This window comes from Blastomonas sp. AAP25, from assembly GCF_001295965.1.
GTDB classification, from domain to species: Bacteria; Pseudomonadota; Alphaproteobacteria; order Sphingomonadales; family Sphingomonadaceae; genus Blastomonas; species Blastomonas fulva.
Window position 1 is genome coordinate 171,141 of the sequence record NZ_LJHP01000008.1, and the last position, 112,302, is coordinate 283,442.

109 protein-coding genes and 2 tRNA genes (2 of these 111 running past the window's edge) are annotated in these 112,302 nt (G+C 65.0%); 55 read left to right on the forward strand and 56 right to left on the reverse strand.

Translation table 11 applies throughout. From position 1 onward, the window contains the following. Positions 1-536, reverse strand: partial view of an EAL domain-containing protein gene (locus IP68_RS09065; protein ID WP_231683855.1) — the 5' portion only. The gene continues 2,119 nt to the left of window position 1, outside the view; the window shows 536 of its 2,655 coding nt (coding positions 1-536); the start codon lies at positions 534-536; its stop codon lies beyond the left edge, outside the window. A 121-nt stretch (positions 537-657) separates the two neighbouring features. Here IP68_RS09065 and IP68_RS09070 point away from each other — a divergent pair, with 121 nt between their 5' ends. Next, positions 658-1,545: an oxygenase MpaB family protein gene (locus IP68_RS09070; RefSeq protein WP_231683856.1), complete on the forward strand. Its 888-nt coding sequence runs from the start codon at positions 658-660 to the stop codon at positions 1,543-1,545. 5 nt (positions 1,546-1,550) lie between these two features. On the opposite strand, the gene IP68_RS09075 is transcribed toward IP68_RS09070, so the two are convergent. The 3 genes from IP68_RS09075 to IP68_RS09085 all read right to left on the reverse strand — a co-directional run bounded on the left by IP68_RS09075 (position 1,551) and on the right by IP68_RS09085 (position 4,717). Next, the gene (locus tag IP68_RS09075; protein WP_054134645.1) at positions 1,551-2,423 is read right to left on the reverse strand and encodes an S-methyl-5'-thioadenosine phosphorylase; all 873 of its coding nucleotides are present in this window, start codon (positions 2,421-2,423) and stop codon (positions 1,551-1,553) included. A 66-nt stretch (positions 2,424-2,489) separates the two neighbouring features. Beyond that, positions 2,490-3,515, reverse strand: coding sequence for an SO2930 family diheme c-type cytochrome (locus tag IP68_RS09080; RefSeq protein ID WP_231683859.1), 1,026 nt, complete (start codon positions 3,513-3,515; stop codon positions 2,490-2,492). After that, complete coding sequence (locus IP68_RS09085) at positions 3,512-4,717, reverse strand: parallel beta-helix domain-containing protein (protein WP_054134646.1); 1,206 nt, start codon at positions 4,715-4,717, stop codon at positions 3,512-3,514. The genes IP68_RS09080 and IP68_RS09085 overlap by 4 nt, the downstream gene beginning before the upstream one ends. Before the next feature lie 57 nt (positions 4,718-4,774). Between IP68_RS09085 and IP68_RS09090 the strand changes: the two genes are divergently transcribed. Then, the gene (locus tag IP68_RS09090; RefSeq protein WP_335617685.1) at positions 4,775-5,245 is read left to right on the forward strand and encodes a DUF2147 domain-containing protein; all 471 of its coding nucleotides are present in this window, start codon (positions 4,775-4,777) and stop codon (positions 5,243-5,245) included. Positions 5,246-5,437: 192 nt separating this feature from the next. On the opposite strand, the gene IP68_RS09095 is transcribed toward IP68_RS09090, so the two are convergent. From IP68_RS09095 to IP68_RS09150, 12 genes are all read right to left on the reverse strand, one after another. Beyond that, positions 5,438-5,779 carry a hypothetical protein gene (locus IP68_RS09095; protein ID WP_054134648.1) on the reverse strand — a complete coding sequence of 114 codons (342 nt, stop codon included), beginning with the start codon at positions 5,777-5,779 and terminating at the stop codon, positions 5,438-5,440. A gap of 103 nt (positions 5,780-5,882) precedes the next feature. Further along, positions 5,883-6,521: a TetR family transcriptional regulator gene (locus IP68_RS09100; RefSeq protein ID WP_150126378.1), complete on the reverse strand. Its 639-nt coding sequence runs from the start codon at positions 6,519-6,521 to the stop codon at positions 5,883-5,885. Then, positions 6,514-7,380, reverse strand: a complete 867-nt coding sequence (locus IP68_RS09105; RefSeq protein WP_054134650.1) for a crotonase/enoyl-CoA hydratase family protein — start codon at positions 7,378-7,380, stop codon at positions 6,514-6,516. The genes IP68_RS09100 and IP68_RS09105 overlap by 8 nt, the downstream gene beginning before the upstream one ends. Before the next feature lie 62 nt (positions 7,381-7,442). After that, positions 7,443-8,225 (reverse strand): SDR family NAD(P)-dependent oxidoreductase, encoded by a 783-nt coding sequence (locus IP68_RS09110; RefSeq protein ID WP_054134651.1) that lies wholly within the window; start codon positions 8,223-8,225, stop codon positions 7,443-7,445. A gap of 176 nt (positions 8,226-8,401) precedes the next feature. After that, positions 8,402-9,574, reverse strand: a complete 1,173-nt coding sequence (locus IP68_RS09115; protein ID WP_054134652.1) for an acetyl-CoA C-acetyltransferase — start codon at positions 9,572-9,574, stop codon at positions 8,402-8,404. A gap of 213 nt (positions 9,575-9,787) precedes the next feature. Continuing rightward, positions 9,788-11,215 (reverse strand): aldehyde dehydrogenase family protein, encoded by a 1,428-nt coding sequence (locus tag IP68_RS09120; RefSeq protein WP_054134653.1) that lies wholly within the window; start codon positions 11,213-11,215, stop codon positions 9,788-9,790. Between the two features lie 108 nt (positions 11,216-11,323). After that, positions 11,324-12,616: a cytochrome P450 gene (locus IP68_RS09125; RefSeq protein WP_054134654.1), complete on the reverse strand. Its 1,293-nt coding sequence runs from the start codon at positions 12,614-12,616 to the stop codon at positions 11,324-11,326. 4 nt (positions 12,617-12,620) lie between these two features. Continuing rightward, entirely contained in the window at positions 12,621-14,159 is a 1,539-nt protein-coding gene (locus IP68_RS09130; RefSeq protein ID WP_054134655.1) for an acyl-CoA synthetase, read from the reverse strand. A gap of 228 nt (positions 14,160-14,387) precedes the next feature. Then, positions 14,388-14,981 (reverse strand): M23 family metallopeptidase, encoded by a 594-nt coding sequence (locus IP68_RS09135; RefSeq protein WP_369814842.1) that lies wholly within the window; start codon positions 14,979-14,981, stop codon positions 14,388-14,390. Between the two features lie 496 nt (positions 14,982-15,477). Further along, complete coding sequence (locus IP68_RS09140) at positions 15,478-15,942, reverse strand: peroxiredoxin (RefSeq protein WP_054134657.1); 465 nt, start codon at positions 15,940-15,942, stop codon at positions 15,478-15,480. A 33-nt stretch (positions 15,943-15,975) separates the two neighbouring features. Continuing rightward, on the reverse strand, positions 15,976-18,672 hold the full coding sequence (locus tag IP68_RS09145) for a bifunctional [glutamine synthetase] adenylyltransferase/[glutamine synthetase]-adenylyl-L-tyrosine phosphorylase (protein WP_369814848.1): 2,697 nt from the start codon (positions 18,670-18,672) through the stop codon (positions 15,976-15,978). 87 nt (positions 18,673-18,759) lie between these two features. Next, a complete protein-coding gene (locus tag IP68_RS09150) occupies positions 18,760-19,404 on the reverse strand; it encodes a sigma-70 family RNA polymerase sigma factor (RefSeq protein ID WP_054134659.1) in 645 nt (214 codons plus the stop codon). Between the two features lie 243 nt (positions 19,405-19,647). Here IP68_RS09150 and IP68_RS09155 point away from each other — a divergent pair, with 243 nt between their 5' ends. From IP68_RS09155 to aguB, 4 genes are all read left to right on the forward strand, one after another. Further along, entirely contained in the window at positions 19,648-21,327 is a 1,680-nt protein-coding gene (locus IP68_RS09155) for a M28 family metallopeptidase (protein WP_054134660.1), read from the forward strand. A 22-nt stretch (positions 21,328-21,349) separates the two neighbouring features. Continuing rightward, positions 21,350-22,336: an agmatine deiminase family protein gene (locus tag IP68_RS09160; RefSeq protein ID WP_054134661.1), complete on the forward strand. Its 987-nt coding sequence runs from the start codon at positions 21,350-21,352 to the stop codon at positions 22,334-22,336. A gap of 94 nt (positions 22,337-22,430) precedes the next feature. Continuing rightward, the gene (locus IP68_RS09165; protein WP_054134662.1) at positions 22,431-23,282 is read left to right on the forward strand and encodes a class I SAM-dependent methyltransferase; all 852 of its coding nucleotides are present in this window, start codon (positions 22,431-22,433) and stop codon (positions 23,280-23,282) included. Positions 23,283-23,292: 10 nt separating this feature from the next. Beyond that, on the forward strand, positions 23,293-24,141 hold the full coding sequence (gene aguB / locus IP68_RS09170; protein ID WP_054134663.1) for an N-carbamoylputrescine amidase: 849 nt from the start codon (positions 23,293-23,295) through the stop codon (positions 24,139-24,141). A 108-nt stretch (positions 24,142-24,249) separates the two neighbouring features. Here the strand turns inward: aguB and IP68_RS09175 are convergent, their stop codons facing one another. Next, complete coding sequence (locus tag IP68_RS09175) at positions 24,250-24,915, reverse strand: uracil-DNA glycosylase (RefSeq protein ID WP_054134803.1); 666 nt, start codon at positions 24,913-24,915, stop codon at positions 24,250-24,252. A gap of 22 nt (positions 24,916-24,937) precedes the next feature. On the opposite strand from IP68_RS09175, the gene folK reads away from it, so the two are divergent. Together folK and IP68_RS09185 are read left to right on the forward strand one after the other, a co-directional pair. After that, positions 24,938-25,432 (forward strand): 2-amino-4-hydroxy-6-hydroxymethyldihydropteridine diphosphokinase, encoded by a 495-nt coding sequence (gene folK, locus IP68_RS09180; protein ID WP_054134664.1) that lies wholly within the window; start codon positions 24,938-24,940, stop codon positions 25,430-25,432. A gap of 89 nt (positions 25,433-25,521) precedes the next feature. Then, positions 25,522-25,597 (forward strand) — tRNA-Lys (locus IP68_RS09185). Positions 25,598-25,886: 289 nt separating this feature from the next. Here the strand turns inward: IP68_RS09185 and IP68_RS09190 are convergent. Then, positions 25,887-26,141 (reverse strand): hypothetical protein, encoded by a 255-nt coding sequence (locus tag IP68_RS09190; RefSeq protein WP_054134665.1) that lies wholly within the window; start codon positions 26,139-26,141, stop codon positions 25,887-25,889. Positions 26,142-26,352: 211 nt separating this feature from the next. Between IP68_RS09190 and IP68_RS09195 the strand changes: the two genes are divergently transcribed. The 5 genes from IP68_RS09195 to IP68_RS09215 all read left to right on the forward strand — a co-directional run bounded on the left by IP68_RS09195 (position 26,353) and on the right by IP68_RS09215 (position 34,831). Then, complete coding sequence (locus IP68_RS09195) at positions 26,353-28,185, forward strand: DUF885 family protein (RefSeq protein ID WP_054134666.1); 1,833 nt, start codon at positions 26,353-26,355, stop codon at positions 28,183-28,185. A 73-nt stretch (positions 28,186-28,258) separates the two neighbouring features. Continuing rightward, positions 28,259-29,740, forward strand: a complete 1,482-nt coding sequence (locus tag IP68_RS09200; RefSeq protein ID WP_197275761.1) for an MATE family efflux transporter — start codon at positions 28,259-28,261, stop codon at positions 29,738-29,740. 72 nt (positions 29,741-29,812) lie between these two features. Further along, positions 29,813-30,808, forward strand: a complete 996-nt coding sequence (locus tag IP68_RS09205; RefSeq protein WP_054134668.1) for a glycosyltransferase — start codon at positions 29,813-29,815, stop codon at positions 30,806-30,808. A 177-nt stretch (positions 30,809-30,985) separates the two neighbouring features. Next, entirely contained in the window at positions 30,986-32,095 is a 1,110-nt protein-coding gene (locus IP68_RS09210) for a cell wall hydrolase (protein WP_231683862.1), read from the forward strand. A 462-nt stretch (positions 32,096-32,557) separates the two neighbouring features. Continuing rightward, on the forward strand, positions 32,558-34,831 hold the full coding sequence (locus IP68_RS09215) for an EAL domain-containing protein (RefSeq protein WP_054134669.1): 2,274 nt from the start codon (positions 32,558-32,560) through the stop codon (positions 34,829-34,831). Between the two features lie 24 nt (positions 34,832-34,855). On the opposite strand, the gene fsa is transcribed toward IP68_RS09215, so the two are convergent. Further along, complete coding sequence (gene fsa / locus IP68_RS09220) at positions 34,856-35,509, reverse strand: fructose-6-phosphate aldolase (protein WP_054134670.1); 654 nt, start codon at positions 35,507-35,509, stop codon at positions 34,856-34,858. Between the two features lie 172 nt (positions 35,510-35,681). On the opposite strand from fsa, the gene IP68_RS09225 reads away from it, so the two are divergent. Beyond that, the gene (locus tag IP68_RS09225; RefSeq protein WP_054134671.1) at positions 35,682-37,847 is read left to right on the forward strand and encodes a primosomal protein N'; all 2,166 of its coding nucleotides are present in this window, start codon (positions 35,682-35,684) and stop codon (positions 37,845-37,847) included. Positions 37,848-37,880: 33 nt separating this feature from the next. After that, positions 37,881-39,419 carry a S1C family serine protease gene (locus IP68_RS09230; RefSeq protein ID WP_054134805.1) on the forward strand — a complete coding sequence of 513 codons (1,539 nt, stop codon included), beginning with the start codon at positions 37,881-37,883 and terminating at the stop codon, positions 39,417-39,419. Positions 39,420-39,435: 16 nt separating this feature from the next. Here IP68_RS09230 and IP68_RS09235 read toward each other — a convergent pair whose 3' ends face one another. From IP68_RS09235 to IP68_RS09245, 3 genes are all read right to left on the reverse strand, one after another. After that, positions 39,436-40,470 carry a bifunctional transcriptional activator/DNA repair enzyme AdaA gene (locus IP68_RS09235; protein ID WP_054134672.1) on the reverse strand — a complete coding sequence of 345 codons (1,035 nt, stop codon included), beginning with the start codon at positions 40,468-40,470 and terminating at the stop codon, positions 39,436-39,438. After that, a complete protein-coding gene (locus IP68_RS09240) occupies positions 40,467-40,931 on the reverse strand; it encodes a DUF1203 domain-containing protein (RefSeq protein WP_054134673.1) in 465 nt (154 codons plus the stop codon). Before IP68_RS09240 ends, IP68_RS09235 begins: the two co-directional genes overlap by 4 nt. Positions 40,932-41,017: 86 nt before the next feature. Then, the gene (locus IP68_RS09245) at positions 41,018-42,766 is read right to left on the reverse strand and encodes a methyl-accepting chemotaxis protein (protein WP_054134674.1); all 1,749 of its coding nucleotides are present in this window, start codon (positions 42,764-42,766) and stop codon (positions 41,018-41,020) included. Positions 42,767-43,031: 265 nt separating this feature from the next. Here IP68_RS09245 and IP68_RS09250 point away from each other — a divergent pair, with 265 nt between their 5' ends. From IP68_RS09250 to IP68_RS09270, 5 genes are all read left to right on the forward strand, one after another. Further along, the gene (locus IP68_RS09250; RefSeq protein ID WP_054134675.1) at positions 43,032-43,586 is read left to right on the forward strand and encodes a F0F1 ATP synthase subunit delta; all 555 of its coding nucleotides are present in this window, start codon (positions 43,032-43,034) and stop codon (positions 43,584-43,586) included. A gap of 7 nt (positions 43,587-43,593) precedes the next feature. Beyond that, complete coding sequence (gene atpA / locus IP68_RS09255) at positions 43,594-45,123, forward strand: F0F1 ATP synthase subunit alpha (RefSeq protein ID WP_054134676.1); 1,530 nt, start codon at positions 43,594-43,596, stop codon at positions 45,121-45,123. A 119-nt stretch (positions 45,124-45,242) separates the two neighbouring features. Beyond that, entirely contained in the window at positions 45,243-46,118 is an 876-nt protein-coding gene (locus IP68_RS09260) for a F0F1 ATP synthase subunit gamma (RefSeq protein ID WP_054134677.1), read from the forward strand. A gap of 38 nt (positions 46,119-46,156) precedes the next feature. Beyond that, positions 46,157-47,599 carry a F0F1 ATP synthase subunit beta gene (atpD, locus tag IP68_RS09265; protein WP_054134678.1) on the forward strand — a complete coding sequence of 481 codons (1,443 nt, stop codon included), beginning with the start codon at positions 46,157-46,159 and terminating at the stop codon, positions 47,597-47,599. A 53-nt stretch (positions 47,600-47,652) separates the two neighbouring features. Further along, positions 47,653-47,910 (forward strand): ATP synthase F1 subunit epsilon, encoded by a 258-nt coding sequence (locus IP68_RS09270; protein ID WP_054134679.1) that lies wholly within the window; start codon positions 47,653-47,655, stop codon positions 47,908-47,910. Between the two features lie 84 nt (positions 47,911-47,994). On the opposite strand, the gene IP68_RS09275 is transcribed toward IP68_RS09270, so the two are convergent. After that, a complete protein-coding gene (locus IP68_RS09275; protein WP_054134680.1) occupies positions 47,995-48,801 on the reverse strand; it encodes an SDR family oxidoreductase in 807 nt (268 codons plus the stop codon). 148 nt (positions 48,802-48,949) lie between these two features. Here IP68_RS09275 and IP68_RS09280 point away from each other — a divergent pair, with 148 nt between their 5' ends. From IP68_RS09280 to IP68_RS09290, 3 genes are read left to right on the forward strand one after another with little or no spacing between them, the layout of a single operon-like run. Further along, the gene (locus IP68_RS09280; RefSeq protein WP_054134681.1) at positions 48,950-49,762 is read left to right on the forward strand and encodes an ABC transporter ATP-binding protein; all 813 of its coding nucleotides are present in this window, start codon (positions 48,950-48,952) and stop codon (positions 49,760-49,762) included. Then, positions 49,759-51,303: an ABC transporter permease/substrate-binding protein gene (locus IP68_RS09285; protein ID WP_054134682.1), complete on the forward strand. Its 1,545-nt coding sequence runs from the start codon at positions 49,759-49,761 to the stop codon at positions 51,301-51,303. The genes IP68_RS09280 and IP68_RS09285 overlap by 4 nt, the downstream gene beginning before the upstream one ends. Further along, positions 51,300-51,839 (forward strand): hypothetical protein, encoded by a 540-nt coding sequence (locus IP68_RS09290; protein ID WP_054134683.1) that lies wholly within the window; start codon positions 51,300-51,302, stop codon positions 51,837-51,839. The genes IP68_RS09285 and IP68_RS09290 overlap by 4 nt, the downstream gene beginning before the upstream one ends. A 7-nt stretch (positions 51,840-51,846) precedes the next feature. On the opposite strand, the gene IP68_RS09295 is transcribed toward IP68_RS09290, so the two are convergent. Then, on the reverse strand, positions 51,847-52,353 hold the full coding sequence (locus tag IP68_RS09295; RefSeq protein WP_054134684.1) for a hypothetical protein: 507 nt from the start codon (positions 52,351-52,353) through the stop codon (positions 51,847-51,849). 13 nt (positions 52,354-52,366) lie between these two features. Then, positions 52,367-52,984: a DNA-3-methyladenine glycosylase gene (locus tag IP68_RS09300; RefSeq protein WP_054134685.1), complete on the reverse strand. Its 618-nt coding sequence runs from the start codon at positions 52,982-52,984 to the stop codon at positions 52,367-52,369. Between the two features lie 106 nt (positions 52,985-53,090). Here IP68_RS09300 and IP68_RS09305 point away from each other — a divergent pair, with 106 nt between their 5' ends. Then, positions 53,091-53,408: a 2Fe-2S iron-sulfur cluster-binding protein gene (locus IP68_RS09305; RefSeq protein WP_054134686.1), complete on the forward strand. Its 318-nt coding sequence runs from the start codon at positions 53,091-53,093 to the stop codon at positions 53,406-53,408. Here IP68_RS09305 and IP68_RS09310 read toward each other — a convergent pair whose 3' ends face one another. The 3 genes from IP68_RS09310 to IP68_RS09320 are packed head-to-tail and all read right to left on the reverse strand — an operon-like array spanning position 53,409 to position 54,871. Next, entirely contained in the window at positions 53,409-54,185 is a 777-nt protein-coding gene (locus tag IP68_RS09310; protein ID WP_054134687.1) for a molybdopterin-binding protein, read from the reverse strand. A 57-nt stretch (positions 54,186-54,242) separates the two neighbouring features. Next, the gene (locus tag IP68_RS09315) at positions 54,243-54,638 is read right to left on the reverse strand and encodes a type II toxin-antitoxin system VapC family toxin (protein WP_054134688.1); all 396 of its coding nucleotides are present in this window, start codon (positions 54,636-54,638) and stop codon (positions 54,243-54,245) included. Continuing rightward, complete coding sequence (locus tag IP68_RS09320; RefSeq protein ID WP_054134689.1) at positions 54,635-54,871, reverse strand: type II toxin-antitoxin system Phd/YefM family antitoxin; 237 nt, start codon at positions 54,869-54,871, stop codon at positions 54,635-54,637. Before IP68_RS09320 ends, IP68_RS09315 begins: the two co-directional genes overlap by 4 nt. A gap of 99 nt (positions 54,872-54,970) precedes the next feature. Here IP68_RS09320 and map point away from each other — a divergent pair, with 99 nt between their 5' ends. The 3 genes from map to glnA all read left to right on the forward strand — a co-directional run bounded on the left by map (position 54,971) and on the right by glnA (position 57,995). Next, positions 54,971-55,795 carry a type I methionyl aminopeptidase gene (map, locus tag IP68_RS09325; protein ID WP_054134690.1) on the forward strand — a complete coding sequence of 275 codons (825 nt, stop codon included), beginning with the start codon at positions 54,971-54,973 and terminating at the stop codon, positions 55,793-55,795. A 326-nt stretch (positions 55,796-56,121) separates the two neighbouring features. Continuing rightward, positions 56,122-56,460 (forward strand): P-II family nitrogen regulator, encoded by a 339-nt coding sequence (locus IP68_RS09330; RefSeq protein WP_017671887.1) that lies wholly within the window; start codon positions 56,122-56,124, stop codon positions 56,458-56,460. A gap of 122 nt (positions 56,461-56,582) precedes the next feature. Next, positions 56,583-57,995, forward strand: coding sequence for a type I glutamate--ammonia ligase (glnA, locus tag IP68_RS09335; protein WP_054134691.1), 1,413 nt, complete (start codon positions 56,583-56,585; stop codon positions 57,993-57,995). A gap of 79 nt (positions 57,996-58,074) precedes the next feature. On the opposite strand, the gene IP68_RS09340 is transcribed toward glnA, so the two are convergent. Then, positions 58,075-58,497 carry a glycine zipper 2TM domain-containing protein gene (locus IP68_RS09340; protein WP_082382245.1) on the reverse strand — a complete coding sequence of 141 codons (423 nt, stop codon included), beginning with the start codon at positions 58,495-58,497 and terminating at the stop codon, positions 58,075-58,077. Between the two features lie 139 nt (positions 58,498-58,636). Between IP68_RS09340 and IP68_RS09345 the strand changes: the two genes are divergently transcribed. The 4 genes from IP68_RS09345 (at position 58,637) to IP68_RS09360 (ending at position 63,448) form a co-directional block, all read left to right on the forward strand. Then, the gene (locus IP68_RS09345; protein WP_054134692.1) at positions 58,637-60,229 is read left to right on the forward strand and encodes an ABC transporter substrate-binding protein; all 1,593 of its coding nucleotides are present in this window, start codon (positions 58,637-58,639) and stop codon (positions 60,227-60,229) included. Beyond that, entirely contained in the window at positions 60,226-61,689 is a 1,464-nt protein-coding gene (locus IP68_RS09350) for an ABC transporter substrate-binding protein (protein ID WP_082382246.1), read from the forward strand. Before IP68_RS09345 ends, IP68_RS09350 begins: the two co-directional genes overlap by 4 nt. 52 nt (positions 61,690-61,741) lie before the next feature. Continuing rightward, a complete protein-coding gene (locus IP68_RS09355) occupies positions 61,742-62,158 on the forward strand; it encodes a DUF4112 domain-containing protein (RefSeq protein WP_054134807.1) in 417 nt (138 codons plus the stop codon). A 405-nt stretch (positions 62,159-62,563) separates the two neighbouring features. After that, positions 62,564-63,448, forward strand: a complete 885-nt coding sequence (locus IP68_RS09360) for a LysR substrate-binding domain-containing protein (protein WP_082382260.1) — start codon at positions 62,564-62,566, stop codon at positions 63,446-63,448. Between the two features lie 50 nt (positions 63,449-63,498). On the opposite strand, the gene IP68_RS09365 is transcribed toward IP68_RS09360, so the two are convergent. Beyond that, complete coding sequence (locus tag IP68_RS09365; RefSeq protein ID WP_054134695.1) at positions 63,499-63,951, reverse strand: peptidylprolyl isomerase; 453 nt, start codon at positions 63,949-63,951, stop codon at positions 63,499-63,501. A 191-nt stretch (positions 63,952-64,142) separates the two neighbouring features. Between IP68_RS09365 and mgtE the strand changes: the two genes are divergently transcribed. After that, on the forward strand, positions 64,143-65,570 hold the full coding sequence (mgtE, locus tag IP68_RS09370; protein ID WP_054134696.1) for a magnesium transporter: 1,428 nt from the start codon (positions 64,143-64,145) through the stop codon (positions 65,568-65,570). A 5-nt stretch (positions 65,571-65,575) separates the two neighbouring features. Continuing rightward, entirely contained in the window at positions 65,576-65,977 is a 402-nt protein-coding gene (locus IP68_RS09375; protein WP_054134697.1) for a DUF1489 family protein, read from the forward strand. 138 nt (positions 65,978-66,115) lie between these two features. Here IP68_RS09375 and IP68_RS09380 read toward each other — a convergent pair whose 3' ends face one another. Together IP68_RS09380 and IP68_RS09385 are read right to left on the reverse strand one after the other, a co-directional pair. Continuing rightward, complete coding sequence (locus tag IP68_RS09380; protein ID WP_054134808.1) at positions 66,116-66,781, reverse strand: DsbA family oxidoreductase; 666 nt, start codon at positions 66,779-66,781, stop codon at positions 66,116-66,118. An 88-nt stretch (positions 66,782-66,869) separates the two neighbouring features. After that, the gene (locus IP68_RS09385; RefSeq protein ID WP_054134698.1) at positions 66,870-67,739 is read right to left on the reverse strand and encodes a 3-hydroxybutyryl-CoA dehydrogenase; all 870 of its coding nucleotides are present in this window, start codon (positions 67,737-67,739) and stop codon (positions 66,870-66,872) included. A gap of 86 nt (positions 67,740-67,825) precedes the next feature. Between IP68_RS09385 and IP68_RS09390 the strand changes: the two genes are divergently transcribed. Then, the gene (locus IP68_RS09390; RefSeq protein ID WP_054134699.1) at positions 67,826-68,872 is read left to right on the forward strand and encodes a DUF1176 domain-containing protein; all 1,047 of its coding nucleotides are present in this window, start codon (positions 67,826-67,828) and stop codon (positions 68,870-68,872) included. 6 nt (positions 68,873-68,878) lie between these two features. On the opposite strand, the gene IP68_RS09395 is transcribed toward IP68_RS09390, so the two are convergent. Then, a complete protein-coding gene (locus tag IP68_RS09395; RefSeq protein ID WP_054134700.1) occupies positions 68,879-69,346 on the reverse strand; it encodes a GNAT family N-acetyltransferase in 468 nt (155 codons plus the stop codon). 178 nt (positions 69,347-69,524) lie between these two features. On the opposite strand from IP68_RS09395, the gene IP68_RS09400 reads away from it, so the two are divergent. Beyond that, a complete protein-coding gene (locus IP68_RS09400; protein ID WP_054134809.1) occupies positions 69,525-70,589 on the forward strand; it encodes an isoaspartyl peptidase/L-asparaginase family protein in 1,065 nt (354 codons plus the stop codon). Positions 70,590-70,592: 3 nt separating this feature from the next. Here the strand turns inward: IP68_RS09400 and IP68_RS09405 are convergent, their stop codons facing one another. The 3 genes from IP68_RS09405 to IP68_RS09415 all read right to left on the reverse strand — a co-directional run bounded on the left by IP68_RS09405 (position 70,593) and on the right by IP68_RS09415 (position 75,214). Next, positions 70,593-72,398 carry a DUF885 family protein gene (locus IP68_RS09405; RefSeq protein WP_054134701.1) on the reverse strand — a complete coding sequence of 602 codons (1,806 nt, stop codon included), beginning with the start codon at positions 72,396-72,398 and terminating at the stop codon, positions 70,593-70,595. 224 nt (positions 72,399-72,622) lie between these two features. Beyond that, on the reverse strand, positions 72,623-73,075 hold the full coding sequence (locus tag IP68_RS09410) for a MaoC family dehydratase (RefSeq protein WP_054134702.1): 453 nt from the start codon (positions 73,073-73,075) through the stop codon (positions 72,623-72,625). A 219-nt stretch (positions 73,076-73,294) separates the two neighbouring features. After that, entirely contained in the window at positions 73,295-75,214 is a 1,920-nt protein-coding gene (locus IP68_RS09415; protein ID WP_054134703.1) for an acetyl/propionyl/methylcrotonyl-CoA carboxylase subunit alpha, read from the reverse strand. A gap of 65 nt (positions 75,215-75,279) precedes the next feature. Between IP68_RS09415 and IP68_RS09420 the strand changes: the two genes are divergently transcribed. Further along, entirely contained in the window at positions 75,280-75,612 is a 333-nt protein-coding gene (locus IP68_RS09420) for a GIY-YIG nuclease family protein (protein ID WP_054134704.1), read from the forward strand. Between the two features lie 41 nt (positions 75,613-75,653). Here IP68_RS09420 and IP68_RS09425 read toward each other — a convergent pair whose 3' ends face one another. Both IP68_RS09425 and IP68_RS09430 read right to left on the reverse strand, forming a co-directional pair. Continuing rightward, positions 75,654-77,255: a carboxyl transferase domain-containing protein gene (locus tag IP68_RS09425; protein WP_054134705.1), complete on the reverse strand. Its 1,602-nt coding sequence runs from the start codon at positions 77,253-77,255 to the stop codon at positions 75,654-75,656. Continuing rightward, a complete protein-coding gene (locus IP68_RS09430) occupies positions 77,255-78,412 on the reverse strand; it encodes an isovaleryl-CoA dehydrogenase (protein ID WP_054134706.1) in 1,158 nt (385 codons plus the stop codon). Before IP68_RS09430 ends, IP68_RS09425 begins: the two co-directional genes overlap by 1 nt. A 102-nt stretch (positions 78,413-78,514) precedes the next feature. On the opposite strand from IP68_RS09430, the gene IP68_RS09435 reads away from it, so the two are divergent. After that, positions 78,515-79,387 carry a LysR family transcriptional regulator gene (locus tag IP68_RS09435; protein ID WP_054134707.1) on the forward strand — a complete coding sequence of 291 codons (873 nt, stop codon included), beginning with the start codon at positions 78,515-78,517 and terminating at the stop codon, positions 79,385-79,387. Positions 79,388-79,517: 130 nt separating this feature from the next. Here IP68_RS09435 and IP68_RS09440 read toward each other — a convergent pair whose 3' ends face one another. The 4 genes from IP68_RS09440 to IP68_RS09455 form a co-directional block, all read right to left on the reverse strand. After that, complete coding sequence (locus IP68_RS09440) at positions 79,518-80,039, reverse strand: tetratricopeptide repeat protein (protein WP_054134708.1); 522 nt, start codon at positions 80,037-80,039, stop codon at positions 79,518-79,520. A 29-nt stretch (positions 80,040-80,068) separates the two neighbouring features. Continuing rightward, on the reverse strand, positions 80,069-81,295 hold the full coding sequence (locus IP68_RS09445) for an RsmB/NOP family class I SAM-dependent RNA methyltransferase (protein WP_054134709.1): 1,227 nt from the start codon (positions 81,293-81,295) through the stop codon (positions 80,069-80,071). Between the two features lie 6 nt (positions 81,296-81,301). Beyond that, positions 81,302-82,759, reverse strand: a complete 1,458-nt coding sequence (gene guaB / locus IP68_RS09450; RefSeq protein ID WP_054134710.1) for an IMP dehydrogenase — start codon at positions 82,757-82,759, stop codon at positions 81,302-81,304. Between the two features lie 65 nt (positions 82,760-82,824). Beyond that, positions 82,825-84,360, reverse strand: coding sequence for a M28 family peptidase (locus IP68_RS09455; protein ID WP_054134711.1), 1,536 nt, complete (start codon positions 84,358-84,360; stop codon positions 82,825-82,827). A gap of 93 nt (positions 84,361-84,453) precedes the next feature. Here IP68_RS09455 and IP68_RS20465 point away from each other — a divergent pair, with 93 nt between their 5' ends. Together IP68_RS20465 and IP68_RS20185 are read left to right on the forward strand one after the other, a co-directional pair. Continuing rightward, on the forward strand, positions 84,454-84,627 hold the full coding sequence (locus IP68_RS20465; protein WP_197275763.1) for a hypothetical protein: 174 nt from the start codon (positions 84,454-84,456) through the stop codon (positions 84,625-84,627). Positions 84,628-84,822: 195 nt separating this feature from the next. Continuing rightward, a complete protein-coding gene (locus tag IP68_RS20185; RefSeq protein ID WP_156318014.1) occupies positions 84,823-85,074 on the forward strand; it encodes a hypothetical protein in 252 nt (83 codons plus the stop codon). Positions 85,075-85,137: 63 nt separating this feature from the next. Here the strand turns inward: IP68_RS20185 and IP68_RS09465 are convergent, their stop codons facing one another. The 7 genes from IP68_RS09465 to IP68_RS09495 all read right to left on the reverse strand — a co-directional run bounded on the left by IP68_RS09465 (position 85,138) and on the right by IP68_RS09495 (position 90,539). Next, a complete protein-coding gene (locus IP68_RS09465; RefSeq protein ID WP_054134713.1) occupies positions 85,138-85,944 on the reverse strand; it encodes an RNA methyltransferase in 807 nt (268 codons plus the stop codon). 31 nt (positions 85,945-85,975) lie between these two features. After that, a complete protein-coding gene (locus tag IP68_RS09470) occupies positions 85,976-86,248 on the reverse strand; it encodes an HPr family phosphocarrier protein (RefSeq protein WP_054134714.1) in 273 nt (90 codons plus the stop codon). Beyond that, positions 86,245-86,655 (reverse strand): PTS sugar transporter subunit IIA, encoded by a 411-nt coding sequence (locus tag IP68_RS09475; RefSeq protein WP_054134715.1) that lies wholly within the window; start codon positions 86,653-86,655, stop codon positions 86,245-86,247. The genes IP68_RS09470 and IP68_RS09475 overlap by 4 nt, the downstream gene beginning before the upstream one ends. Positions 86,656-86,770: 115 nt before the next feature. Next, positions 86,771-87,730: an RNase adapter RapZ gene (gene rapZ, locus IP68_RS09480; protein ID WP_054134716.1), complete on the reverse strand. Its 960-nt coding sequence runs from the start codon at positions 87,728-87,730 to the stop codon at positions 86,771-86,773. A 49-nt stretch (positions 87,731-87,779) separates the two neighbouring features. Further along, on the reverse strand, positions 87,780-88,220 hold the full coding sequence (locus IP68_RS09485) for an HPr kinase/phosphorylase (RefSeq protein WP_231683865.1): 441 nt from the start codon (positions 88,218-88,220) through the stop codon (positions 87,780-87,782). Positions 88,221-88,252: 32 nt separating this feature from the next. Next, entirely contained in the window at positions 88,253-89,863 is a 1,611-nt protein-coding gene (locus IP68_RS09490; protein WP_054134717.1) for an ATP-binding protein, read from the reverse strand. Beyond that, positions 89,832-90,539 carry a response regulator transcription factor gene (locus IP68_RS09495; protein ID WP_054134718.1) on the reverse strand — a complete coding sequence of 236 codons (708 nt, stop codon included), beginning with the start codon at positions 90,537-90,539 and terminating at the stop codon, positions 89,832-89,834. Before IP68_RS09495 ends, IP68_RS09490 begins: the two co-directional genes overlap by 32 nt. Before the next feature lie 286 nt (positions 90,540-90,825). Here IP68_RS09495 and IP68_RS09500 point away from each other — a divergent pair, with 286 nt between their 5' ends. The 3 genes from IP68_RS09500 to IP68_RS09510 all read left to right on the forward strand — a co-directional run bounded on the left by IP68_RS09500 (position 90,826) and on the right by IP68_RS09510 (position 93,328). Further along, the gene (locus IP68_RS09500) at positions 90,826-92,433 is read left to right on the forward strand and encodes a phosphoenolpyruvate carboxykinase (protein WP_054134719.1); all 1,608 of its coding nucleotides are present in this window, start codon (positions 90,826-90,828) and stop codon (positions 92,431-92,433) included. A gap of 44 nt (positions 92,434-92,477) precedes the next feature. Next, on the forward strand, positions 92,478-92,927 hold the full coding sequence (locus IP68_RS09505) for a hypothetical protein (protein WP_054134811.1): 450 nt from the start codon (positions 92,478-92,480) through the stop codon (positions 92,925-92,927). Positions 92,928-93,010: 83 nt separating this feature from the next. Then, the gene (locus IP68_RS09510; RefSeq protein WP_054134720.1) at positions 93,011-93,328 is read left to right on the forward strand and encodes a hypothetical protein; all 318 of its coding nucleotides are present in this window, start codon (positions 93,011-93,013) and stop codon (positions 93,326-93,328) included. A gap of 177 nt (positions 93,329-93,505) precedes the next feature. On the opposite strand, the gene rmuC is transcribed toward IP68_RS09510, so the two are convergent. The 7 genes from rmuC to IP68_RS09545 form a co-directional block, all read right to left on the reverse strand. After that, the gene (rmuC, locus tag IP68_RS09515) at positions 93,506-95,026 is read right to left on the reverse strand and encodes a DNA recombination protein RmuC (RefSeq protein WP_054134721.1); all 1,521 of its coding nucleotides are present in this window, start codon (positions 95,024-95,026) and stop codon (positions 93,506-93,508) included. 248 nt (positions 95,027-95,274) lie between these two features. Further along, on the reverse strand, positions 95,275-95,796 hold the full coding sequence (def, locus tag IP68_RS09520; RefSeq protein WP_054134722.1) for a peptide deformylase: 522 nt from the start codon (positions 95,794-95,796) through the stop codon (positions 95,275-95,277). A gap of 60 nt (positions 95,797-95,856) precedes the next feature. Further along, positions 95,857-96,306, reverse strand: coding sequence for an Hpt domain-containing protein (locus IP68_RS09525; protein WP_054134723.1), 450 nt, complete (start codon positions 96,304-96,306; stop codon positions 95,857-95,859). 134 nt (positions 96,307-96,440) lie between these two features. Further along, the gene (der, locus tag IP68_RS09530) at positions 96,441-97,847 is read right to left on the reverse strand and encodes a ribosome biogenesis GTPase Der (RefSeq protein ID WP_054134724.1); all 1,407 of its coding nucleotides are present in this window, start codon (positions 97,845-97,847) and stop codon (positions 96,441-96,443) included. Between the two features lie 69 nt (positions 97,848-97,916). Then, positions 97,917-99,224: a PQQ-binding-like beta-propeller repeat protein gene (locus tag IP68_RS09535; protein WP_231683867.1), complete on the reverse strand. Its 1,308-nt coding sequence runs from the start codon at positions 99,222-99,224 to the stop codon at positions 97,917-97,919. Positions 99,225-99,309: 85 nt separating this feature from the next. Beyond that, positions 99,310-100,077, reverse strand: coding sequence for a tetratricopeptide repeat protein (locus IP68_RS09540; RefSeq protein ID WP_054134726.1), 768 nt, complete (start codon positions 100,075-100,077; stop codon positions 99,310-99,312). A 117-nt stretch (positions 100,078-100,194) separates the two neighbouring features. Next, positions 100,195-103,113, reverse strand: coding sequence for a TonB-dependent receptor plug domain-containing protein (locus IP68_RS09545; RefSeq protein ID WP_156318015.1), 2,919 nt, complete (start codon positions 103,111-103,113; stop codon positions 100,195-100,197). Between the two features lie 294 nt (positions 103,114-103,407). On the opposite strand from IP68_RS09545, the gene infA reads away from it, so the two are divergent. From infA to gntA, 13 genes are all read left to right on the forward strand, one after another. Beyond that, positions 103,408-103,626, forward strand: a complete 219-nt coding sequence (gene infA, locus IP68_RS09550) for a translation initiation factor IF-1 (protein WP_010162480.1) — start codon at positions 103,408-103,410, stop codon at positions 103,624-103,626. A gap of 11 nt (positions 103,627-103,637) precedes the next feature. Then, entirely contained in the window at positions 103,638-104,219 is a 582-nt protein-coding gene (locus tag IP68_RS09555) for a nucleoside triphosphate pyrophosphatase (protein WP_054134812.1), read from the forward strand. After that, on the forward strand, positions 104,216-105,184 hold the full coding sequence (locus IP68_RS09560; RefSeq protein ID WP_054134728.1) for a ribonuclease E/G: 969 nt from the start codon (positions 104,216-104,218) through the stop codon (positions 105,182-105,184). Before IP68_RS09555 ends, IP68_RS09560 begins: the two co-directional genes overlap by 4 nt. Before the next feature lie 10 nt (positions 105,185-105,194). Continuing rightward, positions 105,195-105,371 (forward strand): DNA gyrase inhibitor YacG, encoded by a 177-nt coding sequence (locus tag IP68_RS09565; RefSeq protein WP_054134729.1) that lies wholly within the window; start codon positions 105,195-105,197, stop codon positions 105,369-105,371. Between the two features lie 126 nt (positions 105,372-105,497). Next, a tRNA-Phe gene (locus IP68_RS09570) sits at positions 105,498-105,573 on the forward strand. A 126-nt stretch (positions 105,574-105,699) separates the two neighbouring features. Further along, positions 105,700-106,353: an NADPH-dependent FMN reductase gene (locus IP68_RS09575; protein ID WP_054134813.1), complete on the forward strand. Its 654-nt coding sequence runs from the start codon at positions 105,700-105,702 to the stop codon at positions 106,351-106,353. Positions 106,354-106,357: 4 nt separating this feature from the next. After that, positions 106,358-107,179 (forward strand): AraC family transcriptional regulator, encoded by an 822-nt coding sequence (locus IP68_RS09580; protein WP_197275764.1) that lies wholly within the window; start codon positions 106,358-106,360, stop codon positions 107,177-107,179. Between the two features lie 67 nt (positions 107,180-107,246). After that, positions 107,247-107,597, forward strand: a complete 351-nt coding sequence (locus IP68_RS09585) for a hypothetical protein (RefSeq protein ID WP_156318019.1) — start codon at positions 107,247-107,249, stop codon at positions 107,595-107,597. A gap of 43 nt (positions 107,598-107,640) precedes the next feature. Beyond that, complete coding sequence (locus IP68_RS09590) at positions 107,641-108,210, forward strand: DUF1993 family protein (protein WP_054134732.1); 570 nt, start codon at positions 107,641-107,643, stop codon at positions 108,208-108,210. A 116-nt stretch (positions 108,211-108,326) separates the two neighbouring features. Further along, positions 108,327-109,163: an alpha/beta fold hydrolase gene (locus IP68_RS09595; protein WP_054134814.1), complete on the forward strand. Its 837-nt coding sequence runs from the start codon at positions 108,327-108,329 to the stop codon at positions 109,161-109,163. Between the two features lie 102 nt (positions 109,164-109,265). Continuing rightward, positions 109,266-110,516 (forward strand): putative DNA modification/repair radical SAM protein, encoded by a 1,251-nt coding sequence (locus IP68_RS09600; protein ID WP_054134733.1) that lies wholly within the window; start codon positions 109,266-109,268, stop codon positions 110,514-110,516. 11 nt (positions 110,517-110,527) lie between these two features. Next, positions 110,528-111,967 (forward strand): UdgX family uracil-DNA binding protein, encoded by a 1,440-nt coding sequence (locus IP68_RS09605; RefSeq protein WP_054134734.1) that lies wholly within the window; start codon positions 110,528-110,530, stop codon positions 111,965-111,967. Between the two features lie 24 nt (positions 111,968-111,991). Next, positions 111,992-112,302, forward strand: the 5' end (the start) of a protein-coding gene (gene gntA, locus IP68_RS09610) for a guanitoxin biosynthesis heme-dependent pre-guanitoxin N-hydroxylase GntA (protein ID WP_054134735.1). It continues 385 nt past the right edge of the window; 311 of the gene's 696 nt are visible here — the first part of the coding sequence; it begins with the start codon at positions 111,992-111,994; its stop codon lies off the right edge, out of view.

Here is a 112,302-nt window from a genome sequence, read left to right on the forward strand (position 1 = left end):
TCGCCACACGCCGCAAGCACCCCGGCGGCGGTCGACGCGCTGGCCAGGAACATCAGCATCCTGTGCGGCACCAGCACCACCAGAGAGGGCAGCAAGGCGCCGAGCAAGGCGATCAGCCCGAACAGCTCTCCAACCGGGCCCAATGTGTGCGAGATGCTGAGCAGCGCAAAGGAATAGGCGGCCGACGACAGGCACACCACCCAAGCCAGCATCCGCGGAAACCGCACCCCGGCAAGCTGGCGCGCGCGCGTGCTGACCGAGGGCAGATAGATCAGGATATCGATGACGATCGACACCAGAATGGCCATCACCAGCGGGAGCGAAACGTCACTGAGTGCGAAACCGCCCGCGACGACGGTGATCGTGAGCGCAAGTGTCCTGACACCAATGACGATCGGCCACAGCGCACAGATGGCGAGCAAAGACACCGCCGAAATCGGGTTGATCCCGCTCAGCCTTTCGACCGCGCCCTGACTGCGACGTTGAATCGTCGGCGCTTCGGCAGTTTCTTGTGGTGACTTCTTCTGTCCGAACATGCCAATCCGCATAGCGCGTGGCGATTAGCAAAGCGTTACCGATGGCCTCGCAACGGGGATAGAACCGTGTAAAATCCGGCGTTCCAGATGCGGCAGCAGGCAGACGGGATCGATTGGCAAATTGCGCCGCAGCCCCCATATTGCCGACATGCAAACGCTGCGCGACTCCATCGGCACAGAAATCCGCAGAATCTTCGCCGAACCCGGCGGCAAGGTGATCGAGATTTCGCGCACGGACGAAGGTCTGTTCGGGGTGGATTCGGTGTGCTGGCAGGTGCATGGCGATGTGACCGCGATGATGATCGGCGGCATTGCCTCGTTGCTGCTGCAGATGCTCGAGCCGCGCGTGCTCGCCGGGGTCTGGGACCATTCGGTGTTCCGCCAGGATATACGCGGCAGGTTGCGCCGCACCGCCGCGTTCCTTGCGCGGACGACCTATGGCGACAAGGCGCAGGCGCTGGGCGAAATCGCCCGCATCCGGCGGATCCACGATCACGTTCGCGGCACCCTGCCCGATGGCACGCCCTATGAGGCCAACGACCCGCAGTCCTTGGCCTGGGTGCATGTCACCGAAAGCCTGTGCTTCGTCGAAAGCTTCATCCGCTATTCCAGGCCGCATATGTCGATGCGCGATCGCGACCGGTATTTCGACGAAATGGCCGAGGTCGGCACGCTGCTGGGCGCGGACCCGGTGCCGCGCACCTATCGCGCGGCGCAGCGATTCATCCGCGATGCGCGCCCGACGCTGCGTTTTGACCAGCGCACCCGCGAGATCGCCGACCTGTTGCTGAACCAGCCACCCGCAAGCCCGCGCCTGGCCCCGTTCCATCACATGACGATGCAGGCCGGGGTCGATCTGCTGCCCGGCTGGGCGCGATCGATGCACGGGCTTTCGATCTCGCTGCCCGCCCGGCTCGCGGTGCGCGGCGGCACCACGGGCATGGCGGCAATCACCCGCTGGGCGCTGTCGCAGGGCAGTACGACGCGGAGCGCATCCGCCTCGGCCTGAGCCGGTCAGCGCGCGCGCAGGGCCCGTCCGGCAACCGCATCGAGCTGCGCCAGCACCCTGGGATCGCGCGCATCGGGCGCGGTGATCAGCGCGAAATCGAGACAGGTGTCGATCGGGCTCGCTGCCCGCTGTTGCGGCAGGGACCTGGCCAATTCGATCACCAGTTGCCGCGCTTTGGCCGAATTGCTGTTCATCTGCGCGATGATCGCACCCACCTCGACATGCGCCTCGCCCTCGCGCCAGCAGTCATAATCGGTGACCATGCCGACCAGCGCGTAAGGCAGCTCGGCCTCGCGCGCCAATTTCGCCTCGGGCATCGCGGTCATGCCGATGACGTCGCAACCCCAGGCGCGGTACATATGGCTCTCGGCGCGGCTGGAAAACTGCGGGCCCTCCATCGCCAGATAAGTGCCGCCCTCGCTGACCGGCGCCCCTGCAGCGCGCGCTGCGGCGGCGGCAAGACCCGACAGCCGCGGGCATACCGGTTCCGCCATCGACACATGCGCGACCATGCCGGTGCCGAAGAAGCTCTTGGTGCGGTTGACGGTGCGGTCGATGAACTGGTCGACGATCACGAAGCTCCCCGGCGGCAGCTCCTCGCGCAGCGATCCGATCGCGGAGATCGCGAGGATATCAGTGCAGCCGGCGCGCTTGAGCACATCCACATTGGCGCGCGCGTTGACATCGGTCGGGCTGATCCGGTGGCCCCTGCCGTGGCGCGGCAGGAACACGAAGCGGTGGCCATGCAGGCTGCCGATCACCACCTCGTCCGATGCCTCGCCGAACGGGCTGTCGATGCGGATCGCCTGCGCGCCCTCCAGCCCATCGATCGCATACAGGCCCGATCCGCCGATCACGCCAATCGTCCACTCGCTCATCGGTCCCGGCCGCTTTTCTGCTGTATCTGCGCGATCGACTAAACCACGCCCGCAAGGGTGCAAACCCTATTTCGCGGGGAGCGACGAAATCCATTCACGGATCAGCGCGACCCCCTCGTCATGCACCAGCGATCGCCCGACCTCGGGCATTGCGATACCGGGCTCGGTCGAGCTCATCCGGTGGACCATGATCGAGCGATCGGGATCTCCGGGCGCAATCGCAAAGTCGTGCCCGCCGCTGCCGCGGCCTGCGGCAACCGGGCGCTTGTAAAGACCGGTTGCCACCGGATCGCCCGCTGCGCCTGCATTGAGGAAGAGTCCGGAGTTGCTCGCGGACCCTTGCGGATTGTGACAATGCGCGCAGTTGATCGCGAGATAGGCGCGCGCGCGGGCATCGAGCGACCCGGTGCCGGCATTGTTCCACACCGGCGCATTGCCCAGCGACGGCGGTCCCTTCCAGTCGGTCCGGCTGCGCAGCGACGCGGCCGCCTTTCCGGTCAGCGCCATGTTCGCGGCCACTGGCCCGATCGGCACCACAGCGCCGCTGCGCGCATGGCATTCCTTGCACTGGTTCTTGTTGGGCACGGCATAGCTGATCGGCTGCGCTTTCCCCGATGCCCGGGGCACCGTGACCGTCAGACGCGTGCCTGCCAGCTTGAGCTCTGCATCGGACATATCCGGCTTCCAGACATAGGGTAGCGCCTCCCAGCCCGATGCCCGGCGCAGCAGCACCCGGGTCTCGATCGGGCGGAACGCGGCCCCCTCGCCATAACCGAAGGTCTTGATCAGCGCGCTGCCGACGGGAAAATCGAGCGCGCCATTGGCATCTGCGCTGATCCGCGCCGAAGCGGGGACGTAGATGAACCGCTGCTTTTCGGCATAGTCGGAGAACAGCGGCGTGCGCAGGCTGTAACCGATCAGCTGGTCCGAGGGCACGGTCACCCCCTGCCCGGTGAAGAAGCCGAATTCGGACAGCGTGCGCGGATAGCCCGCATCCTGTATGGCGCTATCGGAGATGCTGCCGGGTACCGGCGCGGCGCTCGCCAGCGGACCTGCGCAGGCGAGGGCCAGGGCAATGCGCCGCAGCTTCACTTGATCGCGGCCTCCATCGCCTCGGGCATCACGATTCTGGGCAGCCGGGGCGCAGCATCGCCGGTGAGCTTGGCGAGCGCGGGCTGCGCGGTCTCGATCGGTTGGTCGGACCGGGTGAGCCCCAGGTTGAGCACCGGAACGTCGTCGCTGGAGACGATGCTGGCCTCCGCCCCGCCGACGCCATCCCAGATGATCGGAGGGACGCTGCCGCCGAAGGCCGCGGCTAGCATTTCGCCCCCTGCAAATTGCGGCGCAAAGCCGGTCTTGCCATGCGCATTGTCGCTGATCCGCACATTGCGCACGCTGGGCTGGTATTTCGCGTCGTCGTACTTCTGGCGATAGCCGATGACCATGATGTTGGACGAGCCATTGCCGTCGAAGACGTTATCGAAGATTTCGATGTCGCGATTGGCCATCACCATGATCCCGGTGCCGCTGGGCACGCTGGCGACGATATTGCCCTTGGGCGCGAAATTGGGGGTGTCGTTTTCGGCGACGATATTGTCGAACACGCGAACATTGTGCCCGCCCTGCTGGGGCAGGTTGGGCAGATCGAACACCAGGATGCCGCCGGTGTTCTTGGTGGCGACGTTGTCATGGACGTCGGCGTTGAAACAGTTTTCGATCTCGATCCCCGCCACGTTGAAGCGCGCGATGGAGTTGCGCACCACGATGTTGCGCGACTGGCCGACATAGATGCCCGCATCCGACGCGCCGATGACCAGCACCGAGTCAACGAGCACGTTTTCCGATTCCACCGGATAGATGCCATAAGCGCCGTTGGTTTCCTTCGGCCCGCCGGTCCATTCGACCCGGATGTTGTGATAGACGATATTGTCCGCGCCCTTGGACTTGATCGCATCGCCCTTGCTGTCTTCCACCGCGAAATCGCGCAGCACGACATTGTCCGACGTCACCAGCAGGCCCTCGCCCGCCGCCAACTGGCCGGCGAAGCTGAGCACCGACTTGTCCGGCCCCGCGCCCTTGACGGTGACGCCCGCGATATCGAGCGACAACCCATCGGTCAGCGCAAACCGGCCTTCGCCCAGCTTCACGACATCGCCCGGCTGCGCGACGATCAGCGCCTCCTGCAGCCGCTCCTGCGCGCCCGGTCCCGCCGCGACGGCGATGTCCCTTGCGACCAGCGGCGTCGATGCGACACACGCCATCAGCGCGATTGCTGCTGCAAATTTCCGCTTCATGCTTTTCCTTCCCCGCGTTATCACCGGAACCGGCGATGCCGTTCTGGTGCCCGTCTGATGCGGGCCGAGGGTGGAAGGCTAATCCTATTCCAGGTGGAGAACAATATGCGCGTTTTCGCTTCTGTCGCAATTCTGGCTGCCGGCACGCTGGCCCTGGCGGCCCCTGCTTTTGCCGCAGAGTCCATCACCGGCCGGTGGCATACGGTGGACAAGCGTGCGCTCGTCACCATTGCGCCCTGCGGCGCAACTTTGTGCGGCAAGATCACCCGGCTGCTGGAGCCTCCCAAGAGCGGAGTGACCACGGACGTCAAGAACCCCAATCCCGCGCTGCAGAAGCGCAAGCTGGTAGGGCTCCCCATCCTCAGCGATTTTGTGGCCAACGGCGACAAATGGCACGGCAAGATCTATGATCCCAACACCGGCAAGACCTATCGGTCCGTCGTTTCGGCAGCAGGCGGCGGGAAACTGAATGTCGAAGGGTGCGTTTCGGTGTTTTGTCAGACCCAGGTCTGGACCAAGGCCAAGTAAAACGGCGCGAGCACTTGCGTAACAGTCGATTCGGCCTGTTACATTATGGCACGACAAGTGTCATTAAACGGTAACATTGATGTATTGAATGGCGGGCCGGTACGTAACTTGCCTCAAAGCCGCGACCGACCCGCCTCTTCCCGCCTGCTCCCGGTTGCGACCCGGCAGGCATGAAGATTCCGCTATAGCGATTCAGTTCCGGGCGGGATCGCCCTCCGGGCGCAGCAGCGCTTGCTCGTTGACGAAACGGTCGGCCTCCCACAGCAATGATACCGTGCTGCGCAATCCGTGCTTGTCGGACCGCCAAAAGCCGGCATCGCGCAGCTTTACTGCCAGCGCACGCAGTTTCAGCCGCGCATCCGCCACTTCCTCGAAGCCCTGGCTGTCGGCGGCGACCTGCAAAGCGGCGCGCAGCCGCGCGGTGGCCGCCTCGAACGCCTGCTGCTCGCTCAGGCTCACCGTCGCGGGACGCGGGGTCTCCGTGGCAAAGGGCGACGCGTGATCTGAATTCGAAAGGGGGGCGGATGTGTTCATCCTCCCCGTCTACGGAATGTTTCCGGTGATTGTAAGTTTATTACCGTAAAACGAACTTATGTAACCAACAGTTCATCCGATGTTCAGCTGATACCGGTGTCTTTCAGCCCGCGTCAGCGCGCAGCAGACCCGGCATGATGATGTCGAGCGTGTGATCGGCATAGTCGTCGCGCATCTGCTCGGTCATCTCGCTCTGGCCATAGCAATGCTGCAGCACCAGCCGCGCCGAGAAGAACCGGTCGGCAGCGCCGGTGACGGTGAAATAGAACAACTGCGGATCGATCGGGCGGAACACCCCCTTCTGCACGCCCTCATCAATCAGCCGCGCATAGGCGGCCGAGATGGGAAGCAGGTAATCGTCCGCGATCTTGCGCGAAACATCGGGCGAGGCATCGCGCACCAGCCGCATCAGCAGCCGGTTGAGATAGGGGAAGCGGAAATAGGTGCCGATCACCGCACGGATATGGACGCGCAGCTTTTCGTCGGGCGCAAAATCCTTGGCCACCAGCGCACCCAGGCTGTTGACGATGTTGCGCATGTCGCGTTCCAGCAGCGCCAGCATCAGGCCCTGCTTGTTGCCAAAATAATATTTGACGAGCGCGCTGTTGAGCCCCGAGCGCAGCGACAGTTCGCTCAGCGACAGGTCAACCGTGTCGCCATCGCGCATGATTTGGCTGGCCGCTTCGATCAGCTGATCACGGGCGTTGCGTTCGCCATCGGGAGCCTGTGGCGCGTCATTCATAATCGGGTTCATCCCACCATGGATAGAAACCCGGCATGTCGGATGCAACCCGGTCTGGATAAGTCGCGGCGCGCTTCTCGAGGAAGCTTGCAATGCCTTCTGCCGCGTCGCCCGATCGCGACCGGGTGTAGATCGCCCGGCTGTCGATGCGGTGCGCATACATCGGGTGCGGCGCGGAAGGCAGCCGCCAGAGCATCTCGCGCGTCAGCGCCACCGAGACCGGCGCGGTGTTGTCGGCAATCTCGCGCGCCAGAGCGGTCGCTGCGGGGATCAGGTCCTCGGGGGCATGCACCGATCGCACCAGTCCGCCTGCCAGCGCTTCCTGGGCATCGAACACCCGGCCGGTCATGCACCATTCGAGCGCTTGTTGTTGCCCGACCAGCCTGGGCAGGAACCACGAGGACGCAGCCTCGGGGACGATCCCGCGCCGCGCGAAGACGAAACCGAACCGCGCGCTGCTGGAAGCAAGCCGCATGTCCATCGGCAATTGCATCGTCGCACCAATACCCACCGCCGCGCCGTTGATCGCACCGATAATGGGCTTGGTGCACTGGAACATTCGCAATGTCAGCCTGCCGCCGCTGTCGCGCACGCGCTCGTCAGACAGGTCGGTGACCGCTTCGTCGCTGGAGAACGGTCCGCCGCCGCTGTCGGGAGTCAGGTCCGCTCCGGCGCAGAATGCCCTGCCCTCGCCGGTCACGATCACCGCGCGGACGTCGTCATCGGCGTCGATCCGGTCCAACGCGTCGATCATCTCGAGCATCATCGTGCCGGTAAAGGCGTTCATCTTTTCGGGACGGTTCAGCGTGATGGTCGCAATGCCGTCATCAACCGAATAGCGGATGGTGGTGTAATCCATTGCGATCGCCCTTCCCGAAAAGACACCCCGCCCGGCGTGAACCGGGCGGGATTGTTGAGGTGTCAGCGCGGCGCCATGCGGATGCCGCCATCGAGACGCACATCTTCACCGTTGAAATAACCGCATTCGATCATCGTCATCGCCAGCTGCGCATATTCTTCCGGATTGCCCAGACGCTTGGGGAACGGCACCGATGCGCCCAGCGCATCCTTGACCGGCTGCGGCGCGGCGGCAAGCAGCGGGGTGTTGAAGATGCCAGGCAGGATGGTGTTGACGCGGATGCCCTCGCCGGAAAGGTCGCGCGCGATCGGCAGCGTCATGCCGACAACGCCGCCCTTGGATGCCGAATAGGCCGCCTGGCCGATCTGGCCGTCTTCTGCCGCCACCGATGCGGTGTTGACGATCGCACCGCGATCGCCATCGGGCAGCGGGTCGAGCGTCATCATGCCCGCGGCCGACTTGGCGATGCAGCGGAACGTGCCGACGAGGTTGATCTGGATGATCCAGTTGAACGCATCGAGCGGGAAGTGCTTGATGCTGCCGTCGTCGCGCGAGCGGCTGGCGGTCTTGATCGCGTTGCCGGTGCCTGCGCAATTGACCAGGATACGCTCCTGGCCGATGGCAGCGCGCGCCTTGGCGAAGCCTGCGTCGACGCTGGCATCGTCGGTCACGTTCACTTCGCAGAACACGCCGCCGATCTCGTTGGCGAGCGCGGTGCCCTTTTCTTCCTGCAGATCGAAAATGGCGACCTTGACGCCCTTGGCGGCAAGCGCGCGGGCCGTGGCAGCGCCAAGGCCCGATGCGCCGCCGGTGACGACCGCGGAAATGGTGGAATCGAGAATCATGAAGTGTCTCCTGGAAATGTAATCAATCTTCAGTCCTCCCCTGACCGGGGAGGTGGCAGTCCGCAGGACTGACGGAGGGGCAACGGGCTCATGCCGACATTCGCGACCGCGCCTGGACGTTTCCCCTCCACCGCTCTGCGGTCCCCCTCTCCGTTCCGGGGAGGGTCAATCAGGGCTCAGCTCAGCCGTTCGATGATCATGACATTGGCCTGGCCACCGCCTTCGCACATCGTCTGCAGGCCGTATTTGCCGCCGCGCGTTTCCAGCGCGTTGAGCAAGGTCGCCATCAGCTTGGTGCCCGATGCGCCGAGAGGATGGCCCAGCGCAATCGCGCCGCCGTTGACGTTGAGCCGGTCATGGCTCGCGCCGAGGTACGACAACCACGCCAGCGGCACCGGCGCAAACGCTTCGTTGACTTCGTACAGATCGATGTCGTCGATCTTCATCCCCGCCCGGTTGAGCGCGCGCTCGGTGGCGAACAGCGGTTCTTCGAGCATGATCACCGGATCACCCGCGGTCACCGATACGTGGTGGATACGCGCGCGCGGAGTCAGACCATGGTCTTTGAGCGCCTGTTCGGACACGATCAGCACCGCCGAGGCGCCATCGCAGATCTGGCTGGCATTGGCGGCGGACAGCAGCCCGGTTTCGGAGATCCGCTTGACTCCGGCGATGCCTTCGAGCGTCGCATCGAAGCGGATGCCCTCATCGACCTTATGCCATTCCTTGCCCTCGGGAGTCTCGATCTCGAGCGGAACGATCTCGTTGTCGAATGCACCCGCCTGGGTGGCGGCAGCCGCGCGGCGGTGGCTCTCGAGCGAAAAGGCGTCGATCTGCTCCTTGGTCTGGCCGTGCTTCTTGACGATCATTTCGGCGCCATCGAACTGGCTGAACATCACGCCGGGGAAGGCCTCTTCCAGCCTTGCCGACTTGTAGTTGCCCATGCCCGCCTTCATGTAGAGCACTGCGGTCGAGCCCATCGGCACGCGGGTCATGCTTTCGATGCCGCTGGCGAGCACGATGTCCTGCGTACCGCTCATCACCGCCTGCGCGGCGAACTGCATCGCCTGCTGCGACGAACCGCACTGGCGATCGATGGTGACGGCAGGGATGCTGTCGGGCAGCTTGGATGCCAGCACCGCGTTGCGGCCCAGATCCATCGTCTGCTCGCCGCCCTGGCCGACGCAGCCGGTGATGACGTCGTCGATCGCCTTGAGGTCGAAATCGTTGCGGCTGCCGATGGCATCGAACACCGCTGCGCCCAGATCGACCGGGTGGATGCCCGCAAGCCGTCCGCCGCGACGACCACCTGCGGTGCGCACCGCATCGACAATATATGCATGAGCCATGAATTTCTCTCCTTGGAACCAGGGGACCGGGCCACCCTTGGGCCCGAGTCCGTCGTGGATTTAACCGTTCGATTAAACAGCGTTGCGCCTGGCGTCAACGATAAGGTCAATCGCGGCCCATCTTCATCACCCCCGCGAAGGCGAGGGCGCATCGATCGCCCAAAATCTGCAGCAGAGCCTCTCCCCGGAACGCGCCCGGGGAGAGGGTTTCTATTACGCCACTGCTTTCTCGCGCTTTACGGTGATCACCTGCGGATAGGTGAACTCGAGCAGGCCTTCCTTGCCATATTCTGCGCCGAAGCCCGACTGCTTGTGCCCGGCGAAAGGCGCGAAGGGCGACAGGTGGAGGAACTCGTTGACCCACACGGTGCCGGTTTCGAGCTGCTCGGCAACGCGCACGCCCTCTTCGGGATTGCTGGTCCAGACAGCGCCAGCCAGGCCGTAATCCGAGGCATTGGCGCGCGCGATCGCTTCGTCGACAGTGGCGAACTTCATCAGCGGCATCACCGGGCCGAACTGCTCCTCGGCAACGATCCGGGCATTTTCGGGCGGGTTGTCGAGGATGGTGATCGGCACGTAATAGCCGGGCACCGAGGGATCGTGATCGCCGCCGACCAGGAACTTGTAGCCATTGTCCTTGGCATCCTGGATCAGCTCGAGCACGCGCTCATACTGCTTCTTGTTCTGGATCGGTCCGACCGCCGTGCCCTGCTCGGCGCCATCGCCGACCTTCACATGGCGGGCGTATTCGGCGATCGCGGCGGACAGCTCGTCATAGATATCCTCGTGGATGTAGATGCGCTTGGCCGCAACGCAGATCTGGCCGGCGTTGGTGAAGCTCGACCAGAACAATTGCTCGGCCACCTTCTTGACGTCGGCATCGGGCAGCACGATCGACGCGTCGTTGCCGCCGAGCTCGAGCGTGATGCGCTTCAAGTCCTTCGAAGCCGATTCCATCACCCGCTTGCCGGTCGCGGTCGATCCGGTGAAGGTGACCTTGTCGATATCGGGGTGCGAGGTGATCATCGGGCCCAGATCATCGCCGCCGGTGATGACGTTGAGCACGCCTGCGGGCACTTTGTCGGCGACCAGTTCCATGATACGGAGCGTCGCCAGAGGGGTGAACGGCGAAGGCTTGAGCACGATCGTGCAGCCCGACAGCAGCGCAGGGACAATCTTCTGGACCGCCATCATCACCGGGAAGTTCCACGGCACAATGCCGCCGACCACGCCCACCGGAACGCGCCGGGTGCGCGACAACCGGGTCTCGCTGTCCTCATTGATCTCGTCTTCCAGGCTCAGCGTCGACTGGGCTGCGGACATCGCTGCGGCGCCATAGATCTCGCCGGTGGCCTGCGCGTGCGGCTTGCCCTGTTCGCTGGTCAGCAGACGCATCAGCTCGTCGGCATTTTCCTTGATCGCGGCGGAAATCTTCATGATCACCGCACGGCGATCCTCGATCGGGGTCTTGGACCAGGTCTTGAACGCGGCACGCGCCGCGGCGACCGCACGGTCCAGCTCTGCCTGGCCGCAATCGGGCACCTGGCCGATCACCTGCTCGTTGGCGGGGTTGACCACGTCTATCCACTTGCCGGGCTTTTCGAGCTTGCCGTCGATGAGCACGCTATATTGCTGAACCATGAGATGTTCCTTTCCTGTGAAGTGTTTTCATATGGGCTTTGGCCGCGAGGTTACATCGCCACCCGGCCGCAAGCCACTATCTATTCGTCCGCCGATGCACCTGAGCGCTCAGCTTGCAACAAAGCGGATCGGAAGCGTCTTGGGCCCGCCGACAAAGGTGCTGGAGGCGCGCTGCGGGGTGCCCGCAAGCTCCACCGATTCGACCCGGTCGAGCAGTTCCTCGAACAATATCCGCATTTCCATCCGCGCCAGATGCAGCCCCAGACACTGGTGCACCCCTGCGCCGAACGCGACATGCCGGTTGGGCCCGCGCGCAGCATCGAACCGGTCGGGATCATCGAACACGCGCTCGTCGTGGTTGCCTGAGACATAGCACAGCATCAGCCAGTCATCCTTGGCGATGGCCTGTCCGCCGATCTCGCAATCCTCCGCTGCGGTGCGCATGAAATGCTGCACCGGCGTCGTCCAGCGGATCGCTTCCTCGATCAGCCCGGGCAGCAGGCTGCGGTCGGCCTTGATCCGGGCGAACTGCTCGGGATCGTTGGCCAGCGCCCACATCGCGCCTGCGGTCGAGGCCGAGGTGGTGTCGTGTCCGGCGGCAGCGACGATGATGTAATAGCCTGCGGCATTGCGGTCGCTGATCGGCTCGCCATCGATCGTCGCATTGGCGATGACGCTGGCGACATCGTCGCGCGGACTTGCGCGGCGGTCCGCCGCCAGCTTCATGAAATAGCCTTCGAAATCGCGCACCGCATCGACCACGAACTGCATCACCTGCTCCGGTGTCAGGTCGACCGAGCGCGCCCGGTTGAGATCGGGGTCCTCGCCGCCGAACATCTCCTGCGTGAGCTTGAGCATCAGCGGCTCGTCCTCGTGCGGCACGCCGAGGATCTGCATGACGACATGCAGCGGATACAGCGCCGAGACCTGGTGGACGAAATCGCACGCGCCGCCGGTCGCCACCATCGCGTCGATCGAGGCACGCGCGATCTCGCGAATCCGCGCCTCGATGCCGCCAAGGTTCTTGGGCATGAACCAGCTCTGGGTGAGCTTGCGGTAATCCATGTGCTCGGGCGCATCCATGGTCACCAGCGATCGCACCAGATGCGGGCTTCCGCCGGTGATCATGTGGGTGAGCATCTGCACCGCCACCGGGCCCAGCACTACCGACTTGGGCGCGTTGAGAAACCGCGCATTGTCCTTGCTCACCGTCATGATGTCTTCATGCCGGGTGATCGCCCAGAACGGCATATAGCCTTCCGCCTGCACCAGCCCCACGGGCATGTTGTCGCGCGCCCAGCGGAACTTGGTCTTCAGATCGTCCCACTGGCCATAGGCAACCGGGTTGACGATCGCCGATGCGATCTCGGAAGGCAGCGTGGCGGGGGCGATCGTCGCCATGCGATCAACCCTCCGCCAGCGCGCTGTCGGCCTTGGCCTTGGCCCAATATTCGTCGCGCAGCAGCCGTTTGTAGAGCTTGCCGGTCGCGTGGCGGGGCAGTTCGTCGCGGAAATCGATCTGGCGCGGCATCTTTACCCCCGACAACGACTTGCGCAGATAGCCGCTGAGCTCCTCGGCGAGCGCATCGCCGGCTTCGGCCAGATCGAGCGGCTGCACGATGGCGACCACACGCTCGCCCATATCGGGGCACGGCGCGCCGATCACCGCAGCATCCGCCACGCGCGGATGGCTGACCAGCAGGTTCTCGATCTCCTGCGGATAGATGTTGACCCCGCCCGAGATGATCATGAAACTCTTGCGGTCGGTGAGGTAGAGAAAGCCATCCTCGTCGACCCAGCCGACATCGCCCAAGGTTGTCCAGCCTTGCGGATGCGTCGCCTCGCGGGTCTTGGCCGAATCATTGTGATAGACGAACGTGCCGCCGCCCTCGAAATACACCGTGCCCTCGGTGCGCGCGGGAACCTCGTTGCCCTCCTCGTCGCAGATCCGCACGATACCCATCAGCGCGCGGCCGACCGAGCCCTGGTGCGTCAGCCAGTCTTCGCTCGAGATGAAGGTGAAGCCATTGCCCTCGGTCCCGGCATAATATTCCTTGAGCACCGGCCCCCACCAGTCGATCATCGCCTGCTTGACCGGCACCGGGCACGGCGCTGCGGCGTGGATTGCGGACCTGAGGCTCGAGACATCGTATCGGGTGCGGATGTCCTCGGGCAGCTTTAGCATACGGGTGAAATGCGTCGGCACCCATTGACTGACATTGACCTTGTAGCGTTCGATCAAGGCGAGCGCGGCTTCCGGATCGAACTTTTCCATCACGATCACGGTGCCGCCCAATTTGTGCACCGTCATGCACCAGCGCAGCGGCGCGGCGTGATACAGCGGCGCGGGCGAGAGATAGATGCTGTCCGCGCCAAAGCCGAATGCGCCCTGCGCCAGTGCGACCAGCGAATTGCTCGCGGCGATGTCGCCATCCTCGGGCAACGGCAGTCTGACCCCCTTGGGGCGCCCGGTGGTGCCCGACGAATAGAGCATGTCGGCGCCCGCGCGCTGATCGGCGATGGGGGTGTCAGGCAGGCCATCGAGCACCGCCACGAAGCCTGCATCGTCCAGACTGACCACCGGCACATCGGGGCATTGCTGCCGGATGGCAGGCAGCTGCGCAGCCAGAGTGTCCGACGTCACCAGCAGCTTTGCACCGCTGTCCTGCACAATATAGGCGATTTCGTCGGCGGTAAGGCGGTTGGATATCGCCACGAAAATCAGCCCCGAGCGCTGCGCACCCCAAACGACATCGAAATATTCGGCGCGGTTCTCCAGACACAGCGCCACGGTGTCGCCAATGGCCAGCCCCTGGCCGCGCAGATAGTGCGCGATCTGGTTGGAACGGCGATCCAGCTGGTCATAGCTGATCTGGCGGCCCGATCCGGCCATGATGATCGCGGGCTTGGCGCCCTCCGTCCGGGCATGGACCGATGGATGCATTGCGACATTCCCTCCTGTGCAAGGATTTCCTCCACAGGGCAGCATAAGCCGCCCGGGGCGATTCCTGTTGTTGGACGGAGCATCGTTTAATCGTACGATTAAAGCAACGCCAAACTGCGCCTGGCGGACCTCTCAAACGAAAAAAGCGCCGGAAATCCGGCGCCTTTATCGAAATTCTGATAGCTGGCTTGGCGCCCAGCCGCGCGCTTGTTCGGCGGGGCCGCGCACTTATTCGGCGGGACCGCCCTGGGCGACGCGGCTGCCATCACGGATGGCGAGAAGGTAATCGCGCGAGGAGATGAAGGGCATCGGGTTCACCGAGTTGCCGGCGATGCGCACTTCATAATGCAGGTGGCTGCCGGTCGAGCGGCCGGTCGAGCCCATCAGGCCGATGACCTGGCCCTTGGTGACGCGCTGGTTGGGCTGCACCAGGATCTGCGAGAGGTGGCCGTAGCGGGTCTGGATTTCGCCGCCATGGTTGAGTTCGACATACTGGCCATAGCCACCGACCCACTGTGCGCGACCGACGATGCCGTCAGCGGTGGCGTAGATCGGGGTGCCGATGGGGCCTGCCATGTCGACGCCCTTGTGGCGGGCGCGGCGGCCGGCGAACGGATCGGCGCGGAAGCCGTACTGGCTGGTGAGCTTGAAGCTGTCGACGGGCTTGCGCGACGGGATGGCGATGCGGCCGGTGTCGCGATTTTCGAGCGACTTCCAGTCAGCGAAGAGAGCGCGGAATTCGGTGTCCTGAGCGCCGGTGCCGTTATCTGCAGCGGCAGAGGCAATATTCGATGCAACGTCGGCGGAACCATTTTCAGCCATTGCGGGTGACGCAGCGCACAGCAGACCGGCTGTGGTGGTGGTAAGAACCGTTGCGATAATTCTGGTTGCGACCATGAATACTCAGCACCTTTTTATCGGGCAGTGCGTCTGGCCGTTGAGCCCTGGCGCCTGCCCTTCTTTCCCGCAGCCTCAAATGAGACCGGGGTAGAAAAACCAAAAATCGTTGGAACCCCTTCCCTCCGATTTCGTTGAACAATGAGTAGGGGCAAAAGTTTGTGCGCCGCAACCCGTCTCGGCCAATCGCGCGTTGAAGCGTCTGGTTGGCACGTTGAGTCGTTTAATCGCAGGCAAAAAGGGCTGATTTTCGGCATATTGGCTGGTGCAAGCCGACCGGTGATTGGTGAATCAGCACGGGTCGTCTACGCCCATAGCCCTCGTGCGTATTGCAAGAAAACGTCATCCGATGCGCTTTTCGCCGACGAAAACAGCTCGCCCTTGCCGGGCGAGCCGCATGATTCGTGCTTGCTGGGGATGATCAGAGCGCGGTCGCTGCGGCGAGCACCTCGTCGACATGCCCGGCGACCTTCACCTTGCGCCACACCTTCGCCACCTTGCCATCCGTGCCGATGAGGAAGGTCGAGCGGTCCATTCCCATGTATTTCTTGCCGTACATCGATTTCTCGATCCACACGCCCATCGCCTCGGCAAGGCCATCCGTCTCCGCATCACTGGCGAGCGGGACGGTGAGGCCGTATTTTTCGATGAACTTGAGGTGCTTCTTGGGCGGATCCTTCGACACGCCCAGCACCGAGACGCCGGCGGCTTCGAACGCGGGCAGCTGCGCACTGAATTCCTGCGCTTCCTTGGTGCACCCGGTGGTGTCGTCCTTGGGATAGAAATACAGCACCCAGGGTTTTCCGGCGAAATCGCTGGCCCGCACCTCGCTGCCATCGGGCCGGGTGAGCGCCATGTCGGGGATGGTGTCTCCAATATCGGTCATCGTCGTTCCTTTCACTGGTGCGGCTGATGCGGGTCAGCCGGTTGCAAATAATTTCTGCCAGGCCTGTTGAACACCCGCGCGCGCGATTTCGACGTCAGCCATCAGCCCATCCCATGTCTGGCAGCCACAGGCACGCGCGATCAGCACCTGGCTGGCGGGCGGCGGCTCGGCGCAATCGGGCGCCACCAGCCGCAAGGTCACCAGCAGCCGCGTCATCAGATCATGCGCGGCACCCAGCGACGCATCGACCAGCCCCGCTGCGGTCAGTGCTGCCAGCGCCTCGCGCAGATCGGGGTGGAAGGCGGTACGGTGCTGCAACTGGAGCGTGTGGACGATGAATTCGATATCGACCAGCCCGCCGGGCAGCAATTTCACGTCCAGCGGCCCGAGCGGGCGCTTGTGGCTGGCGATATCGGTGCGCATCTTGAGCGCGGCTGCGGCGATCTCGCCCGCGTCGCGCGGGTGATGCAGCACATCGCCGATGATCCCCTCCAGCCGCGCCCGCGCCTCGGGCGAGCCAAAGACGACGCGCGCGCGGCACAGGGCCATGTGCTCCCATGTCCAGGCCTGATCGCGCTGATATTCGGCAAAGCTGGCGAACGACACCGCAAGCAGCCCCTGCGCGCCGTTGGGACGCAGCCGGGTGTCGACCTCGTACAAAGCCCCCGCGGCGGTGGGGACGCTCAGCGCGGCGATGATACGCTGGGCAAGGCGATTGTAGTATTGCGTGCTCCCCAGCGGCCGCCGGCCATCGGATTCCGCGCCGATCTCGCCGCTGAACAGGAAGATGAGGTCGAGGTCCGATGCGTGGGTCAGCGCGCCGCCGCCCAGCCGGCCCAGCGCCAGAATCACCGGCTCGCTGCCGGCGATCGTGCCGTGCACCTGGGTGAATTCATCGACCGCGCAATTGGCCAGCCGGATGATCGCAGCCTCCGCCACCCGCGCATAGCCCCCGGCGATGGCGACCGGATCATGCCGCCCCTCGATCAGCTGCACGCCCAGCGCAAAACGCATCTCGCCCACGCGCACCCGCACCGCATCGAGCCGCTGCTGGTAATCGTCGCCCGGTTCCTCGCGCGACAGCCGCTGGACGATATCCTCGACACAACCGACCAGATCATAGGCGCTGGCATCGATCAGCCCGTCGAGCAGATCGCCGCGCCGCGCCAGCGATTCGGCAAGCGGCGGCGCATGGCTGAGGATATCGACCATCGTCTGCATCAATGCGGGCCGCGCCTGCAGCAGGCGGAAGACGTTGACCGTGCTGGGCAGCTGGCGCAGCAGATCGTCGAACCGGTTGAGCGCGGCAGGCTGATCGGGCGCATCGGCAAAGGCCGCGAGCAAGGCGGGCAGCACCGCCTCGAACGCCTTGCGCCCTGCCGCGCTGCGCAGCGCGCGCACCGCGCCGCCGCGCCAGCCCTGCACCCGCGCGGCCAGCGCCTCGGGCGCCTCGAGCCCGGCTGCGGCAAGCGCATCGGCAAGCAATTCGGGATCGTTGCTCAGCGTGATCGCGGCATCGTCACTGCTCGATCGCTGCGAGGCGATCAGCCCGTCATAGACCCCAGCCACCTCTCCCGTAACGCCCTCCAGCGCGTTAATCATCGCCGCACCATCGGCAAGCCCGTGCAGCCGTGCGACATTGTCGAGCGCCGCCGGATCCTGCGGCAGGCTGTGGGTCTGCTGGTCGTCGACCATCTGCAACCGGTGCTCGAAGGTGCGCAGGGTGCGATAATGCGCCGACAGCATCATGGCCTCGTCCTCGGGCACGATCCCCTGCCCGGCCAGCGCCGCCAGCGCATCCAGCGTCGATCGCGCGCGCAGTGCAGGGTTGCGCCCGCCATGAATCAGCTGGTGCGCCTGGGTGAAGAACTCGACCTCGCGAATACCGCCGCGACCGCGCTTGAGATCGAAGCCGGGGCCGAGCAGCTGGCCCTTGCTGTAATGGTCGCGGATCTGCCGGGTGAGCGCGGCGATCTCGTCGATCGTCCCGAAATCGAGCGATCGCCGCCAGATGAACGGGCGCAGCGCCTCCATGAAATAGGGCCCGAGCACGCGGTCGCCTGCCGCAGCGCGCGAGCGGATGAATGCCGCCTGTTCCCAGGTCAGCGCCTGCGATTCATAATGCGAAAGCGCGGCATCGACCGGGATCGCCAATGGCGTCACCTCGGCGGCGGGGCGCAGCCGCAGATCCATGCGGAAGACATAGCCATGCCCGTCGCGCGCGCTCATCAGATCGATCAGCTGCCGCGCGATTCGCTGTGCGGCATCGGCGGCATCCTCGCGCGCGCGCACCGGAAGCGTCTCGGGATCATAGATGAAGATCGGGTCGATATCCGACGAGTAGTTGAGCTCCTGCCCGCCATGCTTGCCCAGCGCGATCACCGCAAAGCCGCGCACCGGCTCGCCCGGGGTGCGCCTGGCAAAAACATCGCCAAGCGCGCAATCGAGAGCGGCATCGGCAAAATCGGACAGGCAGTGCGTCACCTTGTCGACCCCGATGACGCCTGCCAGATCGGCCACCGCCAGCACCATCGCCAACGCATTCTTGCGGCGGCGGAGCGCCTCGCTCACCGGTGCATCGGCATAGGCTGCCATGATGTCCGCAATCGCTGCATCCACGCCCTGATCGCGCAGCACCGCGAGCGGTTCGGGATGACGCTCGATCGCCAGCGCCAGAAACGGTGAATGCGTGCAGGCGCGGCTTATGGCGTCGGAATATGCATCGGGCATCGTCATGCGACGGGTGCTAACCGCCTGCCCGTGTCTGTGCAATGAGCGATGAGGCGCGCACGCAGCGATCCGCCCCACCTTGCGCCGTTATGCGTCGTCGCCGCCCCGGCCTGGCAGCCCGCCGCTCACCCGGTCGACATCGGCCATGATCGCCGCCATAGGGTCCGCTGTGCGTTCGCCGCGGCTTTCGTTGGTCACCACATCGTCGATCAGCGCGCCGAGGGCAGCGCGACCGCGCGCGACCCGGCTCTTGATCGTCCCCAACGCCACGCCGCAGATCTCGGCCGCTTCTTCATAGGAAAAGCCGCCCGCCCCCACCAGGATCAGCGCCTCGCGCTGGCTTTCGGGAAGCTGCATCAGCGCGCGCTGGACATCGGCAAGATGCAGCTGGTCACCCTGGCCTGCAGGCATCGAGAGGATCCGGTCGGCAACTACGTCGTCCCACTCGGTGGTGAACCGCGCGCGACGCCGCTGCGACAGGAAAGAATTGCGCAGGATGATGAAGGTCCAGGCGCGCATGTTGGTGCCCGCGGCAAAGCGCTCGCGCGCGGCCCAGGCTTTCAGCATGGTGTCCTGCACCAGGTCGTCTGCGACATCGCGATTGCCGCTCAGCGACCGGCCATAGGCACGCAGATGAGGAATCAGCGCAGCCAGCTCCGCCTTGAATGCTCCGTCGTCAAGCGGAGCACCGCCGATTTCCGGCGGGGTATCTGCGGGGGTTTCCGCCGACATCAGTATCTGGCCTGGCCTTCACGCATGGGTTTTACGGGGTGGTGAGCAAGCCGATCGACCCGCGCCACATTGACGCATGTTAACTTTGATACGTCCGATAGGGAATTTCGTTGCATATCACAAGCATGGCGCGAATCGGTTCGTCCCGCCGCGCTTGCCTGCGGCAGGCCAAGCTGGCAAACAGACGCGGCCACCGGACCTGCCGTCCGGCCCTGTGTCCTCTGGTCGAAAAGCGCCCGTATCATGATCAAAACGCTGCTCAAATTCGCTCCCCTGCCGTTCTTCGTGATGTCCGCTGCGCAGGCTGGCGCGCAGCAGACAGCGCCTCTCGATATCCCGGATGTCGCCCCCCAGCCGGTGTCGCAAGCTACGATGCAGGACGTGACGCGGATGCTGGCATCGGATGAATTTGAAGGCCGGGCGCCCGGTAGCGTCGGTGAACAGAAGACCATCGCGCTGCTGACCGAGCGTTTTGCCAAGGCGGGGCTGAAGCCCGGCAATGGAGACAGCTGGCTGCAGCCCGTGCCACTGGTCAGCATCGAGGCAGGCAAGGTCAGCCCGCTGACCATCACTGGCGGCAAGACCCCCTTGAGCTTGGCATATGGCACCGACATGGTGCTGGGCACCTATCGCGAGGCGGACAGCATCACCATCGCGGGAAGCGATGTCGTGTTCGTCGGCTATGGCATCAACGCGCCCGAAAAGGGCTGGAACGACTATGCCGGGGTCAACGTCAAGGGCAAGACCGTGGTGATCCTGGTCAACGACCCCGATTATGACAGCGCGGACCTCACTGGCGACTTCGGCGGAAAGGCGATGACCTATTACGGCCGCTGGACCTACAAATACGAGGAAGCCGCGCGTCAGGGTGCCGCTGCCGCGCTGATCGTGCACGATACCGTTCCCGCCGCTTATGGCTGGGGCGTGGTCGAATCGAGCTGGACCGGCCCTCAGTTCTTCGCCCAGACCAAGGACAAGGGCGCAAGCCAGACCCAGGCGAACGGCTGGATCCAGAAATCCGCCGCCGAAACCCTGCTCGCCAGCGCCGGGCAGGATCTCGCCACGCTGAGCGCGGCTGCCAAGAAGAAGGGCTTCAAGGCGGTGCCGCTGGGCGTCAAGGCATCGGTGTCGTTCGCCAACGCCATCGACACGACGATGTCGAACAACATCATCGGCATTCTGCCCGGCGCCAAGCGGCCCGACGAATATGTCCTCTACACCGCGCACTGGGACCATCTGGGCCGCTGCAAGCCCGCGTCCGATGGCGACGACATCCGCAACGGCGCGGTCGACAACGCCACCGGCACCGCAGCCTTGGTGGCGCTCGCCGAAACCTTCGCAAAGGCTGGCGCGCCCGATCGCAGCGTGGTGTTTCTGGCTGTGACGGCTGAGGAATCCGGCCTGCTGGGCTCTGCCTATTACGGGCAGAACCCCATCTATCCGCTGGCAAAGACCGCAGGCGGCATCAACATGGATGCGTTCCTGATGGCGGGTCCGTCGCGCAACGTGACCGTGGTGGGCAAGGGCAAGTCCGAGCTCGAGGCGTATCTCGACGCGGCGCTGACATCCGCCGACCGCGTCGCGTCTCCGGACAGCAGCCCCCAGAACGGCTATTATTACCGCTCTGACCATTTCAGCCTCGCCAAGCAGGGCGTGCCGATGCTGTATATCGATGGCGGCGAGGACCTGATCGAGGGTGGCACTGCGGCAGGCGCAGCCGCGGCCAAGGACTATACCGTCAACCGCTATCACGGCCCCAAGGACGAATATAACCCCGACTGGAACTGGTCTGGCGTGATAGCCGACCTGTCGCTCTATTACCGCATCGGCCGATCGCTGGCGATGTCGACCAGCTGGCCCAACTGGGTGGAAGGCGACGAATTCCGCGCCACCCGCGACGCCAGCCGCGCCGCCGCGAAGTAAGGACAGACCGTTGACGTATCGCATGCCCGCCGAATGGTCGCCGCAAGCCTGGTTGTGGATCGGCTTTCCGCATCTCGCCGATGAGTGGCAGGGCTTTCTTGCTGCAGCGCAAGCCGAGATCGCGGCGTTTGCGCGCGCGGTGGCCGATAGCGGCCAGCCGGCGCGCCTGGTCTGCCGCGACGAGGCCAGCGCGGCCATTGCCCGCGAACTGTCGGGCGATGGGGTGGATATCCGCATCCACCATTATGGCGACATCTGGCTGCGCGATACCGGGCCACTGGTGGTTACAGGGCCCGGCGGCGCGCTGCGGGCGCAGCTGTTCGGCTTCAACGGCTGGGGCGGCAAATATGTAATGGAGGGCGATACCGAGATCGGCGGCGCGCTCAGTGAAGAGGCCGGACTGGCCTCGGTGCGGGCCGACTGGGTGCTCGAGGGCGGCGCTATCGACGTCGATGGCACCGGATTGGGCGTCACCACCGAACAGTGCCTGCTCAACCCCAACCGCAACCCGCATCTGTCGCGCAGCGATATCGAGGCGCGGCTGCACCGTGATCTGGGGATCGAGCGGCTGTTGTGGCTGGGCGACGGCCTGCTTAACGATCACACCGATGGCCATGTCGACAATCTGGCGCGGTTCGTGGCGCCCGGCACGCTGGCGCTGCCGGTTGCGGCCGGGCACGACGACCCGAATGCCGCAATCTACGCGAATGCCAGGGCGCGCGCCGAGGCGTTCGGGGTGACGGTCGTCCCCATCCCCTCGCCCGGGCTGGTCGAGCGGGTGGATGCCGAAGGGCAGCTCAAGGTACAGCCCGCGAGCCATATGAACTTCGCGATCACCAGCCATGCGGTCATCGTGCCGACCTACGGCACCGCGTCCGACCAGCCCGCAGTGGAGGCGATCGCCGCCTGCTTCCCCGGGCGCAGGACGATCGGGCTGCGCGCCGATGCAGTGCTCGCCGGCGGGGGCAGCTTCCACTGCGCCAGCCAGCAGATGCCGCTGCCCGTCTGACGCCCAGATCGATTGATCGGCCTGTCGCTGCCGGGTATAGCGCCTGTCAGGTTACTGCCTATATTCCCCAGAACCTTTGAAGAGGATTGCCCCCATGCGCCATTTGATCATCCCTGCCCTGATCGCGGGCACCGCCCTGCCGCTGATCGGAGTCGCCCAGCCTGCCTTCGCCGCCGAAGCTGCCGATGCAAGCTCTGCATCCGCGATCGACGCTGCGGTTGCCGCCGATCTGCGCGGCACCGACAAGGCACGCGACCAGTATCGCCACCCCAAGGAAACGCTCGAATTCTTCCAGGTGAAACCGAACATGGTGGTCGCCGAATATGCCGCCGATGCTGGCTGGTACAGCAAGATCCTAGCGCCGCTCACCGCCACCAGCGGCAAGTATGTCGCGTTGGGCGTCTCGCCGAGCAGCCCGTCGCTGAACGAGGAACGCAAGGCGCAGATGAACGCCTTCCCCGCCAATTATCCCGCGCGCGCCGCGAAGGCGACCGGGGTCAGCGCGGACAAGATCCACGCCTTCGTCACCAACGCAGTCCCTGCCGAGATGCAGGGCAAGGTCGACCGCGTGCTGATCTTCCGCATGCTGCACAACCTGCAGCGCTCGGGCATCCTGGGCAGCGAACTTGACGCGATCCACGGCATGCTCGCCCCCGGCGGCATGGTCGGCATCGAACAGCACCGCGCCAAGGCAGATGCGCCTGCGGCCTATGTCGATGGTTCCAAGGGCTATCTCAAGGAAGCCGATGTGATCGCGATGTTCGAAAAGCACGGCTTCGTGCTGGCGGGCAAGAGCGAGATCAACGCCAACCCCAAGGACCCGGCCAACCACGCGCAGGGTGTCTGGACGCTTCCGCCCAATTATGCGCTCAAGGACGTGGACAAGGACAAGTACGCCGCGATCGGCGAATCCGACCGCATGACTTTGTTGTTCAAGAAGAAGTAAGCTCAAGACTATGACCGAGATCACCGTCGCCGCCCTGCAGTTGCCGCTGGGCGCAAGCGAAGCCGACAATATCGAGGCGGTGACGGATCTGGTCGCCCATGCAGCCGACAAGGGGGCAGAGATCATCCTGCCCCCCGAGCTGTTCGAGGGACCTTATTTCTGCCGGACTGAGGACGAGGCGCTGTTCGCCAGCGCGCGTCCCACGAATGAGCACCCCAGCGTGCGCGCGATGGCGAAGCTCGCCCGCCAACTCAAGGTCGCGATCCCCACCAGCTTCTTCGAGCGCGACGGACCGCATCACTACAACTCGCTGGCGATGATCGATCCCGATGGCGAGATCATGGGGGTGTACCGCAAGAGCCACATCCCGGACGGTCCGGGCTATGAGGAGAAATATTATTTCCGCCCCGGCAACACCGGGTTCAAGGTGTGGGACGTGTGCGGCACCCGCATCGGCGTCGGCATCTGCTGGGACCAGTGGTACCCCGAATGCGCGCGCGCGATGGCGCTGATGGGGGCGGAACTGCTGTTCTATCCGACCGCGATCGGCTCCGAGCCTTATGACAGCACGCTCGACACCAGCCGGATGTGGCAGCGCGCGATGCAGGGACATGCGGTCTCCAACTGCATGCCGGTGATCGCCAGCAACCGCATCGGGATCGAGGGCGACCAGACCTTTTACGGCCACAGCTTCATCACCAACGAATGGGGCGACAAGGTGCTGGAATATGGCGCGGAGGAAACCGGCGTGCTGGTCGCGACGCTCGACCTCGACCAGGCACGGATGCACCGCGCCGGCATGGGCTTCTTCCGCGACCGCAGGCCGGAGCTTTACGGACGGCTGGCGCAGGACGTTTGAAGACCGGAACACCCCGGGCCCCGGATCAGGTCCGGGGTGACGGATGTATTTGACCGGAAACGGATGCAACTCTCGTCATCCCGGACTTGATCCGGGACGCAGAGCCGATCACGCCAAGCGCTCGTCCCGCAGCTTGCAGGCGCGCGCGAAGACATCCTCGAACATCGCGGCCGTCAGCCGTCCAGTGTTCGTGTTGTACCGGCTGCAGTGATAGCTGTCGATCAGCACCCTGCCCTCGCCCAGATCGTGGACCGCGCCGTGGCCGAAAGGATGATCGGCGAGGCGGTGGCCCCAGTGGCGCAGGAAGCTGTCGTGCGCGATCCGCCCCAGCGCGACGAACACGCGCAAGCGCGGCAGCGCGGCGATCTGGGCGGTGAGGAAACGGCGGCAGGTGTTGATCTCCTGCGGAGTCGGCTTGTTCTGCGGCGGCAGGCACTTGACCGAATTGATGATCACCACGCCGCTGAGCGCGAGGCCATCGCCGAGATCGCTCTCGTAGCGATCGTTGCTCAAGCCGAACTTCGCCAGAGTCGCGAACAGCAGATCGCCCGCATAATCGCCGGTAAACGGCCGTCCGGTGCGGTTCGCCCCGTGCTTGCCCGGCGCCAGCCCGATGATCCCCAGCCACGCATCGGCATCGCCAAAGGCGGCGACGGGCGCGTTCCACCAGTCGGGATGCTCGGCCTGGCAGGCATGGCGCAGCGCCACCAGCCTTGGGCATAAAGGACAGTCGCGCGGCGGCTCGGTGTGCGGAATGGGGCTTACGCTGATCACGCCCAAGCGCTAGGCGCAGACCATGCGTCAGGCAAGCCTTGCCCAGTATCTGATCGCGCTGGGATCGAACCGGCGGCACCATCGCATCGGTCCGCCCGAGCGGGTGCTGGAGGCCGCGATGGAGGCGCTTGCGGCCGAGGATGTCGATATTCTCGTGCTCGCGCCCGCGATCCGTACGCGCCCGATCGGCCCTTCGCAGCGCATGTATGCCAACAGCGCGGCGCTGATCTGCACGCAGCTTGCCCCCGACGAACTGCTGGCGCTGCTAAAGGCGCTGGAGGCGCGCTTCGGCAGGCGGCGCGGCCAGCGCTGGTCGGCGCGCACGCTCGATCTCGACATCATCTGGTGGTCGGGCGGCACCTGGCATTCGCGCCGGCCCGAGCTGATCGTCCCGCACATCGCCTTTCGCGAGCGGCGCTTCGTGCTGCAACCCGCCGCGATGATCGCCCCGCAGCTGCGCGACCCCGTCACCGGGCGCAGCATCGCCCAGCTTCTGCAGCGGCTCACGCGGGCTTGACCCGCCAAGTCTCCCCGACTAGGGGAGACGCCGCACCGGGACACACCGGTCGACATCCGATGGCGCCACACCGCTGCGCCACCCCTTACGGGCCCTTAGCTCAGTCGGTAGAGCAACTGACTTTTAATCAGTAGGTCGCTGGTTCGAACCCAGCAGGGCTCACCATTATAGCAATTAACTCAATGGTTTATGAGACGGTGGCGGTCAAGCGATCCTGCAGCCGCCTCTGTAGGTAACCCGGTAGGTAACACTTGCCCATTGGTCGGAACGAAGTTGCGCGGCTGCCGTAAGGCTTGCAAGCAACTAACTACGGGCCAAGATACATGACCGCAGCAACTGCATTCGCCCTGATTGCCGGCTTGAACGCGACCGCCATAGCGGCGCTGGTTTATCATCGGGCTCACGCTAAAGCGTCTGGGCGCCCTGCACCGGCATGGTTAAGCGCGGACAACCGCTAATCCGGCCCTGGTTCATCCTTGCCCCACACGCCGGGCCGTTTATCGAAATACCCATTGTCGACCGGATCCGCGACCACGACAGCCGTTGACCCGCCCGCGAGCCTGGCCGCGATATGCTTGGCCATCGCTTCATGCGCGCGGTCACTTTCCATCGCCAGCTTGGACCGCATGGCGGTTTTTGTTGTGGGCGGTGCTGCCTTGAGCGCCTGATATAGCATGGCCTCGAGTTCGGTCTGGTCGATTCTACGCATGGTGACACGATGGTGCACGATCAGGGCTGTAGGAAAGCGGATATTTGCCCTCCACAGAACCTCTGGCGCGCGTCTGTCAAATGACGGCGAACCTGAGGCACAGGTATGTGGGTGCAACCCACGTCGCTCGGGCTGTCTCATGCCGTCCATTCTGCGCTTGCCCCCTTTGTGATCAGGCTCTTATGGTCGCCGCCTAACCACGGGGACCATCATGCACCACACCATTCGCTTTGCCGTATCCGCGCTCGCCATCGCGCTTGCCGCACCCAGCACGATCGCGCTTGCACCGGCGATCGCCGCGCAGCCCGCCGAGGCCAATCAGGATCCCGCGCTGACCACGTTTCTGGATGCCGAGTTCGAAGAAGCGATCAAGCAGCAGCCGCAGCTCGCCACGCGCCTTGGCCGCAAGGACGGCGGCGACCAGTGGAACGACATCGGCGATGAAGCTGCCGAGGCGCAGCTTGCCTGGCGCAAGGCTTCGGTCGCCCGGATGAAGGCGCAGTTCGACCGCGCGAAGCTCTCGCCCGAGGCGCAGGTCAACTACGACATCTGGGCGCTTGAGGCCGAGCGTGCCGAAATGCAGCAGGCCAACCGGGTGTACCGCCCGCCCTTCTATTCGCGGCTCTATTCGGCGCACAGCCAGCTGCCCGATTTCCTGATCAACACGCACACGGTTGCCGATGCGACCGACCTCAAGAACTACATCGCCAGGCTGCGCGGCATCCCCGCGGTGCTTGATGTCGCGATCGCGCGCACCAAGGCGAGCGAGGCGGCGGGGATCCGCGCGCCGAAGTTCCAGATCGAGACCATCATCACCGGCAGCGAAAAGCTGACCAGCGGCGCGCCGTTCGGCGATGGTCCCGATGCTGCGCTGTGGGCGGACGTCAAGGCCAAGACCGAGGCACTGGTCAAGGCCGGCAAGCTCCCTCGCGCCGAGGCCGATGCCATGCTGGCCGAAGCGCGCGCGGCGATCGTCGCGCTGAAGCCGGCCTATGACCGGGTCGTCGCCTGGGCCAGGGCCAGCCTGCCCAACGCGCCCAGCGGCAAGGTCGGTGCGATCACCCTGCCCGAAGGCGCGGCTTATTATGCCAATGAGCTCAAGCTCAACACCACCAGCGATTACACCGCCGAACAGATCCACTCCATTGGCCGTTCGGAAGTCGCGCGGATCGAGGCCGAGCAGGATGCGCTGGCAAAGCAGGCAGGCTTCAAGGACCGCAGCGCCTATTATGCCGAGCGCGCCCGGCTCAACCCGCCGCGGCCCTATGACGATGCGGCGCGGACCGAATATCTGACCACCGCCAATGCCTTTGTCGCGCACACCCGCTCGCTGCTCGATCCCTATTTCAACTCGCTGCCCAAATACGGCATCGAGGTGGTGCGCGAGCCGGCATTCTCCGAAGTCGCAGGCGGCGCAGCGCACGCCTCTGCCCCCAGCCCCGACGGATCGCGCCCGGCCAAGACCTATGTCCATCTGGTGGGAACCGTGCCCGATCCGGCGGCGATGTACACGCTGATGTGCCATGAGGCGGTTCCCGGGCACAACATGCAGGGCGACATCCAGGTGCGGCAGACCAGCGGGCCCAAGTTCCGCGCGGTCACCGGCTATGTCGCGTTCGGCGAAGGCTGGGCGCTCTATGCCGAGGCCTTGTGCAAGGAAATGAACGCCTTCCCCGATATCGCCGCCGATTTCCTGCGGCTGGATGCAGAGCTGTTCCGCGCGGCGCGGCTGGTGGTCGACACCGGCATCCATGCGATGGGCTGGACCGAGGACGAGGCGGTTGCGTACATGAACACCACCGGTCGCCAGCCGATAGAACGCTCGCGTTCGGAAATCCGCCGCTACATCACGCTGCCGGGCCAGGCGACCGGCTACAAGATGGGGATGCTCAAGATCGTCGAGCTGCGCCAGCGCGCCGAAAGCAAGCTGGGCAAGAAGTTCGACATCAAGGGATTTCACGATCTGCTGATCGCGTCGGGATCGCAGCCGCTGTCGATCCTGGAGCGCCGGGTGGACGACTGGATCGCGCGCTCGGCGACCTGAGCCTGCGCCTCTGACCGGCACGAAGTCCGGTTGCGAACCGAAACGGGCTTTTGCATCGGCAGCAATGCCCTATATGCAAGAAGCCCCGGCGCCATCCCGCGCCGCATTCGCAACCGGACGACCCGCCATTTCCGATTCCACTGCATCGTCCGCCGATCTGACCCCTGCCCCATCGGGCAGCAGCGGCCCATCGCCCACGCGCGCGCCAACGTCTGCACGGTCCGTCGGCACCGGCAAGTTCCTCACCGGGAGCCTGATGCGGCACGTCGCCGTGATGACGCTCACCTCCAGCATCGGCCTGCTTGCGCTGTTCCTGGTCGATTTCGCCGATCTGTTTTTCATCTCGCAGCTGGGCGACCCGTCGCTGACCGCGGGGATCGGCTTTGCCAGCACTTTACTGTTCCTCAACTCCTCGCTCAACATCGGGCTGATGATCACAATCAGCGCGCTCGCTGCCCGCCGCATCGGCATGGGCCGCAGCGAAACCACGCGTGCGCTGCTGGGCGAGGTGCTGATGCTGGGCGTTGCCATGGCGGCGCTGATCGCATTGGTGTTCTGGATCTTCGCGCCGCAATGGGTCGAGATGATGGGGGCGACCGGCAGGGCCAGGGATGCCGCGGTCAGCTATATCCGCATCGTTGCCCCGTTCGGGCCGATCACTGTGGTGGGCATGGTCTGTTCGGGGCTGCTGCGCGCCTATGGCGATGCCAGCCGCGCGATGAACACCACGCTGGCGATGGCGGCAGGCAACGCGATCTTCGATCCGCTGCTGATGTTCGGCCTGGGCTGGGGCTTTGTCGGCGCAGCCTGGGCGACCGTGATCTCGATCGTGCTGATGGCAGTGACAGGCATCGTGCCGATCCTGCGGCATTATGGCGGCTTTGCCATGCCGACGCGCGAGAGCTTCGCTGCCAATCTGGTGGATATCCGCAAGATCATGGTGCCTGCCGTGCTGACCAATCTGGCGACCCCGGTCGGCGGGATCATCGCCTTTCGCCTGATCGCGGAATATGGCGAGGCATCGGTGGCCAGCTATGCGGTGATCGGCCGGATCATCCCGCTGGCTTTCTGCCTGCTGTTCTCGCTCTCCGGATCGATCGGCCCGATCATCGGCCAGAATTACGGCGCGGGCCAGCTCGACAGGGTGCGCGGCACAATCGATCGCGCGGTGCTGTTCGCCGCAGGCTTCACGCTCCTGATCTGGCCTGCGCTGATCCTGGGCAGCGATGGCATCGGCTGGGTGTTCGATCTGCCCGCAGGTGGCATGGAGCTGATCCACGCCTTTGCGTGGATCGTGGTGCCGTTGTTCTTTTTCAACGGGATGCTGTTCATCTCCAACGCCAGCTTCAACAATCTGGACCGCGCCAACTGGTCGAGCTGGACCAACTGGGGCCGCAACACGCTGGGCGTGCTGCCTTTCGCGATGGTGGGTAGTGCCGTCGCCGGAGCACCGGGCGTGCTGATCGGACAGGCGATCGGCGGGGTGCTGTTCGGGCTGGGCGGCTATTGGCTGGTCCGACACCGGCTGGCGCAGCTCGAGAAAAATATAGGTTAACCCATTTTGCGTGCAGGGGACTTCACGTTATTTAGGCGCCCAACCCAACGGATTAACGATTACAGTCACGCCATGAACAAGACCGACACGCCTGTCATTTCCGTGCTGATGAGCGTGTACAACGCCGAGCGCTATGTTGCCGAGGCGATCCAGAGCATCCTTGGCCAGACCGAGGGGCGCTTTGAATTCCTGATCGTCAACGACGGCTCGAGCGACGCGTCTGCCTCGATTCTCGACCGCTATGCCGCGCAGGATTCGCGCATCCGGGTGATCCATCAGGAAAACCGCGGCCTGATCGCCAGCCTCAACCTGCTGCTCGAAGAGGCACGCGCGTCGCTGGTGGCACGGATGGACAGCGACGACGTCTCGCGGCCAGAACGCTTTGCTGTGCAGCTCGCCGAAATGGCTGCAAGACCCGAGATCGCGGTGCTGGGCACCAACACCGACGAACTTGACGCAGACGGCGCCTACTTTCCGTGCAGCGATTTCCATCCCGAGCAGCCCGAAGACATTCGCGAGCGGCTGATGGTCGCCAGCGGCATCTGCCATCCTTCGGTGATGATGCGCCGCGATGTTATCCGCGCGCTGGGCGGATACCGCGCGGCATTCCGCCATTGCGAGGACTACGACCTGTGGCTGCGCGTCAGCGAGCATCATGACATGATGAACCTGCGCGACCGGCTGTTCCTCTATCGTCGCTCGCCCGATCAGGTGAGCGAAAAGCACATCCTGGTGCAGGCGATCGGCGCGGCCTGCGCCCGCTACGCAGCGCAGCAGCGCCGCGCCGGGCGGCCCGATCCGTTCGAGGGCGCGACCTCCCTGCCCTCGCTCGACACCATCGATGCGGTGCTGGGCACCCAGGGTGTCGGGGCACGCATGCGCCTGGAAGTGATCGACAGCGTCAAATATTCGCGCGACGCGATGACCAGCGGCGGGCTGGAACTGATGCAGGCGCATCTGCGCGAGGGCGGCACCAAGCACGGCTTCTGGCGCACTGCCGGACGGCTGGTCAAGCTGGGGATGATCCCGCAGGCGCTGACCCTGTCCTACGACCTTGTCCGCTACTGAAAGCGCCAGTCCGAACCTGGCTTTTTCGCGTGTTTCCGGATTGTTAATTCCTGTCACATCGGCTGTCCCGTCCAGAGACAGCGCAAATTGCCCGCAGATTTGGTAACCGATTTGCGCTAGGCGGCATGCTCAGGGCTTTCCCCCCCACCACCGCTTGTCAGGATTCGCGTCTCCATCATGTCTCGTGCCCCCACCGGAATGAAGCGTTTCAGCGCCGCGATGGGATTGCGCGAGTGGGTGGCATGGCTGGCGCTGGCATTGGTGCTGTCGCTGGGCGCCTCGCAGATCGTTCGCGCACAGCGCGGCGAGGATGACGCGGCCGCCCCGCGATATCAGCCACGCGAAGGATTGCCGTTCGAGCATTCGGGCGAAAACTTCCCTGGCTCTGCGTTCTACTATCTCGACGATGCCGGATCGCTGGTCCAGCCGTCGCGTGCCGTGCTCAGTGGTGACGTTGCCGATGGGCTTTCGGGTGGCGAATTCGTGCGCGGCGTGGTGCTGCGCGGGTCGCCGGTCGATCAGGGCCGCGCACTGCAGTGCCTCACCGCCGCCATCTATTACGAAGCCGCGATGGAGCCGGACGCAGGCCAGCAGGCGGTCGCGCAGGTCGTGCTCAACCGGATGATGCACCCCAGCTACCCCGACACCGTCTGCGGCGTGGTCTATCAGGGATCCGAACGTGCAACCGGCTGCCAGTTCAGCTTCAGCTGCGATGGTGCCATGGCGCGCGCACCCAGCCAGGTCTATTGGGCGCGCGCGCGCCGGGTCGCGGAACGCGCGCTGTCGGGCTATGTCTATCGCCCGGTCGGCACCGCGACGCATTACCACACCACCGAAGTTTCGCCCTATTGGGCGCCCAGTCTTGACTTCATCGGCACCATCGGCGCGCACCGTTTCTATCGCTGGAAGGGCGCCGCCGGACGCAGCATGGCCTTTGTCAGGTCGCATCTGGGCGCGGAACCCTTCCCCGGCCCCAAGCCGCGCAGCACGCTGATCCTGGCGAGCGCAGTCGATCCGCTCGACCCGCTGGTGCTGGCCAAGGCCTATGAGGCCGCGCGCCTGAAGGCCGAGGCCGACAACGCCGTGACGCTGGAGGCGCAGCGTCTGGGCCGTGCAGCACCCGCCACCGCGCCGTCGCTGAACGCGGTGCAGGCTCCGGCTTACGCCCCCGACGTCGTCCGGCGCGGCGGCGATGCTGTGTTCCGCGGATCCAACCTGCCCGACAACAGCCAGATCCGCCCGGAATACCGCAACAGCGGCCAGTGGATCCGCCAGCCGGGCACCTGAACGTCATGGCCCAGCCGCCGCCAATTAGATGCGGCGTGCATGCTTTACGCATTAAGCATATCAGCCAACCGGTTTTGCCAAAGCCGGATTAGGCTTTCTGCGTCTAATGTCGGTAATCGATAGATTAACTGCACCTGGCAAATGTGCCAAATCGGGACTTCCGCTTCGCCAGCGGGACTGCGATGGCCGCACAAGGTTGCGAGGCGCGCATCTTCGAAGGAGAGAAAATATAATTTTTTCAAAACGGTAGTAACGCTGCCCCACCCCCCCCGGTTAAACGGAGCGGGGACGGAAGGGCCACCGACTGCACCTGCGAAAACCCCTTGGAATTGGGGGATCGCGATACCCTCGGAACGAGGCAAATTTGCAGTTTGGTAACCCTCTGCGCGGTATTACGGTTTACGAGGAAGTAACCACATGCAACCAGTCGTCACTCGTAACAGCAGGAACACGGCACGTCCGATGCGCATTTTGCTCATCTGGTCGCTCGTGTCCGCATTGCTGTTCGGGCTGGCCGAGTTCGGCGAGCCCGTCGACGACATGTTCCGCGCGATCCGCAACAAGGCGCGCGATCACGACGCCACCGGCCAGATCGCCGTGGTCGGCATCGACAGCCGCGCCCAGCAGCAGATCGGCGACTGGCCATGGTCGGCCCAGCGCTATGCCAACATGATCGACCGCCTGTCGCAGGCCGGCGCACGCCGGGTGTTCTTCGATTTTCCGATCAACGTCGCCGCCAACGATCCGCAGCTGCCGCAGCTTGCCGATGCCATGGCGAGCATGAACGGCCATGTGTATATCGCCGCCAACTTCGCGCCGGAAGCTGCCGACAACAGCGGCGAGCAGCTGCTGCCGCCGGCAGCGCTGCGTGCCGTTGCTGGATTGGTGAACACCAACATCCGTACCAACGGGTTCAACGTCGCCTGGCACATGCCCTACAGCAACAAGGTCGGCAACCAGGACATCCCTTCGATCGCGTCCGCCATTTCGGGCGTGACCGGCAAGCCCGGCGAGGCATTCCCGATCGACTATGCCGTCCGCCTGAAATCGCTGCCCTATGTCAGCGCGGGCGAAGTTCTGGACAACCGCGCCAGCCTCGACCAGCTGCGCGGGCGCGATGTCATCATCGGCACCAATGCCACCGGGATCGGCAACCGCTATGCAGTTCCGGGCCAGGGCCCGTCGGCGAGCGTGTTCGTCACCGCGCTTGCTGCCGAGACGCTGCTCGATGGAGCGCCGGTGACCTATGGCTGGTGGGTGCCATTCCTGGTCGCGTTCCTGACATCGGCGCTGCTGATGCGGGTATCGCGCACCCAGCTGGTGCTGGGGATGATCGCAACGCTGCCAGTGTGCGCCGTGGGCCTTCCGCTGCTGCTCGAAAGCCTGGGCCGCTACGCCGACATCATGCCCGCTTTGGTGCTGATGCTGGGTGCGATGGGCCACCATGCCTGGAAGCTGCACCGCCAGACCTTCGACGAGCGCGGCATGGTCAACGAGGTCTCGGGCCAGCCCAACCTCAATGCGCTGCGCGCTGCCGGGCTCGACAGCCAGGATGGCCTGATCGCCGCGCGGATCCACAACTACGCCGAAGCCGCCACCGCGCTGCCTTCGGCCGCGGAGAAGGAGCTGGTCGACCAGATCATCATGCGGCTGACGCTCGGCAACGGCGGCTGCAAGGTCTATCAGGGCGACGAAGGCATCTTCATGTGGCTGATGCCTGCGGCCGGCATCAACAATGTCGGTGACCAGCTCGCGGGACTGAGCGCGATCTTCCGCAGCCCGGCCAATGTCTCGGGCCGGCTGATCGATCTCAACATCGCCTTCGGGGTCGATGCCGATCCGGGCCGCACCATACAGAGCCGCATGTCGAGCGCGCTGCTCGCCTGCCAGGAAGCGCAGAATGCGGGCGAGCACTGGCGCGTCTATGATCCGACCAAGCTGGAGGCCACCGAATGGCGCGTCTCGATGCTAGGCGAACTCGACGCGGCGATCGACAATGGTGAAGTCTGGGTGGCGTTCCAGCCCAAGCTCGACCTGCTGTCAGGCGAAATCTGCGGCGCCGAAGCATTGGTGCGGTGGACGCATCCCGAAAAAGGCCCGATCAACCCCGAAGAGTTCATCACCGCGGCCGAGCGTCATGACCGGATCGAGAAGCTCACCGACCACGTGCTCAACCGCGCGGTGCAGGTTGCCGCCAAGCTGAACAGCAACGGCCAGCGCTTCGACATGGCGGTCAATCTCTCGCCGCGGCTGATCGGCCATGCCAATCTCAAGCCGATGGTCATCCAGACGTTGCGCCGCCATGGCCTGCCTGCCGAGCGGCTGATCCTGGAGATCACCGAAACCGCCGCCATGTCCAGCGCCGATGCGGCGATGCAGGAGCTGAAAGACCTGCGCAGCCTAGGTCTGCAGCTGTCGATCGACGATTATGGCACGGGCTTTTCGACGCTCGATTATCTCAAGCGTTGCCCCGCGACCGAGCTCAAGATCGACCGCAGCTTCGTCAAGATGCTGGTCACCAGCCGCTCGGACCGCATCATGGTCAACTCGACGATCGAGCTGGCGCATTCGCTGGGCGAGGAAGTGGTGGCCGAAGGCGTCGAGGACAGCGAAACGCTGCAGCTGCTCGCGCAGATGGGCTGCGACAAGGCGCAGGGCTATCTTATCGGACGACCGATGCCGTACGAAGCGCTGATCGATTATCTGGCGAGCTACAGCCCGGCCAAGGCGGCCTGAACCAGGCCGCCCCGGGGAGCTGGCTCAGCCGATAGACTGGCCGGTCTTGGCCCAATCGGCCATGAAGCCTTCGATGCCCTTGTCGGTCAGCACATGCTTGAACAGGCTGCGAATCACCGAGGGCGGCATGGTTGCGACATCGGCGCCGATTCGGGCCGATTCGAGGACATGGATCGGGTGGCGGATCGAGGCGACGAGGATTTCGGTCTCGAAAGCATAGTTGTCATAGATCAGCCGGATGTCCTCGATCAGCGCCATGCCGTCGAAGCCGTTGTCGTCGTGACGGCCGACGAAGGGCGAGATGAAGGTCGCGCCGGCCTTGGCCGCGAGCAGCGCCTGGTTGGCCGAGAAGCACAAGGTGACGTTGACCATGGTGCCATCGTCGGTCAGCTTCTTGCAGGTCTTCAGGCCGTCGAGCGTCAGCGGCACCTTGATCGCGACATTGTCGGCGATCTTGCGCAGGATCTCGGCCTCTTTCATCATCGTTTCATGGTCGAGCGCGACGACCTCTGCCGACACCGGCCCTTCGACCAGCGCGCAGATTTCCCTGGTCACCTCGAGGAAATCTCGGCCTGACTTGGCGATCAGCGACGGGTTGGTGGTAACGCCATCGAGCAGTCCGGTGGCGGCCAGATCGGCGATATCGGCGGTGTCTGCGGTGTCGACGAAGAATTTCATGGCGGCGGGCTCCGGATGGCTGGATGGGGTGCGATTCGTGACGCCGCTATAGCGCGGGGAGCCGATGGGGTTAACCGAATAAGGGCGCGCGCTCTCCCCTCCCGCTTGCGGGAAGGGAGAAAGTTGGCCGCAGCTATACGCACGCTGCTTCACCGCCTATGCAGACCCCACCATGAATCGCGTTCGGGTCCTCCTCTTCAACTCAGCCATCGGTCCGCTCGACTATAGCGTGCCTGCGGGCATGGAGCTGCCAGCCGGATCGGTGGTGCAGGTGCCGCTCGGGCCGCGGCGGATCGACGGGATCGTTTGGGATGCAGGCGCGCTCGATGAAAAAGAGGTCGAGGCCAGCCGGTTGCGTCCGGTCGCAGCCCGGCACGACATACCGCCCCTGTCCGCGCCGCTTCGCCGCCTGATCGACTGGACCGCCGATTATTACCTCGCCCCGCCCGCTGCCGTCGCGCGGATGGCGCTGCCCAGCGGATCGCTGCTGGGCCCGGGCCGCGCGATCACCGAATACCGGCTGAACGGGTCGGTGCCCGTGCGCATGACCCCGCAACGGCAGAAGGCGTATGACGCGCTGGAAGGCGCGCAGGCAACTGTGCGCGAGCTGGCGGCACTGGCCGAGGTGTCCGAAGGTGTGATCCGCTCGCTTGTGCAATCGGGCGCGTTCGAGGCGGTCGAGGTGCCCGTCGATCGCCCCTATCCGCGCCCCGACCCCGATCATATCACGCCCGTGCTCAACGACGAGCAACGCGAGGCCGCGACGAGGCTGGCGCAGGCGGTGGCAGCAGCGGAACCCACGCCGTTCCTGCTCGACGGGGTGACCGGATCGGGCAAGACCGAGGTCTATTTCGAGGCGGTGGCGCAGGCGCTGCGGCAGGGCAAGCAGACGCTGCTGCTGCTCCCCGAGATCGCGCTGACCCAGCCGTTCCTCACCCGGATCGAAAAGCGGTTCGGTACCACTCCGGTTGCGTGGCATTCTGGGCTCAAGCAGACCGAGCGGCGGCGCGCATGGAACGCGATCATCACCGGCGACGCGCGGATCATCGTCGGCGCCCGCTCTGCCTTGTTCCTGCCCTATGCCAACCTGGGCGTGATCATCGTCGACGAGGCGCACGAGACCAGCTTCAAGCAGGAAGACGGCGTGCGCTACAATGCGCGCGATGTCGCGGTGATGCGCGGGCGGTTCGAAGGCTGCCCGGTGGTGCTGTCGAGCGCCACGCCTGCGCTCGAAAGCCGGGTGATGGCCGAAGCGGGGCGCTATGAGGCGCTCACCCTCACCCATCGCTATGGCGGCGCGCAGCTGCCGCGAATCGCGCTGATCGACCTTACCGAAAACCCGCCGCCGCGCGGCCAGTGGATCGCGCCGCCGCTGATCGAGGCGATGCGCGAACGATTGGAGCGTGGCGAGCAGACGTTGCTGTTTCTCAACCGCCGCGGCTATGCACCGCTGACCTTGTGCCGCAACTGCGGGCACCGCTTCAAATGCCCCAACTGCAGCGCCTGGATGGTCGATCACCGGCTATCGGGGCGGCTTGCCTGCCACCATTGCGGCCATGCCGAACCCTCGCCCAGCGCCTGCCCCGAATGCGGCGAGAGTGACTGCCTGGTCGCCTGCGGTCCGGGAGTCGAGCGGATCGCCGACGAGGTCGCGGCGATCTTCCCCCAGGCGCGGCGCGCGATCGTGACATCGGACACCATCTGGTCGCCCGAAAATGCGGCCGAATTCGTCGCGGCGGTCGAGGCGCGCGCGATCGACATCATCATCGGCACCCAGCTGGTGACCAAGGGATACCACTTCCCCGACCTGACGCTGGTAGGCGTGATCGATGCCGATATCGGGCTTGAGGGGGGTGACCTGCGCGCAGGCGAGCGCACCTTCCAGCAGATCGCGCAGGTTTCGGGCCGCGCCGGTCGCGCCGCCAAGCCCGGCGAGGTGTTCCTGCAGACCCGCCACCCCGATGCGCCGGTGATCGATGCGCTGGTGCAGGGTGACCGCGAGGCGTTCTACGCCGCTGAAACCCAGGCGCGGCGCGATGCCAATGTCCCCCCGTTCGGGCGGCTGGCGGCGATCATCATCTCGTCCGAGGACCATGACGAGGCGCGCGATGCGGCGCGGCAGACCGGCGCCAGCGCGCCCGAGCTCGATGGTTTTGCGGTCTATGGCCCCGCCCCTGCGCCGCTCTCGCTGCTGCGCGGGCGCCACCGCTTCCGGCTGCTGGTCCACGCCCGGCGCAATGTCGAGATGCAGCGGATCATCCGGCAATGGCTGGACCCGATGCGCTGGCCGCCAGGGGTGCGCGTCGCGGTCGATGTCGATCCCTATAGCTTTGTCTGACACGGCCGTTATGAGATGGGCCCCATGAACCCGATGCGCCTTTTCGCCCTCGTCATCGCGGCCTGCGCGGCCCTGCTGGCGGCACCGCTTTCCGCCGATCCCAACGATATCCAGGCCGCCAGCCGCTCTGTCGTGCGCGTGGTGCTGGTCGCCGAAGAGGATGGCGAAACCTTCTATGTCGGCCATGGCAGCGGCTTTGCCGTGGCGCCCGACAAGATTATCACCAACGCGCATCTGGTCGCCCCGATGCGCGAGGATGCGTCGATCCGCATCGGCATCATCCCGTCCGAAGGCACCACCACGTATGGCGGCAAGCTGGCCGCGCTGTCGGTGCGCAACGATCTGGCACTGATCGAGGTCGAAAAGGGTCGCCTGCCCAGCCTGCCGCTGCTCGCCACCCCGCTCGACGATGGCGCGCAGGTGATGGCGATCGGCTATCCTGCCGCGGTTGATCGCGCCCAGGGGCTCGATGCGCGCGAAACCGTGGCGCCTATGGCCCCGGTCAAGACCCCCGGCGTCATCTCGGGCGGACGCACGACGCGCGATTTCGATACCATCCTGCACACCGCCGCGCTCGCCAAGGGCAACAGCGGCGGGCCGCTGGTCGATCTGTGCGGCCGCGTTGCAGGCGTCAACAGCTTCGGCTCTCTCTCCGATGGAAACGATGCCGAATATGGCTTTGCGGTCTCAAACCGCGAACTGTTCACCTTCCTGCGCTCGGCCAAGGTGGACTACCGCCTTGCCGATACGCCCTGCCGTTCGGTCGCAGAACTTTCCGCCGAGGAACGCGAGCGCGCCGAGCAGGCGGAACAGGCCGCGCGCGCGCGCCAACTGGCCGAGAAGGCCGAGCGGCGCGATCTCGAAGAGAACGCGCTGCGCGAGGCAGAACATGCGATCATCGCCGCGCGCGAAAACCATGTCGCGTTCGTCGCGCTGATGCTGGTGCTCGCCGGCATGGCGGGCGGCGCGACCTTCGTGCTGCACGAACGCGGTGACCTGGAAAGGCGCAAGATCGCTGTCGGCATCGGCGGCGCCTTCGTGCTGGCAGCCGCGCTCGGCCTGGTGCTGCGCCCTGGCTTCGACGGCGCCGAGGACATGGCGATCGCCGCGCTCAAGGCCAAGGGCGTCAAGCCAGGTGCCGCGACCGGGTCTGCCGATGGCCAATATGTCTGCCGGATCGTGCCCGAACGCAGCCGCATCACCGGCACCAGCCCGCAGCCTGTGGAAATCGGCTGGACCACCACGGGCTGCGTCAACGACCGTACCCAATATGGCCGCGACACCGATGGCTGGACCCGCGTGTTCGTGCCCAACGAGGAGCAGGCGGTATCGATCAACCGGTTCGATCCCGAAACCCGCGAATTCCGCACCGAGAATTTCCAGCTGGGGCTGAGCGCGATGCAGACCGCGCGCAAGATCCGCGCGCGCTATTCGAACAACGCCTGCACCACAAATGCCGATGCAATGGCCGATCTGGAGGACATGCAAAAGGCGCTGCGCCAGGCGCTGCCCCCGCAGCCCAACGAGATCCTGGTCTACAGCTGCAGCGCCAAGGCTCCGGCGGCCAAGTGAACCGGCCCGGTGAGCGTCAGTCCGATTCGCGCTTGAGCAGCTCGGTCTTGATCTCAAGGCCATAGGCATAGCCGCCCAGCGTGCCATCGGTGCGCAGCGCGCGGTGGCACGGGATCAGCACCGCAACCGGATTGGCCCCGCAGGCAGACCCAACCGCGCGCACTGCCTTGGGCTTGCCGATACTCGCTGCGATCTGGGCATAGCTGCGAGTCTCGCCCGCCGGGATTTCGGACAGCGCCTTCCACACCGCCTCCTGAAACGCGGTGCCCCGCACATCGAGCGGGATGGCAGCGCCGGTTGCAGGGGCTTCGACCTCGGCGATCACTCCGGCGAGTATCGTCGCGGCGTCCGTGTCCGCCTTGTGCAGCGTGGCTGCAGGAAAGCGTGCGGCGAGCGCTTCGGGCCCCTCGTTGAACGACAGGCGGCACACGCCCCTGTCGGTCCATGCCACCAGCAGCAGACCCAGGCTGGTCGGGCTTTGCGTCCAGTGGATATCGACGCCCGCGCCCTTGTTCTTCCATACCGAAGGATCCATGCCGATCCGTCCTTTCATCGATCCGTAAAAGCGCGATGGCGCGCTGAAGCCTGCCTCATAGATCGCATCGACCACGCGGGGCTCGCGGCTGAGCGCCTCGCGCGCGCGCTCCTCGCGCAGCGCGCGGGCATAAGCGGCGGGCGACAGGCCGGTGTGGCGGGTGAACACGCGCTGGAAATGCGCGGGCGAATAGCCGCATTCTGCCGCCAACGCCGCCAGCGCCAGCGGTTCCTCGCTTGCCTGGATCGCCTTGATAGCGCTGAGCACGGCAACCTCGTCGCGTGCGACATCGTCGGGCAGGCAGCGCTTGCAGGCGCGCAAGCCCGCCGCGCGCGCCGCCGCGCCATCGGCAAAGAAGCGCACATTGCCCCGCGCCGGATGTCGCGCCGCGCAGGACGGGCGGCAATAGATCCCGGTGGTCAACACCCCGGTGACGAAGCGGCCGTCGAACCCGCGGTCGCGGCGCAGTACCGCGTCCCACGCGGCTATGTCGTCGATCGTGTCATCCATCGTCATGCCCTGTCGACCTGCGCCACGAAGCAACCATGCGCCGCATTGTGCGCGTGGATATAGGCGATCGCGGGATTGTCGAACAGGCCCCGGATCGCTGCATCGGCCTGCCCGGGCGCTGCAAGGCGCGCGTCGCGAAGCATGCCCTTGGCATCGAACGCTCGAAGCCCCAGCGCCCGGCCCCGCATCACCGGCGGCAGGCTGTCGCGATAGTCCGCTGCAGCGCCGACATCGCGCACATAAATGGCGTAGGCGCTGCGATAGGGCGTGGGTGCATCATGGCTGACATGGTGCAGCAGGATCACGGTTTCGCCGATAGCGGCATCCTCGAGGCTGATCCGGCAGGGAAAGCCCGGGTGCGCGCTGACCTCCACCCGCATGGCATTGCGGGCAGCAAGGTCGGCATCGGACAGGGTGAACAGATCGGAAAAGGACGACGGCGCAAGGCCGGTAATCGCGTAGCTCATGGACCAACTCCTTGATGGGGTTGTCCGATAGTTATCGGGCGGGCCCGAGCGATGCGTCCCGGATCGTGCGGTCAAAGCCGCAACCGTCAGGCCGAGCGCACCGCCTGCGCCAGCTGCTGCATCTGCGCGCGCAGCTCCTGCGACTGGCGCGCTACGTCCTCGGCGGTCTGGCTGAGTGCATCGGCAGACAGGTTGGCGCGAGAGGATTTCTCCTTGAGCTCGGTCATCTGTGCCAGCACTTGCTGGCTGCCGCCCTGCACCACGCGGATCGCGTTGAGGATGTCGCTGCTGGCACGGTGCTGATCGGAAACCGCCTGGTCGATGCGGTCGGCATTGTGGCGGATCGTGGCGACATGGCCGTCGACAGTGACGATGGTGCCGGAGACCTCGCGGGTCATGCTGGCGATGCTGCCCAGCCGTTGCTCGACCGATGCCGCGGCATGCTGGGTCTGGTTTGCAAGGTTCTTGACCTCCTGCGCCACAACCGCAAAGCCCCGGCCCGCCTCGCCCGCGCGCGCGGCCTCGATCGTGGCGTTGAGCGCCAGCAGATTGGTCTGCTTGGCGATATGGGTGATCAGCGAGAGAATGTCCGAAATCTCGCCTGCGACTGCATGCAATTGGTCTGCCGTATCGCGGCTCGACTGGCTGGCGTTGTGCGCATCATAGATGTTGCGCGTGCTGTCGGCGACCAGCTCGCGCACCTCGCCACCGGTCTGCTGAAGCCTGCGGCCATGGGTGTCAATGGCCTGCATCGATTGCGCCGCCTGATTCGCGTTGTCGGCGATGAACATGCTGTAGTCCTGCGCCTGCGCCGCGTTGCGCTTCATCATCTGCGCACCCTCTCGCATGCCGACGGCGGCCTGCGCGAGATTATCCGACAGTTCAGACAGCCGCGCCTCGTGGCTGGCGAAAAGCCGATCGAGCTCGAGCGCGCGCCGTGCGCGTTCCTGCTGGCGATCGATCTGCTCGCGCTGGAGCTGCAGCTGCGCCGCCTGACGCTCCTTTTCCGCCTTGAGCGCACGATCCGCCTTGGCGTGCGAGCGGTGGATGGCACGCGCGATGGCACCTATCTCGTCGCGGCGCCGCAGTCCCAGATCGCGCACCGTCACCGCATCGCGATTTTCGGGCAGCGCATATTGCCCCAGCTCGGTCAGCGGCAGCAGGAAGTCGCGATTGGTGTAGCGCACGCACCAGTGGACGAAAAACCCTCCGGCCAGCACGAGCAGCGCGGAGAACGCCAGCGCGATGACATAGACGCTTCGCAGAAAGCCCAGCTGCTGCACCGCGCGCTGGCGCATGACGTCGATCGCGTTCTGGCTGGTGATCAACATCGGGTCGAGCCCGCGGTGCAGATCGTTGGAGATGAAATAGTCCATCTCCTCGATCGCCTCGTTTTCGAGCAACCGGCGCAACTTGGCCTTCGCCGCATCGGCGGTCGCGCGGCTGTAGCGCAGCTCTGTCATCTGCGGCTTGAACTCGGTGGCAAAGTCGCTTGCCTCGAGCTTGTTCCAGTTGCGGTTGATCTTGCGCTCCAGCGCATCGAGCGCGCTCACCCCGCTGGCAGGCGGCATCACCCCCGATTCCACCTTGCTCGATATCGCCAGCGATTCCCGATAGCCGTCGATCACCGCCTGCATCCGCACCGTCGGCTGGATTCGCCCTGAAATCAGGTGGCTGGTGGTGTACTGCGTCATCGCGACAACGCCGATCGCGCCGACGGCGAGCAGCGCCATCAGGCCCAGCATCACCGTCAGCCCCAAGCGCACCTTGGCATGAACGCTCAGCCCGGCCAGCCGGTGGAGCATATCCCTGCGCATGCTGACGATTTTCGACATAGATCCGGGCAGTTCCGTTGAATGCGTGGCGACACTTCGCGTGATATGTAAAATGCCCGATCGGTCCCAAGATTTGGTAAACGACGCTTTCATCAAATTGTCGCAAACCACCAAAATTGTGGAGCCGCCAGCTTTGGCGAGCGATGTTTGTCCCCGTCTTGCAATGCAACATGATGAGTGCTAACCGCCGCGCCGACAGGTGGGGAGGTCAGACCTTTCCAACCAAGCCTGCAACAATAACATCACGGCAAGGGAAAGCATTCGCGTGGACATTTCCGGCGGGATACAGGCCAGTCTGGCGGGGCGTTACGCCTCCGCTCTCTTTTCGCTGGCCCGCGACGACAAGCAGCTTGCCGACGTGGAGGCGAGCGTTGCGACGCTGCGCGCCGCGCTCAACGAATCGCCCGATTTCGCGGCCATGACCAAGAGCCAGACGATCAGCCGCGGCGCCGCCGAAAAGGTGGTGGAAGCGCTGAGCACGACGCTCAAGCTCGACACCATGACCGGCAACCTTCTGGGCGTGCTCGCCCACAACCGCCGTCTGGGTCAGCTGTCCAACATCCTGGCCGCCTTCGACACGCTGGTCGCCGCGCACCGGGGTGAAGTGACCGCAGAAGTCACCTCCGCCTTTCCGCTTACGGAAACGCAGATCGACGAAATCCGCAAGCAGCTGAAAGACCGCGCCGGTCACAGCATCAAGATCACCGCCAAGGTCGATCCGTCCATCCTGGGCGGCCTGATTGTCCGCATGGGCAGCCAGATGATCGACTCCAGCATCAAGACTCGTCTCAACACGCTCAGCCAAGCGATGAAAGGCTAACATTCTCATGGACATTCGTGCCGCAGAAATCTCCAAGGTTATCAAGGATCAGATCGCCAATTTTGGCACGGATGCGCAAGTATCCGAAGTCGGAAGCGTGCTCAGCGTCGGCGACGGTATCGCCCGCATCCACGGTCTGGACAACGTCCAGGCCGGCGAAATGGTCGAGTTCTCGAACGGCGTGCAGGGCATGGCGCTCAACCTCGAAGCCGACAATGTCGGCGTCGTGATCTTCGGCTCGGACTCCGAGATCAAGGAAGGCGATGTCGTCAAGCGCACCGGCACCATCGTGGACGTCCCCGTCGGCAAGGGCCTGCTCGGCCGCGTGGTCGATGGCCTGGGCAACCCGATCGACGGCAAGGGCCCGATCGTCGCCGAAAAGCGCATGCGCGTAGAAACCAAGGCGCCGGGCATCATCCCGCGTACCTCGGTGCACGAACCCGTGCAGACCGGCCTCAAGGCGATCGACGCGCTCGTTCCCGTCGGCCGCGGCCAGCGCGAGCTGATCATCGGTGACCGTCAGACCGGCAAGACCGCCGTCGCAATCGACACCTTCATCAACCAGAAGCAGGCCAATGCCGGCACCGATGAAGGCAAGAAGCTGTACTGCATCTATGTTGCGATCGGCCAGAAGCGCTCGACCGTCGCACAGATCGTCCGCCAGCTCGAGGAATCGGGCGCGATGGAATACACCATCGTCGTCGCCGCGACCGCTTCGGAGCCCGCTCCGCTGCAGTTCCTGGCACCGTACACCGGCTGCACCATGGGCGAATATTTCCGCGACAACGGCATGCACGCCCTGATCGTGTATGACGATCTGTCGAAGCAGGCCGTCGCCTATCGCCAGATGTCGCTGCTGCTGCGTCGTCCTCCGGGCCGCGAAGCGTATCCGGGCGACGTGTTCTATCTGCACTCACGTCTGCTGGAACGCGCCGCGAAGATGAACTCGGACAACGGCTCGGGCTCGCTGACCGCACTGCCGATCATCGAAACCCAGGCGGGCGATGTGTCCGCTTACATTCCGACCAACGTGATCTCGATCACCGACGGCCAGATCTTCCTCGAAACCAACCTGTTCTATCAGGGCATCCGTCCGGCCATCAATGTGGGTCTGTCGGTGTCGCGCGTGGGGTCTGCGGCGCAGACCAAGGCGATGAAGAAGGTTTCGGGCTCGATCAAGCTGGAGCTGGCGCAGTATCGCGAAATGGCGGCGTTCGCGCAGTTCGGTTCGGACCTCGACGCCTCGACCCAGAAGCTGCTCAACCGCGGTGCGCGTCTCACCGAGCTGCTCAAGCAGGCCCAGTACAGCCCTCTGCCGTTCGAAGAGCAGACCGCGTCGATCTATGCCGGCACCAACGGCTATCTCGACAGCATCCCGGTCAACCGGGTCAATGAATATGAAGCCGCAATGCTCAGCTTCCTGCGCACCGATCACGCCGACCTGCTCGGCACGATCCGTGACACCAAGGATCTGGGCGACGATGCCAAGGCCAGCCTGAAGGCTGCGCTCGACGCATTCGCCAAAACGTTTGCATAAACTGCTGGTCCCCTGCGCAGGCAGGGGCCCATCTCCCGCCGGTGGCGCGAGGTGAAACGGCAGGAGATGGCCCCCCGCCTTCGCGGGGGAGACCGAACAGGGTTTGAAGTTAGGACACCATGGCCAGTCTGAAAGAACTCAAGGGCCGGATCGCCTCGGTCAAGTCGACCCAGAAGATCACCAAGGCCAAGCAGATGGTGGCATCCGCCAAGCTGCGCAAGGCGCAGGCGGCGGCGGAAGCCGCGCGTCCCTATGCCGAGCGGCTGGAGCGCGTGATGGCATCGCTGGGTTCCAAGATCGCGATCAGCGATTCCAGCCCCCGGCTGCTGGCAGGCACGGGCAAGGATCAGGTTCACCTGATCGTCGTCGCCTCGTCGGACCGCGGTCTGTGTGGTGCGTTCAACGCCAACATCGTCAAGGCCGCGCGCATCAAGGCGCGTGAGCTCGAAGCGGCTGGCAAGACCGTGCGCTTCTACCTGGTGGGTCGCAAGGGCCGTGCGGTCATCGTGCGAGAGTATCCCAAGCAGATCGACCGCTATTTCGATACGACCGCGCTCAAGAACCAGGGCTTCGTCGAAGCTCAGGAGATCGCGGCCGAGCTGATCGCGATGTACGAACGCGGCGAGTTCGATGTCGCGCACCTGTTCTATTCCAAGTTCCGCTCGGCGCTGGTGCAGGAACCCATCGGCAAGCAGATCATTCCCGTCGCGATCCCCGCAGGGGGTGCGGCGGCAACGGATGCTGCGATGGAATACGAGCCCGACGAGGAGGAAATTCTCGCCGAGCTGCTGCCACGCAACGTCACCACGCAGATCTTCGGCGCGCTGCTCGAAAACGCGGCATCCGAACAGGGTGCCTCGATGACCGCGATGGACAATGCGACCCGCAACGCGGGCGAGCTGATCAATGACCTCACGATCGTTTACAACCGCACCCGGCAGGCGGCGATCACCACCGAGCTCATCGAAATCATTGCCGGTGCCGAAGCACTGTGATTCAAACAGTTACATCTTGATTCGAGTAGGAAATATTTATGGCAATCACCAATAATGTGGGCAAGATCAGCCAGATCATCGGCGCTGTCGTCGATGTGACCTTTGAAGACAATCTGCCCGCCATTCTGAACGCGCTGGTCACCGACAACAACGGCAACCGGCTGGTGCTCGAGGTTGCGCAGCACCTCGGCGAGAACACCGTCCGCACCATCGCGATGGACGGCACCGACGGCCTCACCCGCGGCCAGGAAGTCACCGACACCGGTGCGCAGATCACGATGCCGGTCGGCCCCGAAACGCTCGGCCGCATCCTCAACGTCGTGGGCGAGCCCATCGACGAGCGTGGCCCGGTCAACGCCAAGAACTTCGCTCCGATCCACGCAAAGGCTCCCGATTTCGTCGATCAGTCGACCGAAACCGCCATTCTGGTGACCGGCATCAAGGTGATCGATCTGATCGCGCCTTATGCCAAGGGCGGCAAGATCGGCCTGTTCGGCGGCGCCGGCGTAGGCAAGACCGTTCTCATTCAGGAACTGATCAACAACATCGCCAAGGGCCATGGCGGCACCTCGGTGTTCGCAGGCGTGGGTGAACGCACCCGCGAAGGCAACGATCTGTACCACGAATTCCTCGACGCAGGCGTTATCGCCAAGGATGCCGACGGCAACCCGACCAGCGAAGGTTCCAAGGTTGCGCTGGTGTTCGGCCAGATGAACGAGCCTCCGGGTGCGCGCGCTCGCGTCGCTCTCTCGGGCCTGACCATCGCGGAATATTTCCGCGATCAGGAAGGCCAGGACGTGCTGTTCTTCGTCGATAACATCTTCCGCTTTACCCAGGCGGGTTCGGAAGTGTCGGCGCTGCTCGGCCGTATTCCTTCGGCAGTGGGCTATCAGCCGACCCTGTCGACCGACATGGGCGCACTGCAGGAACGCATCACCTCGACCAACAAGGGTTCGATCACTTCGGTGCAGGCCATCTACGTTCCCGCAGATGACTTGACCGACCCTGCCCCTGCCACCTCGTTCGCTCACTTGGATGCGACCACCACGCTGAACCGCGCAATCTCCGAGCTGGGCATCTACCCCGCCGTGGATCCGCTCGATTCGACCAGCCGCGTGCTGACCGCAGCCGTTGTCGGCCAGGAGCATTACGACACCGCCCGCCGCGTCCAGGAAACCCTGCAGAAGTACAAGTCGCTGCAGGACATCATCGCCATTCTGGGGATGGACGAGCTGTCGGAAGAGGACAAGCTCACCGTCGCCCGCGCGCGCAAGATCCAGAAGTTCCTGTCGCAGCCTTTCCATGTGGCAGAAGTGTTCACCGGCATCCCCGGCAAGTTCGTTGCCATCGAAGACACCGTGCGTTCGTTCAAGGCTGTGGTGGACGGTGAATACGATCACCTTCCGGAAGCAGCCTTCTACATGGTCGGCGGCATCGACGAAGCGGTCGAAAAGGCCAAGACGCTCGCAGAAGCGGCTTAATCGAACAAACTGCCCTCTCCCTTTGCGGGGAGAGGGCATTGAGGAATTCTGAAATGGCACTGCAGTTTGAACTCGTAACCCCTGAACGGCTGGTCCGCTCCGAAGCGGTGCACATGGTTGTCGTCCCCGGCAGCGAGGGCGAGTTCGGCGTGCTCGAAGGCCATGCGCCGCTGATGTCGACTGTGCGCGACGGGCTGGTCTCGATCTACAGGACCGAAGGGTCGCAGCCCGAAACCATCGCGGTTGAAGGCGGTTTTGCCGAGGTCAACGAAAAGGGTCTGACGATCCTTGCTGAGCGCGTTTCGGCCTGATCCAGCCGCATTGGCTGATCAACAGTTTCAGGGCGGCCGATGCACAGCGCATCGGCCGCCCTTTTCGTGTCTGGAATCGGCAGATCAGCTTTCGGCGCGCTTGCGCGCCATGATGCCGCCGCGCTTGCGGATCGAGCCCGGCATCCACTTTGCCGCAAAGGCGAGCTTCTTGGCGGTGGGTCCGACATAGCTGTGGACGTTCCTGGGATCGTGCACCGCGGCCCACGCCGCTTCTGCTACTATCGCCACCGGTGCGATCTCGAGCCCTGCCGCCGTCACGCTGTCACGGCTGGACTGGTTGGTCCGCGCGACCGGTCCGTCGAGCAGCGGGGTGTCGATGAAGCTGGGCAGCAGTGCGCGCACGCGGATGTTGTCCGGGCCCCATTCGATATCGAGCGCCTCGGACAGTCCGCGTACCGCAAATTTGGTCGCCGAATAGACAGACAGTCCGGCCGAGCCGTAGATGCCCGACGCGGACGAGGTGTTGAGCAGGCACGATCCGGGAGTGGCCTTCAGATATCTGTGGCCGATATGCGCGCCATAGACGACGCCCTTGAAGTTGATGTCGATCAGCTTCTCGATATCGTCCTCGCTGTGCTCCTCGAGCAGCCCGCCGATGCCCACCCCGGCATTGTTGAACAGCACATGGAGCTTGCCATCGCTGGCCTCGGTGAAGGCCTCCAGCGCTGCGGTCCACTGTTCGCGGCTGCGCACGTCGAGCATGTAAGTCGCCGCCATGCCGGCGGGCAGCATCGCGGCGGTCTCGTCCATGCCCTTCATGTTGACATCGGCAAGACCGACGAACCATCCGCGCTGCGCGAAATACTTCGCCACCTCGCGCCCGATGCCCGATGCGCCGCCGGTGATGAAGATGTACTTGGTGTCGGTCATAGTTCAGGCTTCCCTAATCCTGGTGCCCCGTTCTCCGAGTTCCCGAGGACAAACGGATGAGGTGTTTCGCGCTCAACGCTAAGCCGCCCCCAACCCTCGCGCAAGTGGCTAGCCAGCGCCGGTTTGTGCCGCCTATAAGCAGCTCTGCATGGCGACCTCACCCTCTTCCTCCCGGCCCGCCACCGCGCGCGGCCCTGCCGTAGCGTTCGAGGGCGTCGGCAAGGCCTATGGCGGCACGGTCGCCATCGCTGGCGTCGATGCGACAATTTCGCCCGGCACCTTCGTCGCCATCGTCGGATCGTCGGGATCGGGCAAATCGACGCTGCTGAAGACGGTCAACCGGCTGATCGAGCCCGATCATGGCAGCGTGCGAATCGACGGCGCGGACGTGGCCGCGCAGGAGCTGCACCAGCTGCGCCGCTCGATCGGCTATGTCTTCCAGAACATCGGCCTGTTTCCCCACATGACCGTCGCGCAGAACATCGGTATCGGCTCGCGGCTCGCGTCGGGCAAACCGCTGCCGGACGACCGCGTCACCGCGCTTCTCGATCTCGTTGACCTGCCGCGCGATTTCGCCACCCGTCTGCCCGAGCAGCTCTCCGGGGGCCAGCAGCAGCGGGTCGGGGTCGCACGCGCGCTGGCAGGCGCTCCCGGGCTGATGCTGATGGACGAACCGTTCGGCGCGCTCGACCCTGTGACGCGTGAAACGCTGGGCGAGCAGTATCGCGCGCTGCACGAGCAGCTGGGGCTGACCACGATCATGGTCACCCACGACATGGCCGAGGCGCTGCTGTTTGCCGACCGCATCTGGGTGATGGCGAGTGGGCGGATTGTCGCGGACGCCACGCCTGCCCAGCTGATCGCGGGCCGCTGCGGGCCGGAGGCCGAGGCTTTGGTCGCAGTGCCGAGGCTACAGGCAGAACGGATCACCGCGATGCGGGCGGCGGGGCCCGCCGCATGAACCAGGACTGGCCGCGCATCCTCGATCTGCTCGCCCAGCATGTGCAGCTGAGCTTTGCCGCGCTCGGGCTGGCGCTGGTGATCGCACTGCCGCTGGGAATCGCGTCCGCGCGCAGCCGCACCGTCGCAGGCGTGACGCTGGGCTTTGCCAGCCTGATCCAGACGATCCCCGCGCTCGCGCTGCTTGCGCTGTTCTTTCCGCTGCTGCTCGCGCTTTCGGCGGTGTTCGGCGATGCGATCTCCCCTCTGGGCTTTCTGCCCTCGCTGCTGGCGCTGACGCTGTATGCGCTGCTGCCGATCCTGCGCAACGCGGTGACCGGGCTGCGCTCGGTCGAACCCGCGATGGTCGAGGCAGCGGACGGCGTGGGCATGACCGCGCTGCAGAAACTGTGGCTGGTCGAAGCTCCCCTCGCCTCCCCCACCATCATGGCGGGGGTGCGCACCGCTGCGGTCTGGACCATCGGCGCAGCGACGCTTTCGACCACCGTGGGCCAGCCCAGCCTGGGCGATCTGATCTTTGCCGGGCTGCAGACCCAGAACTGGTCGCTGGTGCTCGCCGGATGTCTCGCGGCCGCGGGGCTCGCGATCAGCGTCGATCTGCTGCTCGGGCTGATCGAGAGCGGGATCCGCTGGCGCAAGCATTTGCGCATCTGGCTGGCGGGGATCGCGCTGGCTTTGGGACTGGGTGCGGCTCTGTGGCCCGCGCCGCAGGCCGACCGCCCGGTGGTCACCATCGGCGCCAAGCGCTTTTCCGAGCAATATGTCCTCGCGCGGCTGATCGGGCGGCGGCTGGAGGCGGCGGGCTATGCGGTGCGATACCGCGAAGGCCTGGGCAGCGCGGTGGTGTTCCGCGCACTCGCCAGCGACGAGGTGCAGGTCTATGTCGATTATGCCGGCACCATCTGGACCAACGAGATGCAGCGGCAGGACCCCGAGCCGCGGGCCCAGATGATCGCGGAGATCGCGCGCTGGGCCAAGGCGCAGCATGGCGTGCAACTGGTCGGGCCATTGGGCTTCGAAAACACCTATGCCTTTGCGGTGCGCCCCGATGACGCGAAGCGGCTGCGCCTGCGTTCGCTCGACGATGTGGTGCGCGTTGCGCCGCAGTTCGTGTTCGGCACCGATGTCGAGTTTCTCGAGCGGCCCGAATGGCAGATGGTCCAGGCCGCCTATCCGCTGCGCTTCAAGGGCCGGCGGGCGTTCGAGCCGACCTTCATGTACCGCGCGCTCTCGCTGGGCGAGGCGGACATCATCTCGGCCTTCTCGTCGGATGGCAGGATCGCCGCCAACGGCTTTGTCGTGCTCGATGATCCCAAGGGCGCAATTCCCTCGTATGACGCCATCCTGATGGTCAGCCGGTCAGCCGCCCGCGACGCACGGCTGGTCGAGGCACTCAAACCGCTTGTCGGCGCAATCCCGGTGGAAAAAATGCGTGAGGCCAATTATCGCGTCGACAGGGACGACAACAAGCAAAGCCCGGCTGATTCGGCAGCCTGGCTCGACGGGGCGCTGGCTGCGCCTGCACAAGGGAAGACTCGATGATGCTCAAGCGCCTGCTGCTGACCTTTCTGATCGCCCCGATGATGCTGTGGGCCCATGCCGCCCATGCCAGCGTCACCATCACCTTCTACAGCCACGAACTGGGCAGCCAGTTTCCCCATGCCTTTGCAACGCTCAAGGGCAAGGTCGATTCCACCGGCGAGAGCGTGGACACCAATGTCGGCTTCACCGCCACCAGCACCGGTCCCAGCATCCTGTTCGGCTGGGTCCAGGGCGAGATCAGCCATGCCAAGCCCAAGTACATCGCCAGCTCCAACCCGCATTTCACCTATGAACTGACCGATGCCGAATATCGCGCGGTGATGGCGGTGACCGAAAAGTGGCGCAACAAGAAGCAGAAGAGCTACAACCTCAACACCGCCAATTGCGTGCACTTCATCGCGGAAGTGGCGACGGCTGCGGGACTGAAGATCAACTCCAAGAGCAAGTTCTTCAAGAAGCCGACCAGCTTCCTCAAGGAAGTCACCACGTTGAGCCGCGAGCGGCTCGCCAGCGGGCGTATCCTGTTCAAGGGCTGATCGGCGCTCAGCCGCGCAACCGGCGCGCGCATATCCGCATCACGGTGGCGCCGTGGACCGCCATCCCGGCGACCACCAGATCGAGCGCTTCGAGCCGCCCGGCGCCGGCAAATCGCTCTGCCGCGGCCCATAGGAACAATCCGGCTATTCCCACCCAGAACGCCATGCTGGCGGTTTCGCCCAGGATCTGGCGCACAAACGGATCGCGATTGCCGTAGAGCCGCCAGATCAGGAACGCCTGGATGACGACCAGCGCAGCGACGAGTGCCATCGCTGCCTCGCCCGCCAGCCCAATGGATGGCCCTGCCGATACCAGCACCGTGGCGGCAGCCGAGAGGAACAGTACCATCCCCTGCCTCCGCAGCGCCCTTCTGGCAGCAGGAAACTGGCCATGATCGACAGTGCTTCCCATCCACTTTTGCAGCAAGCGCTCCTGCGATGCGGTGACGAAGGTCAGCACCCCGACCAGCGCAAGCGCCAGTCCCAGAGCCAGACCGCCAAGATGGGCCTGCATCGCCGCCGCGTCCTTAGAGAGCCGCGTTGTTATAGCATTGCCAGGTGAGGATCGCGATCGCACCGCGATGCGGCGACCAGGGCTCGGCCAGGGCGCGGGTCAGCTTTTCGGATGGCCGTTCGTCGAGCGCCAGTATGCGCCCGATCCCCGCCTGCACCGCCAGATCGCCTGCGGGCCAGATATCTGGGCGTCCTTCCGCGAACAGCAGATAGATTTCCGCGGACCAGCGCCCGATGCCCTTGATCCGCACCAGCTCGGCAATCGCCTCCTCGTCGTCGGCGGGCAGGTTTTCCAGATCGAGCGCGCCGGAGACCACCAGTTCGGCGAGCGAGCGGGCATAGCCCTGTTTCTGGCGCGACATGCCGCAGGCGCGCAAGGCATCGAATTCCGCCGCGATCAGCGCATCGGGGGCGCAGCCCTCGCCCAGCGCCGCCTCGAGCTTGTTCCACACCGACGCCGCCGATGCCACGCTGACCTGCTGGCCGACGATGGTGCGCAGCAAGGTGGTATAGCCGCGCGATCGGATGCGGGGTTCGGGATAGCCCGCAATCTCCAGCGCACGCGCGATCGCGGGCTCGCGGGCGGCAACGGCATCGAGCCCGTGGCTCAGTTGCTCGGCGGTCAATCCCATAACTGCAGTTCCTCTCGCATCCGCCGCTTGCATTCGCGCGCCCGGTTGATCATAGCAGCGACGTTTGCGGGGGCCATAGCCTGGCTCATTATCTTGGGGAGTTTCCATGCCAAAGCTGATTGTCGTCAACCGTGCAGGCGAAGAGAGCACCATCGAGGCCGATACCGGACTGTCCGTGATGGAAGCGATCCGCGACAATGGCTTTGACGAACTGCTCGCATTGTGCGGCGGCTGCTGCTCGTGCGCGACCTGCCATGTGCACGTCGATGCAGAATGGACCGACAAGCTTCCCCCGGTCAGCGCCGATGAGGACGACCTGCTCGACAGCTCGGATCATCGCAACGCCACCTCGCGCTTGTCGTGCCAGATCCAGATGACGGCCGCATTGGACGGCCTCAAGGTCGCGATCGCGCCTGAAGATTGATCAGATCCCGCCGGGCGTGACCTCGCGCCCGGTGGCTTCCAGCGCGGACACCAGCGCCCCGGCGCATGCGTCCAACTGGCCCTGATCGGTGGAGCGGATGACGAAATTCGCGCCCACCCTGCCCTCGCGGAAGAACGGATAGCTGCCGATTTGGCAGCCTTCATGCGCGCGCTCGGTGGCGCCCAGCATGTCTGCGACTTCGCTTTCCGCCACCCAGCAGCCCAGGGTCGCCGACAGCAGCGGCAATCCGCCCTCCAGCGTCCCGGTCAGCGCGTCGAGCATGCCTGCGGTAATGTGCGGCACGCCCGCCATCAAAAACAGGTTGCCGATGCGGATACCCGGTGCACCCGACATGCGGTTTTCAATCAGCTCCGCGCCTTCGGGCACCCGCGCCATCCGCAGCCGACCTTCGGTCAGGCCACCGCGTGTCGCATAATAGCCATCGAGGATCGCCCGCGCCACCGGATGGATCACGACATCGACGCCCAGCGCCTGCGCGATCGCATCTACCGTGATGTCATCGTGCGTCGGGCCGATGCCGCCGGTGGTGAACAGATAGTCGTTGCGCGCGCGCAGCAGGTTCACCGCCTCGACGATCGCATCCATGTCATCGGCGATCACCCGCACCTCTTTCAGCCGGATGCCCTGCACGTTCAGCCAGGTCGCGACCTGCGCGATATTCTTGTCCTGGGTGCGACCGGAGAGGATTTCATCGCCGATGACGATCAGCGCGGCGGTCCAGATACGGGGGCTTGATGCGGGTGCGTCTGCTGTCATGCGCCGGTGTTTAGCGCGTGCGCCGGAGCGCGCAAGCGGTTCGTTCCGGCGCGCGCGTCACTCCGACCAGAAGGTGGCGCAGCCCAGCCCTGCCAGCGCCGGATCGCGGGTGATCACGACCATCTCGTCATGGATCGCCTGCGCCGCGATCATCCGGTCGAAGCGATCGCGATGCTCGCCGGGAAGCGATCCGGCGAGCAGGCCGTGGGCAACCGAAACGCTCAACTCGATAAACCCGTCGGCACCTGCAAGCTCTTCAAAGTTCTCGAAAACTGGCACAGCTGCCTGCCATTTGCCGATACGGCACTTTGTCGCAATCTCCCAAGCGGAGACAGCGCTGACATAGACTGTATTGCTTTCGTCGCTGATTTCCCGGGAGACTGCACCAGGCAAGGCTTTGTCGCCGGTCCACCACCAGACAAGCGCATGGGTGTCGAACAGATAGTCGGTCATTCCCAGGCCCGGAGCTCTTCCTCGGGCAACGGATCGAAGAAAAAGCCGTCGGGTATTGGCGTCTTCAGCTTCAACCGCCCCGGCTTGCGCTCAACCTTGGGCTTTTCGAGCGGAACCAGCCGCGCATAGGGCTTGCCCGCCTTGGCGAGGATGATCTCCTCGCCCGCATGCGCGCGGTCGAGCAGCTTGGAAAAGTGCGTCTTGGCGTCGTGGACATTGACGATGCTGGTCATATCGCTTGGGTTAGCCCATTGACCGGACTAAGTCAATGGACTAAGTCCACTGCAATCCAGGGTCGCAAAATGACCGCCCCTCCCCTATATGGAATCACCATGAACCAGTATGTCACCGTCACGAATGCCGATACGCCGATGCGCGACGGCACCATCAAGCTGCACGGCCCCGAGGGCTTCGAAGGCATGCGCAAGGCAGGGCAGCTCGCCGCGCGCGTGCTGGACGAGTTGACGACGTTCGTCCGCGAAGGCGTCACCACCGCAGAGATCGACGCCAAGGCGCGCGAACTGATGCTGGCGAGCGGCGGTATCCCGGCCACGCTCGGCTATCGCGGCTTTACTCACAGCTGCTGCACCTCGATCAACCATGTCGTTTGCCATGGCATCCCCGCCGACCGGAAGCTCAAGGACGGTGACATCATCAACATCGACGTCACCCCGATCCTCGATGGCTGGCATGGCGATACCAGCCGCATGTTCCTGATCGGCGATGTCGGGGTGAAGGCGCGGCGGCTGGTCGATGTGACCTATGAGTGCCTGATGCTGGGCATCGAGCAGGCGCGCCCCGGCAACACGATGGGCGACGTCGCGCACGCCATCCAGTCGTTCGCCGAGAAGCACCGCTACGGCGTGGTCCGCGATTTCTGCGGCCATGGCCTGGGCCGGCTGTTCCACGACGCGCCCGAGGTCGTCCACGCCGGGCGCCCCGGCACCGGACCCGAGCTCAAACCCGGCATGTTCTTCACCATCGAGCCGATGATCAACATCGGCAAGCCCGCGGTGAAGATGCTGGAGGATGGCTGGACGGCGGTCACCCGCGACCGATCGCTGTCGGCACAGTTCGAACACTCGATCGGCATCACCGAAACCGGCTGCGAGATCTTCACCAAGAGCCTGGCAGGCCTCGACCGCCCGCCGTATTGAGGCGCGCCGGACCGGGCCTTGCTGCGCTTCGCACGCGTCCGGCGGGCAGAGCATTTGCCCAAAATATAGGCAACCGCGATATCGCGTGCCCGCATTTCCATCATCCGCCGCAATAATGTTGCGATGCGGCCAAGCAATTGTAGCGGTTTGCGTCTTGGCACGTTAATTGTTTGGTAGCATGCAAGGGGGGATTCGGGAGAGGCGCGCTGCGCCCGCCCGGCTTGCCTGCACAATGTCATGGCGGTGCTGGGCAACCCGCGCCGTTCTTTCCCATCAGCACCGCGCCGTCAGGGCGGGGTGGCCGAGCACAGGATGATCAGGACCACATGAAAAAGATCGAAGCGATCATCAAACCCTTCAAGCTCGACGAAGTGAAGGAAGCGCTGCACGAAGTGGGCGTGTCCGGCATCACCGTGACCGAGGCCAAGGGCTTCGGGCGGCAAAAGGGGCATACCGAGCTGTACCGCGGTGCCGAGTACATCGTCGATTTTCTGCCCAAGGTGAAGCTGGAAGTGGTGGTTGACGATGCGCTGGCCGACCGCGTGGTCGAGGCGATCGCGGCTGCTGCACAGACCGGACGCATCGGCGACGGCAAGATTTTCGTGATCCCGGTGGAGACCGCTCTGCGCATCCGCACGGGAGAACGCGATAACGACGCGGTCTGAACAACAGCGCGCGATCCAAGGAGAGGCCTGCCTCGGCAAGGCTGCAAGAACACACGTCAGTTTCACCAAAGGGGGGCCCGGCAACAGGCCCGGACCGGATTTCATGAAGAGGGAAAGCTAAGATGGCAAAAACCGCCAAAGACATTCTGGCAATGATCAAGGAAAACGAGATCGAGTGGGTCGATGTCCGCTTCACCGATCCCAAGGGCAAGTGGCAGCACCTCACGATGTGCGCCGGCGTGATTGGCGAGGATGAGCTCGAAGACGGTCTGATGTTCGACGGTTCGTCGATCGAAGGCTGGAAGGCGATCAACGAATCCGACATGATCCTGCGCCCCGACATGGACGCGGCGTACATCGATCCGTTCTCGGCCGATCCGATGCTGATCCTGTTCTGCGACATCGTCGAGCCCGGCACCGGCGAGCTGTATGCCCGTGATCCGCGCAGCACCGCCAAGCGCGCCGAAGCCTATCTGCAGTCGACCGGTATCGGCGATACCGTCTATGTCGGCCCCGAAGCCGAATTCTTCATGTTCGACGATGTGCGCTTCTCGGACGGCTATGCCGGATCGATGTTCTCGATCGACGATATCGAGCTGCCGACCAACTCGGGCCGCGCCTATGAAAGCGGCAACCTGGGCCACCGTCCGCGCGCCAAGGGCGGCTATTTCCCGGTTGCACCGGTCGACAGCGTCGTCGACATCCGCGCCGAGATGGTCAGCACCATGCTTGAAATGGGCCTGCCCTGCGACAAGCACCACCACGAGGTTGCCGCCGCGCAGCACGAGCTGGGCCTGACCTTCGGCACGCTGACCGAAACCGCCGACCGCATGCAGATCTACAAGTACGTCGTCCACATGGTCGCGCAGGCTTACGGCAAGACGGCAACGTTCATGCCCAAGCCGATCAAGCAGGACAACGGATCGGGCATGCACACGCACATCTCGATCTGGAAGGAAGGCAAGCCGCTGTTCGCTGGCAACGGCTATGCGGGCCTGTCGGACATGTGCCTGTACTTCATCGGCGGCGTCATCAAGCACGCCAAGGCGCTCAACGCCTTCACCAACCCGACCACCAACAGCTACAAGCGGCTGGTGCCCGGCTTTGAAGCGCCGGTTCTGCTCGCGTATTCGAGCCGCAACCGCTCGGCATCGTGCCGCATCCCTTATGGCACTGGCGAGAAGGCCAAGCGCGTGGAATTCCGTTTCCCCGACGCGATGGCCAACCCCTATCTGTGCTATTCGGCGCTGCTGATGGCGGGCCTCGACGGCATCCAGAACAAGATCCATCCCGGCGAGGCGATGGACAAGAACCTGTACGACCTGCCGCCCGAAGAGCTGAAGGAAGTGCCGACCGTCTGTGCGTCCCTGCGCGAAGCACTCGACGCGCTGATCGCCGACCACGACTTCCTGCTCAAGGGCGACGTGTTCCTGAAGGACCAGATCGAAGCCTATATCGACATGAAGTGGGCTGAAGTGAGCCGCTGGGAAACGACCCCCTCGCCGGTCGAATTCGATATGTACTACAGCTGGTAAGCTGCCGGCGTATTGCGCACAAAAAAAGCGCCTCGGGGAAACCCGGGGCGCTTTTTTGTAGCCGTAAAGCTCGCGGTCCTCAGCGGCAGCGTGTCCCGTTGCGATCGATCGCCCGGCCAGCGGCCGCGCCGCCAATGGCGCCCAGGATGGTGCCCAAAGTGTCCGATCCGCCCGGCGCGATGACATTGCCCAGCACGCCGCCTGCAACGCCGCCGACGATCAGCCCGGTGGTGCCATCGGACCTGCGACAATAATAGCGTCCGTCCTGACCCCGGTAGACGCGGTCGTTGCGGCTGAGGCGGCGCTCGCGATAGCGCCGGTCGTCACGATAATAGCGTCCGGCATCATAGCCACCGTAGGATGGATCCGGGCGGTTATAGTCGTATTGCCGAGCGTTGCTGAAACCGCGATCGTTGAAGCCCGATCCAGCGCAGCCGCTGACGACCGTCGCCGCAGCAATCGCAGCGCCCACAGTCCATGCCTTGGTGGTGAAAAGTGTCATGATGTTCCTCGCTTTTTGCTGAAGCATGGACGCGCCGCCGCTGCGTTCCGTTCCGCAAAATCCGGATTTTTGAGGGCCTGGCCAAAACGCGCTCCATCGCGCCTTCCCTGCCGCCGTCATTCGGGGCAAGCTGCCAGCGATGCGCCTCCTGATCCTTGTCCTGCTCAGCGTGCTGCTGACCGCCTGCCATGCCGGGCCTCCGGCATCGGACAGCACGCCCGGACCAGACCGACTGGTCCGGCTGACCGATTCCGAAATCCGCGGACTGGACCCGCAGGTCTATTCCGACATCGCCTCGCTGCGAGTGGCGGCGGACCAGTTCGAAGGACTGACCCGCTTCGATGGTGCGGGCCGCGCGGTAGCAGGGCTTGCGCGCGACTGGACCGTCTCGGCTGACGGCCGGGTCTGGCGGTTTACGCTGCGCGACGGACTGCGCTTTTCGGATAGCTCTGCGATCACCGCCGCGGTGTTCGTGGGGGGGTGGCGGCGGCTGAACGATCCTGCCACCGGATCGCCGCACACCGCGCTGTTCGCGGCGATTGCTGACGTGAGGGCAGATGGCGATGGCGTGGTGATCGTGACACTCAACGCCCCCTTCCCGCAAATCCCTGCCCTGCTGGCGCACCCGGCCATGGCCGCGCTTCCGCTGCACCGGACTGGTGGCGCGCAGGGCGACTGGACTGCCGAACGCCCGCTGGTCACCTCCGGTCCCTATCGCACCCGCGAATGGCGGCTCAACGACCGGCTGGTGATGGAGCGCAACCCGCGCTGGCATGCCGGACGCGCGCCCATCGCTATGGTGGTGTGGAAGCCGGTGGACGATGCGCTCGCCGGGATGCGGCTGTTCCTGGCGGGCGATGCCGATATCTCGGGCGACTTTCCACAGAGCCGCCACGGCTGGCTGGTCGCACAAAGGCCGCAAGCGGTGCGCACCGGCGATTATCTGGGCAGCTATTACTTCACGCTCAACACCCGAAAGCCGCCGTTCGACGACGCGCGGGTGCGCAAGGGCCTGAGCATGGCGGTGGACCGCGAATGGATCACGCGTGCGTTGCTGCCGATGGGCAACGCACCTGCCTATGCGATCGTGCCGCCCGCGCTCGCCGGGGGTGCAGCGGTGCAGCCGGACTGGGCGGTATGGCCTCTCGCGCAGCGCCAGCGTGAGGCGCGGCGGCTGATCGCGACGGCGGGCTTTTCCCCTGCAAAACCGCTGCGTTTCGAAATCCGGATCAACTCGTCGGCTGAACACCGCCGAATGGCCGTCGCCCTGGCGGCGATGTGGAAGCCGCTGGGGGTCGAGGCGAGCATCCTCAACAGCGAACCTGCGCTGCATTTTGCCGCGATGCGCCGCGGCGACTTCCAGATGGCGCGCTCGGGCTGGATCGCCGATCTGCCCGCGCCGGAGAACTTTCTAGCGGTGCACCGTTCGGACTCGGGCGAGGTCAATTATTCGGGTCATGCCGATCCGGTTTTCGATGCGCTGCTCGATACAGCGATGGCCACCGCTGATCCGCCGGCGCGGCTGGCGGCGATGCGCGCCGCCGAGGCGCGGCTGCTAGAAACCATGCCGGTCATCCCCTTATGGTATTATCGCAGCGGCGCGCTGGTTGCGCCCCGCGTGACCGGCTGGATCGACAATCCCGGCAACGTCCACCCCAGCGCCGCGTTGTCGCTTCGCCGCGGCCCTGCTATCGCCATCGGCAGCGGCACCGGGTTGAAAGGCGGACAATGACACGCGCTCTGGCAAGGACTTGGCGGTCTTGCAGCATCGCTGCAGTGCTGGTGCTGGCCGCGTGCAGCGGATCGGACAGCTCGCCGCTGGGCATTTCGATCATCGACCCCTCGCCGGTGAACAATCTGGACGCCGCCGAGCTTGCGCCTGCCGCAGAATATCTGCGCGCGGCGACATCGCAGGGGCTGGTCCGGCTCGATTCGCTGGGCAACATCGTTCCCGCGCTCGCCGAACGCTGGATCGTCACCGATGACGGCCTCAGCTATATCTTTCGCCTGCGCAACGCGCGCTGGGAAAACGGCGATACGGTGACCTCCGAACATGTCGCGGCGGCGCTGCGCCGTCGGCTGCAGATCGAAAGCCGCACCGCGATCGGCGCGGATACTACCGAGGTGCGCGATATCAGGTCGATGACCGGGCGGGTGATCGAGATCCGCCTGCTCGCCCCGCAGCCCGATCTGCTGCGCATCCTGGCGCTGCCCGAACTTGGCATCCGCCGCAGCGGGCGGGGCTCGGGCCCGCTGGTCGCCGATCGGCAGCAATACTGGACCGTGCTGACCGAGCGCGCCGACGATCTGGTCGAAGGCGAGTTTCGCCCCCCGGTGCGCCCGCTGCAGGTGCGCACCGAAAAAGCCGCGCGCGCCATCGCCCGGTTCGCGATGGGGGAAACCAGCATGGTGCTGGGCGGCAGGTTCGAGCATCTGCCCTATCTCAGCGCCGCTGCTGTCGCCGACAACACCGTGCGCGCAGACCCGGTGATCGGGCTGTTCGGGCTGCTGGTGGTCGAAAGCCGCGGGTTTCTGGGCGATGCCGCCAATCGCGAGGCGATTGCGCTGGCAATCGACCGCGAGGCGCTGATGACCCCGCTGGGCATCCGCGAATGGCAGACCATGACGCGGATCGTGCCGCTGGGGCTGGATCGGTACGCGCCGCTGGTGGGTGAACGCTGGGCGGATTTGTCACTCGATCAGCGCCGCGAGCTGGCGCGTGCGCGCGTGGTTCGCTGGCGGCAGGACAACGAGACGCTGCCCGTGCTGCGCATCGCCATGCCCAAGGGACCCGGCAGCCGGCTGGTATTCGGGCGGCTCAAGCGCGATCTGGCCACCATCGGCATCGATAGCCGGCTGGTAGAGGGCAAGGGCAAGGCCGACCTGAAGCTGATCGACGAGGTCGCGCGCTATCGTCAGCCCTCCTGGTTCCTCAACCAGCTCGCCTGTGTCGTACGGCCGGTGTGCGACAGGGACGGCGATGTGCTGCTAGCGCAGGCCAAGCGGGCGGGCGATCCGGCGGTTCGCGCGCAGCAGATGGCCGAGGCCGAGCTGTCGATGACCAGCGCCAACATCTACATCCCGCTGGGGGCTCCGGTGCGCTTTTCGCTGGTGCGCGGCAACGTCCCCGGCTTTGCCATCACCGCCGATGGATGGCACGCCTTGCCGGATATGGTTGCGATCCCCAGATAAGCCGCTGCAAGGGGTTGCGGAGGACAGCATGAAGACGATCCGGCCTGAACAGATGGAACAGATCAAGGCGGCGCAGATGAAGGTCATGGGCGCCGCGCTTGCCAATGACCCCGCCTCGATCCGCAGGCGCATCGAGATGATGGAACAGGTGCTCGAGCGCAGCTTCACCGTGCCCGGCATCAACCGCAAGGTCGGGCTAGATTTCGCGCTCGGACTGGTCCCGGTGGTCGGCGATATCGTCACCGGCGCGATGGGCCTTTACATGGTGTGGGAGGCGCGGAACCTGGGGATGTCCAAATTCCAGCTGGCGCGCATGGCTGCGAATGTCGGCTTCGACAGCCTGGTGGGCGCGGTACCGCTGGCAGGCGACCTGTTCGACCTGTTCTGGCGGTCGAATACGCGCAATCTCAAGATTATCCGCAAGCATCTCGACAAGCACCATCCGGCGACGCGCATTATCGAGATGTGATCCGCAATACGAATCACCTTTCATTCGCGCGCACCCTATAGGCGGCGCACCCGACCCTGACACCGCTGGACAGCGATTCAGTGCAATCGTGTGCAGAGCCTTTGCCGGGCAGACGCCGCGTAGAGCAAGGAAATCAAAGGGTTTGCCAAGCGCGAAACAATTGGTTACGCCACCGCCCTCAGGCCTCAGCAGACAAAAAAAGGGCCAGCCCGAAGGCTGACCCGATAAAGTTTTTAGGAGAGGATGCCTGAAAGGCATGATCAATATGGGTCAGAGACCCTTATTGTGCAAGTGCGAAATAGCTTTGGATAATTGCAAAGAATGCAAGTCCACTGACGGAAAACCGCACTAAGTTCGCTATTTGCAATTGCACATTTCCGCTGCAGTGCAATAATGCTCGCCGATATGGCCATGCGACGTCTCCCCCCTTTGCGATCTCTCGAGGCATTTTTGCGTGTCGCGCGACTCGGCTCGGCCAAGGCCGCGGCCAGCGAGCTGGCGCTCTCGCCCTCGGCGCTGAGTCGCCGGATCGGCGGGCTGGAAGACTTTGTCGGCAAGAAACTGTTCAAGCGCCACAACCAGCAACTCAAGCTCAACGAGGCGGGCGAAGCTCTGTTTGCCAGCGTTGCCCCCGCGATCGACGCGCTGGCCGATGCGGTCGCCGCGCACATGGATGACAGCCGGGTGCTGCGCCTGCGGCTGGGGATGCTGCCGCTGTTCGGCAGCCAGCGGCTTGTCCCGCGGCTGGGCGAGTTGCGCAGGCTCTATCCGCTGCTGCACATCGATGTCGACACCTCGGGCCATGGCGAGGCTCGGCTGGGCGACACGCTCGATGCCGCGATCATCCTGTCGGAAAATCCCGATCCTTCGCTGCACTCGGTGCGGCTCGATCGCAATTATGTCTATGCGATCGCCTCGACCGAGCTCGTGGAGAGCCTGGGGTCCACCCCCGATCTGGAGCGGCTCAACCGCCAGACGATCCTGATCCACAACGACATGCCGGAATCGTTCGAGGCCTGGAAGCACGCGCTAGGGCTGGTCGACCTGCAACCGGCATCGATCGATCATATCGACAGCGGGCCGCTGATGCTCGAAGCCGCAGCCCAGGGCCTGGGCATCGCGATCATGCACGACGATCACCTCACCCGCTCGGGCGACACCCGGCTGGCCAAGCTGTTCGATGTCCGCGTGGAAAGCCCGTACAGCTACTGGTTCGTGTGCAAACCCCGCGCGCTGGAGACCCGCGCCGTGCGGCTGTTCCACGACTGGCTGGTCGACGCGGGGATTTAAAACCCGGGAATAGAAAAAGCCCTCCCGTTTCCAGGAGGGCTCTTCAAGAATTACGCCACCGTTGCCGATGCGATCACGCCGGGCTTTGCGGGCGGTTCGCCCTTCGGCAGCGCGTGGACGTGTTCCATGCCTGATGTCACCTGGCCCCACACGGTGTACTGGCGATCAAGGAAGCGCGCATCGTCGAGGCAGATGAAGAACTGGCTGTTGGCGCTGTTGGGGTCCATCGTGCGCGCCATCGAGCAGACGCCCTCGACATGCGGCTCGTCGTTGAATTCCTGCTTGAGATCGGGCTTCTTCGATCCGCCGGTACCGGTGCCGTTGGGGCAGCCGCCCTGCGCCATGAAGCCCGCGATCACGCGGTGGAACTTCACGCCGTTGTAGAAGCCTTCATTGGCCAGTTCGACGATGCGCTCGACATGGCCGGGGGCAAGATCAGGGCGCAGCTTGATGACGACATCGCCGCCGTCCTGGATGTGAAAGGTAAGCGTCTCAGCGGTCATATGCAGTCCTTTGATGGCATGAGAGGGATTTGGTGGCACGAGAAATGCTGCCGCCGATATAGCGACGCGCAGGCGAATGTCACCCCCGGCGACGCCCGCCGCATCGGGATTGCTTTTGCAGGTGCGAACCGCCACACACTCGGTGATTCCCGCGCGCGGGATACACCCATTCCCACAGAAAGGAGCAGGCCATGACCGACCCATCCGACGCCCAGCTCCACGATCATGCACCCCATGATGCCATGGATGCCAGCACCAGCCTGGACGAGGACAACCGCCTGCTGCCGGGCTTTGTCAGCCAGGTGTGCGATGCGCTCGACGAAGGCGACGACGAAGCCGCCTATGATCTGGTCGAGCCGCTGCACCCCGCCGATATCGCCGACCTTTTCGAGCTGGTCGAGCGCGAGTATCGCGGGCCGCTGGCGCGGGCGATCACCGATCTGCTGGGCGCAGACGTGCTCACCGAACTCAACGATTATGTCCGCGATGACGTGATCGACGCGCTGCCTGCCGCGCAGGTGGCGGAGCTCGCCGGGCAGCTGGAAACCGATGACGCGGTGGCGATCATCGAGGAGATGGAAGAGGCCGACCAGCGCGCGGTGCTGGCCGAACTCGAACCTGCAGACCGCGCCGCGATCGTCGATGCGCTCTCCTTCCCCGAGGAATCCGCAGGCCGACTGATGCAGCGCGATCTGGTCGCGGTGCCGGAACACATGAACGTCGGCCAGCTGATCGATTATCTGCGCGAACATGCCGATCTCACCACCGAGTTCTGGGAAATCTTCATCGTCGATCCGCAGCATCGCCCGGTCGGCACCTGCCAGCTAAGCTGGATTCTGCGCACCCCGAGGCACATCGCGCTCGCCGATGTGATGAAGCGCGACCAGACGCTGATCCCCACCGACATGGACCAGGAAGAGGTCGCGCTGCGCTTCCAGAAATACGCGCTGATCTCTGCCGCCGTCATCGATGGCGCGGGACGCCTTGTCGGGCAGATCACGGTCGATGACATCATCCACATCGTCCAGGAAGAAGCGGGCGAGGATATCCTGCGCATGTCGGGCGCGGGCGATGGCGACATCAACGAGCCGATCCGCCAGTCCTACAGCAGCCGCGTGCGCTGGCTGATCGCCAATCTGGGCACCGCATTGGTCGCCAGCAGCATCATCGCGCTGTTCGGCGGCGCGATCGAGCAATTGGTGGCATTGGCGGTGCTCATGCCGATCGTAGCTTCGGTCGGCGGCAATGCCGGCACCCAGACGATGGCGGTCGCGGTGCGCGCGCTGGCGATGAACCAGCTGACGCAATCGAACACCCGCCGCATCATTGCCCGCGAACTGCGCATTGCGGTGCTCAACGGTGCCACCGTCGCGGTGCTCACCGGCGCGGGCACCGCGCTCGTCTTTGCCGATGCAATGCTTGGCGGGGTGATCGCGCTTGCCATCCTGGTCAACATCATCATCGCCGGCATGGCGGGCGTGATCGTGCCGGTCACGCTCGACCGGCTGGAACAGGACCCTGCGGTCGCCAGTTCGGTGTTCGTGACGATGATCACCGATTCCATGGGCTTTCTGGCGTTTCTGGGCCTGGCGGTCGCGAGCGGGCTGGCGAGCTTCTGATCCCGATGGCGCTCAGCATGACAAAGATCGCGTTCGGCGCGCAGAGCGCAGCATCGCTGCGGCAGTGGCTGGAAAGCCACGCCCCGGTGGGCGAGGCGCGGCTTACCACGCGCTACATGCCCAAGCGCCACGAGGAGATGGCGGGCGGTTCGCTCTACTGGATCTTCAACAAGGCGATCATCGGCCGCAGCCCGTTGCTGGGCTTCATGGACAACGGCCAGGGACGCTACTGGATCAGGGTCGAGCCAAAGCTGATCGCAGTCCAATCCATCCCCCGCCGCGCGCACCAGGGCTGGCGCTATCTCGAACCCGCCGATGCGCCCGCAGACCTGGGCGAGGGGATGGACGCCGCCGACCTGATGCCCGCAGAGATGCTGGGCGAACTGGCCAGATTGGGGCTGGTTTAGGGTTCGGCTGGCATACCGGTCTCGAACCTCGTCATCCTGAACTTGTTTCAGGACCCAACCCTCCTCCCGCTCTTGCCACACCAGGACGCACCATGGGTCCTGAAACAAGTTCAGGATGACGGAAAAAGCACGGGTGAACTAGGCCAATGCCTTCTCCCGCACCTTGCGGATCACGTTGACGAAGGTTTCGGCCTCCTGTGCGCCGGGGACCAGATACTTGCCGTCGAAGATGATCGCGGGAACGCCACTGATGCCCTGTTCGATCCAGTGGTCGAGATGCGCGCGGACTTCGGCTTCGTTGTCGGGATCGTTGAGCACAGCGCGCCCCTCATCAGAATCGAGGCCGATGTCCGCGACCACGTCGAGCAGCACCTCTTCATCGCTGATATCGCGGTTGTCCTGGAAATACGCCGCGAACAGCGCCAGCTTGAGCCGTGTCTGCGCCTCGCAGCCTTGCGTGTCGCCCGCCCAGGTGAGCAATTGGTGCGCCTTGAAGGTGTTGTAGATCCGCATGCCAGGGGCATGGTTGAACTCAAAACCCAGCCGCTCGCCGGTTTCCTTCAGCCGCGATCGGTTGGCTGCGCTCTGCTCTGCACTGGCGCCGTACTTGCGCGCGACATGCTCGGAAATCGCTTCGCCCTCGGGTGCCATCTTCGGGTTAAGCTCGAACGGGTGCCAGGTGATCTCGGGTAGGACCTCGTCGCCGACGATATCGAGCGCCTTTTGCAGCTGCTTGTAGCCGATGATGCACCATGGGCAGACCACGTCTGACACGATATCGATCTTGAGCGGATGGGCGGTCATTGTCGGTCTCCGGTAGTTGAACTGTCGGCGCGCCCCGGCAAAGCGCAGCATATCGCGTTTTGCCGGGGCTGTCAGCCTGTGGTGACCATCAACGCGTCGGAACCGGGGTTTCTCCCGAATAATCGTAGAAACCGCGCTTGGTCTTGCGACCCAGCCAGCCGGCCTCGACATATTTGACCAGCAGCGGCGCGGGGCGGAACTTGGGGTCGCCGGTCGAGCTGTGCAGCACCTGGGTGATGCTGAGGCACGTATCCAGCCCGATGAAATCGGCAAGCGTCAGCGGGCCCATCGGATGGTTGAGCCCGAGTTGCACCGCGGCGTCGATGTCCTCGATCGTCGCCACGCCCTCGCCTAGCGCGAAGCACGCTTCGTTGAGCATCGGCAGCAGGATGCGGTTGACGATGAAGCCCGGCGCGTCATTGGCCTGCACCACCCGCTTGCCGATCCGCTCTGCGTACGCGCGGACGAAATCGACCGTCGCATCTGAAGTGGCAAGCCCGCGGATCAGCTCGATCAGCCCCATGACGGGCACCGGGTTGAAGAAGTGCACCCCAACAAATCGCGACGCATCCGTAGTGGCGGCGGCCATGCGGGTGATCGGGATCGATGAGGTGTTGCTCGCCAGGATCGCATCTGCGGCCAGCACCTTGCCGACATTCTCGAAGATCGTGCGCTTGATGTCCTCGCGCTCGGTCGCCGCCTCGATGATCAGGCCTGCCTCGGCCATCTTGGTATAATCGCCCACCGGCTCGATCCGTGCCAGCGCCGCGTCGGCGTCGGCAGCATCCATTTTGCCCTTTTCGACCGCACGCGCCAGCTGCTTGGCGATGCCAGCCTTGCCCTTTTGCGCGAGCTCCACCGACACGTCGGAGAGGAAAACATGATAGCCTGCCTGCGCACTGACCTGTGCGATGCCCGCGCCCATCTGGCCCGCGCCGATAACTGCCATTTTGTCCATAAGTGCCTCTTTCTGGTGCCGCTGGAATAGGATAGGCCCGCCGCATAACCGATGATTCCGTCTCTGGCTAGGATCGAGAAAAGCCCATGCTGATGCCCGCCCTGCTCATCGCCGCGACGGTTGCCGCCGCGCCCGCGGATCAGACCCCCGGCGAGGTCAAGACCTTCAAGGACTGGTACGTCGCCTGCGACAATGTGTGGTCCTGCGAGGCGGGAACGCTGGCGGAAGAAGGCGGCGAATTCACCACCGCGATGGCGGTGCGCATCCGGCGCGAAGGCGGACCCGACGCGCCCTTCCGTATCGAATTGAGCCCGCCCGAGGAAATGGCGACCGGCCCGGCACGGCTGAAGATCGACGCGCGCCCGCCGCTCAGCGGCACGCAGGACACCGAAGGCGACACTTGGTTGGACGAAGCGCAGTCGCTCGCGATCGCCCGCACGCTCGCCAATGGCACCAAGGCAGCGCTGATGCTGTCGGATGGCAAGTCGGTGGCATTGTCGCTCGCCGGATCATCGGCGGCGCTGCGCTATATCGATGCGGTGCAACAACGCGCGGGCACGCTCGGCGCGATCATCGCCACCGGCACCAGGCCTGACACCGCCCTGCCCCCTGCGCTGCCGCAGCTGACAGCGCGCGCCGCCTCGAAGCTTACCGAGCTTCCCGACCTCAAGCGATACCCTGAGATCATCGCCGAAACCGGGTGCGAATACCGGATGGAGGGGGTGGAAGACACGGTGCACCCGCTCGGCCAGCGCGGCGGGCTGGACATGGCGCTGGTGCTGATCGCCTGCGATTCGGGTGCATACAATTTCGGATCGGCAGTCATGGTCGCCACCCGTCCGATGGAAGACCCCAATGCGGGATGGGAATTTGCCCCGGCCAAGTTCGACAGCCCCACCGGCTGGGGCGGCGATGATCAGGTGCCGCAGGTGGTCAACGCCGATTTCACGCCAGAGACCGGTACGCTTTATGACCGCGCGAAGGGTCGCGGCATCGGCGATTGCGGCGTCGCCAGCAGCTATGTCTGGGATGGAGACATGTTCCGCCTCAGCGAAAAGCACGAAATGGGCGAGTGCCGCGGCGTGTGGGAATGGCCGCGGGTGTGGACGGCCGAGGTTTCGGTAGTGCGCTGACCGGGCTCAGAGCGTGCGCGTCATGCACATGCTGAACGGGTCATCGGTATAGTCGGCAAAGGGCGGACACCGCTCGAAGCCGTGCTTGCGGTACAATGCGTGCGCTGGGTGGAAGGGCTCTGGGAGGCCGGTTTCGAGGCTAAGCCGCGAATAGCCGCGCGCGCGCGCCTCGGCGATCAGATGCACCAGCATGGCCTCGCCCAAGCCGCGCCGCAGGAATGCAGGATCGGTTCGCATCGACTTGAGCTCGCCATGGCGGGCATCGATCTGCTTGAGCGCGCCGCACCCTGCGAGCTGCCCATCGACGCGCAGCGCGTAGAAGGTCACATCGCCCGCGCGCAGCCGTTCGACCGGAAAGGCATGCACCGAGCAGATCGGCGAATGCAGCTGCATCTGGTCGAGATGATAGCGCAGCAATGCGACGATATCCTCCCCGCTCAGATCATCCTGTTCGATCGTGATCGTCTGATCCATGCCTGCCTTCCCCTTGCAGCGGAACCTTTGCCCCGGTGAGACATTGCGACAGCACAGCTGCGGTTTCCACTCAAAGTTTGCGTGACCGTCCAAAGGTCTTTAATCGCCCGGCCTTGTCGTTCGCCTTGGACCAAGGGAGCTGAATATGCGCCTGATCCTGTTGCTTGGAGCCCTGTTGATGTCGTCTGCCGCCCCCGCCTCCGCCAAGCCCGAAACCACCGCAGAGCCGGGCTGGTCGCTGGTCATCCATGGCGGCGCCGGAATTCTCGAACGCTCGCGTGTCTCGCCCGAGACCGACGCCGCGGTGCGCAGAGCGCTCGACAAGGCGCTCGAGGCCGGATCGGCGGTGCTGCAGAGCGGCGGCGCAGCCCTGGACGCGGTACAGGCGGCGATCCTGGTGCTGGAAGACGACCCCAATTTCAACGCCGGGCACGGCGCGGTGTTCACCTATGAAGGCACCAACGAGCTCGACGCCGCGGTCATGCAGGGTATCGATCGCAAGGCCGGCGCAATCGCGCGCGCGCATCACACCCGCAACCCCATACTGCTGGCGCGCAAGGTAATGGAGGAAAGCCCGCACGTGCTGCTTTCGGGCGAAGGCGCGGACCGCTTCTCCAGGGAACAGGGGCTCGAGCAGGTCGACAACGCCTATTTCGGCACGCCCGAGCGCAAGCGCCAGCTGGAGGAGCTCAAGGCCAAGAAGGTCGGCTGGTTCGATGTCGATCTGAAATACGGGACCGTCGGCGCAGTCGCGCGCGATGCGCAGGGCCATGTCGCAGCGGGCACCTCGACCGGGGGCCTGACCGGCAAGCGCTATGGCCGCATCGGCGATTCCCCGCTGATCGGCGCTGGCACCTATGCCGATGACCGCGCGTGTGCGATCTCCGCCACGGGCGCGGGCGAATTCTTCATCCGCGTCGGCGTGGCGCACGAAATCTGCACCCGCATCCGGATGAAGGCCGAAGCGCGTGCAGAATTCCTGACGCAGGAAGCCGAGCGCGGCGGCACCCGGCTCGACGGAGCGGCACAGGCCAGGCTGATCGCGGCAGCGCTCACCGCCGAGGAGGTGCAGGCCATCGCCGATGCGGTGATCGGCGAAATGGGCGCGCTGGGCGGTTCGGGCGGGATCATCTACCTCACCCCCTGGGGCCATCAGGGCTACAGCTTCGACACCCCGGGCATGTACCGCGGCATGGCGAGCAGCGACGGAAGCAGGAGCGTCGCGATCTACGGCGACGAATAAGGGTCAGCTGCGCGGCTTGCCGGTCTTGGCCAGCCTGGCCTTCTCCCGCGTGATGAACTCTTCCATCTTGGCCTCCATCACCGGCAGCGGCACCGAGCCCAGGTTGAGGAAGGTGTCGTGGAACGGCCGCTGGTCGAACCCGGCGCCAAGCTCCGCCTCGGCCTTGGCGCGCATCTTGCGCAGCGCAAGCTCACCCAGCTTGTAGGCGAGCGCCTGCGCGGGCCAGGAGATATAGCGGTCGACCTCGGTCTCGACATCGCGCTGCGCCAGCGCGGTATGGCCCGCCAGATAGTCGATCGCCTTCTGCCGGCTCCAGCCCTGGGTGTGGATGCCGGTATCGATCACCAGCCGCACCGCGCGCCACATCTCGAAGGTCTGGCGGCCGAATTCCTCATAAGGCGTTTCGTACAACCCCAGCTTTGTCCCCAGCCATTCGGTGTACAGCCCCCAGCCCTCGCCATAGCCCGAGAAATAGGTCTGGCGACGGAAGTCGGGGCGATCTGGCGCCTCAAGCGCGACTGCCGCCTGAAAGCTGTGCCCCGGGATGCACTCGTGCAGCGTCAGTGCGGTCAGGTTGTACAGCGGGCGCGAGGGCAGATCATAAGTGTTGAAAAGGCAGCTATCCAGCCCGCCGCGCCCCGATGTATAGATCGGCGCGATGACATCGGGCACCGGCAGGATGGTGAAGCGGTAGCGCGGCAGGAAATTGAACGTTTCCTTGAGCTTGCCGTCCATGCGCTTGGTCACATAAGCCGCGTAGGACAGCAGCTCGCGCGGGGTCTTGGCGTAGAATTGCGGATCGGTGCGCATGAACTGCAGGAACTCGGGGAACGTGCCCTTGAACCCCGTCTCGCGCATCGTCTTCTGCATGTCGGCATCGATCCGCGCGACCTCCTTGAGGCCGATGTCGTGGATCTCGTCCGGGGTCAGGTCGAGCGTGGTGTAGAGCTTGATCTGGTCCTGATAGAAGGCCTTGCCATCGGGCAGCGAGTACGCGTCGATCTGCGTGCGCGCCTTGGGCATATACTCGCCCCGCATGAAGGTCAGCAGCTTGGCATAAGCGGGTGCGACCGATGTCTCGATTGCTTTCAGCGCATCGGCGCGCAGTCTTGCCTGCTGCGCCGCCGGGATGCTCTCGGGCATCGTGCGGAAGGCATCGTAGAACGGGTTCGCCTCGCCGGTGACGGAATAGGCCTCGATCGTCGCATCGCGCCCCTCGATGGCGACCCGCGGCACGGTGTAGCCTCGCGCCAGGCCCGCGCGCATGTTGACGATATTCTCGTCGAAATAGCGCGGAATGTCATTCATTCGCCCCAGATAGCGGCGATAGCTGGCGGCGTTGGGAAAGCCCTGGCGCGGGTTCAGCCCACCCCAGAAGAAGGTGTCGCTGTTGAACGGCGCCTCATAGGTCTTGTGCTCGATGCTGTTGGCATTCTCCCACACGGACTGGCGAAAGACCGCGGCGTTGACCTGCTCTTCGGGCGAGAGCTGGTCCATCGTGATCATATCGAGCTGGCGCAGCACATCGGTCCAATAAGCCAGCCGACGCGCCTGCGCCTCGGCGGTGACATCGCCCAGGCTGTCGCCCTGGATCCAGCGACCGCCCTCCTTCACCCGCGCATATTCGGCCTGCCGCCACTCCCATTCGGCATCGTAGAGCGCGCGCAGCGTGGCATCCATGGGGCCCGGCGCGCTCTTCGTCTCGACAACCGGGGCAGCGGGCGCGGGATCGTCCTGCGCAAACGCAGGCGCGGCCTGGATGGCCGCAGCGCCCATCAGAAACGAAGCGAGAAGACGTGATGCGCGCATAATCGAGGACCCCGGATGGCAGTGTTCTGGTGCGCCGCATTAGACGCAGGACGGGGTCGCAGGGTCAAGGGGCTCGGCGTAGCCATCGTATACAAATCAGCGCAAATAGCTGTTTTAATGAGACTATAGGTACTGTCTCATCGTCACCCCCGCACACGCGGGGGTCCCGCTTCGTTTTTGTGGCAGCGTCAAAGCGGGATTCCCGCCTTGGCGGGAATGACGGGTCAGGCCTCGCGCTTCTTGAGCAATGCCGAGCGAAGGCAACGGCAGACGACCTCATTTCGTTGATTGATCAGCTCATGCGTGAACGTCACGATCCCGGCATTGGGGCGCGACTTGGATTCCTTGAGCTCGGTCACTTCGCTGGTCGCGCGCATGGTATCACCGATGAACACGGGCTTGGGCATGACGAGCTTGTCGTACCCCAGATTGGCGACCAGCATGCCCAAGGTCGTATCGCCCACCGACAGCCCGATCATCAGCGCGAAGGTGAAGGTGCCGTTGACAAGGATCTGCCCGAATTCGCTCGCCTTGGCCGCCTCGACATCGAGATGCAGCGGCTGCGGATTGTGCGTCATCGTGGTGAACAGCAGATTGTCGGTCTCGGTCACCGTCCGGCGGATCTCATGCTCAATCCGGTCACCGACCTGCCACTCATCGAAATATCTGCCTGCCATCTTGGTTCCTTTACCCCTCAAACCCCTCTCCCTGCAAGGGAGAGGGTTGCGAAGACTTATGAGCGAAGCGAATTAGTCGAAGCTGGGAGAGGGGGCAGCAACGGTAGAATGATAGATGGCCCATAGGCCACTCACCCTCTTCCAACTTCGCCTAGCCTCGCTGCGCTCAGCAAGGCTGCGTATCCTTCTCCCGTCAAGGGAGAAGGCTTTGCGCGCGCATCACTCCGCCGCCGCCTCGATGCGCACCAGCAAAGCGTCGACCTGCACCTGCGCACCCTCGCTGGCGTTCAATTCCGCCACCACGCCATCGAACGGCGCGACCAGCGAATGCTCCATCTTCATCGCCTCGAGCGTCAGCAATTTCTGCCCCTTGGTGACCGACTGGCCTGCGGTCACATCCACCGCGATGACCTTGCCCGGCATGGGCGAAAGGATCGAACCGCTCCCCGCCGCCGCATGACCGGATCCGCGGGCAGCGATATCGAACGCATAGGCTGTCCCGTCCGCAAAGAGGATCGCCTGGTCGCCCTGGATATGCCCAGTGACAACCGCAGCATCGGTGTTTTCGGGCAGGTAATAGTCGGCGGCATCGTCTCCGACGGACACGATCTGGTCGCCGATCATCGCGACATCGACTGTTCGGGTTTCACCGCCGCTTGCCAACGTGACGCGATGCACGGGCACAGCGTTCAAACGGAAGCCAGCATTGTGCACAGGCTCGGTGCTGTCGTGCACCAATCTCGCCGCCACCTCGAACAGGGCATCCTCGGGCTCGCTGGGCGGGATCAGCGCGTCGCCAGCCTTGGCGATGAAACCGGTATCCAGATCGGCCTCGACAAAGCTGTCCGACCACAAGGCGCGCACCAGAAAGCCCGCATTGGTCCTCACGGGCCAGACTTCGGTCTCGCTGACGGCATGCGCCAGCGCGGATATGGCATCGCTGCGGGTTTCGCCATGGCAAACGATCTTGGCGATCATCGGGTCATAAAAGGGCGAGACCGCCCCGCCCTGCTCGACCCCGGTCTCGACACGGTCTGCCTCACCGAACACCAGGTGCTCCAGCCGTCCCGTGCTCGGCAGAAACCCCTTCGCCGGATCTTCCGCATACAGCCGCGCTTCCATTGCCCAGCCGTTGATGCTGAGCTCCTCCTGCCTGAGCGGGATCGGCTCGCCGCTCGCAACACGCAGCTGCCATTCGACGAGGTCGACCCCGGTGATCTCCTCGGTCACCGGATGCTCGACCTGCAGCCGCGTGTTCATTTCCATGAACCAGATGCGGTCGGCGCGCAGCCCATCGGAGCCATCGGCGATGAACTCGATGGTGCCTGCGCCTTCATAATCCACCGCCTTGGCCGCGCGCACCGCCGCGCCGCACACCGCCTCGCGCGTCGCTGCGTCCATGCCGGGCGCGGGCGCTTCCTCGATCACCTTCTGGTGGCGGCGCTGCAGCGAGCAATCGCGCTCGAACAGATGGACGACATTGCCATGGCTATCGCCGAACACCTGCACCTCGATATGGCGCGGGCTTTCGATCCATTTCTCGAGCAGCACGACATCGTTGCCGAAACTCGCCGCCGCCTCGCGCTTGCAGCTGATCAGCGCATCGGCGAAATCCGCGGGCGCATCGACCTTGCGCATCCCCTTGCCGCCACCACCCGCAACCGCCTTGATGAGCACCGGATAGCCGATCGCAGCGGCCTGCTCGGCGAGGAAATCGGGGTCCTGATTGTCACCCAGATAGCCCGGCGTGGTCGGAACGCCCGCGGCGTCCATCAGCTTCTTGGCCGCATCTTTCAGCCCCATCGCGCGGATCGAATCCGGCTTCGGCCCGACCCAGATCAGGCCCGCATCGATCACGGCCTGAGCAAACTCGGCGTTCTCCGAGAGGAAACCGTAACCGGGGTGGATCGCCTCCGCGCCGGTTTGCTTGGCCGCGGCGATGATCTTCTCACCCACCAGATAGCTCTCGCGCGCCGGCGAAGGCCCGATATGCACCGCTTCATCGGCCGAACGCACATGCAGCGCCTTGGCGTCGGCGTCTGAGTACACCGCGACCGTGCGGACACCCATGGCCCGCGCGGTGCGGATGATCCGGCAGGCGATTTCGCCACGGTTGGCGATGAGGAGGGATTTCAGCATGGAGCGCAACCTTCTACGTCACCCTGAACTTGTCTCAGGGCCCATTTCGCGGCATTTTCGAGGAGATGATCGACCGCCAACCGTGCGTGTATATCCTGGCCAGCGCACCCTATGGCACGCTGTACATCGGCGTGACGTCCAACCTGCTTGGCCGTCTCTACGAGCACCGCACGAGCGAGATCAAGGGCTTCACCTCGCGCTACCATGTCCATCGCCTGATGCGCTTCGAGCTGTTCGACACCATGGAAGGCGCGATCGAGCGGGAAAAGCAGCTCAAGCGCTGGCATCGACAGTGCAAGATAAACCTGATCGAGACCGACAACCCGCATTGGGTCGATCTGGCGGTACCGCTGGGCTTCGATCCCGTCCCACCGCGCGGCAGGCGGAATGGGCCCTGAAACAAGTTCAGGGTGACTGATTTGGCTGCCCACCACCCCCATCACATCCGGAAAACCCCAAACCGGGGCCCCTCCTCCACCGGCGCGTTGAGGCATGCCGCGAACGCCAGCCCAAGGACGTCCCTCGTCTGCGCGGGGTCGATGATGCCGTCGTCCCACAGCCGCGAGGTGGCGTGGTAGGGGCTTCCCTGCGCCTCATAGTCATCACGGATCGGCTGCTTGAAAGCTTCGGCCTGCTCAGGGGTCCAGCTGTCTGCATCGCGGTGCACCGTTGCCAGCACCGACGCTGCCTGCTCGCCGCCCATCACGCTGATGCGCGAGTTGGGCCAGCTGAACAGGAAGCGGGGCGAGTACGCCCGCCCGCACATGCCGTAATTGCCCGCGCCGAAGCTGCCGCCGATCAGCACGGTGACCTTGGGCACGCTCGCGGTGGCGACCGCGGTCACCAGCTTGGCGCCATGCTTGGCAATGCCTTCGGCCTCATACTTGCCACCAACCATGAAGCCGGAGATGTTCTGCAGGAACAGCAGGGGAATGCGCCGCTGGCAGGCGAGTTCGATGAAATGCGCGCCCTTGACCGCGCTTTCGCTGAACAGCACGCCGTTGTTGGCGAGGATCGCGACCGGCATTCCCCAGATATGCGCGAAACCGCATACCAGCGAACTGCCATACAGCGCCTTGAACTCGTGGAACTCGCTGCCGTCGACGATCCGCGCGATGACCTCGTGCACGTCATACGGCGCGCGGACATCCGAGGGGATGATGCCGTACAGCTCCTCCGCGTCGAACTTCGGCGGACGCGGATCGCGGATGTCGATGTTGACCTTCGGGATCGGGCCCAGATGCGAGACGATGTCGCGCACGATCGTCAGCGCATGTTCGTCATTCTCGGCAACATGATCGACCACGCCCGATTTGCGCCCGTGCAGATCGCCGCCGCCCAGATCCTCGGCGCTGATTTCCTCGCCCGTCGCCGCTTTTACCAAAGGCGGCCCGGCGAGGAAGATCGTGCCCTGATTGCGCACGATCACGCTTTCGTCGGACATCGCGGGGACGTACGCTCCGCCTGCGGTGCAGCTGCCCATCACGCAGGCGATCTGCGGGATGCCCTTGGCGGACATGTTCGCCTGGTTGAAGAAGATGCGGCCGAAATGGTCGCGGTCGGGGAAGACCTCGGCCTGGTGCGGCAGGTTGGCGCCGCCCGAGTCCACCAGGTAGATGCACGGCAGCCGGTTGGCCTCGGCAATCTCCTGCGCGCGCAGGTGCTTCTTCACCGTCATCGGGTAATAGGTGCCGCCTTTGACGGTGGCATCGTTGCACACGATCATGCACTGGCGACCCGAGACGCGGCCGATGCCGGCGATCATCCCTGCGCCGGGAATTTCGCCATCGTACAGGTCACAGGCAGCAAGTTGGCCGATCTCGAGGAACGGCGAGCCTGGGTCGAGCAGCCGCTCGACGCGCTCGCGCGGCAGCAGTTTGCCCCGCGATGTGTGCCGCTCGCGCGACTTGGCGTTGCCGCCCAGTGCGGCCTCGGCAACCTTGCTCCAGAGCTCATCGCGCAGGGTGATATTGTGCGTGAAAGATGCGCGGTAGGTGTCTGAATTGGTGTCGATCTTGGTGTCGAGGGTTGGCGCGGTCATCACCGAGCTCCAATCAGTTCGCGCGCGATCAGGAAGCGGCGGATTTCGTTGGTCCCTGCCCCGATGTCGTACAGCTTCGCGTCGCGCAGGAAGCGTTCGACCGGCCAGTCGGTGGTGTAGCCCGCCCCGCCCAAGGCCTGGATCGCCTCGAGCGAGCATTTGACCGCGTTCTCGCTGGCCAATAAGATCGCACCGGCGGCATCGAACCGCGTCGTCTTGCCCGCATCACAGGCGCGCGCCACGGCATAGACATAGGCGCGTGCGCTGTTCAGCGCGACATACATATCGGCGACCTTGGCCTGCACCATCTGGAATGATCCGATGGGCGATCCGAACTGCTTGCGCTCACGCACATAGGGCAGCACCACATCAAGGCACGCCTGCATGATGCCCAAAGGCCCGGCGGCCAGCACCGCGCGCTCGTAATCAAGGCCCGACATCAGCACACCGACACCGCCGTTGAGCGGCCCCATGATGTTCTCGTCAGGCACGAAGCAATCGTTAAATACCAGCTCTGCCGTGGGGCTGCCGCGCATCCCCATCTTCTGGATCTTCTGGCCTATGCTGAAGCCCGGCATATCCTTTTCGATGATGAACGCGGTGATCCCGCCCGATCCCTCCCCGGTCTTGGCATAGACAATCAGCGTCTCAGCATACGCCGAATTGGTGATCCAGAACTTGGTGCCGTTGAGCCGGTATCCGCCCGCGACTTCGCTGGCCTTGAGCTTCATCGAGACCACGTCCGATCCGGCGCCGACTTCGGACATCGCCAGCGATCCGACATGCTCGCCCGAGATCAGCCCGGGCAGATACTTCGCCTTCTGTTGCGCGTTGCCCCAGCGGCGCAACTGGTTGACGCACAGGTTGGAGTGCGCGCCGTACGACAGCCCCAGCGAAGCGCTCGCGCGGCTGACTTCTTCCATCGCGATGACATGCTCGAGATAGCCCAGCCCCAGCCCGCCGTCTTCCTCGCTCACCGTGATGCCGTGCAGGCCCAGCGCCCCCATTTGCGGCCACAATTCGATCGGGAACCAGTCCTCGGCATCGATCTTCGCGGCGATCGGCGCGATCTTGTCCGCGGCAAAGCGCGCGGTGGTGTCGCGGATCATGTCCGCAGCCTCGCCCAGCGCGAAGTCGAAATCGGGCATCGTGGACATCGCAATGATCCTCTCGTTTATCTGTCGATTGAAGCGGCTTTTAGAGGGGACGGTCAACAAAGGAAAATTGATATTGAAAGGGGTTTATCCTAGACGCTGTCTATGATCGAACGCTACCTGCTGCGCTATTTCCTCGCTGTCGTCGAGCACGGCAATTTCACCCGCGCCGCCGAGAGCTGCAACGTGACCCAACCGACGCTGTCGGTGGGCATCGCGCGGCTGGAAGAGAGCGTGGGCCAGCGCCTGTTCCACCGCACCAACCGCCGCGTCGACCTCACCCCCAATGGCGCGCAGTTCGCCGAGCATGCGCGGCGGATCGAGGCGCAGTTCAATCTGGCCGAACAGGCGATGCAGCAGCGCCAGCCCCAGGCGATCGTGCGGCTCGGGCTGCTCTCCACGCTGCCCAGCCCGGTGGTCGCGGCCATCGCGCAGGCGCTGGGCGAGATCGATGGCCTGCGCACCGAGTTCGTCGAAGGCCGGGCGAGCGAGCTCACCGACCGGCTGGATGCGGCGCGGATCGATCTGGCGGTGACGCTTGAGCCGCAGGGACGCCACCGCGCGCAGTTCCAGCCCGTAGCAACCGAAGGCTACAGCCTCGCTTTGCCCGCCAGCCACCCGCTCGCGGCGCGCACATTGATCGCCGGGCACGAGCTCGCCGACAATGTGATGCTGGTGCGCCGCCATTGCGAGGTGCTCACCGCCACCAGCCAGCACTTCACGGCCAGAGGCGTCCGCCCCTTCTTTGCGGCCCGCTCAAGAAGCGACGACCGCATCCTCGCACTGGTCGCGGCGGGCGTGGGCGTGACGGTGATGCCCGATTGCTTCACCGCACCAGGCGTGGCGCGGGTGCCGATGGAAGACTTTGCGCATACACGAACTTTGGGCGTGCTGATGCGCAAGGCGGACGCGGTGCCCGAGGCAGTGGTCGCACGGGTGGGCGGGGTGTTGGGAGAACGGATTGGTGGGACTTGGTAGGGGAGCATCTGATCCTGTCATGCCAGGCTGCGCGGTTCAAATCCTCTTCGACCGCCTGAAAAGACAGATTCCAACGCAGGTCGTCAGGGATCAACCGAATGGTATCGGCTCACCCCTAAGCCTAGTTCCCTCAAGGCTGCTCGGTAACCGGGGCAACCGTCGGCGTCGACGCCACCGCCTCGGCCGACAGCACCGGCTTGGCGGCGGCCTGGTCGATCGCGGTGATCAGGCGGTTCGTCTCGGTGCAGCCGGCAGTGCAGATTGCCTCGATGCGCACCAGGTTGCGGCGCGCCTTTTCGACTGCGCCGCGCTGGACCATCGCCTCGCCTTGCCCTGCCAGAGCGGCGACATCATTGGGGTCGAGCCTGAGCGCTTCGCGGTAGAAGCGGATCGCCTTGCCGGGCAGGCCTTGTGCGCTCGCGACCTGCGCCAGCGCGATATAGGCGGTGCGGTTGCCGGGATCGACCGCCAGCGCGGCCTCGTACAGTCCGATCGCCTCGTCGAGCTTGCCCGCCTGCTGCACGCTCGAGCCTTCGTCCACCAGCGCCTGCGAGGCGGGGTTTACGGCATAGCGCACCGGCTGGCCGATCCCGGTGCTGGAAACAGTGGCAAGCAGCAGTGACAGCGCGACGGCTGCGGGCGTGAAACGCATGATAGTCTCCCAGGTTGACCGCAAGGCTATCACGACCGGATCGCTCTTGTGAAGAAAAAGCCATCGGTGCCGTCGTGATGCGGCGTCAGGAGCATTCCGGCGGGCTGGTCGGCGGCATCGTGCGATGCGGCCAGCGCGCCATCGGCCCTAACAGGGCGGCCAATGTTCATAGTCTTCAAGGATATATGCCAGCCGGGCTGATCGCACAAGCCGCGCGCGATCTGCCGTGCGCCCTCTTCGGGGAGCAGCGAGCACACCGCATAGACCAGAGCCCCGCCGGGCCGCACCAGCCGCTTTGCGATCTCGATCAGCCGCGCCTGTTCGGCGACCAGTTTGTCGAGCCGCTCGGGGGTGAGCCGCCAGCGAGTCTCGGGGTTTCGCCGCCAGGTGCCCGAGCCGCTGCAGGGCGCATCAACCAGCACCACGTCCGCCTGCCCCTCGAAATGCTCGAGGCTTTCCCATTCGCGCTTGGGGTTGAGCAGCAGCGTCTCGATGCTATCGGACCCGGCGCGCCTGCGCCGGGGCTCCATGGCCGCGAGTCGGTCGCGGCTGGTGTCGGAGGCGATGATCCGCACCCCAGGCAGCATCGCCGAGAGCGCGAGCGTCTTGCCGCCCGCGCCCGCGCACAGATCGATCACCAGCGCCGGGGCATCGTCACCCAGGCACGCCTGGACGATCGCCTGGCTGCCCCAGTCCTGCACATCGACCGCGCCCTGCTGCCAGGGCTCGCTGGCCTCGATCGCGGTGCCGTTGGGCAGCCGCGCCGCACGCGGCAGCGCATCGCTGAAGACTAGCTCGGGCCAGTGTGCGCTGAGCGCCGCCCGGGTTGTACGCGCAGGATCATAGCGCAGATCGAGCGCCGCGCGATCGAGCAAGGCGGCCTTTTCCTTGGCGTCGAACAGCGCGGGCAAGCGCGCCTCGATCCAGCCGGGGATCACGTCGCCGCTTGCAACAGGCTCGTCATCGGCGAGCGCAGCCGGGCCATAGCCGCTGCCGTCGAACAATGCAGCAAGCTCTGCATCCTCGCGCGCCAGCCCCGCCATCGCGGCGCGGCCGTTATCGGGAATCTCGCCGAAGCGCCGCACCGCGCGCCAGGCCAGATCGCGCACCGCACGCCGATCGCCCGATCCCATATAGCGCCGCTCGCGGAAGAAATTACGCGCCAGGGTGTCTGCGCTCGCCCCCTGCCCGCGCGCTGCGGCCAGGATCGCATCGACCAGATCGATCGCCGCCTGGACGCGGGCCGAGGGCGTCATGCGCGGTTACCGGGTCGGGTAATTGGGAGCCTCCCGGGTGATCGACACGTCGTGGACATGGCTTTCGCGAAGCCCCGCATTGGTGATCCGCACGAACTCGGCATTGCGGCGCAGCGATTCGATGGTGGGCGATCCGGTATAGCCCATTGCCGCCTTGATGCCGCCGACCAGCTGATGGACGACATCGCGCGCCGGGCCCTTGAAGGGCACCTGGCCCTCGATGCCCTCGGGGACGAGCTTGAGCTGATCCTTGATGTCCTGCTGGAAGTAGCGGTCGGCGCTGCCGCGCGCCATCGCGCCGACGCTGCCCATTCCGCGATAGCTCTTGTAGGCACGGCCCTGGTACAGGAACGTTTCTCCCGGCGCTTCCTCGGTACCCGCGAGCATCGACCCGATCATGATGGTCGATGCGCCCGCAGCCAGCGCCTTGGCGGCATCGCCCGAGGTGCGCAGGCCGCCATCGCCGATCACCGGGATGCCCGACTTGTCGGCTTCCTCGGCCGATTCCATGATCGCCGACAGCTGCGGCACGCCCACGCCCGCGACCACGCGGGTGGTGCAGATCGATCCCGGGCCGATACCCACCTTGATGCCGTCTGCGCCCGCATCGATCAGCGCGCGGGTGGCGCCGGCGGTCGCGACATTGCCCGCGATCACCTGCACCTTGCTCGAATACTTCTTGATCGCCTCGACCGCGACCGCGACCATCTTGGAGTGGCCATGCGCGGTATCGACCACGATGACGTCGCACTCGGCATCGATCAGCGCCTTGCTGCGCTCGAAGCCAGCCTCGCCCACGGTGGAGGCGGCGGCGACGCGCAGGCGGCCTGCGGCATCCTTGGTCGCATCGGGGTTCATCACCGCCTTTTCGATGTCCTTGACCGTGATCAGCCCGATGCAGTGATAGTTGTTGTCGACCACCAGCAGCTTTTCGATCCGGCGCTGGTGCAGCAGGCGGCGCGCATCCTCCTGGCCGACATCGGCGGGAACGGTGGCCAGATTCTCCGAGGTCATCAGCTCGCGCACCGGCTGGTTGGGGTTCTCGGCAAAGCGCACGTCGCGGTTGGTGAGGATGCCGGCGAGACGGCCCGATTCCTCGACGACGGGGATGCCCGAGATCGAGTGCAGCCGCATAAGCGCCTGCGCTTCGGCGAGCGGCGCATCGGGGGTAATGGTGATGGGATTGACCACCATGCCGCTTTCGAAGCGCTTGACCTGGCGGACCGCCGCGAGCTGCTCCTCGATGCTGAGGTTGCGGTGGAGCACGCCGATGCCGCCCAGCTGCGCCATCACGATCGCCATGCGCGCCTCGGTCACGGTGTCCATGGCCGAGGACAGCACCGGGATGTTCAGCCGGATCGATTTGGTCAGGTACGTCGCGGTATCGGCCTGGCTGGGCACGATTTCCGATGCCGCAGGGCGCAGCAGGACATCATCAAAGGTAAGGCCGAGGGGGATGTCCATGCGGAATGCCACTTTCTTGATCCGAATCTGGTTTCTGGTGGCGGCCCATGTAACCAAGCTGCGCGTCAATCGCCAGTGGGTGCGGGGTTATATTTCGCTTCATCGGCAAAATGCCGCACCAGATCGACGTGCAGATTGGCATCGTCCGCTGCTCCTCCCAACGGCGTGGCATCGGTCAGCTCGTCGTCGGGCTGGTGATAGACGGTGGTGAGGAACGCCTGGAGCAGCGCCATGTCGGAGAACGAGCCGCCCGCCATGATCGACTTGACCCCCTTGGCGGCGAGCGCCCAGCCATCCTGGCGGCGGATGAAGGCATTGGCTTCGGTGTCCGAATCGACGGTGCGTCCGGCGGCGATGGCTACCTGATCGACGATTTCGTCCAGCCCGTTCTCGCCGCGCCCGACCAGGGCCACCGGAGCGCCCTTGGGCGCGATCGCCACGGTGTCGATGTTGAGCGCGACCAGGATCTGGTCGAGCGGTACCACCGGATTGTCGGCGAAATGATAGGCGCCCAGCAGGCCGCGCTCCTCGGCGGTGGTGCCCATGAAATACACGTCGCGGTCGAGCGGCGCACCGGCCCCGGCGCTGCGCGCGAGGCGTTCTGCCACGGTAAGCAGCACCGCCATGCCGCTGGCATTGTCCACCGCGCCATTGCAGATGCGGTCCTCGGCCTCCTCGCTGCGGCAGATGCCGAAGTGATCCCAGTGCCCCAGCACGATCACCGCGCCCGATCCCGGCCGTGCGCCCGGCAGCTTGCCGATGACGTTGTGGCTGGCGAACGCGCGCACCAGCGCGCTGGTGGCAAGGTCGAGCGTGACCGGCAAAATGATCGGCGCAAACGCCGCATCCTGCGCGCTGGCGATCGCATCGTCGGGCGAAAGGCGGGCGGCACGCATCAGCGCCTGGGTCACGTCGCCGCGCAGCACGCCGCCGATCTTCGCGCCCTTGTCGTCGCTGGCCAGCCGCATCGATCCGTTGGCGAGCTGCGCGCGCAAAGCACCCCAGGACGCGCCTTCGGGTGCGGTGATCAGCACCGCTGCAGCGCCGGCATCCGCCAGCATCTTCTGGCGATCGCGCAGGTTCGGCAGCTTGGCCGCGCCTGCGAACTTGGGTTCGGCCGACAGCATGAGCACAACGCGCCCCTGAACATCGGCGTTCAGCGTTCCATCGGCCTTCACGCCGAAGCCGACAAACACCGGCTCCCCAGTCACGCGATCGGTGGGGTTGCGGCCCGCCAGCACGACGCCATCCTCCTTGAGCGCGAGCGCCTTGCCGCGCGCCACGGCGCTCACCGCCTGGCCATAGGGCTTGCGCTCGACCAGAGGCACCGGCTGAAACCAGGGCCGTGTGGTATCGTTGGTGCCCGATACCAGCCCGTAGGACGCCCAGGTCTTGGCAAGATAATCGAGCGTTCTGGTTTCCCCCGCGGTCCCCGGCGCACGCCCCTCGAACTCGTCGCTTGCAAGCACCGCGATATGGCTGCGCACCTCGGATTCCGAGATCGGCGCGGGCCGGTCCTGCGCCATGGCGGCAGCAACGGGTGAGGCAACGGCCGCAAGGGCCAGGACGGACAGGGCACAACGCCGGATGCAGGTGATCATGCCATTGTCATGGCGCAAAGCCCGATGCTGGTGCAAGAGAGCGAGCGGCGCATGGCATCCCGCCGCGCCGAAATGCCGAAGGCTGTTGCAAAAATGCCCCGCACCCGGCTCAGCATCTGCGTACGCAAGCGCCGCTTTGCCAGCCAGAGCGATGCGATCGCCGCGGCGCTGGCCGCGGATATCGACCTTCGCCCCTATGTCTGCGACCGGTGCGGGCAATATCATCTCACCAGCCGGTTGAAGGGCAAGCGGCGGCTTGCCCCCTGACGTCGGACACGCCGATCACAAACCGAATTGATTCAGACGCTTGGATATATCGTTTGGCCTAATCGCTGTTCCAGGCCACTGCAATTGCCTGTAAAACAATTGCATGCCACACAACTGTATCAAGTTGAGTGAAGCTGCATTGTGAATGCGTGCTTTGCAATAGGGGCTTATGCCGCACTGCAGTATAGTAAACCCATGGCGATTCGTATTCCTCTTGCGTGTCTTGCTGTCGGCCACAAGCCAGATCGCAAGCGCGCATGGTACGATAACTTGAATTGGCGAAGTAACTGCATGTATTGCAATGCCGCGCTGATCAAGACCCACAATGGCTGGCGTACTTTTGCCGATGCGGATCTCGCGCTGGGGCGTTGCAGCAAGGATGAAGCCAAGCTGCTCAGCCAGGCGGAACTGACGAAATTGCGGACAGGGTCGGACAAGACCACCTGATCGCGGCCGCAACAGCGGCGCTGCGGATAGCGGAAGGTCGAATTTCGGCGAGAACCTGGCAGTTCAGCCCTGCTGCGCGAGCACCTCATAGGCCATCACGGCGCCAGCAACCGCCGCATTCAGGCTGTCGGCCTTGCCCAGCATCGGGATCTTGACCAGAAGATCGCACTCGGCCTCGTACTGCGCAGGCAGGCCCTGCGCCTCGTTGCCGATCAGCAGGAAGGTGGGGCTGGCATAGGCCGCGCCGCGATAGTCGTGGGTCGTGTTGAGGCTTGTGCCGACCAGCTGGCCCGGCCCGGCGCGCAGCCAGGTGAGGAAATCGCTCCAGTCGGCCTGCGCCAGCGGCACGGTGAACACCGCGCCCATGCTCGCACGCACCGCCTCGACCGAAAACGGATCGACGCACTGGTCGACCAGGATCAACCCGCCCGCCCCCACCGCATCGCAGGTGCGCAGCATGGTGCCGAGGTTACCCGGATCGCGCATCGCCTGCGACACCAGCCAGATGCCCGACCGGTTGCGGTCGAGTGCTGCCAGCGAGGTCGGCAGGTCCGCAAACACGCCCAGCACCGTCTGCGGGTTGTCCTTGCCCGATATCTTGGAGAGAATGTCGGTGGTGGTCTCGTAGATCGTACCGCCGCTGTCCGCCACCGCGCGCTCGAGCGCGTCTACCAGCGGGTGCGGATCACGATGCTGGCCCAACCACAGGGCTTCAGGCACGATCCCCGCCTCGCGCGCTTCGGTGAGCAGGCGCAACCCCTCGGCAAGGAAACGCTCCTCGCGCCTGCGGTGCTTCTTCTCGCGCAGCGCGCGCGCTGCCTTGACCGCAGGGTTGGAAAAGCCGGTGATCGGCAGGCGGGAGATGGTCATGGCGTTTCGGACCCGGGGGCGCAGCGGGCCATCAGTCCTCGCCGAAGCCATCCATCACCAGCCCGACCAGCTTCTTGAGCGCGGCGTCCGCACCCTCGCCCTCGACACTGATGGTGATGCTGTCGCCGCGTGCCGCACCCAGCATCATCAGCCCCATGATCGAGCTGCCGGTAACGATATTGTCATCCTTGGCGACATGCACCTGCACCGTATCGGGCAGGCGCGCCACGGCGGTGACGAACTTGGCGCTGGCGCGGGCGTGAAGCCCCCGCACATTGGTGATCGTCACCGTCTGCTGGATCATTGCGCGCTTTCCTGCCCCAGCAGGTCAGAGGCGACGCTGATATACTTCTGCCCGGCATCGCGAGCGGCCGCCACCGCGTCGCGCACGTTCATCGATCGGCGCGCGCCTTCCAGCCGGATCAGCATCGGCAGGTTGACGCCGGCGATCACCTCGACCCGGCCTGCATCGAGCAGCGAGATCGCGAGGTTCGAGGGCGTGCCGCCAAACAGGTCGGTGAGCACGATGACTCCCTTGCCGGTGTCCACCTTGGCAATGGCGCTGGCGATGTCCGCACGACGCTGTTCCATGTCATCGTTCGGGCCGATGGCGATGGTTTCAATGCTTTGCTGTTTGCCGACCACATGCTCCATCGCGACCAGAAACTCCTGCGCGAGCCGTCCATGGGTGACGAGAATAAGACCAATCATAGGGGATGCTTGTACCAATGTGCCTGTATCTGAGCCAAATTACTTGGTTCTTGAGAATATCTCTGCCTGACCCTGCGTCGTCTGCTTCAGCTCTCCCTGCCCTCTTGTGCCGCCATCATTCGGGCGGCTGCACGGGGCTTCCTTCTATGGCATCGACGGGTCTTGACGTCAGGTTGCGATGCTGGACAGTGGGACAAAACCCCGCTTCTTGCAAGCGTTTGGTTATCTGCTCGGCAACGAACACCGACCGGTGTCTCCCCCCGGTACAGCCGATGGCAATGTGAACATAGGCCTTGGCCCCGGCCTGATAATGGGGCAGCAGATAGCTCAGGAGATCGACGATCCGGTCCACCGCGCCCTGATAGGCGGGGTCCTCCATCACGAACGCGCCAACCGGCGCATCCAGCCCGGTGAGCGGGCGCAGGTCCCTGTCCCAGTGCGGATTGCGCAGGAAGCGCATGTCGAACACCAGATCGGCGCTCGGCGGCATTCCGCGGGCAAAGCCGAAGCTGGTGACGATCACGCTGGTGGGGGATTTTTCGAGCGAAAACCGGCGGCGCACCTCCTGCTGCAGCTCGGACAGCGGCATGTCGGTGGTGTCGATGACGTTTTCCGACCAGCGACGCAGCGGCTGCAGCCATTCGCGCTCCTCGGCGATCCCTGCCTCGGCCGAACGGTCCTGCGCCAGCGGATGGCGCCTGCGGGTCTCGGCGTAGCGCCGCTGCAGTTCGCGGCCCGCGCAATCGAGAAACAGCGTGCTCACCGCATATTCGGGGTGCTCTTCCAGCTCGCGTACCTGCCGCACGATCGAGGCGGGATCGAAGCCGCGCGTGCGCGCGTCGAACCCGATGGCGAGCGGACGCCCCTGATCGGGGCGCCGTGCCGATTGCGGCGTATCGATCAGCAGCGGCAGCAGCCGGATGGGGAAGTTGTCGATCGCCTCCCAGCCCAGATCCTCGAGCGTCTTGAGCGCGGTGGTCTTGCCCGCGCCCGAAAGGCCGGTGACCAGCATGATGCGCTGGGGCACGGGATCGGACGTGGAACCCGCGCCCTCGTCAGTGCTGGAATCGATCATGTCGCCACCCCTGGTGCGGAGGGAATGCTGCCGCAGCTCTGCGCCAGACCTAGCCCTTCAAGCCATAGGCATGCAACGCCATTTCCGCCTTGATCGGCAGCACATGGCTGTCGGGAGTGAGCAGGATCTGCGGGATCGCGACCCCCAGGATCACCCGCTGCTCGCAGCGCTCGATCCAGCGCGGCGCTACGCGGTTGAGCTCGATCAGCAGCGCCACCGGGCATTCCGGTCCCGGCTGCATCGGCATCAGTCCCAGGTTGCGCACCTCTATCTGTCCGGCGATGTTCTGCGCAGGCGATGCGATCAGCCGGCCGTCATCGCCGCAGCGCAGCGTGACGTGATCATCGCTGATCAGCCGCGCGCCACGATAGATCAGCGCCAGCGCCAGTTCCGACTTGCCGATCCCCGATTCGCCGCTGATCAGCAGCGCCACCCCGCCAATGCTGACACAGCTTGCCGGATAGGTGCAGTGCCCTGCTGGCTGCATCATTGTCCTCCCCCTTGCCCGCCTTATCCCGCGCCTTAGGCCGGTGATATCGGCAGTCCCTCCTGATCGATCCCCGGAAGACGGATCTCGAAACACGCCCCCGTGTTGCCGTCGTCGCGGTCATCGACACTGATCGCGCCATGATGCCCCTCAATGATCGTGCGCGCAATCGCCAGCCCCAGCCCGCTGTGCTGGCCAAAGGCCTCGCCTTCCGGGCGCGCGCTGTGAAAGCGGCGGAAGATTTCCTCGCGCTCGCTGGGCTCCACGCCGGGGCCTTCGTCGATCACCCGAACCAGCACGCGCGAACGCTCGGGCCCGCGCACCTGCGTCGCCTCGATCCGCACCAGCCCGCCCGGGGGAGAGAAGGACACCGCATTGTCGAGCAGGTTGGAGATCACGCGCTCGAGCCTTGTGCCCTCGCCCATCACCACCGCCACCCCGCGCCGGGGCCGCGCGAACACGATCTCGCGCCCATGGTTGAGCCCGCGCGCGCGGCGAAGATCGAGCAGGTTCTCGATCATCTCGCCCAGATCCACCGGCTCGAACCGGGTGCGGGTAAGCTGCGCATCGACCCGCGACGCTTCGGATATGTCGGTGATCAGCCGGTCCAGCCTGCGCACATCGCTGCACGCGATGTCGAACAATTGCGCGCGCAGCCCCTCGTCCTTGACGCTGCCCAGCCCCTCGAGCGCCGATCGCAACGAGGCGAGCGGGTTCTTGAGCTCGTGGCTGACATCGGCGGCAAAGGCCTCGGTCGCGTCGATCTTTTGCCGGAGCGCCAGGCTCATGTCCGATAGCGACCGCGCTAGCAGGCCGATCTCGTCGCCGCGCGAGGGCAACCGCGGCACAACGACTTCACGCGCCCGGCCCAGCCGCACCCGCACCGCGGCGCTCGCCAGCCGCCGCAGCGGCTGTACGATCGTGCGCGCCAGGAACAGCGAGAACAGCACCGACACCAAAGCCGTCGCCAGCACGATCAGCGCCAGGTTGAACCGCTCCGCGCGGACGATGCGGGTGATGTCGCGTGCGTTGTAGCTGGTGAACAGCACGCCCGAGCCCTGCGGCAGCGCGATCGCGGCGCTGATCATCGGGGTGCGATCGCGCGCATAGCGCATCCGCGCATGCGCAGCGCCGCTGTCGCGCGCGGCCACGGCTTCGGACCAGTTCTCCAGCCTGTCGGGACGGCGCTCGACATAGGCGTCCACCTTCTGGGCGTTGACCAGCCCGTCAAACCCTTCATCCAGCAGCCTCGCGGCATGGCGCTGCCAGGGCTCGTCGGCAGGATCGCGCAAGGTGTAGGTCGGCCGGCCCAGCGCAAAGCTGTCCAGCTGCAGCGCCCCTGCCCGGTCGTAAAGCCTGACCCGCGAGGCATAGCGGCTGGCGACCGCCTTCATCATCGCGATGCGGTCAGGCTGGTCGAGCCGTTCGAGCGCGTGCGCCAGCAGCCAGATGCTCTGCTGCTCCTGCTCGAGCCGTTCCTGGATAATCTGCTCGCGATAGCTGTCGAGATACAGCAGCCCGCCGCCAAGCATGGCGACCGCAAAGATATTGACCGCCAGAATCCGCCAGGTCAGCGAGACCCGCCGCGTCCAGCGCAAGCGCAGCGCGGGCGGGTTACTCGCCTGAGAAACGGTATCCGGCGCCATACAATGTATCGATTGCTGAAAATTCGGGATCGACTTCGCGGAACTTGCGCCGCAGCCGCTTGATGTGGCTGTCGATGGTGCGGTCATCGACATACACGTCGTCCTGATAGGCCGCATCCATCAGCTGGTTGCGGCTCTTTACCACCCCAGGCCGCGCCGCCAACGCCTCGAGGATCAGGAATTCGGTGACGGTCAGCGTCACCCGCTTGCCATCCCAGCTGACCATGTGCCGCGCGGGATCGATCTCCAGTCGCCCGCGCACGATCGGTTCGGCGGCGGGTTCGTCGCTTGCGGCATCGGGGGTGCGCATCAGTTCGGCGCGGCGCAGGATCGCCTTGATCCGCGCGATCAGCAGCCGCTGCGAGAACGGCTTGGTGATATAGTCGTCCGCGCCCATCGCCAGTCCCAGCGCCTCGTCGAGCTCCTCGTCCTTCGATGTCAGGAAGATCACCGGCACCGCGCTGTGTTCACGCACCCGGCGCAGCAGTTCCAGCCCGTCCATGCGCGGCATCTTGATGTCGAACAGGCACAGGTCGGGCGGCGTCTCGACGATCGCCTTGAGCGCCGCTTCGCCATCCGAATACAGCCGCGTGACAAAGCCTTCCGCCTGCAGCGCAATCGATACCGATGTCAGAATGTTGCGGTCGTCGTCGACCAGCGCGATCACTGCCGCCATGCCAGGGCTGAAACCTCCTCGATGAACCTGCCTGCCGGTCGCATATCGTCGCGTCAGGGACAACTGCTTTATGCACAATGCTGCGCCGCACCATCGCGAACCGCTCTGACGCGGAATCGCTGACCCATGTTATGACACCGGTAGCAGCTATTGACAGACCGTGTGGCAGTGGTCTTGGACGATTGAACATCAGGGATGAAACATGCGAGTCGCCTCCACGAGGTCGAGGCTGGCCAGTGGGCGCAAGTCCAGCCATCGGTGACCGCGACATGGGAGAATACTACCAGTGGCTAACAAATCCAAAGTTTCGCTTGCCGATCAAGGCTTTACCGCAACCGATAACCAGAAATGGAACCTCGGCACCGAAGCGCTGGTCGAAGAAGCCCTGCGCAATGGCGAAGGTTCGCTCGCCAAGGGCGGAGCGCTGGTCGTCGCGACCGGCAAGCACACTGGGCGCAGCGCCACCGACAAGTTCATCGTCCGGGATGCCGAGACCGAAAACTCGGTCTGGTGGGGCAAGACCAACGTAGCGATGACCCCCGAGAATTTTGCCGCGCTGAAGGCCGATTTCCTGGCCGCGCTCGCCGAGAAGCCCAAGCTGTACGTGCAGGACCTGTTCGGCGGATCGCAGAGCGAGTACCGCGTCAACGTTCGCGTGATCAACGAATTCGCCTGGCACAGCCAGTTCATCCGCACGCTGCTGGTCCGCCCCACCGCCGACCAGCTCGCCGATTTCGCGCCCGAATACACGATCATCGATCTGCCCAGCTTCCGCGCCGATCCGGCCAGGCATGGCACGCGCAGCGAAACCGTGATCGCGGTCAACCTCACCGAAAAGCTGATCCTGATCGGCGGCACCGCTTATGCCGGCGAGATGAAGAAGTCGGTGTTCGGCATCCTCAACTATCTGCTGCCCACCAAGGGCGTGATGCCGATGCACTGCTCGGCCAACATCAGCCCCGAGGGCGAAACCGCCGTGTTCTTCGGCCTTTCGGGCACCGGCAAGACCACGCTGTCGGCTGACGCCAGCCGTACGCTGATCGGCGATGACGAGCATGGCTGGTCGGACACCGCGGTGTTCAACTTCGAAGGCGGTTGCTACGCCAAGATGATCAACCTCTCGCCCGAGGCCGAGCCCGAGATCTACGCCACCACCCAGCGTTTCGGCACCGTGCTCGAGAACGTGGTGATGGATGCGGAAACCCGCACGCTCGATTTCGCCGACAACACGCTCGCGGAAAACAGCCGCGGTTCGTACCCGATCGATTTCATCCCCAACACCTCGGCCGAAAACCTGGGTCCGGTGCCGAAGAACATCATCTTCCTCACAGCCGATGCCTATGGCGTGCTGCCTCCGATCGCGCGGCTGACCGCAGAGCAAGCAATGTATCACTTCCTTTCGGGCTACACCGCGCGCGTCGCGGGCACCGAAATCGGCGTGACCGAGCCTTCGGCGACGTTCTCGACCTGCTTCGGTGCGCCGTTCATGCCGCGCCATCCTTCGGTGTACGGCAACCTGCTCAAGGAGCGCATCGCGAAGGGCAACGTCACCTGCTGGCTGGTCAACACCGGCTGGACCGGCGGCAAGTACGGCGTGGGCAACCGCATGCCGATCAAGGCAACGCGGGCCCTGCTCAATGCCGCACTCGACGGCAGCCTCAACAGCACCGAATTCCGCAAGGATCCGAACTTCGGCTTCGAGGTTCCGGTGAGCGTTCCCGGCGTCGACACTGCGATCCTCGATCCGCGCGGCACCTGGGCCGACAAGACGGACTATGACGCCACCGCGCAAAAGCTGGTCGGCCAGTTCATCGACAACTTCGCTCAATTCGAAGACCATGTCGATGAAGGCGTTCGCAGCGCCGCTCCTGTCCGGCAGTCCGTCGCTGCCTGATCCGGCCCGGACAGCATCGGGCCTTTCCAGTCGAAAGCCCGATGATGCCCGCAGCCGAAATCCGCTATTTTGAAACGTCGTCAGCCGTTCGCCTCCTGGGCGAGCGGCTGATTGGCGCTTGCCTGCCGCGCGCCGAATGGACGCATGAGGCGCATGTCGCCGCCTGCCTGTGGCTGATCACCGAGCGCCCCGATCTGGATGCGGCGCACGAACTGCCCGGCATCATCCGGCGGCACAACGAAAGCGTCGGGACGCCAAACACCGATGCGCAGGGGTTCCACGCCACGATCACGCATTGCTATGCGGTCGGGGTCGCCGCGTTCGTGCGACGCATCCATCCTGCGCTTGCGCTGGTCGACAAGGTCAACGCGCTGCTCGACGCGCCCGAAGGCGCGCGCGACTGGCCGCTGCGTTTCTATTCGCGCGAGCGGCTGTTTTCGGTTGAGGCCCGGCGTGCGGTGATTTTACCAGATGTCGCCTGCCTGCCGGGGTGATTGGCGTGGCGAGCGCGCCGTCGCCATGTTAACTTGTTCCCCGTTCGCCGGAAGAGCCCGGCTGGAGATGGGAGCATGCATCGATGGATTTCCTCAACAACATCGTCGGCCAGCTGGGCGGCGTCGACAAAATTGCCGGCCTCGCCAAGCAGGTAGGCCTCAGCGAAGAGCAGGTGCAGTCAGCCATGGCCGCGCTCGGCAAGGCTGCGCCCCAGCCCGGGGACACCGTCGCATCGGCTGCTGAGTCGACCGGCCTGCCGATGGACAAGCTCAATGACCTGCTCGCGCAGGTCGGCGGCGAGGATGCGCTTAAAAAAATCACCGGCTTTCTCGATCGCGACGGCGACGGCAACACGATGAACGACATCATGGGCTTCGCGAAGAAGTTCACGGGGCAGTGACCTTCCAGATCCTCCCCGAATTTGTCTCGGGGAGGATTTTGGTACCGCACACTTCCGCCACGTTACCACTCCCGGTTACCCCGGGCTTGCCCCGAAGCCGGGGGCGGGTGCCTGCAAGATTTCGCTCTGGGTCCCGGATCAGGTCCGGGACGACGGTAACGGCGGGCGGTTGCGCGTCTACTCAGCGGCCAGCTGGGGCGCGTCCTTCACCTCTGCATCCGCCTCGATCAGCGCAGCATCGCCATAGCGCGGGAGCGCTTCGATCTCGTCGATCGTTTCCAGCTCGCGCTTGCCGGTCTCGATGTTGAGCGCGGCGAACTTGCGGCCAGTGGACAGCACATTGCGCTCGAAGCTGCCGACGAACTTGTTGTAGTGCCCAACGGCGCTCGACAGGCCTGATCCGACGCGCTTCAAATGCTCGGCGGAGACCGCGAGGCGATCGTACATTTCCTTGCCCAGTTCGGCGATCTCACGCGCATTGGCCGCGAGCGCCTCCTGCTGCCAGACGCTCGCCACCGTCCGCGCAATGGCAACAAGATTGGTCGGCGTCGCGATCAACACCTTCTTGCCGAACGCAAAATCCCAGAGCGTGGAGTCATGCTCCATCGCGGCCGACAGGAAATGCTCGCCCGGAACAAACATGATTACATAATCGGGCGCGTCACCGAACTGGGTTTGATAGGCTTTGCCGCCAAGCGCATTGACGTGATTCTTCATCGACTGGAAATGCCGCGCCATTGCGGTGGACTTGACCAGATCGTCTTCCGCCTCGAACGCGTCTTGGTAATCGTTGAGCGAAACCTTGGCATCGACAATGAGCGTGCGTCCACCCGGAATGCGTATCACCGCATCGGGACGCAGCCGCCCGTCCTCGGATTCGACGCTGACTTCCATCATGAAGTCGGTGTGTTGCGACAGCCCGCAGCTTTCGAGAACGTTCTTGAGCTGCTGTTCGCCCCAGCGACCGCGCGCCTTGGGAGCGTTGCGAAGTGAATTGACCAACCGTGCGGTCTCGTCACGGACCTGCTGCTGGCCAGCACGCATCTGATCCATCAAGCCCTTAAGGTCGCCATAAGCCTCACTGCGGGTCGCCTCGATCTTCTGCACCTGCTCCTCATAGGTCTTGAGCCGTTCGCCGACCGGCGCCAGCAGCGTGCGGATCTTTTCCTCGTTCTTCTCTTCGGACTGCGCAAAGCGTTCGTTCGCGCGGCGCAGGAATGCCTCCTGCGCTTCTCCCAGCAGCTTGTTGCCGACTTCGCCGAACTGCTGCGAGAGCTGTTCGCGCGCTTCGACCAGCATCCGCACCTGCTTTTCATGGTTGGCGGCATCGGCCTTCATCGTGGCAAGCTCGCGCGCGGCGGCGGCGTGGTCGGCACGCAGGGTGTCAAGCTTTGCTGCCAGCTCGTCGGCCTGGCGTGCACGCTCGGCAGCGGCGGCGAGCTGGCCCGAAAGCGCGGCATGGTCGGTGCGCACGGCTTCCAGCCGCAGCGACAGGTCGTCGGCCAGCTTCGCCCGCTCGCTCGCGCCTGCCAGATCGCGGATCGCGGCGTTGAACCGCTCCTGCAGCTCCTTGAGCGCGCCTTGCGCCTCCTCGCGCTCGGCGCGCGCATCGGCGAGTGGCCTGCCGCCCAGCCACCAGCCAATGGCGAGCCCGATGATCAGGGCGACAACGATAAGGACGGCGACCACGGGGTCCATGCTGGTACTTTCCGATCGGGGTATGGAGAACGAAAAGCGAACCTAAAGCGCAGGGGAAGGCTTGGCAATGGGGCAAAGCCATCGCTCTGGGGACAACTGCCGCCGCCTTCGCGGGGGAAGCAACTGGGTAGTATACCCGTCATTCCCGCGAATGCGGGAATCCCGCTTTGGCGTAACGTACGCGCAGAAGCGGGACCCCCGCATACGCGAGGGTGACGATCTGATCTAAGCTGTCAAAACGTTGGCGATCAAGCAGCCTTGCGCAGCTTCTCGAGCTTTTTCAGCACCATCTGGCGCTTGAGGCGCGAGAGGTGATCGATGAAGAGGATGCCTTCGAGATGGTCCATCTCGTGCTGCAGGCAGGTCGCCATCAGCCCGTCCATCGCCTCTTCATGCACCTTGCCGTCCAGATCCTGCCAGCGGGCGCGGATCGTCGAGGGACGCTCGACCTCGGCATACTGATCGGGGACCGACAGGCAGCCCTCGTTGTACAGCGTGTGCTCGTCCGAGGGATCGAGGATTTCGGGGTTGATGAACACCCGCGGGGTCTTGACCAGCTCGCCGTCTTCGCCCTCGTGCTGCAGATCGATCACCAGCACGCGCTTGGGCACGCCGACCTGGATTGCGGCCAGCCCGATGCCGGGCGCGTCGTACATCGTCTCGAACATGTCGGCGACGAGCGTGCGCAGGTCTTCGTCGAACGTCTCGACGGGTGTGGACACGGTCTTCAACCGCGGATCGGGCACTTCAAGAATAGGGAGGATAGCCATGCCGCCCAGATATGACTGCAAGGCTGCCTGGTCAAGCCATGGGCAGAAGGAGAGACGCGGTCAGCCGCGCCCGAAGCTGCGCTGCGCGCCCATTGCGGCGCCCGCGACAGGCGTGCGGCGGCCGAAGCTGCGGCGTTCGACCAGCGGGTTGGCCTCCTTTTCAAGCGACGCCAGCGACAGGCGGAACACATCGCGCAGCCCTACGATATCCTCGAGCAGCTCGTCGGGTTCCTGCTGGGTTTCGACACAGTGGCGCGCGGTCATCTCGATCTTCTCGGCCAGCATCGCCAGCTGCTCGGCGCCAAACTGCCATGATTCGCCCTTGAGCGTGTGCGCAGGCAGCACCAGCCTGGCAGCGCTCTTGTCGCGCATCGCGGCCTCGATCGCGTCGACGGACTTTGTGCCGTCTTCGCGGAAATAGCCCAGAATGCGCACGAAATCGGTTCCCAGCGTGGCACGCGCCTCCGCAAAGGTCGACCAGTTGATCAACGGCGCCTCTAGATAGGACATGATGCAATCTCCCGTCGTGCCCCAAAGCACTCCGAGAGTAAATTACCCCGACAATGGTAAACGAAGTCTTGCAACGTCCCAATAACCGCGCGCGGATGCCCGCAATATTTGCACAATAGGCCGCTTGCCCGCAGTCAGTCCTTGGCGAACGGGTTCTTGGGCGCGCGATAGGTCAGCCGCACCGGAACCGCGCCAAAGTCCAGGTCACGCCGCAGGCTGTTGATCAGATAGCGCGAATAGCTCTCGGGCAGCTCCTCCACCCGGGTGCCAAAGATGATGAAACCGGGCGGGCGGACCTTGGCCTGCGTCATGTAGCGCAGCTTGATCCGCTTGCCGCCGGGCGCGGGCGGCGGGTTGGTTTCGATCGCCATTTCGAACCAGCGGTTGAGCTTGCCGGTGGAGACGCGGCGCGACCACGCGGTGCGCGTTTCGAACGCGACCTTGATCAGCGTGTCGATGCCCTTGCCGGTGATTCCCGAGATGGTGAGCACGGGCACGCCCTTGAGCTGCGCCAGACCTTCGTCGAGCGCGGCCTTGATGCCGTTGAACAGGCTCGAGGCGTCCTGCGCCACATCCCATTTGTTGATCGCGATGATCAGCGCGCGGCCTTCCTTGATCACGTTATCGGCGATCTTGAGCTCCTGCAGTTCCAGCCCGCGGGTCGCATCAAGCAGCAGCACCACGACCTCGGCATAATCGATCGCACGGCGCGCATCGGCGACCGAGAGCTTTTCGAGCTTGTCGACCACCTTGGCCTTCTTGCGCATGCCGGCGGTATCGATCAGCCGCACGGGGCGCGAGGGCGCGCCGTCGGCGGGGTTCCAGGTCCAGTCTATCGCGATCGAATCGCGGGTGATCCCGGCCTCGGGCCCGGTGATCAGCCGGTCCTCGCCCAGGATGGTGTTGATCAGCGTGGATTTGCCTGCATTGGGGCGACCGACGATGGCGAGCTGCAGCGGTGCAGCCTCCAGCGCGTTCTCGTCCACCGATTCGGCATCGATGTTGACCGCGGGCAGCTGCGTGTCGTCATCCCCGCCCTCGTCCCAGTCCTCGATCAGCGGGCGCAGCGCGTCGAAAAGCTCGGCAAGCCCCACGCCGTGCTCGGCGCTGAACGCGATCGGCTCGCCCAAGCCCAGCGAATAGGATTCCATCAGCCCACCATCGGCAGCGCGGCCCTCGGCCTTGTTGCCCATCAGGATGATCGGGGTCTTGGTGGTGCGCAGCCAGCGCGCGATTTCCTCGTCCAGCGGGGTGATGCCGGCGCGGGCATCGAACACGAACAGCGCCGCGCGGGCGGTCGCGACCGCCTGCTCGGTCTGGCGGCGCATGCGACCGGGGAGCGTTTCGGGGTCCTCGTCCTCATAGCCTGCGGTATCGACGATCTGGAAGTGCAGGCCGAGCAGCTCCGCCTTGCCCAGACGCCGGTCGCGCGTGACACCGGGCTGGTCATCGACCAGCGCCAGCTTCTTGCCCACCAGACGGTTGAACAAAGTGGATTTGCCGACATTGGGTCGGCCGATGATGACGATTTCAGGTAACATGCGCACGCCTGTATCGCGGGAAAGCGGTTTTGTCTCCCCCCGCGATCAGGTGCGTCGCTTTAGCCGGTGTCAGCGGAACGCGGTGATCGTTCCGCCATCGTCCAGGACGTACAGCGTGTTGTCCGCGACGATCGGAGGCAGCGAGACCTTTTCCTTCACGTCGAACAATACGCTGAAGCTGCCGTCAGAAGGATTGACCACACCGATCTCGCCCAGCGTATCGACGGTGAACAGGCGCCCGCCGGCCAGCACGGGGCCGTTCCAGTGGACTTGGCCTTCCTTCTTCTTTTCCTTGCGATACTGCTGCAGTTGGGTCGACCAGCGCACCTTGCCGGTGGCACGCGCGATGCACAGGATGCGCGCATCGTCGGTCAGTACGAACAGCCATTCGCCCGCGATCACCGGGGTGGAAATCCCTGCGATGTTGAGTTCCCAGATGCGCTGTCCGGTAACGAGTTCGTACGCCGCCATGCGGCCGCCCTCACCCACCGCATAGACGCGACCGCGATCGATGATCGGGTCGGCATCGATATCGGTCAGCGACGACACCGAGGTCGAGATGCTGGTGCGCGCAAGCGCATCGGACCACAGGTTGCGGCCGTTTTCATAGCGATAGGCGATGAGCTCGCCGCTCGAGAAGCCCGCGACCACGGTGCCCTGGCCTGCCGCGGGAGCGGCAACGCCGAACACGCCGGCCTGGCCCAGCGATCCGCCCTGCTGCCAGGCGATGGAGCCATCTGCCTGGTTGAGCGAGACAAGCTGGTTGTCCTGGGTCATCACATAGACCGAACCAAACGCCAGCGTCGGCGCGCCGCGCAAGGGTCCAGCAGGCTTCACCCGCCAGATCTGCGAGCCATCGGCGGAATTGAGCGCAGCGACCTCGCCCACGCCGTTTGTGGCATAGACACGGGTCGCATCGGCGCTGACGCCGCCGCCGAACACCGAGGCCGAACCGTCATCGCGAGCATCAAGCGCCACCTGCCACACCTTGGCACCGGTGGCGGTATCGAAGGCGTGGACCATGCCGTCGGTATCGACCGCATACAGCCGTCCGCCATAGACCACGGGAGCCGCCGCCAGCCGGACGCGCAGGCTGGAGCCTGCGATCTTGGCCGACCAGGCGCGCGTGATCGTCTCGCCGATCGACAGATGGCCGATCGCCTTGGTCGCGCTGCCGCCGGGCTGGTTCCAGTTGGCGTTGGTGACGGCCGCAGGCAGGATCACCGAAACGCCTGCGAGGTCCTTGTCGACTTCCGCGCCGCTTTCCGCGCGGGTGAGGATCGCGGTGCGGTTGCCCACGGTCGGCGTGATCTTGGGCTTGTCCTTGCCGCCCAGCACACCGCACCCGGCGACAGTAGCCGACAGCGCGAGAATCATTGCCCATTTCGCTTTTTGCATTGCCAGTCCAGCTCCCGAATCTTCAATAGTGCATCATCAACGGTAGCGACCCGCAAACTTGATATTACTGTCCCGCGGCCGGCGCGGAAAGTCCCGCAGCCGTGACAGGTTCTGCAACGCCCTGGGCCTTGCTGGGATCGCTCACCGCATCGACGCCCATGACACCAGCCAACTGACGGCTACGTGAACGAATGGTTTCAGGCACCTGCTTATCTTCCGACAGTTGCAGAAACAATGGTCCTGCAAGATCGGGCTTGTTCATGCGCATGTGCGCGATGGCGACCATCTCGCCTGCGCTGCCGAACCAGGGATTGCCGGGCACAGCCAGCGGCTTGAGCCGCGCGATGACATCGGCGGGCTTGAGGCTGTCATATTCCGCAGCGGTCTGGCGGATCAGCGCCAGATCGCGCAGCGGCTGCGGCAGGCTTTCGTCCGCCGCGACCTTGGCGAAGGTTGCGGCAGCCGCCTTGGGGTTCTCCTGTTCCTGCGCGATGCCTGCGGCCAGCAGCTGCGAAACTGCGCGATAGCCCGGCTGATCGGCGGTTTCGAGCGGCTTGAGCGCATTGGCCGCGCCGCTGAGGTTGTTGTTGCGCACCGCATCCAGCGCGTTGGTCAGCTCTTCGCCGCGCTCGCCGGCCGCTTCTGCGGTGGCATGGCGGTAATAGAACCAGCCGCCCAGAGCGAGCAGCACAACGACGATGCCGATCAGGATGATCTTGCCGTAATTCTGGACGATTCCGGCCATCTGGTCCTGCCGTAGGGCATCATCGACCTCACGCATGAACATGTTGTCGCGCGCGGCATCTGCGTCCTTGTTAGGTGTCAGCGCCAATTGGGACTCCCTGAATCAAAACCCTTGCCGAAAGGCGTCCGCCCCGGCTCAAGCTGGCGTCTTTACCTGCCGGAACTTGCAAAAGCCATGGCAAATTTGGCGCTGGTTGGCGCTGTTTCAGAAGCGCTTTCGGAAGCTCAGCGAGATCACGCGGCCCTGCGGGTCGATGAAGCCGGGCTGGTAGCGCAGCGGTACGGTGCCATCCTGTGTGGTCACGCGCTGCTGTGCGTTGAAGATGTTGTCGACCGACAGCCGCAGCCGGCTTCCCTTGAGGAACGACACCGCTTCGGTGAGCTTGGGCTTGTTGTCGAAGTTGACGAAAGCGCGCAGGCCGAAGGTCGCGATGTCGTTGAAGCGCAGATCGGTCGAGCCGACCAGCCCGCCGCCATCGACTCGCGATCCGCTCTGGTAATTGCCGGTGAAGCGCAAGCCGATGCCGTTGAGGAACAGCCCGCCTTCCATCTCCACGCCATGGCGCGGCACGCCGCCGCTGGAGCCAATCGCCGAACCACCGAGCAGGTCGAGATCGGCCAGACCCGGACGGATGCGGATCGTCTCGGCAAAGCGGACGGTGTGATAGATCGAGACGTTCCAGCGACCACCGCGCCCGCCCGGGCCAAAGCCGCCCGGAGGCCCGCCGCGCGGCGGGCCGCCTGCAGCTGCGCCAGCTCCGGCGCCGGGGCCGCGCGGAGCGGCATCGCCGCGGGTGGCGCCTGCGGGCGGAGCGCCAGCCTGGCCTTCACCGCGCGAAGGTCCGCCCGCGCCTGCAGGGGCAGCGCCCGGCGGGCCACCGCGTCCACCACCGGCGCCAGGGCCGCCAAAGCCACCGCCGCGCTGGTCGTTGCCGCCGATCCGCTTGGAGAAGTTGATGCCGTAGCGCACCCGGTCGCTGGTCACCCGGTCATAGTTGATCGCGCGCTGGTCGATCGCCAGCAGCGTGCCATCGGTGTCGCGGATGATGCGGTCGGGGAACGCCGCCTCGATCTCGGGGGTCAGCACCGGGAAGGACGAGGTGGTGCCATAGCTGCGGTTGCGGATGAACTCGGCGAGGAAATCCAGTCCTTCGAGGAAAGGCGGGCGATAATTGAGCGAAATCTTGACGTCGCGCCGTTCCTCGGGGGTCAGCAGCGGGTTGCCGCCGGTGATGATCGTCGCGAGCACGGTCTCGTTGCGCGCCAGATCGAAGGTGCTGATATTGGGGGTGACGATGCGCGGATCGCCCAGCTGGCTGATTCCGGGCGCGGCCTCTTCGGCGATCAGCGAAGCCTGGATCGTCAGCGTGTCGGTCGGCGCCCAGTTGAGGCCGTAGCCGAAGCTCAGCAGCCCGCCGACATCGCTCAGCTCGCGATAGCCAAGGTTGCCGTTGATCGAGAGCTTGCCGAACCATTCGCTCATGTACTGATCGACCAGCGGCACATCGATGTTGGCCGAGACGTTCGCCTCGCTGCGGGTGAGCGAAGTGTTGCCCTGCCCGGCCAGCCGGCTGTCTGTCGAATCCTGCAGTCGCCGGGCAAAGCCGCCGACCAGGGTCATCGCGATCGGCCCGGCGGGCAGATCGGCCACGGTGCCGTTGACGGTCAGCTGCGAATTGAACAGCTGGTTGCGGCTCTGCGCCGAATCGCTGATCAGCGCGGGCAGCAGCGTGCCGAGCGTGCCAGTGAACGGATTGATCGCGCCGGTGGGCGCAGAGATCGCCGCCTGCAGCCCCGAGACATCCGCGCCGCGGTCGATGATCGTCAGCGTATCGACCCGGGTGTAATCCCCGGTCAGCGCCCATTTCCAGTTGGCGGGCAGCACGCCGTTGGCGTTGAAGCCCAGTGAATAGGTGTCGCTGTCGACGGTGCGGGTGATGCTGCGCGGATCACCGAACGCGGTGAGCAGCGTGACATCGCGACCAAAGGGCGAGAACGGATTGGTCGCGGGAATGGTCAGCGTCGCGGTGTTGAGTCCGAGCAGCGAGGTCGCGAAATTGTTGGTGTAGGTCGCGTTGACCTGGACATTGGTGTCCGGCCCCAGATTGCGGATATAGGTCGCGTTCGCCTGGATGCGGTCCGAATTGGGGATCAGCGTGCGGAATTCACCGAGATCGGTGGTGTTCGCGGCGCCATTGAAGGCCGAGAGTGCTGGTGCTCCGGTGATCCCCTGCGGCACCCCTGCCAGCGACACCGGCCGTCCGGCCAGCGCGCTCAGCGCAGGCGAAATCTCGGCGCCCGTGCCAAACGGCGATGCACCGATATTGCCGCCCAGCGCGAACGGTGCGCTGCTGTCGGGCTGGACGATGCCGCGCTCGCTTTCGCGCAGCGCGGTTGCCATCTCGTATTCGACATCGACGATCAGCCGGGTGTTCTTGCCCAGCTTGGTGAAGGTGCCCTCGAACTCGGTGGTGCCATAGCCGCCCTGGGTGGACAGGCCGTTGTCGATCTCGGCGGCAATGCTCTGGTAATTGTCGACCAGGATGAAGTTGATCACGCGCTGGTCGGGGCGGAAACCGTATTTGAGAGCGAGCTCCTCGGGGAACACCTCGACCTTCTGGATCGCTTCGGGCGGGATATCGCGGATCGCGCGGAAGCCCGAGACGCGCTGGCCGTTGAGCAGCACCACCGGGCCATCGCCGCCGCGTCCACGCGCGCTGCCGGTCTGCGGCGCGATCTGCGCGAGCAATTCGGCAAGCGAGGAGGCGCCATAGCTTGCGATGTCGGTGGTGTTGAGCTCGGTCACCGGAGGCACATCGGTCTGGATCGATCCGCGCAACCGCTCTGCGCGCACAACGATGGTATCGCCATCGTTGTCGGGCTCGGTATCGGCAGGCTGGGTTGCCGCGGTCTGCGCCTGATCGGCTTCGGCCGCTATCGCCGCTCCCGTTTCCGCCCCCGTGATCGCCACATTGGCTGCCTCGGCATTCGCCTCGGTATCGGCAAGCGATGCCGCCAGGGCCGCAGGGCTCCCCGCCAGCAGCAGCGCGGTGGCAAGCGTCACCCCAAGCGCCGGACGGGCATGGGGCATCGGGGCGGCAAGGGGGCGCAGCGTAAACATCATGGCTAGGTACGGCTCTTTTTATGGTTCGGACGCCGGGGGAGAGGCGCGATGGGGAATTTATCTGTTGCAGTGCAATATGATGCGGGGCCGAGCCTTAGCCAGTGCTCAATTGTAACAAATTTTCGCGCAAGCGGCGAAGCGCTGCGACAGACGACATCAACTCCCGTCTTTTCTTTTGCACGCTTTGTCTGTAAGGCGCGCTCACCTTTGCGCAGGCGGTTCCCCGGAACAGCGGCGCATTTCGATGACACACCGTTTGTGCCGTCATAACCAGAACCACATTGCAGGGGCCGAATGGCAAAAGAAGAACTTCTCGAAATGCGCGGCCAGGTGGTCGAACTGCTTCCCAACGCCATGTTCCGCGTGAAGCTGGAAAACGATCACGAAATCCTGGGCCACACCGCCGGCAAGATGCGCAAGAACCGCATCCGCGTGCTGGTGGGCGATGAAGTTCTGGTCGAGCTGACGCCTTATGATCTGACCAAGGGCCGGATTACATACCGCTTCAAATGAGCATGGCGGCGATGCCCCCGCTCATCCTTGCATCGGCCAGTCCGCGACGCCAGCAGCTGCTGGCGCGGATCGGCGTGACCGCCGATGCCATTGTCCCTGCCGATATCGACGAGACCCCGATCAAGGCCGAACTGCCGCGCGTCTATGCGCGGAGGATGGCGGCGCAGAAGGCACAGGTCGTCGCCAGCCAGCGCCCCGACAGCGCGGTACTTTCGGGCGATACCGTGGTTGCGGTCGGCCGCCGCATCCTGCCCAAGGCCGAAAGCGAAGCCGAAGCGCGGATGTGCCTCGAGCAGGTTTCGGGCCGCCGCCATATGGTGCTGAGCGCCGTCACCCTGATGCTGCCCGATGGCCGCAGCCTGCACCGGCTGTCCGAAAGCGCGGTCATCTTCAAGCGGCTCCACGCCGATGAGGTCGACGCCTATATCGCCAGCGGCGAATGGCAGGGCAAGGCGGGTGGCTATGCCATCCAGGGCAGCGCCGAGGCACTGATCCGCTCGATGGCGGGGAGCTATAGCGGCATCATGGGCCTGCCCTTGTACGAAACGCGCAGCATGCTGGTTACCGCCGGTCTGCTGAGCCCCGCCGCATGACCCACTGGATCCACGAAGACGGCATCGGCGAGGAGCGCGCCGCGCTGATCGAGCATGGCCGCATCATCGAAGCGCGCATCCAGCGCAGCGATCTGGCGCTGGGCTGCGGCGCGGTGGTCGAGGCGCGGCTACTGGCGAAAAGCGCAGGCGGCCACCGCGCGCGCGTCGCGCTGGCCGATGGCCGCGAAGCGATGCTGCAGCCGGTCCCCAAGGAGCTGAGCGAAGGCAAGATTCTGCGCGCCGAGGTGCTGCGCGAAAGCCTGTTCGAGGCCGGAACCGCGCGCCACAAGCCTGCCAGGCTGCGCGCAGTCTCCGCCGATACGCCGTTGCGCGCGACCCCGAGCCTGCTCGATCGGATCACCGCCGATGGGTACGAGATTGTCCGCGCCACACCGTACGGAGCCGATCTGCTCGCCGATTCGGGCTGGCACGATCTGCTGGCGGAGGCCGAAACCGGCGAGGTCACCTTTACCGGCGGATCGCTGACGCTGTCGCCCACCCCTGCGATGATGGTGATCGATGTCGATGGCGACATCGCGCCGCGGGCGCTGGGGCTGGCAGCAGCAACGCAGAGCGCGCTCGCGATCCGCCGCCACGGCATCGGCGGCGGCGTGGTCGTCGATTTCCCGACGCTCGCCGACAAGGCCGATCGCAATGCCGTGGCCAACTATTTCGACGCCGCGATGACCATCCCGTGCGAGCGCACCGCGATCAACGGCTACGGGCTGATGCAGATCGTGCTCAAACGCACCCGCGCCTCGCTGATCGAACTGCATGCCGCAGAACCGGTGCGCTGGCGGCTGCTCGCCGCGCTGCGCAGCGCCGAGCGCGATCATGGCACCGGCCCGATCACGATCGATCTGGCGTCGGACGAATCGCGACTGCTGCTAGGCGAACCGGCGCTGCTCGAAGCACTGCAGCGCCGCAGCGGGCGCCCGGTTGTCCTCGCCGAACGCACCGCCTAGATACGGCATCATGACCGATCCTCGCCCCAATCCGCGCGCCTGCCCGATGTGCCGCAAGCCCGCGCGCGCCGAATTCACACCCTTTTGCAGCAAGGCCTGCAAGGACCGCGACCTGCTGCAATGGCTGGGCGAAGGCTATAGCGTCCCCGGCCCGCCCGCCGACCAGCCCGATGCGGATTATGATTGAGGCCGAATCCGAAAAGGGAGAACGGTCGCGCGATTTTGCTATGGACAAGCCCCGCCTGCCCTGCCTATAGGCGGCGCTCCAAATCGCCGGTGAGGCGATGCAGGCGGCACGTCGGTGCCACCAGATGCCCGGGTAGCTCAGTTGGTAGAGCATGCGATTGAAAATCGCAGTGTCGGCGGTTCGACCCCGTCCCCGGGCACCACTTCCTTCCTTTCATGAGCAGGTCCCCGGCGTCCCGCCGCCTTGAGCCCGCTGCAAAAACGTCTGGCTTGGCGCGCGCTGTCGGCCCATGATCGGCGTGCGTCCGTTGCACAGCAAGGAAAGCCAGATGACCGGCAGCATTCTCGTGATACTGGGATCGGAGCGCATATCCGGCCCGCCCGAACCGCCGCGGCTTGGCGAACGGGTGGCAGCCGCATGCGTGCACAGGCTGGAGGCAAAGGCGGTGCCTGCCACGCTGGTCGATCCGGTCGAGATCGAGCTGCCGCACCCCTTCAAGCCGCATTTCGCTTATCGCCGCGGATCGGCGCCTGAAGTGCTCGACCGGCTTGCCGAGCAGATAGCCGCGGCTGATGGCTATGTGATGGTCAGCCCCGAATACAACCACATGATGAGCCCGGTGCTTGCCGACCTGCTCAACCATTTCGGCAGCTCGCTGTTCTCGTACAAGCCCAGCGCCATCGTCACCTATTCGGCAGGCCAATGGGGCGGGACGCGCGCTGCGGTCAGCATGCGCACCTTCCTGTCCGAGCTGGGCTGCCTGCCGGTCTCGGCGATGATCCATGTGCCGCGCGCGCACGAGGTGTTCGGTGCGGATGGCACCTACCTTGCCGGCGTCGATGCCGCGCGCTGGGACGGCTATCTGGACCGGACGCTCGACCAGCTGGGTTGGTGGGCGGCAGCGGCTGCGCGGCAGCGCGGCGATGGCGGCAAGCGGCCCGGCGCGTTCATGGTCGATCCATCGCAAAGAAATGCGCCCTGACGCCATGGCCGGGCCGGTCGCGCACCCGATGCCGGGCGATGTCAGGTTCACCACCCGCGCCGCGCCGCCTTCACTCGATCATGCGGTGCTCGAGCTGTGGCATCTCGACGATCCGGGGGCACCGCATTGCGGCTTGCCCAAGCCGTATGTCGAGATCGTGGTCAGCCTGCGCGGGATCCACTGGTGGCGCGCGGCGCCGGGCATGCCCGAGCATCGCTATGCCACCGCCTGGGTGACCCCGGTGCAGGACGGCCCGCGATGTGCCCGCGCCGAAGGTCGGCGCGAGCTCGTGGGCGCACGGCTGCAGCCCTGGGCGGCCAAGGCCTGGCTTGGTACGCTGCCCCCCGGCAATGGCACCCCGCCCCCCAGGCTATCGGCGCTGCTCGGCCGCGAGGCAGGTCTGTTGCGCGATTCGCTCAAGGCTGCGGACAGCCTGGACGCGCTGTTCGAACGCTTTGCTGCGTGGCTCGAGGTACGGCTGCCCGACCGCGATGCGATCACCCTGCCCGCCCCTTGCCGCGACACCGACCGCGCGATGGATCTCGCCAGAGCGGTCGAAGCGACGCCGCGGCACTATCGCAGGCTGTTTTCGGGCCGTACCGATCTGGCGCTCAAACGCTGGCTGCTGCTCCACCGGATCGACGCGGTGCTGCGCGATCCCAGGCTCGCCGACCCACGCTTCTCGCTCGCGGTGCTGGCGTGCGAGCATGGCTTTGCCGATCAGGCGCATCTCACGCGCGAAATGAAGCGGTTCACCGGAGCCACCCCCGGCCAGTTGCGGCACCGCGCCGCGCATTATCCGCCGCACATGCTGATGCCGCGATGACCCCTTTATTCAATCCTGCGCTTTCGCCCGCTGCTAATCGAGGCATCGAAAGGAGCTTGGCATGAGCATGGGACGGAAAATTTTGGCGGTGGTGCTGGGGACGGTCACTGCAGGGCTCGCGATTGCGGGGGTGGAGATGCTCGCGCATGGCCGCATCACCGGCGACGCATTGTTCGCTGCAGTGGCGGCGGGTTACGGGCTGGGCGCTTTCGGCGGCAGCCTGGTGGCGTTCCGGCTCTCAGGGGCGCGCTGGACAGCGGTCGCGGTGACGGGGATCCTCGCGCTGCTCGCCATCGGCAACCTGTTCGCGCTGCCGCACCCGATGTGGTTCGTACCGGTCGCCGCGGTGACGCTGGCGGCGGGCCATGCCGCAGCGATTGCGGTATCGCGTCGGTCTGGCGGACAGGCCTTGTCCTGACTGGGTCCCGGCCTATGATCGCGCATCAGGCACGGAGACGAACATGACGCTGAAAGACACGCTGGTTCCCACCTACATCCAGATGCTCGGGGCGCTCTCCGCGTGGCTGGACAAGGCATCGGATCAGCTGCCCGCCGACAGGGCCGCAGCGATCATGCGCGCGCGACTCGCGCCGGACATGTTCCCGCTGTTCACCCAGATCTGCTTTTCGTGCGTCCAGGCGCAGGAGGGCATCTTTCGCCTGCGGCATGAGGAAATGCCCGCCTCGGTCGGCGCGCTGCTGGCGGACGGGCGCAACGCCGACACGACCACGCCGACGATCGCCGATGCCCGGGCCCGAATCGCCGAGACGCTGCGGATCGTCGAGGCAGCCGCTGCGGACGCGCCCGATCTGTCGCCCGATGCGCCGCTGGCGCACACCTTGCCCAACGGCATGGTGTTCGATCTCACCGCCGCGCAATACATCCGCGACTGGGCGCTGCCGCAGCTCTATTTCCATGTGATGGCCGCCTATGCCATCCTGCGGGCCGAGGGCGTGGGCATCGGAAAGGCGGATTTCGTCGCGCACATGTTCCCCTTCCTGCGTCCAGGGACGATGCCGAAACCCGGCTGACCCTTGCGGCAACCGGACACAAGGCGAGTGCGTACGGAGCGATGATGACGCCAGGCTGGCGTCATCGACGAGTCCTTTTCGCGGGCTATCACCGCGATCAGCAAGGGAGAACGATGATGGCCTATGTTTCCGCAGCCGATGGCACGCAGATTTTCTACAAGGACTGGGGACCGCGCGATGCCCAGCCGATCGTGTTCCACCATGGCTGGCCGCTGTCGTCCGACGACTGGGACACGCAGATGCTGTTCTTCCTCGATCAGGGATTCCGCGTCGTCGCGCACGACCGGCGCGGCCATGGCCGGTCACAGCAGGTGAGCGAGGGGCATGACATGGACCATTATGCCAGTGATGCCGCAGCCGTCACCGCGCATCTCGACCTAAAGAATGCGGTGCACATCGGCCACTCGACCGGCGGCGGCGAAGCTGCGCGTTATGTCGCTCAGCACGGCATCCCGCAGGGCCGCGTCGCCAAGGCCGTGCTGGTCGCGGCGGTGCCGCCGATCATGATCAAGACCGAGCGCTACCCCGGCGGACTCGACATGGAGGTGTTCGACGGCTTTCGCAGCGGCCTCGCCGCCAACCGCGCCGCCTTCTTCCGCGATGTCGCCTCCGGACCGTTCTATGGCTTCAACCGCGAGGATTCTCAGCCCGATGAGGCTGTGGTCGAAAACTGGTGGCGGCAGGGCATGATGGGAAGCGCCAAGGCGCATTACGATGGCATCAAGGCCTTTTCCGAAACCGACCAGACCGACGACCTGAAGGCGATGACCGTCCCTACCCTGGTGCTGCACGGCGATGACGATCAGGTGGTGCCTTACAAGAACGCCGCGCTGCTGCAGGCCGATCTGCTCCCCGATGCCACGCTGAAAATCTATGAAGGCCTTTCCCACGGGATGCTGACGGTCAACGCCGACACGCTCAACGCCGATATTCTCGCCTTCATCCGATCCTGATCCCAAAGGTCACGCGCCCAGTACGCAGAAAACGCGACGGACCGGGCGCGGAGCACCGCCAAGCCCCTGTTCTTTCTTTGTTCTTGCCCCTATATCGGTGGCATGAGCGAAAAACCGATTCTGCAAAAATTGGGCGTGCTGGCCGACGCCGCCAAATACGACGCTTCCTGCGCCTCGTCGGGAACGATCAAGCGCGACTCAACCGGCACCAAGGGGATCGGATCGACCGGCGGGATGGGGATCTGCCACAGCTATGCACCTGACGGCCGCTGCATCTCGCTGCTCAAGATCCTGCTCACCAATTTCTGCATTTATGACTGCCGCTTCTGCATCAACCGCGCGTCGAGCAACGTGCCGCGCGCGCGGTTCAATCCGGAAGAGGTCGTGCGGCTGACGCTCGATTTCTACAAGCGCAACTATATCGAGGGGCTGTTCCTCTCTTCCGGCATCATCCGTTCGGAAGATTACACGATGGAGCAATTGGTCGAGGTCGCGCGGCTGCTGCGCGAGGAGCACCGTTTCGGGGGTTATATTCACCTGAAGACCATCGCCGGCGCCTCGCCCGAACTGATCGCGCGCGCAGGCCTCTATGCCGACCGCCTCTCGACCAATGTCGAACTGCCCACCGAAGCAGGGCTCAAGAGCTTCGCGCCAGAAAAGACCTCGGCGACGATCCGCAAGACGATGGCAGGCGTGCGCGTCGGGTTAGACGATGCGGCAGAAGCTGCGCGCGGGCGGCTGCTCAAGAAAGCCAAGCCACCGCGCTTTGCCCCGGCGGGCCAATCGACCCAGATGATCGTCGGCGCGGATGGGGCCAAGGATGACGACATCCTGCAATCGGCAACCAGCCTCTATTCGGGGTACAAATTGCGCCGGGTCTATTATTCTGCCTACAGCCCGATCCCCGATGCGAGCAGCGACCTGCCCCCCGTGCGTCCGCCGCTGATCCGCGAGCACCGGCTGTACCAGGCCGACTGGCTGCTGCGCTTCTACGGCTTTTCGCGCGGCGAGATCATGGAAGGCGCAGACGGGGGCATGCTCGACCTGACGATCGATCCCAAGCTCGCCTGGGCGCTGCAGCGGCGCGAGGCGTTTCCGGTCGACATCAACCGCGCGCCGCGCGAGATGCTGCTTCGCGTGCCGGGCCTCGGCACCAAGGCGGTCGAGCGGATCATCGCCGCCCGGCGGCTGGGTGCGGTGCGGCTGGGCGATCTGGCCAAGCTCACCGCCTCGGTGAAGAAGGTGCTGCCGTTCATCACCACCCCCGACTGGCGCCCCGGCGGGTTGACCGACAGCGAAAACTTGCGCGCACGCTTCGCCCCGCCGCCCGAGCAGATGAGCCTCGCACTCTGAAACCACGAACGATGCGCGAGATCGTCCTCAACACCCCCGGAGACTTTGCCGAATGGCGCGATGCCGCGCGCGCGCTGCTCGCCGCCGAGGTGCCGCCCGAGCAAGTCGTCTGGCGGCAGGCGGGCGAGAGCGCCTCGCTGTTTTCCGACGACGCACCGCTGGTGCCCCGGCGCACGGTTGCCCTGCCCCGCGCGCTGGTGACCACGCTCGACCGCGTGATCTGCCATCGCGACGCGAACGTGCCGACGCGGCTCTACACCATCGTCTGGCGCGCCTTGGGCGACCGGCGGCTGCTCGAACGGCGCACCGACAACGACGTCGACTGGCTGGCCAAGTCCGACAAGGCGATCCGCCGCGACCTGCACAAGATGCACGCGTTCGTCCGCTTCCGCAGGCTGGGCGGCGAGGATGCCGAACGCGAATCCTTCGTCGCCTGGTTCGAGCCCGAACACCGGATCGTGCGGCTGGCGGCACCTTTCTTCCGCAAGCGCTTCTACGGCATGGACTGGGCGATCCTGACGCCCGACGCGCGCGCGATCTGGCAGGACGAGACGCTCAGTTTCGGCCCCGGCGGCACCCGCGACGAGGTGCCCGATTCCGACGTGGTGGAGGAGCAGTGGCGGATGTATTACGGTTCGATCTTCAACCCCGCGCGGGTCAAGATTGCCGCGATGCGCGCCGAGATGCCCAAAAAATACTGGCACAACCTTCCCGAGGCGCAGGATATCGGCCCGCTGCTGGCGGGCGCGGGGGCGCGGGTCGAGCGAATGCGCGAGACCGCGGTCCAGCTCGCCAATCCGCGCAGCGACAAATGGCGCGTGCGGGGGGAGATGGAGGCTCCGATAGCGGGCGAAACAGCGACCCTCGAGGAGCTGGCCCGCCGCCTGCAGACATGCACCCGCTGCCCGATCCACTGCAATGCGACCCAGGCGGTCCCGGGCGAAGGCAAGACAGGCGCGCGCATCATGCTGGTGGGCGAACAGCCGGGCGACCGAGAGGATCTGGAAGGCCGCCCTTTCGTCGGCCCGGCAGGCCAGCTGCTCGACGAAGCGCTGGCGGAAGCGGGGCTGGACCGCACGCAGCTTTACATCACCAACGCAGTCAAGCACTTCAAGTTTGAGCCGCGCGGCAAGCGCCGGTTGCACCAGAACCCTTCCACCGGCGAGATCGACATCTGCCGCTGGTGGCTCGATCAGGAGCGCGCGCTGGTCAGGCCCGACATCATCGTCTCGCTGGGTGGCAGCGCGCTGCGCGGGCTCACCGGCAAGAGCGCCAGCATCGCCTCGGTGCGCGGCGAGCCGATGACCCTGGAAGGCGGCGAAAGGCTGGTGGCAACGGTGCATCCCTCCTTTCTGCTGCGCCTGCCCGACCGCCAGCGCGCCGCGGCCGAACGCGCCGCCTTCATCGCCGATCTGGCAGCCGCGCGGCAGCTTGCGCTGGATGCAACCTGATCGGGATCGCCGCGTAGGGGTGGAATGTTTATTCCTTGCAGCAATACCGATCATCCGCTGGCGCAACGGTTTCGCGCCTTTATCAAGCAACCCGAATTCCCCTGTGTCGGCGCCAAGTCGGCTCTGGGCAAGGGGCAGATGCGGATCATCGTCGGGCGCGATCTGCGTTCCGGCTGGGACGATCTGCGCATCCTGCCCTCGCTGATGGCCATTGCGCAGGATTATGCGCGCGACCCCGTGCCGTTCCAGTCGCTGGCGGTGCTGTTCGAGGAGGACGCAGGTTTGAACGAAGAGCAGTTCGAAGAGCATCTGTGGCAGCGGGTGCAATCGCTGAC

Excerpts from the sequence above, each read along its gene's own strand:
- IP68_RS09375 (WP_054134697.1), top strand. The coding sequence starts at position 65,576 with ATGGCGCTCAGCATGACAAAGATCGCGTTCGGCGCGCAGAGCGCAGCA.
- IP68_RS09305 (WP_054134686.1), top strand. The coding sequence starts at position 53,091 with ATGCCAAAGCTGATTGTCGTCAACCGTGCAGGCGAAGAGAGCACCATC.
- rmuC (WP_054134721.1), bottom strand. The coding sequence starts at position 95,026 with ATGGACCCCGTGGTCGCCGTCCTTATCGTTGTCGCCCTGATCATCGGG.
- IP68_RS09120 (WP_054134653.1), bottom strand. The coding sequence starts at position 11,215 with ATGGTTCAGCAATATAGCGTGCTCATCGACGGCAAGCTCGAAAAGCCC.
- IP68_RS09565 (WP_054134729.1), top strand. The coding sequence starts at position 105,195 with ATGACCGATCCTCGCCCCAATCCGCGCGCCTGCCCGATGTGCCGCAAG.
- IP68_RS09385 (WP_054134698.1), bottom strand. The coding sequence starts at position 67,739 with ATGGACAAAATGGCAGTTATCGGCGCGGGCCAGATGGGCGCGGGCATC.
- IP68_RS09380 (WP_054134808.1), bottom strand. The coding sequence starts at position 66,781 with ATGACCGCCCATCCGCTCAAGATCGATATCGTGTCAGACGTGGTCTGC.
- IP68_RS09090 (WP_335617685.1), top strand. The coding sequence starts at position 4,775 with ATGCGGGCCGAGGGTGGAAGGCTAATCCTATTCCAGGTGGAGAACAAT.
- IP68_RS09290 (WP_054134683.1), top strand. The coding sequence starts at position 51,300 with ATGATGCTCAAGCGCCTGCTGCTGACCTTTCTGATCGCCCCGATGATG.
- IP68_RS09360 (WP_082382260.1), top strand. The coding sequence starts at position 62,564 with ATGGCCATGCGACGTCTCCCCCCTTTGCGATCTCTCGAGGCATTTTTG.
- IP68_RS09135 (WP_369814842.1), bottom strand. The coding sequence starts at position 14,981 with ATGGCTGAAAATGGTTCCGCCGACGTTGCATCGAATATTGCCTCTGCC.
- IP68_RS09260 (WP_054134677.1), top strand. The coding sequence starts at position 45,243 with ATGGCCAGTCTGAAAGAACTCAAGGGCCGGATCGCCTCGGTCAAGTCG.
- IP68_RS09535 (WP_231683867.1), bottom strand. The coding sequence starts at position 99,224 with ATGATTCTCGCGCTGTCGGCTACTGTCGCCGGGTGCGGTGTGCTGGGC.
- IP68_RS09395 (WP_054134700.1), bottom strand. The coding sequence starts at position 69,346 with ATGGATCAGACGATCACGATCGAACAGGATGATCTGAGCGGGGAGGAT.
- IP68_RS09495 (WP_054134718.1), bottom strand. The coding sequence starts at position 90,539 with ATGGCGGCAGTGATCGCGCTGGTCGACGACGACCGCAACATTCTGACA.
- IP68_RS09245 (WP_054134674.1), bottom strand. The coding sequence starts at position 42,766 with ATGTCGAAAATCGTCAGCATGCGCAGGGATATGCTCCACCGGCTGGCC.
- fsa (WP_054134670.1), bottom strand. The coding sequence starts at position 35,509 with ATGAAATTCTTCGTCGACACCGCAGACACCGCCGATATCGCCGATCTG.
- IP68_RS09600 (WP_054134733.1), top strand. The coding sequence starts at position 109,266 with ATGAGCGAAAAACCGATTCTGCAAAAATTGGGCGTGCTGGCCGACGCC.
- IP68_RS09365 (WP_054134695.1), bottom strand. The coding sequence starts at position 63,951 with ATGACCGCTGAGACGCTTACCTTTCACATCCAGGACGGCGGCGATGTC.
- guaB (WP_054134710.1), bottom strand. The coding sequence starts at position 82,759 with ATGGACATCCCCCTCGGCCTTACCTTTGATGATGTCCTGCTGCGCCCT.
- IP68_RS09310 (WP_054134687.1), bottom strand. The coding sequence starts at position 54,185 with ATGACAGCAGACGCACCCGCATCAAGCCCCCGTATCTGGACCGCCGCG.
- atpA (WP_054134676.1), top strand. The coding sequence starts at position 43,594 with ATGGACATTCGTGCCGCAGAAATCTCCAAGGTTATCAAGGATCAGATC.
- IP68_RS09355 (WP_054134807.1), top strand. The coding sequence starts at position 61,742 with ATGGAACAGATCAAGGCGGCGCAGATGAAGGTCATGGGCGCCGCGCTT.
- IP68_RS09400 (WP_054134809.1), top strand. The coding sequence starts at position 69,525 with ATGTCGTCTGCCGCCCCCGCCTCCGCCAAGCCCGAAACCACCGCAGAG.
- IP68_RS09440 (WP_054134708.1), bottom strand. The coding sequence starts at position 80,039 with ATGCGTTTCACGCCCGCAGCCGTCGCGCTGTCACTGCTGCTTGCCACT.
- IP68_RS09490 (WP_054134717.1), bottom strand. The coding sequence starts at position 89,863 with ATGGCGCCGGATACCGTTTCTCAGGCGAGTAACCCGCCCGCGCTGCGC.
- IP68_RS09465 (WP_054134713.1), bottom strand. The coding sequence starts at position 85,944 with ATGACCATCTCCCGCCTGCCGATCACCGGCTTTTCCAACCCTGCGGTC.
- IP68_RS09285 (WP_054134682.1), top strand. The coding sequence starts at position 49,759 with ATGAACCAGGACTGGCCGCGCATCCTCGATCTGCTCGCCCAGCATGTG.
- IP68_RS09340 (WP_082382245.1), bottom strand. The coding sequence starts at position 58,497 with ATGACACTTTTCACCACCAAGGCATGGACTGTGGGCGCTGCGATTGCT.
- atpD (WP_054134678.1), top strand. The coding sequence starts at position 46,157 with ATGGCAATCACCAATAATGTGGGCAAGATCAGCCAGATCATCGGCGCT.
- IP68_RS09410 (WP_054134702.1), bottom strand. The coding sequence starts at position 73,075 with ATGGCAGGCAGATATTTCGATGAGTGGCAGGTCGGTGACCGGATTGAG.
- IP68_RS20185 (WP_156318014.1), top strand. The coding sequence starts at position 84,823 with ATGGCGATTCGTATTCCTCTTGCGTGTCTTGCTGTCGGCCACAAGCCA.
- IP68_RS09580 (WP_197275764.1), top strand. The coding sequence starts at position 106,358 with ATGGCCGGGCCGGTCGCGCACCCGATGCCGGGCGATGTCAGGTTCACC.
- IP68_RS09475 (WP_054134715.1), bottom strand. The coding sequence starts at position 86,655 with ATGATTGGTCTTATTCTCGTCACCCATGGACGGCTCGCGCAGGAGTTT.
- IP68_RS09225 (WP_054134671.1), top strand. The coding sequence starts at position 35,682 with ATGAATCGCGTTCGGGTCCTCCTCTTCAACTCAGCCATCGGTCCGCTC.
- IP68_RS09205 (WP_054134668.1), top strand. The coding sequence starts at position 29,813 with ATGAACAAGACCGACACGCCTGTCATTTCCGTGCTGATGAGCGTGTAC.
- IP68_RS09105 (WP_054134650.1), bottom strand. The coding sequence starts at position 7,380 with ATGGATTACACCACCATCCGCTATTCGGTTGATGACGGCATTGCGACC.
- IP68_RS09405 (WP_054134701.1), bottom strand. The coding sequence starts at position 72,398 with ATGCGCGCATCACGTCTTCTCGCTTCGTTTCTGATGGGCGCTGCGGCC.
- IP68_RS09330 (WP_017671887.1), top strand. The coding sequence starts at position 56,122 with ATGAAAAAGATCGAAGCGATCATCAAACCCTTCAAGCTCGACGAAGTG.
- IP68_RS09430 (WP_054134706.1), bottom strand. The coding sequence starts at position 78,412 with ATGTCCACGATGCCCGATTTCGACTTCGCGCTGGGCGAGGCTGCGGAC.
- IP68_RS09390 (WP_054134699.1), top strand. The coding sequence starts at position 67,826 with ATGCTGATGCCCGCCCTGCTCATCGCCGCGACGGTTGCCGCCGCGCCC.
- IP68_RS09425 (WP_054134705.1), bottom strand. The coding sequence starts at position 77,255 with ATGACCGCGCCAACCCTCGACACCAAGATCGACACCAATTCAGACACC.
- IP68_RS09510 (WP_054134720.1), top strand. The coding sequence starts at position 93,011 with ATGGATTTCCTCAACAACATCGTCGGCCAGCTGGGCGGCGTCGACAAA.
- IP68_RS09415 (WP_054134703.1), bottom strand. The coding sequence starts at position 75,214 with ATGCTGAAATCCCTCCTCATCGCCAACCGTGGCGAAATCGCCTGCCGG.
- map (WP_054134690.1), top strand. The coding sequence starts at position 54,971 with ATGAACCAGTATGTCACCGTCACGAATGCCGATACGCCGATGCGCGAC.
- IP68_RS09240 (WP_054134673.1), bottom strand. The coding sequence starts at position 40,931 with ATGAGCTACGCGATTACCGGCCTTGCGCCGTCGTCCTTTTCCGATCTG.
- aguB (WP_054134663.1), top strand. The coding sequence starts at position 23,293 with ATGACCGAGATCACCGTCGCCGCCCTGCAGTTGCCGCTGGGCGCAAGC.
- IP68_RS09545 (WP_156318015.1), bottom strand. The coding sequence starts at position 103,113 with ATGATGTTTACGCTGCGCCCCCTTGCCGCCCCGATGCCCCATGCCCGT.
- rapZ (WP_054134716.1), bottom strand. The coding sequence starts at position 87,730 with ATGATCGATTCCAGCACTGACGAGGGCGCGGGTTCCACGTCCGATCCC.
- IP68_RS09130 (WP_054134655.1), bottom strand. The coding sequence starts at position 14,159 with ATGCATCCATCGGTCCATGCCCGGACGGAGGGCGCCAAGCCCGCGATC.
- folK (WP_054134664.1), top strand. The coding sequence starts at position 24,938 with ATGCGTCAGGCAAGCCTTGCCCAGTATCTGATCGCGCTGGGATCGAAC.
- IP68_RS09275 (WP_054134680.1), bottom strand. The coding sequence starts at position 48,801 with ATGACCGACACCAAGTACATCTTCATCACCGGCGGCGCATCGGGCATC.
- der (WP_054134724.1), bottom strand. The coding sequence starts at position 97,847 with ATGTTACCTGAAATCGTCATCATCGGCCGACCCAATGTCGGCAAATCC.
- IP68_RS09235 (WP_054134672.1), bottom strand. The coding sequence starts at position 40,470 with ATGACGATGGATGACACGATCGACGACATAGCCGCGTGGGACGCGGTA.
- IP68_RS09315 (WP_054134688.1), bottom strand. The coding sequence starts at position 54,638 with ATGACCGACTATCTGTTCGACACCCATGCGCTTGTCTGGTGGTGGACC.
- IP68_RS09560 (WP_054134728.1), top strand. The coding sequence starts at position 104,216 with ATGACCCACTGGATCCACGAAGACGGCATCGGCGAGGAGCGCGCCGCG.
- IP68_RS09595 (WP_054134814.1), top strand. The coding sequence starts at position 108,327 with ATGGCCTATGTTTCCGCAGCCGATGGCACGCAGATTTTCTACAAGGAC.
- IP68_RS09115 (WP_054134652.1), bottom strand. The coding sequence starts at position 9,574 with ATGGCTCATGCATATATTGTCGATGCGGTGCGCACCGCAGGTGGTCGT.
- infA (WP_010162480.1), top strand. The coding sequence starts at position 103,408 with ATGGCAAAAGAAGAACTTCTCGAAATGCGCGGCCAGGTGGTCGAACTG.
- IP68_RS09590 (WP_054134732.1), top strand. The coding sequence starts at position 107,641 with ATGACGCTGAAAGACACGCTGGTTCCCACCTACATCCAGATGCTCGGG.
- IP68_RS09125 (WP_054134654.1), bottom strand. The coding sequence starts at position 12,616 with ATGGCGACGATCGCCCCCGCCACGCTGCCTTCCGAGATCGCATCGGCG.
- IP68_RS09165 (WP_054134662.1), top strand. The coding sequence starts at position 22,431 with ATGCGCCATTTGATCATCCCTGCCCTGATCGCGGGCACCGCCCTGCCG.
- IP68_RS09585 (WP_156318019.1), top strand. The coding sequence starts at position 107,247 with ATGGGACGGAAAATTTTGGCGGTGGTGCTGGGGACGGTCACTGCAGGG.
- IP68_RS09350 (WP_082382246.1), top strand. The coding sequence starts at position 60,226 with ATGACACGCGCTCTGGCAAGGACTTGGCGGTCTTGCAGCATCGCTGCA.
- IP68_RS09445 (WP_054134709.1), bottom strand. The coding sequence starts at position 81,295 with ATGACGCCCTCGGCCCGCGTCCAGGCGGCGATCGATCTGGTCGATGCG.
- IP68_RS09420 (WP_054134704.1), top strand. The coding sequence starts at position 75,280 with ATGATCGACCGCCAACCGTGCGTGTATATCCTGGCCAGCGCACCCTAT.
- IP68_RS09455 (WP_054134711.1), bottom strand. The coding sequence starts at position 84,360 with ATGATCACCTGCATCCGGCGTTGTGCCCTGTCCGTCCTGGCCCTTGCG.
- IP68_RS09155 (WP_054134660.1), top strand. The coding sequence starts at position 19,648 with ATGATCAAAACGCTGCTCAAATTCGCTCCCCTGCCGTTCTTCGTGATG.
- IP68_RS09210 (WP_231683862.1), top strand. The coding sequence starts at position 30,986 with ATGTCTCGTGCCCCCACCGGAATGAAGCGTTTCAGCGCCGCGATGGGA.
- def (WP_054134722.1), bottom strand. The coding sequence starts at position 95,796 with ATGGCTATCCTCCCTATTCTTGAAGTGCCCGATCCGCGGTTGAAGACC.
- mgtE (WP_054134696.1), top strand. The coding sequence starts at position 64,143 with ATGACCGACCCATCCGACGCCCAGCTCCACGATCATGCACCCCATGAT.
- IP68_RS09300 (WP_054134685.1), bottom strand. The coding sequence starts at position 52,984 with ATGGGATTGACCGCCGAGCAACTGAGCCACGGGCTCGATGCCGTTGCC.
- IP68_RS09145 (WP_369814848.1), bottom strand. The coding sequence starts at position 18,672 with ATGCCCGATGCATATTCCGACGCCATAAGCCGCGCCTGCACGCATTCA.
- IP68_RS09280 (WP_054134681.1), top strand. The coding sequence starts at position 48,950 with ATGGCGACCTCACCCTCTTCCTCCCGGCCCGCCACCGCGCGCGGCCCT.
- IP68_RS09320 (WP_054134689.1), bottom strand. The coding sequence starts at position 54,871 with ATGACCAGCATCGTCAATGTCCACGACGCCAAGACGCACTTTTCCAAG.
- IP68_RS09100 (WP_150126378.1), bottom strand. The coding sequence starts at position 6,521 with ATGAATGACGCGCCACAGGCTCCCGATGGCGAACGCAACGCCCGTGAT.
- IP68_RS09200 (WP_197275761.1), top strand. The coding sequence starts at position 28,259 with ATGCAAGAAGCCCCGGCGCCATCCCGCGCCGCATTCGCAACCGGACGA.
- IP68_RS09470 (WP_054134714.1), bottom strand. The coding sequence starts at position 86,248 with ATGATCCAGCAGACGGTGACGATCACCAATGTGCGGGGGCTTCACGCC.
- IP68_RS09215 (WP_054134669.1), top strand. The coding sequence starts at position 32,558 with ATGCGCATTTTGCTCATCTGGTCGCTCGTGTCCGCATTGCTGTTCGGG.
- IP68_RS09150 (WP_054134659.1), bottom strand. The coding sequence starts at position 19,404 with ATGTCGGCGGAAACCCCCGCAGATACCCCGCCGGAAATCGGCGGTGCT.
- IP68_RS09555 (WP_054134812.1), top strand. The coding sequence starts at position 103,638 with ATGCCCCCGCTCATCCTTGCATCGGCCAGTCCGCGACGCCAGCAGCTG.
- IP68_RS09345 (WP_054134692.1), top strand. The coding sequence starts at position 58,637 with ATGCGCCTCCTGATCCTTGTCCTGCTCAGCGTGCTGCTGACCGCCTGC.
- IP68_RS09195 (WP_054134666.1), top strand. The coding sequence starts at position 26,353 with ATGCACCACACCATTCGCTTTGCCGTATCCGCGCTCGCCATCGCGCTT.
- IP68_RS09575 (WP_054134813.1), top strand. The coding sequence starts at position 105,700 with ATGACCGGCAGCATTCTCGTGATACTGGGATCGGAGCGCATATCCGGC.
- IP68_RS09435 (WP_054134707.1), top strand. The coding sequence starts at position 78,515 with ATGATCGAACGCTACCTGCTGCGCTATTTCCTCGCTGTCGTCGAGCAC.
- IP68_RS09190 (WP_054134665.1), bottom strand. The coding sequence starts at position 26,141 with ATGCGTAGAATCGACCAGACCGAACTCGAGGCCATGCTATATCAGGCG.
- IP68_RS09140 (WP_054134657.1), bottom strand. The coding sequence starts at position 15,942 with ATGACCGATATTGGAGACACCATCCCCGACATGGCGCTCACCCGGCCC.
- IP68_RS09270 (WP_054134679.1), top strand. The coding sequence starts at position 47,653 with ATGGCACTGCAGTTTGAACTCGTAACCCCTGAACGGCTGGTCCGCTCC.
- IP68_RS09160 (WP_054134661.1), top strand. The coding sequence starts at position 21,350 with ATGCCCGCCGAATGGTCGCCGCAAGCCTGGTTGTGGATCGGCTTTCCG.
- IP68_RS09525 (WP_054134723.1), bottom strand. The coding sequence starts at position 96,306 with ATGTCCTATCTAGAGGCGCCGTTGATCAACTGGTCGACCTTTGCGGAG.
- glnA (WP_054134691.1), top strand. The coding sequence starts at position 56,583 with ATGGCAAAAACCGCCAAAGACATTCTGGCAATGATCAAGGAAAACGAG.
- IP68_RS09095 (WP_054134648.1), bottom strand. The coding sequence starts at position 5,779 with ATGAACACATCCGCCCCCCTTTCGAATTCAGATCACGCGTCGCCCTTT.
- IP68_RS09605 (WP_054134734.1), top strand. The coding sequence starts at position 110,528 with ATGCGCGAGATCGTCCTCAACACCCCCGGAGACTTTGCCGAATGGCGC.
- IP68_RS09505 (WP_054134811.1), top strand. The coding sequence starts at position 92,478 with ATGCCCGCAGCCGAAATCCGCTATTTTGAAACGTCGTCAGCCGTTCGC.
- IP68_RS09230 (WP_054134805.1), top strand. The coding sequence starts at position 37,881 with ATGCGCCTTTTCGCCCTCGTCATCGCGGCCTGCGCGGCCCTGCTGGCG.
- IP68_RS09295 (WP_054134684.1), bottom strand. The coding sequence starts at position 52,353 with ATGCAGGCCCATCTTGGCGGTCTGGCTCTGGGACTGGCGCTTGCGCTG.
- IP68_RS09110 (WP_054134651.1), bottom strand. The coding sequence starts at position 8,225 with ATGATTCTCGATTCCACCATTTCCGCGGTCGTCACCGGCGGCGCATCG.
- IP68_RS09485 (WP_231683865.1), bottom strand. The coding sequence starts at position 88,220 with ATGATGCAGCCAGCAGGGCACTGCACCTATCCGGCAAGCTGTGTCAGC.
- IP68_RS20465 (WP_197275763.1), top strand. The coding sequence starts at position 84,454 with ATGCCCCGCACCCGGCTCAGCATCTGCGTACGCAAGCGCCGCTTTGCC.
- IP68_RS09075 (WP_054134645.1), bottom strand. The coding sequence starts at position 2,423 with ATGAGCGAGTGGACGATTGGCGTGATCGGCGGATCGGGCCTGTATGCG.
- IP68_RS09085 (WP_054134646.1), bottom strand. The coding sequence starts at position 4,717 with ATGAAGCGGAAATTTGCAGCAGCAATCGCGCTGATGGCGTGTGTCGCA.